The sequence below is a fragment of the Actinomadura chokoriensis genome, from assembly GCF_041463665.1.
Lineage (GTDB): Bacteria > Actinomycetota > Actinomycetes > Streptosporangiales > Streptosporangiaceae > Spirillospora > Spirillospora chokoriensis_A.
Map to the genome: position 1 here is coordinate 1 of NZ_JAXCEJ010000006.1, position 110,159 is coordinate 110,159.

At 73.9% G+C, this 110,159-nt stretch carries 123 protein-coding genes and 1 tRNA gene (1 of these 124 running past the window's edge); 54 read left to right on the forward strand and 70 right to left on the reverse strand.

The genetic code is table 11. From position 1 onward, the window contains the following. Positions 1-460 precede the first annotated feature (460 nt). Together SM418_RS12105 and SM418_RS12110 are read right to left on the reverse strand one after the other, a co-directional pair. On the reverse strand, positions 461-1,168 hold the full coding sequence (locus SM418_RS12105; protein ID WP_371945685.1) for a recombinase family protein: 708 nt from the start codon (positions 1,166-1,168) through the stop codon (positions 461-463). 221 nt (positions 1,169-1,389) lie between these two features. Further along, positions 1,390-1,947 carry a TetR/AcrR family transcriptional regulator gene (locus tag SM418_RS12110; RefSeq protein WP_371945684.1) on the reverse strand — a complete coding sequence of 186 codons (558 nt, stop codon included), beginning with the start codon at positions 1,945-1,947 and terminating at the stop codon, positions 1,390-1,392. Positions 1,948-2,027: 80 nt separating this feature from the next. Here SM418_RS12110 and SM418_RS12115 point away from each other — a divergent pair, with 80 nt between their 5' ends. The 4 genes from SM418_RS12115 to SM418_RS12130 all read left to right on the forward strand — a co-directional run bounded on the left by SM418_RS12115 (position 2,028) and on the right by SM418_RS12130 (position 5,487). Further along, entirely contained in the window at positions 2,028-2,606 is a 579-nt protein-coding gene (locus SM418_RS12115; RefSeq protein WP_371945683.1) for a hypothetical protein, read from the forward strand. Continuing rightward, entirely contained in the window at positions 2,603-3,679 is a 1,077-nt protein-coding gene (locus SM418_RS12120) for a saccharopine dehydrogenase family protein (protein ID WP_371945682.1), read from the forward strand. The genes SM418_RS12115 and SM418_RS12120 overlap by 4 nt, the downstream gene beginning before the upstream one ends. Continuing rightward, positions 3,676-4,434 carry an SDR family NAD(P)-dependent oxidoreductase gene (locus SM418_RS12125; protein WP_371945681.1) on the forward strand — a complete coding sequence of 253 codons (759 nt, stop codon included), beginning with the start codon at positions 3,676-3,678 and terminating at the stop codon, positions 4,432-4,434. The genes SM418_RS12120 and SM418_RS12125 overlap by 4 nt, the downstream gene beginning before the upstream one ends. Positions 4,435-4,632: 198 nt before the next feature. Beyond that, on the forward strand, positions 4,633-5,487 hold the full coding sequence (locus SM418_RS12130) for a WD40 repeat domain-containing protein (protein WP_371945680.1): 855 nt from the start codon (positions 4,633-4,635) through the stop codon (positions 5,485-5,487). Between the two features lie 286 nt (positions 5,488-5,773). On the opposite strand, the gene SM418_RS12135 is transcribed toward SM418_RS12130, so the two are convergent. Beyond that, positions 5,774-6,295: a GNAT family N-acetyltransferase gene (locus SM418_RS12135; RefSeq protein ID WP_371945679.1), complete on the reverse strand. Its 522-nt coding sequence runs from the start codon at positions 6,293-6,295 to the stop codon at positions 5,774-5,776. A gap of 336 nt (positions 6,296-6,631) precedes the next feature. Between SM418_RS12135 and SM418_RS12140 the strand changes: the two genes are divergently transcribed. Continuing rightward, on the forward strand, positions 6,632-7,414 hold the full coding sequence (locus tag SM418_RS12140; RefSeq protein ID WP_371945678.1) for a DUF1062 domain-containing protein: 783 nt from the start codon (positions 6,632-6,634) through the stop codon (positions 7,412-7,414). Between the two features lie 97 nt (positions 7,415-7,511). Here the strand turns inward: SM418_RS12140 and sigJ are convergent, their stop codons facing one another. After that, a complete protein-coding gene (sigJ, locus tag SM418_RS12145; RefSeq protein WP_371945677.1) occupies positions 7,512-8,423 on the reverse strand; it encodes an RNA polymerase sigma factor SigJ in 912 nt (303 codons plus the stop codon). 159 nt (positions 8,424-8,582) lie between these two features. Between sigJ and SM418_RS12150 the strand changes: the two genes are divergently transcribed. Then, positions 8,583-9,212, forward strand: a complete 630-nt coding sequence (locus SM418_RS12150) for an LUD domain-containing protein (RefSeq protein ID WP_371945676.1) — start codon at positions 8,583-8,585, stop codon at positions 9,210-9,212. 397 nt (positions 9,213-9,609) lie between these two features. Here the strand turns inward: SM418_RS12150 and SM418_RS12155 are convergent, their stop codons facing one another. From SM418_RS12155 to SM418_RS12165, 3 genes are all read right to left on the reverse strand, one after another. Continuing rightward, a complete protein-coding gene (locus tag SM418_RS12155) occupies positions 9,610-10,302 on the reverse strand; it encodes a TetR/AcrR family transcriptional regulator (protein WP_371945675.1) in 693 nt (230 codons plus the stop codon). A 91-nt stretch (positions 10,303-10,393) separates the two neighbouring features. Further along, on the reverse strand, positions 10,394-11,035 hold the full coding sequence (locus SM418_RS12160; RefSeq protein WP_371945674.1) for a LuxR C-terminal-related transcriptional regulator: 642 nt from the start codon (positions 11,033-11,035) through the stop codon (positions 10,394-10,396). 139 nt (positions 11,036-11,174) lie between these two features. Next, a complete protein-coding gene (locus SM418_RS12165; RefSeq protein ID WP_371945673.1) occupies positions 11,175-11,972 on the reverse strand; it encodes an NAD-dependent epimerase/dehydratase family protein in 798 nt (265 codons plus the stop codon). Between the two features lie 471 nt (positions 11,973-12,443). On the opposite strand from SM418_RS12165, the gene SM418_RS12170 reads away from it, so the two are divergent. The 8 genes from SM418_RS12170 (at position 12,444) to gvpO (ending at position 17,722) form a co-directional block, all read left to right on the forward strand. Then, positions 12,444-13,556, forward strand: a complete 1,113-nt coding sequence (locus tag SM418_RS12170; RefSeq protein ID WP_371945672.1) for an ABC transporter substrate-binding protein — start codon at positions 12,444-12,446, stop codon at positions 13,554-13,556. A 226-nt stretch (positions 13,557-13,782) separates the two neighbouring features. Next, entirely contained in the window at positions 13,783-14,283 is a 501-nt protein-coding gene (locus SM418_RS12175; RefSeq protein WP_371945671.1) for a MarR family winged helix-turn-helix transcriptional regulator, read from the forward strand. A 315-nt stretch (positions 14,284-14,598) separates the two neighbouring features. Beyond that, a complete protein-coding gene (locus tag SM418_RS12180; RefSeq protein WP_371945670.1) occupies positions 14,599-15,228 on the forward strand; it encodes a hemerythrin domain-containing protein in 630 nt (209 codons plus the stop codon). A gap of 210 nt (positions 15,229-15,438) precedes the next feature. Beyond that, positions 15,439-15,738, forward strand: coding sequence for a hypothetical protein (locus SM418_RS12185; RefSeq protein WP_371945669.1), 300 nt, complete (start codon positions 15,439-15,441; stop codon positions 15,736-15,738). Positions 15,739-15,970: 232 nt separating this feature from the next. After that, positions 15,971-16,408 carry a gas vesicle protein GvpJ gene (gene gvpJ / locus SM418_RS12190; RefSeq protein WP_371945668.1) on the forward strand — a complete coding sequence of 146 codons (438 nt, stop codon included), beginning with the start codon at positions 15,971-15,973 and terminating at the stop codon, positions 16,406-16,408. Then, a complete protein-coding gene (locus SM418_RS12195; protein WP_371945667.1) occupies positions 16,405-17,193 on the forward strand; it encodes a GvpL/GvpF family gas vesicle protein in 789 nt (262 codons plus the stop codon). The genes gvpJ and SM418_RS12195 overlap by 4 nt, the downstream gene beginning before the upstream one ends. A 5-nt stretch (positions 17,194-17,198) precedes the next feature. Next, positions 17,199-17,447 (forward strand): gas vesicle protein GvpG, encoded by a 249-nt coding sequence (locus SM418_RS12200; protein WP_371945666.1) that lies wholly within the window; start codon positions 17,199-17,201, stop codon positions 17,445-17,447. 14 nt (positions 17,448-17,461) lie between these two features. Beyond that, positions 17,462-17,722, forward strand: coding sequence for a gas vesicle protein GvpO (gene gvpO, locus SM418_RS12205; RefSeq protein WP_371945665.1), 261 nt, complete (start codon positions 17,462-17,464; stop codon positions 17,720-17,722). Positions 17,723-17,840: 118 nt separating this feature from the next. Here the strand turns inward: gvpO and cydC are convergent, their stop codons facing one another. The 10 genes from cydC to SM418_RS12255 form a co-directional block, all read right to left on the reverse strand. Next, entirely contained in the window at positions 17,841-19,538 is a 1,698-nt protein-coding gene (cydC, locus tag SM418_RS12210; RefSeq protein ID WP_371945664.1) for a thiol reductant ABC exporter subunit CydC, read from the reverse strand. Beyond that, positions 19,535-21,145, reverse strand: coding sequence for a thiol reductant ABC exporter subunit CydD (cydD, locus tag SM418_RS12215; protein WP_371945663.1), 1,611 nt, complete (start codon positions 21,143-21,145; stop codon positions 19,535-19,537). Before cydD ends, cydC begins: the two co-directional genes overlap by 4 nt. A 9-nt stretch (positions 21,146-21,154) precedes the next feature. Further along, complete coding sequence (locus SM418_RS12220; protein WP_371945662.1) at positions 21,155-21,898, reverse strand: cytochrome d ubiquinol oxidase subunit II; 744 nt, start codon at positions 21,896-21,898, stop codon at positions 21,155-21,157. A gap of 71 nt (positions 21,899-21,969) precedes the next feature. Beyond that, positions 21,970-23,226, reverse strand: coding sequence for a cytochrome ubiquinol oxidase subunit I (locus SM418_RS12225; protein WP_371945687.1), 1,257 nt, complete (start codon positions 23,224-23,226; stop codon positions 21,970-21,972). A gap of 117 nt (positions 23,227-23,343) precedes the next feature. Continuing rightward, positions 23,344-24,480, reverse strand: a complete 1,137-nt coding sequence (locus tag SM418_RS12230) for an MFS transporter (RefSeq protein WP_371966071.1) — start codon at positions 24,478-24,480, stop codon at positions 23,344-23,346. 109 nt (positions 24,481-24,589) lie between these two features. Beyond that, positions 24,590-25,126: a TIGR03086 family metal-binding protein gene (locus SM418_RS12235; RefSeq protein ID WP_371945661.1), complete on the reverse strand. Its 537-nt coding sequence runs from the start codon at positions 25,124-25,126 to the stop codon at positions 24,590-24,592. Between the two features lie 349 nt (positions 25,127-25,475). Continuing rightward, a complete protein-coding gene (locus SM418_RS12240) occupies positions 25,476-25,985 on the reverse strand; it encodes a GNAT family N-acetyltransferase (RefSeq protein ID WP_371945660.1) in 510 nt (169 codons plus the stop codon). A 169-nt stretch (positions 25,986-26,154) separates the two neighbouring features. Beyond that, positions 26,155-26,658 (reverse strand): hypothetical protein, encoded by a 504-nt coding sequence (locus tag SM418_RS12245; protein ID WP_371945659.1) that lies wholly within the window; start codon positions 26,656-26,658, stop codon positions 26,155-26,157. A 317-nt stretch (positions 26,659-26,975) separates the two neighbouring features. After that, the gene (locus SM418_RS12250; RefSeq protein WP_371945658.1) at positions 26,976-27,683 is read right to left on the reverse strand and encodes a DUF72 domain-containing protein; all 708 of its coding nucleotides are present in this window, start codon (positions 27,681-27,683) and stop codon (positions 26,976-26,978) included. Positions 27,684-27,719: 36 nt separating this feature from the next. Beyond that, positions 27,720-28,178, reverse strand: a complete 459-nt coding sequence (locus SM418_RS12255) for a hypothetical protein (protein ID WP_371945657.1) — start codon at positions 28,176-28,178, stop codon at positions 27,720-27,722. A gap of 114 nt (positions 28,179-28,292) precedes the next feature. On the opposite strand from SM418_RS12255, the gene SM418_RS12260 reads away from it, so the two are divergent. After that, the gene (locus SM418_RS12260) at positions 28,293-29,282 is read left to right on the forward strand and encodes a tyrosine-type recombinase/integrase (RefSeq protein WP_371945656.1); all 990 of its coding nucleotides are present in this window, start codon (positions 28,293-28,295) and stop codon (positions 29,280-29,282) included. 36 nt (positions 29,283-29,318) lie between these two features. Here SM418_RS12260 and SM418_RS12265 read toward each other — a convergent pair whose 3' ends face one another. After that, positions 29,319-29,957, reverse strand: a complete 639-nt coding sequence (locus tag SM418_RS12265; protein WP_371945655.1) for an HAD family hydrolase — start codon at positions 29,955-29,957, stop codon at positions 29,319-29,321. 165 nt (positions 29,958-30,122) lie between these two features. On the opposite strand from SM418_RS12265, the gene SM418_RS12270 reads away from it, so the two are divergent. Together SM418_RS12270 and SM418_RS12275 are read left to right on the forward strand one after the other, a co-directional pair. Then, complete coding sequence (locus SM418_RS12270; protein WP_371945654.1) at positions 30,123-30,779, forward strand: DedA family protein; 657 nt, start codon at positions 30,123-30,125, stop codon at positions 30,777-30,779. 111 nt (positions 30,780-30,890) lie between these two features. Further along, positions 30,891-31,661: a phosphatase PAP2 family protein gene (locus tag SM418_RS12275; RefSeq protein ID WP_371945653.1), complete on the forward strand. Its 771-nt coding sequence runs from the start codon at positions 30,891-30,893 to the stop codon at positions 31,659-31,661. A 111-nt stretch (positions 31,662-31,772) separates the two neighbouring features. On the opposite strand, the gene SM418_RS12280 is transcribed toward SM418_RS12275, so the two are convergent. Further along, a complete protein-coding gene (locus SM418_RS12280) occupies positions 31,773-32,432 on the reverse strand; it encodes a response regulator transcription factor (RefSeq protein WP_371945652.1) in 660 nt (219 codons plus the stop codon). Further along, positions 32,429-34,129, reverse strand: coding sequence for a sensor histidine kinase (locus SM418_RS12285; RefSeq protein ID WP_371945651.1), 1,701 nt, complete (start codon positions 34,127-34,129; stop codon positions 32,429-32,431). Before SM418_RS12285 ends, SM418_RS12280 begins: the two co-directional genes overlap by 4 nt. A 104-nt stretch (positions 34,130-34,233) precedes the next feature. Between SM418_RS12285 and SM418_RS12290 the strand changes: the two genes are divergently transcribed. The 6 genes from SM418_RS12290 to SM418_RS12315 all read left to right on the forward strand — a co-directional run bounded on the left by SM418_RS12290 (position 34,234) and on the right by SM418_RS12315 (position 39,207). Beyond that, complete coding sequence (locus SM418_RS12290) at positions 34,234-35,571, forward strand: sensor histidine kinase (protein WP_371945650.1); 1,338 nt, start codon at positions 34,234-34,236, stop codon at positions 35,569-35,571. After that, positions 35,568-36,233: a response regulator gene (locus SM418_RS12295; protein ID WP_371945649.1), complete on the forward strand. Its 666-nt coding sequence runs from the start codon at positions 35,568-35,570 to the stop codon at positions 36,231-36,233. The genes SM418_RS12290 and SM418_RS12295 overlap by 4 nt, the downstream gene beginning before the upstream one ends. Before the next feature lie 49 nt (positions 36,234-36,282). Further along, a complete protein-coding gene (locus SM418_RS12300) occupies positions 36,283-36,936 on the forward strand; it encodes an RNA polymerase sigma factor (protein WP_371945648.1) in 654 nt (217 codons plus the stop codon). After that, a complete protein-coding gene (locus SM418_RS12305; protein WP_371945647.1) occupies positions 36,936-37,715 on the forward strand; it encodes a methylated-DNA--[protein]-cysteine S-methyltransferase in 780 nt (259 codons plus the stop codon). The genes SM418_RS12300 and SM418_RS12305 overlap by 1 nt, the downstream gene beginning before the upstream one ends. Before the next feature lie 118 nt (positions 37,716-37,833). After that, positions 37,834-38,910, forward strand: coding sequence for an NAD-dependent epimerase/dehydratase family protein (locus SM418_RS12310; protein WP_371945646.1), 1,077 nt, complete (start codon positions 37,834-37,836; stop codon positions 38,908-38,910). 48 nt (positions 38,911-38,958) lie between these two features. Next, positions 38,959-39,207, forward strand: a complete 249-nt coding sequence (locus SM418_RS12315) for a hypothetical protein (protein ID WP_371945645.1) — start codon at positions 38,959-38,961, stop codon at positions 39,205-39,207. A 28-nt stretch (positions 39,208-39,235) separates the two neighbouring features. Here the strand turns inward: SM418_RS12315 and SM418_RS12320 are convergent, their stop codons facing one another. Genes SM418_RS12320 through SM418_RS12335 form a run of 4 tightly spaced genes read right to left on the reverse strand, consistent with a single transcriptional unit; the run spans position 39,236 to position 42,572 of the window. Continuing rightward, positions 39,236-39,544 (reverse strand): CDGSH iron-sulfur domain-containing protein, encoded by a 309-nt coding sequence (locus tag SM418_RS12320; protein ID WP_371945644.1) that lies wholly within the window; start codon positions 39,542-39,544, stop codon positions 39,236-39,238. After that, the gene (locus tag SM418_RS12325) at positions 39,519-40,247 is read right to left on the reverse strand and encodes a HemK2/MTQ2 family protein methyltransferase (RefSeq protein WP_371945643.1); all 729 of its coding nucleotides are present in this window, start codon (positions 40,245-40,247) and stop codon (positions 39,519-39,521) included. Before SM418_RS12325 ends, SM418_RS12320 begins: the two co-directional genes overlap by 26 nt. Positions 40,248-40,260: 13 nt before the next feature. Next, on the reverse strand, positions 40,261-41,322 hold the full coding sequence (locus SM418_RS12330; protein ID WP_371945642.1) for an iron-containing redox enzyme family protein: 1,062 nt from the start codon (positions 41,320-41,322) through the stop codon (positions 40,261-40,263). Further along, positions 41,319-42,572 (reverse strand): carboxylate-amine ligase, encoded by a 1,254-nt coding sequence (locus SM418_RS12335; RefSeq protein WP_371945641.1) that lies wholly within the window; start codon positions 42,570-42,572, stop codon positions 41,319-41,321. Before SM418_RS12335 ends, SM418_RS12330 begins: the two co-directional genes overlap by 4 nt. Before the next feature lie 319 nt (positions 42,573-42,891). Here SM418_RS12335 and SM418_RS12340 point away from each other — a divergent pair, with 319 nt between their 5' ends. Further along, the gene (locus SM418_RS12340) at positions 42,892-43,500 is read left to right on the forward strand and encodes a cysteine hydrolase family protein (RefSeq protein WP_371945640.1); all 609 of its coding nucleotides are present in this window, start codon (positions 42,892-42,894) and stop codon (positions 43,498-43,500) included. A gap of 12 nt (positions 43,501-43,512) precedes the next feature. Beyond that, positions 43,513-44,460 (forward strand): GlxA family transcriptional regulator, encoded by a 948-nt coding sequence (locus SM418_RS12345; protein ID WP_371945639.1) that lies wholly within the window; start codon positions 43,513-43,515, stop codon positions 44,458-44,460. A gap of 83 nt (positions 44,461-44,543) precedes the next feature. Here the strand turns inward: SM418_RS12345 and SM418_RS12350 are convergent, their stop codons facing one another. Together SM418_RS12350 and SM418_RS12355 are read right to left on the reverse strand one after the other, a co-directional pair. After that, positions 44,544-45,305 (reverse strand): sulfite exporter TauE/SafE family protein, encoded by a 762-nt coding sequence (locus tag SM418_RS12350; RefSeq protein ID WP_371945638.1) that lies wholly within the window; start codon positions 45,303-45,305, stop codon positions 44,544-44,546. A 143-nt stretch (positions 45,306-45,448) separates the two neighbouring features. Beyond that, positions 45,449-46,021: a TetR/AcrR family transcriptional regulator gene (locus tag SM418_RS12355; RefSeq protein ID WP_371945637.1), complete on the reverse strand. Its 573-nt coding sequence runs from the start codon at positions 46,019-46,021 to the stop codon at positions 45,449-45,451. A 353-nt stretch (positions 46,022-46,374) separates the two neighbouring features. Between SM418_RS12355 and SM418_RS12360 the strand changes: the two genes are divergently transcribed. Further along, entirely contained in the window at positions 46,375-47,160 is a 786-nt protein-coding gene (locus SM418_RS12360; RefSeq protein WP_371945636.1) for an alpha/beta fold hydrolase, read from the forward strand. A gap of 29 nt (positions 47,161-47,189) precedes the next feature. Here SM418_RS12360 and SM418_RS12365 read toward each other — a convergent pair whose 3' ends face one another. Continuing rightward, a complete protein-coding gene (locus tag SM418_RS12365) occupies positions 47,190-47,813 on the reverse strand; it encodes an IMPACT family protein (protein WP_371945635.1) in 624 nt (207 codons plus the stop codon). Positions 47,814-47,876: 63 nt separating this feature from the next. Continuing rightward, positions 47,877-48,656: an HAD-IIA family hydrolase gene (locus SM418_RS12370; RefSeq protein ID WP_371945634.1), complete on the reverse strand. Its 780-nt coding sequence runs from the start codon at positions 48,654-48,656 to the stop codon at positions 47,877-47,879. Positions 48,657-48,835: 179 nt separating this feature from the next. Between SM418_RS12370 and SM418_RS12375 the strand changes: the two genes are divergently transcribed. Then, entirely contained in the window at positions 48,836-50,596 is a 1,761-nt protein-coding gene (locus SM418_RS12375; protein ID WP_371945633.1) for a class I adenylate-forming enzyme family protein, read from the forward strand. A 106-nt stretch (positions 50,597-50,702) separates the two neighbouring features. Here the strand turns inward: SM418_RS12375 and SM418_RS12380 are convergent, their stop codons facing one another. The 12 genes from SM418_RS12380 to SM418_RS12435 form a co-directional block, all read right to left on the reverse strand. Further along, the gene (locus SM418_RS12380; protein WP_371945632.1) at positions 50,703-51,278 is read right to left on the reverse strand and encodes a TerD family protein; all 576 of its coding nucleotides are present in this window, start codon (positions 51,276-51,278) and stop codon (positions 50,703-50,705) included. Positions 51,279-51,613: 335 nt separating this feature from the next. Next, complete coding sequence (locus tag SM418_RS12385; protein WP_371945631.1) at positions 51,614-52,063, reverse strand: thioesterase family protein; 450 nt, start codon at positions 52,061-52,063, stop codon at positions 51,614-51,616. A gap of 26 nt (positions 52,064-52,089) precedes the next feature. Next, complete coding sequence (locus tag SM418_RS12390; RefSeq protein ID WP_371945630.1) at positions 52,090-52,461, reverse strand: cupin domain-containing protein; 372 nt, start codon at positions 52,459-52,461, stop codon at positions 52,090-52,092. A 245-nt stretch (positions 52,462-52,706) separates the two neighbouring features. Next, complete coding sequence (locus tag SM418_RS12395) at positions 52,707-53,009, reverse strand: ArsR/SmtB family transcription factor (protein WP_026213792.1); 303 nt, start codon at positions 53,007-53,009, stop codon at positions 52,707-52,709. A 188-nt stretch (positions 53,010-53,197) separates the two neighbouring features. Beyond that, entirely contained in the window at positions 53,198-53,713 is a 516-nt protein-coding gene (locus SM418_RS12400; protein ID WP_371945629.1) for a DoxX family protein, read from the reverse strand. A gap of 141 nt (positions 53,714-53,854) precedes the next feature. Beyond that, complete coding sequence (locus SM418_RS12405; RefSeq protein ID WP_371945628.1) at positions 53,855-55,228, reverse strand: hypothetical protein; 1,374 nt, start codon at positions 55,226-55,228, stop codon at positions 53,855-53,857. Further along, positions 55,225-55,653: a hypothetical protein gene (locus tag SM418_RS12410; RefSeq protein WP_371945627.1), complete on the reverse strand. Its 429-nt coding sequence runs from the start codon at positions 55,651-55,653 to the stop codon at positions 55,225-55,227. Before SM418_RS12410 ends, SM418_RS12405 begins: the two co-directional genes overlap by 4 nt. Then, positions 55,650-56,825, reverse strand: coding sequence for a molybdopterin-dependent oxidoreductase (locus tag SM418_RS12415; protein WP_371945626.1), 1,176 nt, complete (start codon positions 56,823-56,825; stop codon positions 55,650-55,652). The genes SM418_RS12410 and SM418_RS12415 overlap by 4 nt, the downstream gene beginning before the upstream one ends. Continuing rightward, entirely contained in the window at positions 56,801-57,418 is a 618-nt protein-coding gene (locus SM418_RS12420) for an SAM-dependent methyltransferase (RefSeq protein ID WP_371945625.1), read from the reverse strand. The genes SM418_RS12415 and SM418_RS12420 overlap by 25 nt, the downstream gene beginning before the upstream one ends. Then, the gene (locus SM418_RS12425) at positions 57,415-58,065 is read right to left on the reverse strand and encodes a TIGR04282 family arsenosugar biosynthesis glycosyltransferase (RefSeq protein ID WP_371945624.1); all 651 of its coding nucleotides are present in this window, start codon (positions 58,063-58,065) and stop codon (positions 57,415-57,417) included. The genes SM418_RS12420 and SM418_RS12425 overlap by 4 nt, the downstream gene beginning before the upstream one ends. Next, entirely contained in the window at positions 58,062-58,730 is a 669-nt protein-coding gene (locus tag SM418_RS12430; RefSeq protein ID WP_371945623.1) for a glycosyltransferase family 2 protein, read from the reverse strand. Before SM418_RS12430 ends, SM418_RS12425 begins: the two co-directional genes overlap by 4 nt. A gap of 9 nt (positions 58,731-58,739) precedes the next feature. Next, positions 58,740-59,765: an NAD-dependent epimerase/dehydratase family protein gene (locus SM418_RS12435; RefSeq protein ID WP_371945622.1), complete on the reverse strand. Its 1,026-nt coding sequence runs from the start codon at positions 59,763-59,765 to the stop codon at positions 58,740-58,742. A gap of 625 nt (positions 59,766-60,390) precedes the next feature. Between SM418_RS12435 and SM418_RS12440 the strand changes: the two genes are divergently transcribed. Together SM418_RS12440 and SM418_RS12445 are read left to right on the forward strand one after the other, a co-directional pair. Further along, complete coding sequence (locus tag SM418_RS12440) at positions 60,391-60,555, forward strand: hypothetical protein (RefSeq protein WP_371945621.1); 165 nt, start codon at positions 60,391-60,393, stop codon at positions 60,553-60,555. Position 60,556: 1 nt separating this feature from the next. Further along, complete coding sequence (locus tag SM418_RS12445; protein WP_371945620.1) at positions 60,557-61,330, forward strand: SDR family NAD(P)-dependent oxidoreductase; 774 nt, start codon at positions 60,557-60,559, stop codon at positions 61,328-61,330. A gap of 154 nt (positions 61,331-61,484) precedes the next feature. On the opposite strand, the gene SM418_RS12450 is transcribed toward SM418_RS12445, so the two are convergent. Then, complete coding sequence (locus SM418_RS12450) at positions 61,485-62,537, reverse strand: aminotransferase class V-fold PLP-dependent enzyme (RefSeq protein WP_371945619.1); 1,053 nt, start codon at positions 62,535-62,537, stop codon at positions 61,485-61,487. Between the two features lie 83 nt (positions 62,538-62,620). Between SM418_RS12450 and SM418_RS12455 the strand changes: the two genes are divergently transcribed. Further along, positions 62,621-63,580, forward strand: a complete 960-nt coding sequence (locus SM418_RS12455) for a LysR family transcriptional regulator (RefSeq protein WP_371945618.1) — start codon at positions 62,621-62,623, stop codon at positions 63,578-63,580. Here the strand turns inward: SM418_RS12455 and SM418_RS12460 are convergent. After that, entirely contained in the window at positions 63,577-64,347 is a 771-nt protein-coding gene (locus SM418_RS12460; RefSeq protein WP_371945617.1) for an IclR family transcriptional regulator, read from the reverse strand. The genes SM418_RS12455 and SM418_RS12460 overlap by 4 nt on opposite strands. Positions 64,348-64,403: 56 nt before the next feature. Between SM418_RS12460 and SM418_RS12465 the strand changes: the two genes are divergently transcribed. Beyond that, on the forward strand, positions 64,404-64,682 hold the full coding sequence (locus SM418_RS12465; RefSeq protein ID WP_371945616.1) for a hypothetical protein: 279 nt from the start codon (positions 64,404-64,406) through the stop codon (positions 64,680-64,682). Here the strand turns inward: SM418_RS12465 and SM418_RS12470 are convergent. Next, entirely contained in the window at positions 64,679-65,050 is a 372-nt protein-coding gene (locus tag SM418_RS12470) for a VOC family protein (protein WP_371945615.1), read from the reverse strand. The genes SM418_RS12465 and SM418_RS12470 overlap by 4 nt on opposite strands. A gap of 140 nt (positions 65,051-65,190) precedes the next feature. Continuing rightward, positions 65,191-65,661: a PPOX class F420-dependent oxidoreductase gene (locus SM418_RS12475; protein WP_371945614.1), complete on the reverse strand. Its 471-nt coding sequence runs from the start codon at positions 65,659-65,661 to the stop codon at positions 65,191-65,193. A gap of 107 nt (positions 65,662-65,768) precedes the next feature. Between SM418_RS12475 and SM418_RS12480 the strand changes: the two genes are divergently transcribed. Continuing rightward, positions 65,769-66,293 carry a pyridoxamine 5'-phosphate oxidase family protein gene (locus tag SM418_RS12480; protein ID WP_371945613.1) on the forward strand — a complete coding sequence of 175 codons (525 nt, stop codon included), beginning with the start codon at positions 65,769-65,771 and terminating at the stop codon, positions 66,291-66,293. 32 nt (positions 66,294-66,325) lie between these two features. Here the strand turns inward: SM418_RS12480 and SM418_RS12485 are convergent, their stop codons facing one another. The 3 genes from SM418_RS12485 to SM418_RS12495 are packed head-to-tail and all read right to left on the reverse strand — an operon-like array spanning position 66,326 to position 68,827. Then, complete coding sequence (locus SM418_RS12485) at positions 66,326-67,045, reverse strand: hypothetical protein (protein ID WP_371945612.1); 720 nt, start codon at positions 67,043-67,045, stop codon at positions 66,326-66,328. Between the two features lie 43 nt (positions 67,046-67,088). Next, a complete protein-coding gene (locus tag SM418_RS12490; RefSeq protein ID WP_371945611.1) occupies positions 67,089-68,441 on the reverse strand; it encodes a hypothetical protein in 1,353 nt (450 codons plus the stop codon). A gap of 2 nt (positions 68,442-68,443) precedes the next feature. Beyond that, positions 68,444-68,827, reverse strand: coding sequence for a cupredoxin domain-containing protein (locus SM418_RS12495; protein WP_371945610.1), 384 nt, complete (start codon positions 68,825-68,827; stop codon positions 68,444-68,446). A gap of 136 nt (positions 68,828-68,963) precedes the next feature. Here SM418_RS12495 and SM418_RS12500 point away from each other — a divergent pair, with 136 nt between their 5' ends. The 3 genes from SM418_RS12500 to SM418_RS12510 are packed head-to-tail and all read left to right on the forward strand — an operon-like array spanning position 68,964 to position 71,865. Continuing rightward, positions 68,964-70,844 carry a hypothetical protein gene (locus SM418_RS12500; RefSeq protein WP_371945609.1) on the forward strand — a complete coding sequence of 627 codons (1,881 nt, stop codon included), beginning with the start codon at positions 68,964-68,966 and terminating at the stop codon, positions 70,842-70,844. Then, entirely contained in the window at positions 70,841-71,062 is a 222-nt protein-coding gene (locus tag SM418_RS12505) for a hypothetical protein (protein ID WP_371945608.1), read from the forward strand. Before SM418_RS12500 ends, SM418_RS12505 begins: the two co-directional genes overlap by 4 nt. Positions 71,063-71,073: 11 nt before the next feature. Continuing rightward, a complete protein-coding gene (locus SM418_RS12510) occupies positions 71,074-71,865 on the forward strand; it encodes an SDR family NAD(P)-dependent oxidoreductase (RefSeq protein WP_371945607.1) in 792 nt (263 codons plus the stop codon). On the opposite strand, the gene SM418_RS12515 is transcribed toward SM418_RS12510, so the two are convergent. The 10 genes from SM418_RS12515 to SM418_RS12560 all read right to left on the reverse strand — a co-directional run bounded on the left by SM418_RS12515 (position 71,862) and on the right by SM418_RS12560 (position 83,950). Further along, on the reverse strand, positions 71,862-72,344 hold the full coding sequence (locus SM418_RS12515) for a TIGR00725 family protein (RefSeq protein ID WP_371945606.1): 483 nt from the start codon (positions 72,342-72,344) through the stop codon (positions 71,862-71,864). The two genes, SM418_RS12510 and SM418_RS12515, sit on opposite strands and share 4 nt — an antisense overlap. A 7-nt stretch (positions 72,345-72,351) precedes the next feature. Further along, positions 72,352-72,651 carry a 4a-hydroxytetrahydrobiopterin dehydratase gene (locus SM418_RS12520; protein ID WP_371945605.1) on the reverse strand — a complete coding sequence of 100 codons (300 nt, stop codon included), beginning with the start codon at positions 72,649-72,651 and terminating at the stop codon, positions 72,352-72,354. Positions 72,652-72,733: 82 nt separating this feature from the next. Beyond that, positions 72,734-74,809 carry an ArnT family glycosyltransferase gene (locus tag SM418_RS12525; protein WP_371945604.1) on the reverse strand — a complete coding sequence of 692 codons (2,076 nt, stop codon included), beginning with the start codon at positions 74,807-74,809 and terminating at the stop codon, positions 72,734-72,736. A 17-nt stretch (positions 74,810-74,826) separates the two neighbouring features. Further along, entirely contained in the window at positions 74,827-77,016 is a 2,190-nt protein-coding gene (locus SM418_RS12530) for an ArnT family glycosyltransferase (protein ID WP_371945603.1), read from the reverse strand. After that, positions 77,013-78,296 carry a bifunctional glycosyltransferase family 2/GtrA family protein gene (locus SM418_RS12535; RefSeq protein ID WP_371945602.1) on the reverse strand — a complete coding sequence of 428 codons (1,284 nt, stop codon included), beginning with the start codon at positions 78,294-78,296 and terminating at the stop codon, positions 77,013-77,015. The genes SM418_RS12530 and SM418_RS12535 overlap by 4 nt, the downstream gene beginning before the upstream one ends. 113 nt (positions 78,297-78,409) lie before the next feature. Beyond that, entirely contained in the window at positions 78,410-79,852 is a 1,443-nt protein-coding gene (locus SM418_RS12540; protein ID WP_371945601.1) for a sensor histidine kinase, read from the reverse strand. A 44-nt stretch (positions 79,853-79,896) separates the two neighbouring features. Continuing rightward, positions 79,897-80,664, reverse strand: coding sequence for a response regulator transcription factor (locus tag SM418_RS12545; protein WP_371945600.1), 768 nt, complete (start codon positions 80,662-80,664; stop codon positions 79,897-79,899). An 85-nt stretch (positions 80,665-80,749) separates the two neighbouring features. Continuing rightward, complete coding sequence (locus SM418_RS12550) at positions 80,750-81,979, reverse strand: hypothetical protein (RefSeq protein WP_371966069.1); 1,230 nt, start codon at positions 81,977-81,979, stop codon at positions 80,750-80,752. Positions 81,980-82,139: 160 nt separating this feature from the next. Continuing rightward, positions 82,140-82,979, reverse strand: a complete 840-nt coding sequence (locus tag SM418_RS12555) for an ABC transporter permease (RefSeq protein WP_371942060.1) — start codon at positions 82,977-82,979, stop codon at positions 82,140-82,142. Continuing rightward, complete coding sequence (locus tag SM418_RS12560; protein WP_371942061.1) at positions 82,976-83,950, reverse strand: ATP-binding cassette domain-containing protein; 975 nt, start codon at positions 83,948-83,950, stop codon at positions 82,976-82,978. The genes SM418_RS12555 and SM418_RS12560 overlap by 4 nt, the downstream gene beginning before the upstream one ends. Positions 83,951-84,047: 97 nt before the next feature. On the opposite strand from SM418_RS12560, the gene SM418_RS12565 reads away from it, so the two are divergent. From SM418_RS12565 to SM418_RS12575, 3 genes are all read left to right on the forward strand, one after another. Next, positions 84,048-84,770: a TetR/AcrR family transcriptional regulator gene (locus tag SM418_RS12565; RefSeq protein ID WP_371942062.1), complete on the forward strand. Its 723-nt coding sequence runs from the start codon at positions 84,048-84,050 to the stop codon at positions 84,768-84,770. Between the two features lie 82 nt (positions 84,771-84,852). Continuing rightward, the gene (locus SM418_RS12570) at positions 84,853-85,314 is read left to right on the forward strand and encodes a helix-turn-helix domain-containing protein (RefSeq protein WP_371942063.1); all 462 of its coding nucleotides are present in this window, start codon (positions 84,853-84,855) and stop codon (positions 85,312-85,314) included. Continuing rightward, on the forward strand, positions 85,307-85,675 hold the full coding sequence (locus SM418_RS12575) for a DUF4180 domain-containing protein (protein WP_371942064.1): 369 nt from the start codon (positions 85,307-85,309) through the stop codon (positions 85,673-85,675). The genes SM418_RS12570 and SM418_RS12575 overlap by 8 nt, the downstream gene beginning before the upstream one ends. 101 nt (positions 85,676-85,776) lie before the next feature. Here SM418_RS12575 and SM418_RS12580 read toward each other — a convergent pair. Then, a tRNA-His gene (locus SM418_RS12580) sits at positions 85,777-85,849 on the reverse strand. A gap of 133 nt (positions 85,850-85,982) precedes the next feature. On the opposite strand from SM418_RS12580, the gene SM418_RS12585 reads away from it, so the two are divergent. Both SM418_RS12585 and SM418_RS12590 read left to right on the forward strand, forming a co-directional pair. Beyond that, positions 85,983-86,924: an alpha/beta hydrolase gene (locus SM418_RS12585; protein ID WP_371942259.1), complete on the forward strand. Its 942-nt coding sequence runs from the start codon at positions 85,983-85,985 to the stop codon at positions 86,922-86,924. Between the two features lie 127 nt (positions 86,925-87,051). Further along, entirely contained in the window at positions 87,052-87,336 is a 285-nt protein-coding gene (locus SM418_RS12590) for a hypothetical protein (RefSeq protein WP_371942065.1), read from the forward strand. 57 nt (positions 87,337-87,393) lie between these two features. Here SM418_RS12590 and SM418_RS12595 read toward each other — a convergent pair whose 3' ends face one another. Continuing rightward, entirely contained in the window at positions 87,394-88,032 is a 639-nt protein-coding gene (locus tag SM418_RS12595) for a LysE family translocator (RefSeq protein ID WP_371942066.1), read from the reverse strand. A 77-nt stretch (positions 88,033-88,109) separates the two neighbouring features. Continuing rightward, positions 88,110-88,910 (reverse strand): hypothetical protein, encoded by an 801-nt coding sequence (locus SM418_RS12600; protein WP_371942067.1) that lies wholly within the window; start codon positions 88,908-88,910, stop codon positions 88,110-88,112. 204 nt (positions 88,911-89,114) lie between these two features. Between SM418_RS12600 and SM418_RS12605 the strand changes: the two genes are divergently transcribed. The 7 genes from SM418_RS12605 (at position 89,115) to SM418_RS12635 (ending at position 95,878) form a co-directional block, all read left to right on the forward strand. Beyond that, positions 89,115-90,131, forward strand: coding sequence for an AAA family ATPase (locus SM418_RS12605; RefSeq protein WP_371942068.1), 1,017 nt, complete (start codon positions 89,115-89,117; stop codon positions 90,129-90,131). Further along, a complete protein-coding gene (locus tag SM418_RS12610; RefSeq protein ID WP_371942069.1) occupies positions 90,128-91,147 on the forward strand; it encodes a DUF58 domain-containing protein in 1,020 nt (339 codons plus the stop codon). Before SM418_RS12605 ends, SM418_RS12610 begins: the two co-directional genes overlap by 4 nt. Next, entirely contained in the window at positions 91,144-92,091 is a 948-nt protein-coding gene (locus tag SM418_RS12615; protein ID WP_371942070.1) for a VWA domain-containing protein, read from the forward strand. Before SM418_RS12610 ends, SM418_RS12615 begins: the two co-directional genes overlap by 4 nt. Positions 92,092-92,152: 61 nt before the next feature. After that, a complete protein-coding gene (locus SM418_RS12620) occupies positions 92,153-92,767 on the forward strand; it encodes a class I SAM-dependent methyltransferase (RefSeq protein WP_371942071.1) in 615 nt (204 codons plus the stop codon). Continuing rightward, a complete protein-coding gene (locus SM418_RS12625) occupies positions 92,764-93,312 on the forward strand; it encodes a TrmH family RNA methyltransferase (RefSeq protein WP_371942072.1) in 549 nt (182 codons plus the stop codon). Before SM418_RS12620 ends, SM418_RS12625 begins: the two co-directional genes overlap by 4 nt. Positions 93,313-93,449: 137 nt before the next feature. Further along, on the forward strand, positions 93,450-93,794 hold the full coding sequence (locus SM418_RS12630) for a TraR/DksA family transcriptional regulator (RefSeq protein WP_371942073.1): 345 nt from the start codon (positions 93,450-93,452) through the stop codon (positions 93,792-93,794). Between the two features lie 248 nt (positions 93,795-94,042). Continuing rightward, positions 94,043-95,878, forward strand: coding sequence for an MFS transporter (locus SM418_RS12635; RefSeq protein WP_371942074.1), 1,836 nt, complete (start codon positions 94,043-94,045; stop codon positions 95,876-95,878). Positions 95,879-95,882: 4 nt separating this feature from the next. Here the strand turns inward: SM418_RS12635 and SM418_RS12640 are convergent, their stop codons facing one another. Beyond that, on the reverse strand, positions 95,883-96,104 hold the full coding sequence (locus SM418_RS12640) for an EF-hand domain-containing protein (RefSeq protein WP_371942075.1): 222 nt from the start codon (positions 96,102-96,104) through the stop codon (positions 95,883-95,885). 113 nt (positions 96,105-96,217) lie between these two features. Between SM418_RS12640 and SM418_RS12645 the strand changes: the two genes are divergently transcribed. After that, complete coding sequence (locus tag SM418_RS12645) at positions 96,218-97,033, forward strand: glycerophosphodiester phosphodiesterase family protein (protein WP_371942076.1); 816 nt, start codon at positions 96,218-96,220, stop codon at positions 97,031-97,033. Positions 97,034-97,063: 30 nt separating this feature from the next. Here the strand turns inward: SM418_RS12645 and SM418_RS12650 are convergent, their stop codons facing one another. Further along, positions 97,064-97,348 carry a type II toxin-antitoxin system Phd/YefM family antitoxin gene (locus tag SM418_RS12650; RefSeq protein WP_371942077.1) on the reverse strand — a complete coding sequence of 95 codons (285 nt, stop codon included), beginning with the start codon at positions 97,346-97,348 and terminating at the stop codon, positions 97,064-97,066. Between the two features lie 171 nt (positions 97,349-97,519). On the opposite strand from SM418_RS12650, the gene SM418_RS12655 reads away from it, so the two are divergent. The 3 genes from SM418_RS12655 (at position 97,520) to SM418_RS12665 (ending at position 99,170) form a co-directional block, all read left to right on the forward strand. Next, positions 97,520-98,083 (forward strand): ClpP family protease, encoded by a 564-nt coding sequence (locus tag SM418_RS12655; protein WP_371942260.1) that lies wholly within the window; start codon positions 97,520-97,522, stop codon positions 98,081-98,083. After that, the gene (locus SM418_RS12660) at positions 98,080-98,685 is read left to right on the forward strand and encodes an ATP-dependent Clp protease proteolytic subunit (protein ID WP_371942078.1); all 606 of its coding nucleotides are present in this window, start codon (positions 98,080-98,082) and stop codon (positions 98,683-98,685) included. The genes SM418_RS12655 and SM418_RS12660 overlap by 4 nt, the downstream gene beginning before the upstream one ends. Positions 98,686-98,825: 140 nt before the next feature. Then, positions 98,826-99,170, forward strand: coding sequence for an RNA polymerase-binding protein RbpA (locus tag SM418_RS12665; protein ID WP_371942261.1), 345 nt, complete (start codon positions 98,826-98,828; stop codon positions 99,168-99,170). A gap of 67 nt (positions 99,171-99,237) precedes the next feature. On the opposite strand, the gene SM418_RS12670 is transcribed toward SM418_RS12665, so the two are convergent. After that, complete coding sequence (locus SM418_RS12670) at positions 99,238-99,900, reverse strand: response regulator (protein ID WP_371942262.1); 663 nt, start codon at positions 99,898-99,900, stop codon at positions 99,238-99,240. A 26-nt stretch (positions 99,901-99,926) separates the two neighbouring features. After that, the gene (locus SM418_RS12675) at positions 99,927-100,919 is read right to left on the reverse strand and encodes a sensor histidine kinase (protein WP_371942079.1); all 993 of its coding nucleotides are present in this window, start codon (positions 100,917-100,919) and stop codon (positions 99,927-99,929) included. A gap of 134 nt (positions 100,920-101,053) precedes the next feature. On the opposite strand from SM418_RS12675, the gene SM418_RS12680 reads away from it, so the two are divergent. From SM418_RS12680 to SM418_RS12690, 3 genes are read left to right on the forward strand one after another with little or no spacing between them, the layout of a single operon-like run. After that, positions 101,054-101,983 (forward strand): ABC transporter ATP-binding protein, encoded by a 930-nt coding sequence (locus SM418_RS12680; RefSeq protein WP_371942080.1) that lies wholly within the window; start codon positions 101,054-101,056, stop codon positions 101,981-101,983. Continuing rightward, entirely contained in the window at positions 101,980-103,434 is a 1,455-nt protein-coding gene (locus SM418_RS12685; protein WP_371942081.1) for a DUF1349 domain-containing protein, read from the forward strand. Before SM418_RS12680 ends, SM418_RS12685 begins: the two co-directional genes overlap by 4 nt. After that, complete coding sequence (locus SM418_RS12690; RefSeq protein ID WP_371942082.1) at positions 103,431-104,270, forward strand: ABC transporter permease; 840 nt, start codon at positions 103,431-103,433, stop codon at positions 104,268-104,270. Before SM418_RS12685 ends, SM418_RS12690 begins: the two co-directional genes overlap by 4 nt. A 3-nt stretch (positions 104,271-104,273) precedes the next feature. Here SM418_RS12690 and SM418_RS12695 read toward each other — a convergent pair whose 3' ends face one another. From SM418_RS12695 to kamD, 6 genes are all read right to left on the reverse strand, one after another. Continuing rightward, positions 104,274-104,822 (reverse strand): FxsA family protein, encoded by a 549-nt coding sequence (locus SM418_RS12695; RefSeq protein ID WP_371942083.1) that lies wholly within the window; start codon positions 104,820-104,822, stop codon positions 104,274-104,276. Positions 104,823-104,942: 120 nt separating this feature from the next. Continuing rightward, complete coding sequence (locus tag SM418_RS12700; RefSeq protein ID WP_371942084.1) at positions 104,943-105,689, reverse strand: polyprenol monophosphomannose synthase; 747 nt, start codon at positions 105,687-105,689, stop codon at positions 104,943-104,945. 5 nt (positions 105,690-105,694) lie between these two features. Beyond that, the gene (gene lnt / locus SM418_RS12705; RefSeq protein WP_371942085.1) at positions 105,695-107,392 is read right to left on the reverse strand and encodes an apolipoprotein N-acyltransferase; all 1,698 of its coding nucleotides are present in this window, start codon (positions 107,390-107,392) and stop codon (positions 105,695-105,697) included. Positions 107,393-107,993: 601 nt separating this feature from the next. After that, complete coding sequence (gene kal, locus SM418_RS12710) at positions 107,994-108,389, reverse strand: 3-aminobutyryl-CoA ammonia lyase (RefSeq protein ID WP_371942086.1); 396 nt, start codon at positions 108,387-108,389, stop codon at positions 107,994-107,996. Beyond that, entirely contained in the window at positions 108,382-109,212 is an 831-nt protein-coding gene (gene kamE / locus SM418_RS12715) for a lysine 5,6-aminomutase subunit beta (RefSeq protein WP_371942087.1), read from the reverse strand. Before kamE ends, kal begins: the two co-directional genes overlap by 8 nt. Beyond that, positions 109,209-110,159, reverse strand: partial view of a lysine 5,6-aminomutase subunit alpha gene (gene kamD / locus SM418_RS12720; protein ID WP_371942088.1) — the 3' portion only. The gene runs 669 nt beyond the window's last position; only the last 951 of its 1,620 coding nucleotides appear in the window; its start codon lies off the right edge, out of view — the gene reads right to left on this strand; it ends in the stop codon at positions 109,209-109,211. The genes kamE and kamD overlap by 4 nt, the downstream gene beginning before the upstream one ends.

A 110,159-nucleotide genomic window follows, 5' to 3' on the forward strand; every position in this document is an offset into this window, starting at 1 on the left:
TCGACCACGGCCACCGGACCGCGCTTCTCGTCGGGCTCGGCCACCACGGCCTCCGTCTTCACTTCAGTCATCATCAGGTGTCACTCCTTGATCAGGAGTTACACCGAAAACCGTACAGTCCCTCCGATTGCCAGCCCGTGCCTCGAGGCGAGGGAGCCGGGTCCCGTCCAGCCAGATCGTGACGGCCCACAGGAACACCGGGTGTGGGCTGCGCTCGCTTCGTCTCGTCGCATTGTTCATGCAGCGGCGATCGACGTGGGTCATGATGGCCCGCATGAGCTCATATGATCTTGATAGCGCAACATTCGAGCGGGGCCGGTTCGTGCTGCGCGAGTACGTCACGGGGGTGACGAACATCAGAACGAAAAGTCCCGCTAAGGGCAGCTGGTTGGGCTCGTTAGCGTGACTTTCCGTTCCGATGTCGCTCGGGCTGGGATCGGTGCAGGTCAGAGGGCGCTTGTTAGTGCTCGGTGAGTTCGGGGCGTGGTTCGGGAACGTCGGGCTCGATCTGCTGGATGCCGGTCGGTTTGAGCTCGGGCACGTATTTGTAGATGGTGGAGCGGCTGACGCCCAGGAGCCGGGCAATCGAGGAGATGGTCGCGTAGGGCTGGGTGAGCAGTGCGCGGGCGTGCCGGACCTGCTCGGGCGTCATCGCGGGCGGCCGGCCGAGCCGGACGCCGCGGGCTTTGGCGGCGGCCGGGCCCTCGTTGGTGCCTTCGATGATGAGCTCGCGGATGAACTCGGCGAGGGCGGCGAACACGTGGAAGACGAGGCGGCCGCCGGGGGTGGTGGTGTCGAGGGCTTCCTTCAGGGATCGGAACCCGACGCCGCGGCGGCGGAGGTCGGCGACGATCGTGATGAGGCCCTGCAGGGAGCGGGCGAGCCGGTCGAGGCTCGGGACGACGAGGGTGTCGCCGGGCCGCAGGTAGTCCAGGGCTTTGGCGAGTTCTTCGCGTTCGGTGTCCTTGCCGGACTTCTTGTCGGCGAAGATCCGGATGCAGCCGGCGGCTTCCAGCGCGAGGGTCTGTCGGTCGAGCCGCTGGTCCTTGGTGGAGACCCGGGCGTAGCCGACGAGCGCGCCGGTGAGGATCGCGGGTTCGGCGCCGAGGAGGTCGTCGGCCTGGCGGATCGCCGCGGAGGGTTCGGAGCCGTCGGGCAGCGTCGTCACACTGCGGAAGTGTAGGGAAAACGGTCCCGTTGGAGTTGTTGAACACCCCGACTTCTCAACACGTTTCCCGACACATGCGCGCCCGGTGGGCGGTTCGTGAAGAGGACTTCGAGCGGGGTGTTGTAAATCGAACGGTTCTCAACACCCCCGCCGGGAGCGGAGACGCGCCACCGTTCGCCGCTGCGATGCGGGCACGCGAGATGCAGCGGGATGGCTTGCGGTCAGGTTCGGGTCGGCACGGTGGTGAGCTGGTGGACGAGGAGGTCGATCACAGCTCGTTTGTCGGCGTCGTCGCGGCGGTGGGTGAGGAGGCCTTCGATGACGAAGGTGCCGATGGCGGTCATGGCGGGGAGGTCGGCGTCGGCGGCGCCGGCGTTGCGGAGGTCGTCGGCGACCAGGGCGTCGGCGAGTTCGTGGAAGCCGGTGTGCCAGGCGTGGACGGCGGGTGAGGCCGGGGCGCGAGTGTGGACGGTGTTGACGAGGCCGTGCAGCCGTTCGAGCTGGTCGACGGCCCACAGGAGCCGGTCGCCCAGCGGCCGGTCGGCGATGGTCGCGTACTGGGTGAGGGCTTCAGCCAGCAGGCGGTCCAGGACGGCGATGAGCAGGTCGTCCTTGTCGCGGAAGTACCAGTAGATCGTGTTGACGGTGACGCCGGCGTGCTTGGCGATCTGGCCCATGGACGCCGACTCATAACCGTCGTCGATGAACAGCCGCTGGGCGGCGGCGAGGATCTCCTCGCGTTTCTCTTCGCGGTCCTGGGGGCGTCGGTTCCGGGGCACCCCCACACCCTATCTTGAACGACCCTCAAGAAGGCGCTAGGTTTCTTGAGGGCCATTCAAGAATTGAGGTGGGACCCCTCATGGAGACCGACCATGCGGCTGCCGAGCTGCTCGGGCTGGACACGACCGAGCTGCTGGCGTTCTTCGCCACGCTGCCCGCCCCGTCCATCGAGGAGATGGACGGGGAGTACACCGCCCGGCTGCTGGCCCAGCCCGGCGTGTTCGCCTCGGTGACCGGGCGCGGCACGGTGTCGAATCCGCTCGCGCCGTGGCTGTGCAAGGCGTTCCGGCCCGTCGACGGCGAGACTGGGCGCGGCTACAACACCTTCAGCCAGTTCGGCCGCGTCCGGCAGCGCTATGCGATGGACACTCTCATCGCGCCGTCGCGCTTTGACGGCCGTCCCGCCTACACGCTCATCTACCGCGCCTACGCCTCGGCGTGCGGGGCGATCAACATGGTCGACGAGGTCCGCCGCGCGGCACCTGGCGTCTACCTGGGCATCGGGACCTGGGGATTCACCGCACGTCAGCGCCGCGTCCCGCTGCCCTTCCTGCTCACCGGCCCCGTCGGCGCCTACCGCGGTGACATCGGCGCAGCCCGCCGCGGCTTCACCCCCGGCCCGCGTGAACTGCCCGGCCGAAAGGCAGCCGCCCAGTGACGAGGTGGCTGCTGTACGGCGCCAACGGCTATACCGGTGAGCTGATCGCCCGGGAGGCCCGCAAGAGAGGCCTGGAACCGGTCCTCGCCGGCCGGAACCCCACGGCGGTCAAGCCGCTGGCCGAGGACCTGGGCCTGGAGTGCCGGATCTTCGAGCTGCGCGACGCCGACACGCAGCTGTCCGGGATCGACGTGGTGCTGCACTGCGCCGGGCCGTTCTCGGTGACGGCGGCCCCGATGATCGACGCGTGTGTGCGCACCGGCACCCACTACCTCGACATCACCGGTGAGATGGACGTCTTCGCCTACGCCCGCGAGATCGACGGCCTGGCCCGCGCTGCTGGTGTCGTGGTCTGTCCCGGAGTCGGTTTCGACGTCATCCCCACCGACTGCCTCGCCGCGGCCCTCCACCAGGCCATGCCCGAGGCCACCGGTCTGCGGCTCGGGTTCGACCTGCCGCTGGCGCTGTCCCCGGGGACCGTCAAGACGATCCTGGACGGGATGGCCGCCGGAGGCCGCGCCCGCATCGACGGCCGGATCACCGCGACCCCGCTGGGCGGACGCACCGCCCGCATCGACTTCGGCAACGGCACCAAACCCGCTCTCGCCTTCCCCGCCGCCGACCTCCACGGCGCCCACCACAGCACCGCGATCCCCAACATCGAGGTCTACATCCCGATGCCCTTCCTGCTGATCCGCTGTACCCAGATCAGCAGGCGGTTCACCGGGCTGCTGGCCCGTCCCGGTGTCCGCGCCGCCGCACACAAGCTGATCGACAAGACGGTGAAAGGCCCCGACGCCAACCAACGGGCCACCGGCACCGCCTACGTGTGGGGCGAGACCACCGACGCGGCCGGCCGGCGGGCCACCGCCCGCATCACCACGGCCAACCCCTACCGGCTCACCATCGACGGCGCCCTCACCGCCGTCACCGACCTCCTCGCCGTCCCCACCACCCGCCCCGGCGCGCACACGCCCGCGACCCTGTTCGGCGCCGACCTCATCACCCGGCTCCCCGGCAGCAGCCCCCTCACCATCACCACCCCCCACGCGACCGAAGGAACCCCCCAGTGACCACCCCCCGCACCGCGCTCATCACCGGTGCCTCCGCCGGCATCGGCGCCACGTTCGCCCGCCACCTCGCCGCCCGCGGCTACCAGCTCCTGCTGGTCGCCCGCCGCACCGACCGCCTCCAGGAGCTGGCCGCGGAGCTGACCCGGCAGCACGGTGGGCGGCACTATGGGGTGTTCGGCGCCGACCTCACCGACCCCGCCGCCCCCAAGGCGATCATGGACTACGCCGACGCCGAGGGCTTGGACATCGACGTCCTCATCAACAACGCCGGACTATCGGGCAAGTCCGCGTTCGCCGACACCCCCTGGGACATCCTGGCCGGGGAGATCCAGCTGATGGTGACCGCCCAGACCGAACTCGCCCACCTGGTCATCCCCGGCATGAAGAAACGCCACTGGGGCCGCATCGTCAACCTGTCCTCCGTCGCCGCGTTCGCACCACCCGCCGCGAGCCTGCTCTACACCGGCATCAAGTCCTACGTCCTCAACACCTCCCAGGCCCTCGACATGGAACTCAAACCGCACGGCATCCACGTCACCGCCCTGTGCCCCGGCTTCACCCACACCGAATTCCACGACGTCATGGGCACCCGCGACAAAGCCAACCACCTCCCCCGCATCCTGTGGCAGCAACCCGAAGCCGTCGTGGCCGAAGGCTGGAAAGCCGTCCAGAACGGCAAACCCGTGTGCATCCCCGGCCTCGTCAACAAGATCAACGCCGCCGCCATGAAACCCCTGCCCATCCGCCTGAGCTAGCTACCTCGCAGGACGCGCCCTCAACCCCTTCAAGAACAGCTGAACCCCCTCACCTCCGTGCACCGGCCGCCGGCGGTCAAGGGCATGAAACCGGTGCCAAATCGAGGCCCCGACCGACAGAGCCGTTAGCGGGACTTTTCGTTCCGATGTTCGTCAGCCCCGGTCACAGGGCTGGACGAATGCAGAGCCACGACGCTCTTGCCGGATGCGCCCGTCGCGGTGCTCGGCGACGGCGGGCACCTCGCCGTCGTGGACCTGGACACCGGCGAGGTCGACACGTACGAGATCGACGACGACCTGCCGCCGGTCGCCCTGGTCGGCCTGACCGATCGCCGCGTGCTCGCGGTTCGCTTCGACACGGTCGAGCTTTACCGACTCGATGGGCCGGGGGAGTGGACGGCGCCGATCCGTCAGTGGCGGATCAAGTCCGACACGTCGGTGCTCGACGTGGCGGCTACAGCGTCCGGCTCCCGGTTCGTGGTCGCCGCCGGAGACCGGTTCTACGTGGGCGGTGTCGACGACCCCGACCTGCTCGAGGTCGACAGCCCTGACCAGACCTTGGACGGCACTGCCGGGTGCCTCGCCGCGTATGTCTCACCTGATGGCGCCACGCTTGCTGTCGGGCGGGCGGGGTCCATCGATGTTTACGACGCGGCGCCGCTTCGCCGGATCCGCGACCTATGTCTCAACGAGAAGGGGGATGCCGTCCTGTGCGCCGCGCTGTCGCCGGACGGGCGGCGCCTCATGACCGGAGACGACGCCGCCCGCACCGCCCTGTTCGACCTGGATGGCGGCACCGGAGCCCAGGTGAGCGAGGGCGGCAAGGTGATCACAGCCCGGTGGAACCGGGACGGCAGCGCCTGCGCCCTCGTCGTGCTCACCCGGTCTGTCGGCGTGGTCGACCCGTCCGGCCGGCTGCTGGCCGAACTCACACCACAGGAACCGGGCACCTACTACTTTCTCGGCGGAGGCTGGGCCGGTGGCGGTAACCGGTTCGCGGTCGGCACCGAGCACGGCAAGATCCTGGCATGGACCCATGAGGTCGAGGCATAGCTCGGTGTCCCCAGCCCCGGCAGACCGGTACGCGTGGCTGTGGTCTTCTCGTAGTTCTTCGGTGCGGTGTGGCCGAGGTTTTCATGCCTGCGGCGTTCGGGCCACGCCCGGCACAACTGCTTCACCCCGAGGGCGCCCGCATGGTCGGCGACGAACCGGAAGCGGTTCAGCCACCGCGTCGTCCTAGAACTCCTCCCAATAGAGCACCGGCGCCATCAATGACATCTCTTCTCCTTGACCTCGAGATCCAGTCTCCAAGGTGTCCACATTCAAGGTGAGGACCCGATCACAGAAGTCGCTGCATCCACAATGAGCTGATGTACTGGCCGTTCTTGGTGGCGTACTCGTGGAACGTACCGACTTCTGTAAAGCCGAACTTCCGGTGCAGGGCGACCGATGCGTCGTTCGGCATGGCGATACCCACGACGACGGCATGGATCGGCTCGTGGGCGATGACCTCGAACAAGGCGCGGTACAGCGACGTTCCCACACCCTGGCCTCGGCGACCGGCACCAAGCGCAACGCTGAGCTCAACGGTCTCCCGGAAAGCCTCGTGGTCTCGGTAGGGCTGACTGCACGCGTATCCCACCACCTCACCGTCGCGCCGAGCGACCAGGAGACGATAAGGGCCCGTCGGAAGGAACCTCTCGAACCAGGCGCGTCGTTCGGCCACGCTGGTCGGCCGGGTGTCGAAGGTCGCGATCGAGCTTGCCGCCACGTTGTTCATGATGTCGACGATCCCGGGGAGATCGCTCTCATTCGCGATAGCGACCTCAACGGCTTCTTGGTCCACTGGCACATTGGTCATCCGTCACATCATGACCAATCAGCCGACGCCCCGCCACCACCAAGCCAGAGGCACCGGCCGCTCACCACGCTCCCCATCGCCCGGGCGGCGCTCGACGGCGGTCACTACCGGGCCCTGCACCAAGGAACACTCCTGCCGTCCGCTTCACACCCACGGCACTGTCGCTACATCTCGGCGACCCCTGCCCCTCTCGGCACATGGGATTCCCCTACCGACGGCGGGCGCGAAAACGAGTGGATCTTGTTGTGGGAGGTCGCCTATCCTTGGCCCTCCCCTACGTGAGGACCTCGCGCGCATGACGCCGCCTGCTCTTTAGACCTGACACTTCCCTGCGCATTGGTCGCCGGCGACGCCGTCGGCTCTGTTTTCCGTGCTCTTCGTCAGGTCTTCAGAGAGATCATGTCTTCACGTCCTCATACCGTGCTGCCCTGGGCGGTGCGCCGCACCCGCCTGCCTCTGCTCGCCCTCCGGTGCGTGGCCTGCCCTTCCGGCCGCGCCACCATTGACAACGGCAGGTTCCGCGTCAACGCCAACGGCAAACTTCTCGACGTCTGGCTCCTGGTCAACTGCGTTTTCTGTGGCCGGACCGGCAAGCTCACCGTCCACGACCGCGTCCCGGTCCGCTCACTGCCCGCTGACCTTCTGGCCGGTTACTCGGCCAACTCGCCTTCCCTCGTCGTGGATACCCTTCTCGACCCGTTGATCGCCCGACGCAACCGGTTCGCGCTCGATTGGGACGGGTGCTGGGAACTCCACGCACCTCCGGTTCCCGAGGATCCGTGGCTCCTCCAGACCACCGTGACCTTCGACGATCCTGTGCCAGATCCCGCTGAACCGCAGGACGAGACAGGATTTCTCCTTCGTCCTGGTGTGGTCGCTCCAGTAAGCCCAAGTATCGGTGCGAGGCTCGGCCGGGGCAGAACACGGCTGTGCCGGTTCTGCCCCGGTCAGGTCGACGCGAACCCTGTCGGCGTTCTTGGCGACCTTGGCGGTACAGCCGGTACCGGGGGAGACCGACACCAGGCAGGAGTCAAGACTCCCGCTGGATCTACCGCCGAACCCGGGAGCGGTTCGGCGGATCATCGAGAAGGGCTCTGCGGCTGGCCGAGCAGACGCTGACGGTGCGGATTGCCGGCCGGGTTCCCGCCGGGCCTGTCGCACGGCTGCTCACGCTGATCGCCCGAAGAGGCCGCCCTAGATGCGAAGGGCTCGCTGCTCAGCCCGTCGTCCAGCGACGGAGTTTGTCGGGGTTGCGTACTACCCAGATGTGCTTGATCCGGCCGCCCACGATGGTGAACGCGAACACCGTCACGATGACGCCGTCTTGCTGAGCTACCAGACCGGGTTGCCCGTTGACCGTCCGCTCCAGGCAGGCCATGTCGCCGGGGGCGCGCCGGGCGAGTTCGACCCAGGCGTGCGCGATCTGCTCGCCGCCTTCTATGGGGCGCAGGAAGGTGGTGGCGAGGCCGCCGCCATCGGCGATCGCTGTGGCGTCGGGGTCGAGCAGGCCGATCAGGACGTCGATGTCCTTGGTCTCCCAAGCCTGCTTGAAGTCCCTGACGACGTCGGCGGGCCGGGCTGCCGGAGTCGACGCGGACGGCTGCGAGGCCCGGATGCGGCGGCGGGCCGAGGAGGCCAGCTGGCGGCACGCCGCCGGGGTGCGCCCGACGATCTCGGCCACTTCGGCGAAGGTGTGGCAGAAGACGTCGTGCAGGATGAACGCGACGCGTTCGGCCGGGGTCATCGAATCCAGCACGACCAGGAAGGCCAGGTTGACCGACTCGTCGAGGGTGACCCGGTCGGCAGGGTCGGCGACGGTGCCGTCGGGGAGCGGCTCGGGGATCCATTCGCCCACGTAGGTCTCTCGCCGGGCCCGTGCCGAGCCGAGCACGTTCAGGCAGATGCGGCTGGCGACCGTCGTCATCCAGGCTCCGGGAGACGCGATGGCGTCCTGCTGCCGCCGGGACATGGCGTACCAGCGGGTGTAGGTCTCCTGCACGGCGTCCTCGGCCTCGGCAAGCGAGCCCAGCAACCGGTACGCGAGATTGATCAGGCGACGCCGCTCGCCCATGATCGCGTCCAGCCCCGGGTCGGGCCGGCCCTGTTCTGGCTCGAATCGGGTGGTCATGGCGCTGGCGGCTCCCTCTGTCGCATCGGTCTTCACCAGTTCGACAAGACAGCGCACCGGAATGTGAGGTGACGCGCCGGCCTCACGTTTGTGAGGGCTGCGTTGTCGAACTGGTGAGACCGACACATCGTCCAGCGAAGATGGGAGCTCAGGCACATCATGACCACCTCAATTCCGGAAACACCGTTCGCCGGTGCGGCGTCCGGGCAGCGTCTGGAGCGGGCGGCCGCCGCGCTGACCGCGCACGGTTTCACCGTCGAGATCCTCGATGACGCCGCCGCCGCGCGTTCCCGTGTCAGGGAGCTGATACCCGGCGGAGCGAGCGTGTTCACCGGCGCCAGCGAGACGCTCCGCCTGTCCGGCATCGATGAGGACATCAACGGCAGCGGACGATACGAGGCCGTCAAGGCGCGCATCCTTGTCATGGACCGCGCCACTCAAATGGACGAGATCCGGCGGCTGTGCGCCGCCCCCGACGTCGTCGTGGGCAGCGTCCACGCGGTCACCGAGACCGGTTCCCTCGTGGTCGCCTCGGGCAGCGGCAGCCAGTTGCCCAGCTACTCCGGCGGCGCCGCTCGCGCGATCTGGATCGTCGGGGCGCAGAAGGTGGTGCCCGACCTGGACGTCGCGCTGCGCCGCGTCGAAGACCACTGCCTGCCCCTGGAGAACGCCCGCGCCCAAGAGGCCTATGGGGCGCCCAGCGCCATCAACCGCCTTCTCATCCTCAACGCGGAATACCAACCCGGACGCGGCACCGTCCTGCTGCTCCGCGAAACCATCGGATTCTGAGCCATCCATCGGGCGGCGGCACTGCTGGCGACCACCTCGCTGGACGGCATCGAGATCACTGACCTGGACGGTGAGCGCGTAACCTCCATCTCGGCGCCCTTCGCCACCGCCATCACCTTTCTCGCCGACGGGCGGCTCGTTTCCGCCCACGACGAATACGGTGACAACGGTGGCGGTACGGTCCGGCTGTGGTCGGGCCTGACCGGCGAGGAACGCGAGGGCGACGCCATGCCCCAGGGACGACGACCTCGCCGTTGCCCCAGCGGACCGCTGTGCCCGCGGCCATGGACGCCAACGGTGCGGCGTTCTCGTGGGAAACGTCCAGCGGTAACCGCATCTCCTGTGTGACCGGCGAGAACGACTCGGGACGACGCGGGGCCGGAGAGCCGGGCGGGGATCACGGGTGCTTTGGAGCAGGGGCTCCCTGGGAACGGCCGTCGGGTGCCCTGTCTGCCTCAGGGGTGGTGCAGAGCTGTGCGGTCAGAGTGGCACAGGCCCATTCTTCCCACCTGTCCGGTGACCAGCCGCGGTCCTGGACGAACAGCAGGTACAGCTGGGGGCTGAGCAGGCCGAACAGCAGGTCCGCGGCCATGGTGACGTGGACGTCGGGGCGGGCGCCGGGCTTGCCGACCAGCGCCCGGGCCGCCGCATGCTGGACGGTGTAGCGCGGATCGGGGCCGTCGGGCCACTGCGCGGCGATCTGGGGGTCGGTGGCCGAGGCGGCCGCGATCAGCGGCATGATCGGGGCGACCCGGCCGAGGATCTCGCTGGTCCCGCGCACGTGCGCGCGCAGCTGGTCGGCCGCGGTGGGCGCGGCGCACGCGGCGTGGAACCATTCACGGTCCATGGTGGCGACCGGCTCGGTGTCGCCGGCGATGGACGTGTCGACGACGTCCTTGAACAGTGTGCGCTTGTTGCCGAAGACGAAGTAGACCGTCTGAACGGCCACGCCCGCCCGGTCGGCGACCTCCTGCAGGCTCGTCGCCCCATATCCCTGCGAGACGAACAGCTCCCGCGCCGCCTGGATGACCTTCTCCCGGGTGCGCCGCGAGCGCTCGGCGCGTTTGTCCGGCCGCTTGACGGTGTCCATGAGGCGAGTATATCTCTAGAGCTAGACACTAGTGTCCAACTTGAAACTTGGAGGAGCCGTGAGTAGGCCGATGACCACTCAGAGTGCGGACTCAGTGCAGACCGGTACCGAACGCGACCAGGAGGATGCGGTCCGAAGCAGCCTGGAGGCGTACTACCGTGCCGGCACGCCGCCGTGGGACACCGGCGTGACACCGCCAGAGCTGGTCGCCCTCTTCTCCGGATGTGCCTTGTCCGCCGTACGGATAAAGGGAGACACGGCGCGTGAAGGCGACGGCCTGGCCGCGGCTGCGCAGCCCCAGCTTGGCCGGGATCCGGCTGCAGGGGTTGTGGACGGCGTGCTCGGACAGCACCAGGCCGGCGGCGATCTCGCTGTTGCTCAGCCCTTGGCCGATCAGCCGCAGCACATCCCGCTCACGCGGTGTCAGTTCGCACAGCCGGCCCGAGTCGGCGGCGTCGACGCGCTGGGAGCGGCGGTGGGCGACGTAGCCGCCGATGACGCGGCGGGCGACGCTGGGGCTCAGCGCGCCGTCGCCGCCCGCGGCGGCGCGGACGGCGATGAGCAGTTCCTCATAGGAGCTGCTCTTGAGCAGGAATCCGCCGGCCCCGAGGGTCAGGGCCTCGTCGACGTACTCGTCCATGTCGAACGTGGTGAGCACGACGGTGCGTATGCCGTGCGTCCCTGGGACGCCGCCGCGGGCCAATTCGCCCAGTACCCACACGGCTGAGGCCACGGCGAGGATGGCCAGCACCCGGGTGCGGTGGCTGGCTCCTTTTCAAGGCGTCCAACCGTCGGTGACGTCGTCGTGCTCGACCCGGTCGCTGTGCGCGCGGGTCACGACTGGCGTGCCTCACTGCTGCGGTTGGCCTCGTTCAGATGTATCGGAGCGTGTATTCCGGGCTGGCGTACACGCCGCCCTGCGGATCGTGCTCTGCCGCGTCCCCTTCCGGCGGAATACGCGGTGCGAAGACTTCCGCATCGTCCACAGGTGTGTATCCCAGAGCCGCCCCGGCCTCAATGTCCCAGAATCGGCGCTTATTGGCGGAAACGGCATATACGGCCGCGAAGTTGATATCGGAGGCGGTGAGAGCTGCGCGGACGAAGCCGAGGCAGTCGCGCGGGCTCAGCCAGGTGGCCAGATGACGTCGCTCAGTCGGCACGTCTTCAAAGCTCCCGATCCGCAAGCACACTACGGACAGATTGAACTTGTCCGCATACAGACGTCCCAGAGCCTCCACCGCTACCTTGCTCACCCCGTAGAGACCGTCCGGACGGGGCGGCATCTCGGGCGTGACGGTCGTCGAGACCGGATAGAAGCCGGTAAGCCGGTTACTGCTGGCGAGGACGACCCGCCCCACCCCTTGCCGACGTGCACCCTCCAGCACGTTATGCGTCCCCCGGACATTGCCGTCCAGCAGGTCTGACAACGGTGCCTCATCCGGGACACCGCCCAGATGCACCACCGCATCCGCACCCTCCAGGGCCGCAGTCACCGCCTCAGCGTCGCGCAGATCAAGCTGCCGCACCTCCTCGGTCGGCGACTGCCTGGCGAGGCCCACTCGATCGAGGAGCACCAGTCGTTCCGCTTCACCGCGCAGACCGGCCCGCACCACCGACCCGATCTGCCCGGCCGCACCGGTGACCACCACAGTCCCAAGACCCGTTTCCATGATGACAACTCTGTCTCACACCACCGACAGCCCGGCCGGGGCGAACCATGCCGCACGCGCCGTCAAGCCGGAACGTGCGTCGGACGATCGGGACGAACTCGCCTGCGCGAGGTCCGCGGCGGCGGCGCGGAAGGCCACGGCGTGGTTCCGTACTGTCGAGCGCCGATGATGCCGGGTTGCCCGAAGGTCACCATCTACTCCTGAGGGTCTGCCCCCGGGACAGATGCCCGCGCGCGGGAGGACGCGAGTCATGAGTGAGCGGTAGCGGGGTTTCCCATCGGCTTCACAAAGCCTGGCAGCTCAGCGAACAGATATTCGGTTGCCTGCCCCGGTGGTCATGGATGCAATGTCCGGTATGGTCACCCAGGTGCGCCCGCCGCGGCGAGATGAGATGAACGCGTACTACCGGACCGTGTCACGCTGCGATCCGGGCAGGCTGCAGCCGGATCGCCGCACGGGAGACGCCGGCGCATGAATGCGCCAGCGTCGCCGCACGGGGCGGAGCGGACTGAGGGATCGTCCGTCCGGATCGGCGCTCTCGTTCCGCTGACCCGTCCTGGCTGGGTCGCGGCAGGCCGGCAACTGCTCGCCGGACTCGAATTGGGGGTTCGCGAAGTCAACGACGCCGGCGGGATCGCCGGAAGGCCACTCGAACTCGTGGTCCGCGACACCGCGGCTGATCCACGCAGGGCCGCGGCGGCCGTGGACGAATTGGCTCGCCTGGGCGTGGCCGCCTTGGCGGGGGAGTACCACAGCGTCGTCGCCCGCGCCGCCGCGACCAGGGCCGACGCCCTCGGCCTGCCGTTCCTCTGCTCGTCAGCGGTTCTCGATGCCCTCACCGAAAAGCCAACGGAATGGGTCGCGCGTATCGCCCCGGCGCAGTCCCACGGCTGGCGATTCTACGCGGACTTCCTCCTCGGCGCGGGGCACAGCCGAATCGCCGTGGCAACCGAGCCGAGTGTCTACTGGGCGTCCGGGTCCCGCATCCTTCGGGACCACCTCGCGCCACGCGGCGGGACCGTCCTCGAACTCGACATGAGCGCACTCGCCCCCGCGGCCGTGTGCGACGAACTCGCCGACAATGGGGCGACGGCCCTTCTTCTTCTCGTCGGCCACCCGGAGCCGGCAGTGTCGATCGTCAGATCCGTCCGCCGCGACCGGCGCCTCGCTGAGATCACGATCGGTGCTCCAGCCGGGCAACCGGAGTTCGCCGAATGGGCGACATCGCTGGGCGACGACGGCGCCGCGATCCCGTTCTTGCGCTATCTGCCCGAGCGTCTCAGCCCCCTCGGTGCACGAGTCGAGACGGCCCTCCGCGAGCGGCTGGCCGAAGCGCCCTCCTTCGTCGCCTTCGAGGGCTACGACACGGTCGCAGTCCTCGCCGATGTGCTGCGCTCGAACGGCGCGAACCGGCCGTGCACCGGCGAATTCTGGCCGCGCGTCGCAGTCGAAGGCACCCGCGGGGAGATCCGGTTCTCCCGAAGGCCGGGCATCAGCGTCTGGCAATGGGCCTGGACGCCGGTCCAGGTCGCCGACCGAGATCCGGCGGCTACCGATCGCTTCCGGATCCTGCGCGCCAGATGAGAGCACACAGGTCGACTGTGCTCCGAACTTGAGGCTTCACAGGCTCTTAGCCTCGCGGCGGATCCCGAGCGCATTTTCCGATATCGCGCGGCAGCCGGGCAGCCCGGCGGAGGCCGGCGGTCGGACTGGCGTCCAGGGGCGGGACGCGTCGGCGGGTCGGTGGCGGGTCGGTGGCGGCGGCGGTCCGCTCCCAATAATCTCAATGTTGAGATTGTTCGGAGGGGCGATGGCGGATGCGGTGGATGCGATTCTGGCGCAGTGGGGGCGGGAGCGGCCCGATGTGGACGTGTCCGCCATGGGCGTGGTCGGGCGGATCTCGCGGGCGCAGCTGCTGCTGGGCCGGGAGCTGAAGGGCTTCTTCGCCGAGCGGGGGCTGGAGAGCTGGGAGTTCGACGTCTTGGCGACGCTGCGACGGCACGGCGCCCCTTACGAGCTGACGGCGGGGGCGCTGCTGCGGGCGGCGATGGTGACCTCGGGGGCGATCACCAACCGGATCGACCGGATGGAGGCCAAGGGCCTCGTCGAGCGGGTCCGGGACGCCGACGACCGCCGGTCGGTGCGGATCCGGCTGACGCCGCGGGGCCTGGAGCTCGTGGACGAGCTGGTCGCCCTGCACGCCGCAAACGAGGACCGGCTCCTGGCCGCGCTGGACCCGGCCGGCCGCGAGCGGCTGGCCGGAGCGCTGCGCACGCTGCTTGAGTCGCTCGGCGACACCTCGCTCGGCTAGCTGGAGGAAGCCCGGAGTGGCGCCGTTGGCGATGGGGCCAGATGCGGGGCGAGCCCGGGCGGGTGACGGCGGCGGTGTGGTGAAGCGGAGGTGCTCGGCGGTGATGCGGGCGGCCACGAGCAGGGACGGGACGGCGGGGCCACCGGGCGATCGCCGTCCTGCGGCGGGAGGGACGCGGCGGCCTCGGTGCGCGCGGCGATGCGGCGCCGCTGTCGGTGCCGACCGGCACCCTGACCATCTGTCCGGGGGGTGTGAGGTGCGTCTCTCCGGGGCCGGGGAGTGTCACGTTCGGGACCGCCGGGCCCTCATATCGGTATGGAAGCTTTCGTGGCCCGGTCGCGCGACGCGATCTGCCAGACCCTCATGCACGCCGCGCACGACGCGTTCCGCCGGGACCTTGACCGGCTCGCGGCGGCGGTCGCGGCGGGCAAGGGCGGGGCCGCGCACGTGCGCGACGGGTGGGACAACCTCAAGGACCAGCTCCGCATGCACCAGGACGTGGGGGAGCGCCTGCTGTGGCCGCGGGTCGAGCACGCGCTGGCCGGGCGCCCCGCCGAGCGGGCCGTGCTGGCGGACATGCGCGACGGGCACGCCCGGATCGCGGCGCTGACCGCCTGCGTCGACGCCGCGCTGGAGGACGGGCGCGGCGCGGTCGCGGCGGTGCTGGCCCTGCGGGAGACGCTGGAGGGGCATCTGCGGCATGAGGAGTCGACCGCGCTGCCGCTGGCGGAGTCGGTGCTGGAGGCGGGGGAGTGGCGGGCGCTGGCCGCCGAGGCCGAGGGCCGCTGCGCTCCGGCCGCACCGCTGTTCGTCCCCTGGGTCGTGGACGGCATCGCGCCCGTGGACCGCAGCCGCTTCCTGACGGCGCTGCCCGGATCGGTGCGCGCCCGCAACCGGGTGACGTGGGAGCCCCGCTACCGCAAGCGCCGCCTGTGGAGCATCTGACCCCAGGCGGCGGCATCGTCCAGGTTTGCCGGGAGCCGCACGGGTACCCCCGATACGGGCCGCCCGCAGATCGGGCCCGGCGCCGACGGCTTCTTCGACCTCTTCGCCGGCGGGGTGTGCGCGGCGGCTGACGCCAGCACGAACGATTCCCCCGGAATGGAAGGACGGACGATGGACACCCCCTCGGTGCCCGGTAAAGGGCCCGGACAGATGAGCAAGGACGCGGCCGAGGCCGGCCGGTCCGCCGGCAAGACGGCGGGCAAGACGGCCGGGAAGACGGCCGGGAAGACGGCGGGCGCCGCGCAGGAGACCGCCGGGGCCGCCGGGGCGACCGCCACCGCCGCCGGGAGGGCCGGCGGGCAGGTCGCGGGGCAGGTCGCGGCGCTGCCCGGCCGGGCAGCGGCCCTGACCAAACTCGTGACGCTGCGGCGCTTCCTGCGGGCCGCTCCGGTCGCGGCGGCCGCGGCCGCCGGCATCGTCGTCGGGCGCATCACCGCCAGGAAACGCTGACCCCGCGAACACCTCGCAACCACCGGAACGCCCCCGGCCCGCGCCGGGGGCGTTCCGGCTTTCCTGGCCCGGCACCGGGCGTCACCCCGCACTCCGCACCCCGCACCCCGCCAGACCCAGGGCGGCAATTGACCTGCCGGTGACCAAAACCAGGCCGTCTGTTTAGAGAGATCGGTGTGGGTACACCCGGGTTCGTGCCAAACCCCAGAACAACCCCTAACGAGGAGATGACATGACTGGGCCGATCGCCCAGCAGACTTCGGGCAGCCAGAACGTCCAACGCGGCGGATCCGGCAGCGGCCTCGCCGACGTCGTCGACCTGATCCTGGAAAAGGGCCTGGTCATCGACCTGTACGCGAGGGTGTCGCTGGTCGGGATCGAGATCCTCACGATCGACGTGCGGATCGTCGTCGCCAGCGTCGACACCTACCTGCGGTTCGCCGAGGCCGTGAACCGGCTCGACATCGCCCACGACGGCACGTCCCAGGGCCTGCCGCAGTTCGTGGAGGGCATGCAGGAGTCGGGCGCGAAGAAGAAGACCCGCGGCGCCCTGGAAGGCGCGCAGGAGCGGCTGAAGGAGACCTTCGGCGGCTCCGACGATTCCGAGGAGGAGGACAAGCAGCCCGCGCGCCGCCGCTCGTCCCGCAAGAAGGAGGACGAGGAAGAATGAGCACGCCGCAAGCCCCCGGCGGCTCCGAGTCCGGCGACCGGATCCCGCAGTACGTGTACGGGGTGACCCGCTCGGACGCGGAACTGCCCGCGGACGTCAACGGCCTGGACGACCGGCCGGTGTCGCTGGTGCAGGACGGCGGCGTGTGCGCCGCCGTCGTCAGCGACCTGCCCACCGGCCGGGCGCTCGGCGAGCGCGCCGACCTGGTGGCGCACCAGCGTGTCCTGAACTCGCTGGTGGACGCAGGCACCGTGGTGCTGCCGTTCCGGTTCGGGGCGGCGCTGGCCGACCGCGAGGCCGTGGAGAAGGAACTGCTGGCCGACAACTCCGACCGCCTCGGGCAGGTCCTGGACCAGCTGGACGGACGCGTCGAACTGCGCGTGAAGGCCACCTACGTCCAGGACGAGGTCCTCGGCGAGATCATGGCGGACGAACCGGAGATCGGCGAGCTGTCCCAGCGGCTGCGCGAGGTCCCGCCGGACGCCGCCGACGCCGTCTACTACGACCGGATCCGGCTCGGGGAACTGATCGCACAGGCGATGGAGCGGCGCCGCGAGCACGACGGGCAGGTCCTGCTGGACGGCGTGGCCCCGGCGGCCGAGGCGTTCGCCCGCAAGACGCCCGCCCGGGAGGAGGACGTCCTGGACGCCTCGTTCCTCGTCGCCGCCGACCGCCGCGACCAGTTCGAGGAGGCCGTGGAGGAACTCGGCCGCACGCACGGCCAGCGGATCCGGATCCGGCTCATCGGGCCGCTCCCGCCCTACGACTTCGTACCGGAGGCGTGAGGGCGATGGGACTGTTCACCGGGCTGGTGACGCTGCCGCTCGCGCCCGTCAAGGGCGTGGTCTGGCTGGCCGAGACCCTCACCGAGCAGGCCGAGGCACGGCTGTACGACCCGGGGCGCATCGCCGCGGAGATGCAGCAGATCGCCGACGAGGTCGCCGAAGGGGAGATCACCGAGGAGGAGGCCGCCGCCCGCGAGGAGGAGCTGATCCACCGGCTGAACGAGGGCCGCGCCCGCGGCTACCAGCCGGGATAGCAGGGAGGCCAGTGATGATGTCCGCGTCCGAGGCCGCCAAACGGGCGGTCGAGCACGTCACCGCGATGACCGGCCGCAGCGCCGAGAGCGTGGTGGGGATCGAGCGGGCCGGCGAGGACGGCTGGCGCGTCACGGTCGAGGTCGTGGAGACCCACCGCATCCCCGACTCCGCCGACATCCTCGCTGCCTACGACACCGAAGTGGACGCGGACGGCGACCTGGTCGCCTACCGCCGCGCCCGCCGCTATCCCCGCGGACGAGTGGAGAGGAACTGAGAGGTGGGGAGCTCGCGCCCACAGCCGAGCCCCCCACCGGCCCCCCACCGGCCCCGGGCATCCGTCCCTCGCCCGGCGGCGGTGCGGGCGGCGCGGCCCTCGGAGGCGCCGCCGGCCATCAGGCGGCGAGGACCTCGGCTTCCCACAGGTCACGGTAGCCGCCCGGCACCGCCAGCAACTCCGCGTGACGGCCACGCTGCACGATCCGCCCCCGGTCCATGACCACGACCTCGTCGGCGGACGCCAACGCCGCGAGCCGGTGCGTGACCAGCAGCAACGTCCCCCCGCCCGGCGCCTCCAGCAGATCCCGGGTCAGCGCGTCCGCCGCCACCGGATCCAGCGCCTCGGCGGGCTCGTCCAGCACCAGGACCGGCGGATCGGCCAGCAGCGCCCGCGCCAGCAGCAACCGCTGCCGCTGCCCGCCCGACAGGCCCCGGCCACCCGCGCCGACCACCGTGTCCCACCCGTCCGGCAGCTCCTCCACCACCTCAGCGAACCGCGCCCGCACCGCCGCCGCCCGCAACCGCCCCTCACTCGCACCCGGACGAGCCAGCAGCAGGTTCGCACGGACCGTCCCGCCGAACACGTGCGCGTCCTGCGCCAGCCCCCGCACCGCCGCCCGCACATCACCGGGCGCATACCGGGCCAGCGCGCGCCCGCCCAGCACCACCGCGCCCGACACCACCGGCACCTGCCCGGACACCGCCGCCAGCAGCGTGCTCTTCCCCGCGCCGCTCGCCCCCACCACCGCCACCCGCAGACCCCGCTCGACCCGCAGATCCACCCCGTCCAGCGCGACCCCCTCGCCATAGGACACCCGCACACCCAGCAACTCCACCTCCAGCGGCCCCCGCGGCATCACGGCTGGATGCGACGTCACCAGCTCCGGGGGAGCGGCCAGCACCGCACCGACCCGCCGCACCGCCGGCAGCACCTCCCGCAGCCGCTGCGCCGCCACCGCCAGCGGCAGCACCGACTCCACCGCCACCAGCGCCGTCAACACCAGCACCGCCGCACCCACCTCGTCCACCCCCGCACGCAACCCCGCCCACGCCACCGCCACGACCGTCCCGCCCTGCACCACGAAACCCGCCGCCACCACAAGCGCCGACACCCGCGCACCCGACCGCTCCGCACGCTCCAACCGCTCCGCCGCGTCCCCCGCCCGCGCCGCGAACCGCGCCGACGCACCGAACATCACCAGATCCGCCGCCCCCTCCAGCACGTCCAGCGCCCGCACCGCCAGCGCCTCACGCCCCACCACCCGCGCCGCCGCCCGCCCGCCCGCAACCGCAGCCACCACCGGCAGCACCACACCCGCGACCAGCAGACCCCCGGCCAGCACCGACCCCGCCGACACGTCCACCCCCGCGCACACCACCACACCCCCCGCCCCGCACACCACCCCCGCCACCACCGGCAGCACGCACCGCAACAACAGATCCTGGACGGCGTCCACATCCGACACCATCCGCGTCAACACATCACCATCACGCCCCCGCCCCCCACCCGAAGGACGCGCCCCCGCAAGCGCGTCGAACACCCGGCCACGCAACTCCGCCATCGCCCGCAACGCCGCATCGTGCCCCGCCAGCCGCTCCACATACCGCAACGACCCCTTCGCCAGCGCGAACCCCCGCACCGCCACGATCGCCAACGACAACGCCGCCAGCTCCGGCCGCTGCGACGCCCGCGCGATCAGCCACGCCGCCGCCGCGACCAGCCCCAACCCGCACAGCTCCGCCGCCGCACCCGCCAGACCCGCGCCCACCAGCCGCACCACATGCGGCCGCACCGCACCCCACACGCCCCTCACGCCGCCTCCTCCCGCACCCCGCCCGCGACCCGGCCGCCCTCCAGCCGCACCACCCGATCCGCCACCCGCACCAGCGCCGGACGATGCGCCACCAACACCGCCGTCCGGCCCGCAAGCAGCCGCTCCGCCGCCTCCAACAGAACCCGCTCACTGTGCGAATCCAGCCGCGCCGTCGGCTCGTCCAGCAGCATCACCGGCCCCCCGGCAAGAAGCGCCCGCGCGATCGCCAGCCGCTGCCGCTGCCCCGCCGACACCCCCGCACCGCCCTCACCCAGCACCGTCGCGAACCCGCGCGGAAGGTCCCCGACGAAGTCCGCGCCCGCCGCCCGCGCCGCCTCCGCCACCCGCTCATCATCAGCACCGGGCACACCCAGACGGATATTGTCGGCCACCGACGCCGCGAACAGGTGCGGACGCTGCGGCACCCACCCCAGCCGCGCCCGCCACGCCACCAGATCCAGCTCCGCCAGATCCACCCCGTCCACCAGCACCCGACCCGAATCGGGAACCACCAGCCCCGCCAGCACCAGCAGCAGCGTCGACTTCCCCGCACCCGACGGACCCGTCACCGCCACCCGCTCACCCGGACCGACCCGCAGCGACACCCCCTCCAGCGCCGCCCCCGCAGAACCCGGATACCGGACGGTCACCTCCTCCAACACGATCTCCGGCGCCCGCCCGGACGGGACGAACCCGCCACGCGCCGGGGGAGAGGACACCTCCAGCACCCCGAACGCCTCCTCCGCCGCCGCCACCCCCTCCGCACTCGCATGGAAACGTTGACCCAGCGCCCGCAACGGCAGATACACCTCCGGCGTCAACACCAGCACCAACAACCCCGTCGCCAGCACCATCCGCCCCTCCAGCAGACGCAACCCCACCGGAACCGCCACCAGAGCCACCGACAACGCGCACACGAGCTCCAGCACCAGCGACGACAAGAACGCCACCCGCAACGCCCGCACCGTCGCCCGCCGATGCTCACCCGCCAACTCCCGCACCACCAGCGACTGGTGCTCCGCCCGGCCGAACGCCCGCAACGTCCCCAGCCCCGCCAGCACGTCCCGGAAATGCCCGCCCAGCCGGTGCAGCAGCCCCCACTGCCGGCCCGTCAACGCCGCCGTCCGCATCCCCACCAGCGCCCCGAACACCGGAACCAGCGGCAACGTCACCGCCACCACCACCGCCGACGCCCAATCCGCCGCCACCAGCCGACCCAGCACCAGCGGCGGGACGACGCACGCCGCCAGCAACTGCGGCACATAACCGGTGAAGAACGGGTCGACCGCGTCCAGACCCCGCGTCAGCAGCGTCACACGCGAACCCGCATCACCGGTCGGGCCGCCCAGCAGCGCACCCCGCAGACCCCGCTTCACCCGCGCCGCCGCCCCGCCCGCCACCTGCGTCACCGTCCACGCCAGCACCGCCCGCCCAGCCACCGCACCCGCCAGCCACGGCAGCGGACCCGCGTCCAACCCCGCCACCGCCCGCACCAACAACTCCGCCTGCACCACCAACAGGACACCCTGCCCCACCGCCAGCACACCCAGCAGCACCAACACCCAGCGGGGGAGAAGCCGCAGCAGACGCCGCTCGATCGCCTTCACCGCCACCGCCTACAAGTACGAGGGAGCCGAGACCCGCCCCCGGAACGTCCACCACACCAACGCCTGCGACGCCACCAAGAACGGCAGCACCACCACCGTCCCCACCACCGTCAACGCCAGCCCCGCACCCTCGGCCACCACCTCAGACCACGGCACCTCCGCACCCGCGACCACCGGCGCACCCGCCATCACCAGCGCCGACAACCCGTACCGCGACGGGACCCGGCCCGCCCGCGCCGCCAGCCCCACCGGCAGCCGCCACCGCGCGAACCCCGCCCCATGCCACGCGAACAGCACCGCCAGCGGCAGGCCCAGCACACTCCCGGCGTTCAACCCGCCACCGGCCACCAGCGAACCCAGCACCGAACCCCACGCCAGCGCCAGCGCCCAACTGCCCGCCACGATCGCGCCGTCCCATACCGACCGCCACGCCGCCGCGTCCACCCGGCCCCGCAGCCACAACCCCATGTCCCGCACCACCCAGCCGACCAGCAACACCACCACCAGCGGATACAACTCCTCCAGCAACCGGTGCTCCAGACCCGGGAACGCCCCCGCGACCAGCCCCGCCACCGCCACCAGCCACACCTCGTTGCCCAGGAAGAACGGCGCGAACGACGCGATCACCAACCGCCGCTCCCGCTCGTCCCGCCCCAGCCAGGGCAGCAGCATCCCCACCCCGACATCCGCACCGGCCAGCACCAGATACCCGCCGGCGAACACCGCCAGCAACACCACCGCGAGAGAATCCATCACCAGACTCCTGTCAGAACCTCAGCCGAAAGAACGCCGCGCGACACGTACCACCCGTCACGTACCGCCCGTCAGAACGTCGCGCTCAGCACCGGCGCCGCCGGCTCCGCCGGGGGAGCGGCACCCAGCCCCGCCCCCTCCGGCCCCCGCCGCGCGAACCGCGCCAGCAACCACGCGTTCACCCCGAACAGCACCGCGAACAGCACCGAGAACACCACGAACGACGCCGTGACCGCCCCCGCCCCGACCCCCGGCGACAACGCGTCCTCGGTCTTCAACACCCCGTACACCATCCACGGCTGCCGCCCCACCTCACGGAACACCCAGCCCGACACCATCGCCACATAAGGCAGCGGCACCGCCGCGACCATCAGCACATGGAAGACCCGACCCCGCACCAGCCACCCCCCGAACGGGAACTTCACCAGCGCCACCCCCGCGACTACCAGCATCAGCAGCCACATCGACACCATCAAGCCCTCACCGACCCCCGCCAGCGACGGCGCCATGTAGTCGCCCGGCCCGAACCGCGCCGTGAAGTCCGCCACCACGGCCGCCGCACGGTCCCCACCGATCTTCGTCGGCTGCGCATAGCGGAACTGCATCCCGCCGAACACCACCACCGGAATCACCGACACCATCACCGTCAGCAACCCGACCCGCATCGACCGCCGGAAGAACTCCACCTCCGCCGTCCGCCGCAACAGGTGGAAACCACTCACCCCCGCCATGAAGAAACCCGCCGTCAGCAGCCCCCCGAACAGCACGTGGAAGAACGCCAGCAGCGCCGTCGGATTCGTCAGCAACGCCCCGACGTCGGTGAGCCGCGCCGCCCCGTCCACCATCTCGAACCCCACCGGACGCTGCAGCCACCCATTCGCCACCAACACGAAATACGCCGACAGATACGCCGTCAGCGTCACCACCCAGATCAACGCCAGATGCACCCACCGGTTCAGCCGATCCCACCCGAAGATCCACAACCCCAGGAACGTCGACTCCACGAAGAACGCGACGATCGTCTCCAGCGCCAGCGGCGCCCCGAACACACTCCCCGACACCCGCGACAGACCCGACCAGTTCAAACCGAACTGGAACTCCATCACCAGCCCCGTCACGATCCCCACCGCATAGTTGACGACGTACAACTGCCCCCAGAACCGAACCATCCGCGCATGCACCGCACTGCCCGACACCGCCGCCCGCGTCTGCGTCAACGCCACCAACGTCGCCAGCCCCAGCGTCAACGCCACGAACAGGAAATGCGTACCGGCCGTCAACGCGAACTGCACCCGGGCCAACATCAACGGATCACCATTCACCAGCACACGCTCCAAGAAACCGGTCGGAAACGACCCCACGATCCTCGGCGCGCACCCACCACCCGCGAATCAGGCGCGAGCGTTCAACCGCCCTGCGCCTTTCGCGCAGCCACCGCACCCCGCCTACATCTCCCGATGTACACCACCCCGCCGCGCACCCAACCCGAGAACGACCGCCACCACCACGTACGGCGCCGACGCCAGCCCCATCAGCACGCCCGCGTCCGCCCACCGCGACCCGAGCGCCCACCCCGCGAACACCAGCACCGCCACCGTCTCCGAACCGAACCCCGCCACCGACGTCACCGTCGCCCGCGCCCCGTCACCGATCCGGTCCTGCAACCGCGCGTCCGCCGCCGCCATCGCCCACCGGAACACCCCGAACGCCACCGCCACCAGCACCAGCCCACCCGGCCGCCCGCTCCACGACCCCACCGCCAGGCATACCGCACCCACCACCAGCACCGGCGGCAGCCACCCGGTACGCCGCCCCGCCAGCCAGCCGCCCACCGCATCGCCGACCGTCACCACCATCACCAGCAACGGCACCGACGCCTCCGCAACCCCCGTCGACCGCACCAGCAACGGCACGTACTCGTCCAGCGACGTCACACCCTCCAGCACCATCACCAGAACCAGCGACCACCGCACCGCCGGCTCCCGCCGCACCTGCGCCCATCCCTCACGCAGCACCGACCGCAGCGACGGCTCCTCCTCCGCCTCCACCGCACCCCGCGACTCCGGCAGGAACCACCCCGCCACCGCACACGACACGCACGCCGCCACACTCGCAACCCCCAGCGCCCGGTAACCCCCGGCCGCAAGCACCGGCGACGCCACCGCCGACGCCGCCACGACGGCCAGCAGCGACACCGCCTCCGAACGCCCGATCAGCCGCGCGTACGCCCCCGCCGCCCCGGTACGCTCCAGCTCCGCGTACACCAGCGCCTGCATCGTCCCCGACCGCAGCGCCGACCCCACGCCCCACAGCACGAAACCCGCGGCGAACGCCGGATACGAAGGAAAGAAGGCCCACAAACCGAACCCCGCCCCCGCCAGCAGGGGAGAGGCGACCAGCAGCAACCGGCGCGAGACGACATCCGCCCACAGACCGGACGGCAACTCCAGCGCGAACGTCGTGACCGACCAGATCACGAACAACGACGAGATCGCAGCAGGCGACAACCCGGTGCCGGCGAACAGCACCGCATAGACCGGGTACAGAAGAACGAAATCCTCGAGGAACGCGTAGGCGTACAGCCTCCGCGCGAGCCCCGCCTCAGGTGAAGATCAATGTCGTCGGCGCATACCCGCACCCTAACCGCCACGCACCCGCGCACGCACCCCCGAATCGGCCGGGGGAGAGGACTCAGGCGGCAGGGTCACGCCCGAACAGCGCCAGCAGACGCGCCTGGTCACCGGCGTCCGGCGCCACGGCCACCTCCGGCCCGATGCTCCCGGCGGCACGTCCCCGCGGCGCCATCCGCTCCGCCGTCTCCAGAGCGGAACGCACCAGGCCGGCGTCCAACGTGACCGCCTGCCCGGTGGCCCGCGCCAGATCCCACGTGTGCACGAGCAACTCCAGCGGATACTGCTCCAGCCACTCACGCATCGTCATCCCGCCGAACGCAAGCGGCACCCACCGGTCCAGCACCCCCGGCCGGACGAGCTCGGCCATCATCCGGGCCCGCACGGCACGCCAGCTCGCGAGGGGTTCCGCACCGGCGACGTCCCGCCAATCGGGATCGTCCTGGGGGAGAGGCCGCCCGGCCGCCCGCATCTCGACCACCAGCAGCCCGGCGGTCACATGCCCCGCGACATCGATCGCCGCCCAGCCCTCGCACGGCGACGGCGAAAGCCACCGGCCCGCCGGCGTCGCCGCGAGCACGGCCTCGAACCCGTCCAACGCCCGGACGAAATCTCCAGGAACACTTCCGGGAACCACGCCGAAACCACCATCCGGGGCTCGGATCGCCATCGAGCGGACCCCGCCACTGTAGCGATCAAGCACACCCGCGTCCTCCGGCCGACGACTCGACCGCCCCGGGCATGGACGACAGCGAACGCGCCGCAGCCGGAGACAACCTTGCTCACAGCGGCCGTGGGCTCGCGCCAGGCTCTACTTAACATAATGTACATTATCGACCAATGATCAGACCTGCTGGAAGCGGGACGATCGGTGCACAGAACGCGCGCTTTCGGCTGTTCGTACACCGCAGGTCGACGTCGACGGCAACGCGCGCCGGACGCTGTGGCTATGAGCCGTGGCCGACGGTGATCCAGTAGCGATCTTCGCCACGGGTGCGGCCGTCGTGGACGCCGCCGTTCGCCAAGATCACGCGACGGGACGGTTCGTTGTCGGCGGCGCAGGTCAGCAGGACGCGTTCCAGGCCGAGCCCGCGACATTCCGCCAGCCCGGCGGCGAGCATCCGCGTGGCGTGGCCGCGCCGCCGCCAGGGCATGACGACGTGGTAGCCGACATGGCCGCCGACCTCGGCGAGTTCCGGCGTCAGGCGATGCCGGACGATCAGCGTTCCCAGGTAATGCTCGCCCGAGATGTACCAGAACGTTGTGCACGGGACGCCCCAGCGCCACTGAACGCCGCGGCGCTGGGCGACGAACGCGCCGAAGTCCCGGTACGCCTCGTCCAGCCAGTCCGTCGGGTCGCCGGTCGCCAGGTGGTCGGCCCGCTCCCCGGCCAGGAACGACTCGCGCACCTCCGCCGTCGGTGCGGCCAGGCGCGGCGGCGGGATGAGATCGTTCATGCGCCCCATTCTGCCCGGATCGCAGGCAAACCGGACAGAAGCTGAATTCTGTTTGGTGTCGAAACATGCTGAAAACGGTTGCCTGCGTTCTCGCGCCTCGATGAGGCTGGGCCCATAGACCTCAAGGACATAGCGTCGAATCAGGTGGGTGCCTTCGCCCGGTAAGGACTCAAGGAGAGGTCTGGGCCTTCGCCAGTTCGACGAACTCGTTGATCGAGCCTTTCAGTGCGTTCAGTTCGGGAAGCGTCGTACTCGCCAGGGAGCCGTTGGGCGCTCGAGAAACCTCGCGCAGGGCGCCGGCGAAGGCGGAGCAACCTTCTATGACTCGGTCGGCGGCTTGGCCGAGATCGGCGCCTCCGACCATTGACACCTGTGCAGCGGCGCGGTGCAGGTCGCGGTTTTTCCGGTTGTACTCCTCCCCTGTCGCGAGGATCTCTGGGTCCCGGCTCACCTGCTGGAAGTAGAACAACTGCTGTAGAATCCTTCGGTTCTCTGTCGCGATCAACACGAACTCGGTGTAGGTGTCCCTAAGCCGCTCCTCGACACCATCCGCTCTCTGACGCTTCCAGAGCTCCCGCTGGCTGCGCGCGTTGATCCAGCCGCCGAGCCCCACCCCGCCGAGGGTTCCGACGACGGTCACCGCGGTGGTCACGATCTGATTCCAGCCGGACATGGAGCGATCCTGCACCGTCTCGCCGGTGGCCGACAACCGGTTCGCGGCCTTGATCGCCAGGACGTCCGGCGGCCGAGAAGCGCGCCGTGGCCGAGTAGGTTCGCAAGCTGATCGATGACCTGCGTAGCCGACTTCGCCCTGGGCTCCGCGCGGCGGGGCGCGTGGTCGCCGACCAGGCGGAAGGTGGACGCCTCTTGTCTAGCCGTATCCCCGGCGCCGTCAAGGTGAGCGTCCGCTTCTCCGTGGCGCCAGGCAGCGCAATGGCTCGTCGCCGACACTCTCCGGCACTGACGTGATCTCTGGTGGGGCGACAGTGCCTAACCAGTAGGGGCGGTGAGTTCGGCGAAGCGCAGGGCGTTGCGGACGGCGGCGCCGCCGGGATCGTTGTTGAAGTAGACGTAGGCGTCGTCGGTGAGTTCGTTCACCCAGGCGTGGAGGGACTCGTCGTCGTAGTGCGGCCACGGTTCGGCAGGTCCTTCGTGAAACCTTAGGTAGAGCCAGCCGGTGGTGCGCCAGAGAGGTGTTTGGGGCCGGCCGAGGCGGTCGGTCCAGCACAGGGCGGCGCCGTGGTGTTCCAGGATTCGGCGGGTCTCGTCCGTCCACCATGAGGGGTGGCGGGGTTCGACGGCGATGCGGACGTCCCGCGGGAATCGCCGCAGGCAGGCGGCGAGGCGGTCGGGCTCGGCCCGCAGGGTGGGCGGGAGCTGCAGCAGGACGGGGCCGAGCTTGGCGCCGAGGCCGGCGGCGGCGTTCATGAGGCGGGCGACGGGTTCCGCCGAATCGTTGAGGCGTTTCATGTGGGTCAGGTAGCGGCTGGCCTTGACCGCCATGACGAAGCCGGGCGGGGTGCTGTCGCGCCATGTCTCGAACGTTTCACGGTTGGGCAGGCGGTAGAAGGCGTTGTTGTTCTCCACCGTGGCGAAGACGTCGCCGTAGTGCTGCAGCCAGCGCCGCTGCGGGAGGCCGGACGGGTAGAGGACGTCGCGCCAGTCGGTGTACTGCCACCCTGACGTGCCGATCAGCATCGGCTCCTCCCCCTCGTCCGGCGGTGCATGCCGTGGTCATACCCCGCGCCGGTGGGGTTCGAGGGCGCGGATGTAGTCGACGAGGCGGACGCCGATCTCGAAAGGAACCTCCGGGCCGTCGAGTTCGATGTCGAGCCAGGTCTCGGAGATGCGGCGCCAGGTGCCGCGGCCGAGGAAGCGGCCGGGGACGGCGTCGTCGCCGAGTTCGGCGCGCCAGCGGGGTTCGGTGGTGAGCAGGCTGGTGAGGGCGGCTTCGTTGGCGGTCTCGTCGCGGTGTTCGGCGTGGAAGCCGATCTCGACGGCGTGGGAGCGGGCGCCGGGGGCCAGGTCGGCGGCAATGATCTGGGCCTCGTAGTGCTCGCGCTGGGGTGCGGGGTCGCCGAACCAGGCCTTGACGCCGTTGTGGCGCACCTGGACGTGCGGAAGTCCGAGAGTGGGCGGGGTCGACCCCCGGATGATCTCGCCGACCTGGTCGAACAGTGCGAGGTCCGTCATCTGCCGATCTTACGGGGGGTTCTGTCGGTGGCGGGCGGTAGCGTCCGGCGGGTGCGTCCTTCCGATGTTCAGCGTCTGACGGTGGCCGAGTGCGTGGATCGTTATGGAGAGCTGGTGCGTGCGAAGACGTCGACGGGTGCGCTGGCGCCGGCGTCGGCGGAGGTGTACGCGCGGGACGTGGTGACGTTCGCCGCGCTGGCGGGTGCGGAGCGGGTGCTGGACGATCTGACCGGTGAGGACGTCGATGAGGTGCTGCTTCGGTTCGCGCGCAAGCCTGATGAGCGGCGGCGGGTGCGGGTGGTGGACGCGGGGGGTGCGCCGTCGCAGAGTGCGGCGTCGCAGGCGCGGTTCCGGCGTTCGGTGTCGGCGTTCTTCCGGCATGCGGTGGTGGCGGGGTGGGTGCAGCTGAACCCGATGGAGGCGGTGACGGTGCGTCCAAAGCAGCGGGGCGGGCTGCGGGCGGAGCGGCGGGCGCTGACGGTGGAGCAGGCGGAGGGGTTGCTGGGGGCGGCGCGTGAGCTGGCGGAGGAGCCTTCGGTCGCGGCGCGGCGGCGGGATCAGCGGACGGAGTTGCGGGACGGGCTGATCGTGTTGCTGCTGGCGGCGGTGGGCCCGCGGGTGTCGGAGTTGACGGCGGCGAACGCGGAGGACTTCTTCGTCAACGGGGGGACGCGGTACTGGCGGATCCTCGGCAAGGGCGGGCGGACGCGGGATGTGCCGCTCCCCCGTCCGGTGGTGGAGGTGCTGGACGCGTATCTGGCGGAGGGGCGGGGGCTGCTGGATCGGGGGCGGGAGCCGAAGGCGCTGCTGCTGTCGTGGCGGGGGCGGCGGCTGGCGCGGGGTGATGTGCAGGGGGTGATCGACCGGGTGCTGGAGCGGGTGGAGCCGGTGCGGCGGCGGAGTGTGACGCCGCATGGGCTGCGGCATACGACGGCGACGCATCTGTTGGCGGCGGCGACGGACATGGATGCGGTGCGGCGGGTGCTGGGGCATGCGGATCTGTCGACGTTGGGCCGGTACCGGGACGATCTGCCGGGTGAGTTGGAGGCGGCGATGCGGGTGCATCCGCTGCTGGGGCCGGTGGAGGGCCGACGGGGCGGTTGAGCGTCTCCCCCTGCTGGCGCTCTCCCCGGCTGGTGGTCAATCGGTGGGGAGGGTGCGGGCGAGGGTGTAGGCCTCGGTGAGGTCGGTGCCGCGGTAGTCGAGGGCGGCGATGTCGGCGAGGTGGTGGTCGGCGTTGACGGCGACGGTGTTGGTGAGGTGCCGGAACAGCGGCGCGTCGGACATGGAGTCGCCGTAGGCGGTGCATTGGTCGGGGGTGAGCCGGTGGCGGGCGCGGAGTTGCTCGGCGATGCGGACCTTGTCGGCGGGGGTGAGGATGCCGTCGGGGGCGAGGGTGCCGGTGAAGGGCATCGGGGGGAAGCGTGAGGCGATGACGTCGTCGAAGCCGAGGGCGAGGAGGTGGCGGGCGAAGAAGTCGGGCGACATGGTGATGACGGCGGAGTGTTCGCCGCGGGCGCGGATGTCGGCGCAGACGTCGGCGATGCCGGTGAGCCAGGTGGCGGCGGTGTAGGCGGCGGCGACGATGTCGGGGGTGAGGTGGCGCCAGAGCCGGTGGATCTCGGTGGAGAAGCCGCGTGTGTCGAGGGTGCCGGCGGCGAAGCGCGCCTCGAGGTCGTGGAGTTCGGGGAGGGTGCCGAGGTGGCGGGCGATTTCGAGGTTGGCGGTGGTGCCGGTGAGGAGGGTGCCGTCCATGTCGAAGATGTGTAGGTGTCCCACAGGGGCTGGATTGTGCCGGACGGCCGGGGCGAGGGGCGAATGGTTTTCGTCGTGGCGGGGTGGCCGGGGGTGTGGGACGCGGGGGTGGCCCCTGTCGGAAGTCGGGGATGGTGGTGGCCGTTCGCCGGATCCGCGGTGTGGTGCTCTTTTCCTAGCGTCGTGTGCATGGACGGGATCTTGGGTGTGGTGGACACGGCGGTGACGTCGCCGTGGTTCTACCTGGTGTTGTTCGCGGTCGCGGCGATCGACGGGTTCTTCCCGGTGGTGCCGAGCGAGAGCCTGGTGATCACGGCGGGCGTGTATGCGGCGTCGGGGCGGCCGGATCTGTTGGCGGTGGTGGTCCTGGCGGCGTTGGGCGCGTTCGCCGGTGATCATGTGTCGTATCTGGTGGGGCGCCGGGCGGGTGGGCGGCTGGTGCGGGGGTTGCGGGCGGGGACGCGGCGGCATGCGGCGTTCGGGTGGGCGCGGCGGGCGATGGCCGAGCGGGGCGGGCTGATGTTGGTGGTGGCGCGGTATGTGCCGGGTGGGCGGACTGCGGTGACGGTGACGATGGGGGCGGTGGGTTACCGGTTGCGGTGGTTCTCGGTGTTCGCGGCGGTGGCGGCGGTGTCGTGGGGTCTGTACGGGGCGTTGCTGGGTTATGTGGGCGGGGTGGCGTTCGAGGACGATCCGCTGAAGGGGGTGGTGGTGGGGCTTGGTCTGGCGCTGTCGGTGACGGCGGTGGTGGAGGGTGCGCGTTTCGTGGGGCGGCGTCGCCGTGCGGGCGGGGTGGTGGCGTCGCGGCGGGACGGGGATTCGGTGCGGGCGTTGCCGGACGGGTGATCGCCGGAAAGTGACCGGCTTTTGGTGATGGTGGCCGTAGGGTGAACTTCGGCGGTCCGTCCGGTGTCTCAAGGTGGCGGGCAGGGGCCGCCTGTGAGTGTGAGGGAGAGTATGCAAGCGCCGGATTTCAGCGCCGATCTGTACCGGGAGGTCACCGACTTCGCGCAGGGCACGCCGTCCTGGGTGCATGAGGTGGCGGACGTGGGGACGGATGCGGGGCTGCTGTTGTTCGCCGTGTTGTTCGTGGCGGGCTGGTGGCGGGCCCGGGGTCTGGACGCGCGGGCGATGGGGCTGGCGCTGGCTGCGCCGTTCGCGGTCGTGTCGGCGTATCTGGTGAGTGAGGTGTCGAAGACCTTCATCGAGGAGGAGCGGCCGTGCCGGGCGGTGACGGGCGCGGTGCACATCGCGGCGTGTCCGCCGCAGGGCGACTGGTCGTTCCCGAGTAATCACGCGACGATCGCGGCGGCGTCGGCGGCGGCGATCGTGGTGGCGTGGCGGGCGATGGCGCCGCTGGTGCTGCCGCTGGCGGCGCTGATGGCGTTCTCGAGGGTGTTCGTGGGCGTGCATTATCCGCATGATGTGGCGGCGGGGTTCCTGGTGGGGGTCGTGGTGGCTCCGCTGGTGGCGCTGGTGCTGATGCGGGCGGCTGCGCCGCTGGTGGGGGGTTTGCGGGGCGTGCCGGTGGGCGCGGTGCTGCTGGGTCGGGGCGCGGTGGCCGGGGCGGGTTCGGCGGGTGCGGGTGGGCCGGTCGGGGGGCCGGTGATGGCGGAGCCGCATGCCGGTATGGGGTCGATGTTGGGTGCGGCTCCGCTGGATGAGGCGTCGGTGACGATGCCGGACGTGCTGGGCGGTGTGACGCGTCGTCAGGGCCCTGTCCCCTAGCCGGGGGGCGGTCTGGTCGGGCCGTCCCTGGTGGTGCTTTCGGGTGCCGCCGGGGGCGGCCCGTTGTCGTGTAGGGGTGTTTGGGCGGGTGGGCGGCTGGTTCTGGGGTGGTCAGGGGGTGTGGTCGACGAGGCCGGCCTCGTGGGCGATGACGGCGGCCTGGACGCGGTTGCGGACGTCCAGGCGGGTGAGGATGGCGCTGACGTAGGCCTTGACGGTGCCTTCGACGAGGTGGAGGCGGGCGGCGATCTCCGCGTTGGGCAGGCCGGCGCCGAGGAGGGCGAGGACGTCGCGTTCGCGGGGGGTGAGGGCGGCGGTGCGGCGGCGGGCGCGGGCGGCGTGGGCGAGGCGGCCGCCGCCGATCTCGGTGATGACGCGGTGGGCGACTTTCGGGGAGAGGTAGGCGGCGCCCGCGGCGACGGCGTGGACGCCGGCGATGAGTTCGCGGGGGTCGCCGGATTTGAGGAGGAAGCCGCTGGCGCCGTCGGACAGGGCGCGGGCGATGTATTCGTCCTCGCCGAAGGTGGTGAGCATGATCACGCTGGTGCCGGGTGCGGTGCGGCGCAGTTCGGCGGCGGCGGTGAGGCCGTCGAGGCGGGGCATGCGGATGTCGAGGAGGGCGACGTGGGGGCGGTGGCGGAGGGTGAGGTCGATGGCCTCGTGCCCGTCGGCGGCCTCGGCGACGACGTCGATGCCGGGGTCGGCGGTGAGGATGGCGCGGACGCCCGCGCGGATCATCGTCTCGTCGTCGGCGAGGAGGGCCCGGATCACTTGTTCTCCTGGTCGTCGCGGTGTTCGGCGCTGAGCCGTGTGGTGTCGTAGCTGTTCTTGCCGGTGAGGCGGCCGCCGGTGAAGCAGAGGCGGTAGATGCGGGAGATGCCGAGGAGGTCGGCGTCGGGGCGGTAGTAGCGGCAGTCGGCGTCGGCGGGTTCGGGGACGGCGGCGCGGACGACGCCGGCGCCGGTGGCCTCCATCGGCGGGAGGGTCTGTTCGGCCTGGTGCTGTGGGGTGCCGGTGCGGAGGGCGGCGTAGTCGGCGGGCGGGAGGACGGAGTTGAGGGTGGCGTGGATGTGGTAGCCGGCCATGGCGGCGCCGAGGGCGGCCATGAGCGCGGTGGGGACGGCGATGGCGGTGATGAGGCCGCGGCGGACCTGGAGGCGTTCGCGGGCGAGGTGGCGGGCGGATTCGGAGGGCCACTCCCCCAGTGCGGTGCCGGGGAGGCCGAGGGCGGTGCGCAGGGCGTGCACGGCGAGCGGGCCTGCGGTCGGGCTCGCGGGGTCGGGGGCCGGGGGGAGGTCGGCGGTCAGGTGGAAGCCGCCGTCCGGGGTGGGTGCGGCGTGGAGGGTGCCGCCGAGGAGGCGGACGCGTTCGGTGAGCCCGGTGAGGCCGCGTCCGCCGCCGGGAAGCGGTGGCGGGTGGCCGGGTGGCGGGTCGTTGGTGACGGTCGCGGTGACGGTGCCGTCGTCGGCGCCGGTGAGGGTGACGGTGACGGCGGCGCCCGGGGCGTGTTTGGCGGCGTTGGTGATGGCTTCCTGGACGACGCGGTGGGTGGTGAGCGCGGTCATCGGTGTCAGTGCGGGCAGGGTGTCGGCGCCGGTGAGGTGGACGTGGATGCCGGAGGCGCGGGCGCGGTCGACGAGGTCGGGGATGCTTTCGCGGGCGGGCCGCACGGGGGCCGCGTGGTCGTCCCCGAGGTGGTCGTCCCGGAGGTGTTCGTCTTGCGGGCGGGTGCCGGTGTCCTCGCGGAGGACGCCGATGATCTCTCGGAGGCGGTCGGTGGCGTCGGCGGCGCCGGTGCGCAGTTCGGCGGCGGCGGCGCGGTGCCGGTCGCTGAGGTCCGGGGCGACCTGGAGGGCGCCGGCGCGGACGGCGATGAGGGCGAGTTCGTGGCCGAGGGAGTCGTGCATGTCCTGGGCGATGCGGGCGCGTTCTCGGAGGCGTTCGCGTTCGGCGGTGATGCGCTGGCTGTGTTCGAGGCGTTCGGCGCGTTCCCAGCCGGCGCGCAGGAGTTCCTGGTGCTGGCGCCAGTAGCGGCCGACGAGCCAGGGCAGGACGCCGAGCAGGACGAGCCAGACGGTGGAGGGGAACCAGGTGGTGAGGGGCAGGCCGCGGAGCACCGACAGGAGGGTGCCGCCGATGAGTATGGCGGTGAGGCCCCAGAGGACGGGTTGGGCGCGGAGCGTCCGCAGGCCGGTGAGGTAGGCCAGGACGGGCATGGCGAACGCGAAGTTGCCGTGGATCGCGGTCAGTGTGATCGCGGTGAGGAGTGCGGTGGTGGGCCGGGTCCGGGACAGCGCGACTGCGGCGGCGAGGGCGGCGAGCCCGGCGCCCTGCAGCCACCAGGAGGTCTCGGCGGGCCGGAGCGGGGAGATCATGCCGAGGGCGACGGGCGATGCCAGGACCGCGTACAGCAGGACGTCTTTGACCCGGGCCGCGCGGGTGGGGCGGCGGTCCGCGGAGTCGTTCACGGGCTTCACGGTACTGGCTGGTGAAAAGGGATATCACTGACGAAAGTCAGGGTGCGGTCGGCGTGAAGATCGCGGGGCGGGCGGGGCTGAACTACGGTTGGCCCGTGGCAGCGACCCCTGTACTCCGTCTGCGCGCTCTGGCGCGGGGTCCCGCAGGTGATGCCGCCCTCGCGGCGGCGGTGCTCGTGGTGACGGTGGTGTTGAGCGCGGTGGCGGCCAGGCCCGGGGACCGTCCGCTGTGGCCGGGCGGGCTGGCGCTGATCGCGGTGGCGGCGGTGTCGCTGGCGTGGCGGCGCCGGTCTCCGGTGGCGGTGCTGGTGGTCGCGGTGCTGGTGCCGCCGCTGTACTACCCGATGGGGTTCCCGGACGGGCCGGTCGCGGCGGTGCTGTGGGTGGCGTTGTTCAACGCCGCGGTGGAGTGCCGGCTGGTGGTGTCGCTGGGTGCGGTGATCGTCGTCAACGGCGGGTTCCTGGCGGTGTCGTTGGGGCGGGGCGGCGGGGACGGCGGCGGTGACCCGGACGCGATCGTGGACGCGCGGGGCGTGGCGTCGCTGTCGCTGGGGCTGCTGGTGACGGTGGCGCTGGGGCAGTACGTGCGCAGTCGCCGGGACCGGGCGGAGGCGGCGGAGCGGCGTGCGGCGGAGGCCGAGCGGGACCGGGAGGCCGAGGCGCGGCGCCGCGCGGTCGCCGAGCGGCTGCGGATCGCGCGGGAGTTGCACGATGTGCTGGCCCATCAGGTGTCGCTGATCAATGTGCAGGCGGGGGCGGCGTTGCACCGCCGTGACGACCCCGAGCGGGCGTATGCGGCGCTGGAGGCGATCAAGGCGGCGAGCAAGGAGACGTTGCGGGAGTTGCGCGGGGTGCTGGGCGTGCTGCGGCAGGTCGACGGCTACGGCGGCGGGGACGGGGGCGGCGGTCCGGCGGCCGGGCCGGTGGCGCCGCCGCCGGTGCTGGCGCGGGTCGGTGAGCTGCTGGACCGGGCGGCCGGGGCCGGGCTGGCGGTGCGGCGGGCGGGTGAGGTGCCCGGGCCGGGTGCGGCGGGGACGGCGGCGCTGGAGGCGCTGCCGGCGCCGGTGGGGTTGGCCGGGTACCGGATCGTGCAGGAGGCGCTGACCAATGCCGTCCGGCATTCGGGGGCGGCGGTGGTGACGGTGGAGGTGCGGTGCCTGCCGGGTGAGGTGACGGTGCTGGTCGAGGACGACGGGTCCGGCCCCGCCGAACCCGCCTCGGACGGTCAAGGCGGTCCGGGCGGTTCGGAAGGCGTGGGCGGCGCGGGCGGTGCGGGTTCGGGTGGGAACGGGCTGCGGGGCATGCGGGAGCGGGCGGCGTCGGTCGGCGGGGAGCTGACCGCGGGTCCGGGTCCGGCGGGCGGGTTCCGGGTGTGGGCGCGGCTGCCGCTGGACGGCGGCGCCGAGGTGGAGAACATGGAGGAGATCGCGTGATCCGGGTGATGCTGGCCGACGACCAGACGCTGGTGCGGGCGGGGTTCCGGTCGATCCTGGAGGGTGAGGACGACATCGAGATCGTCGCCGAGGCCGGGGACGGGGAGCAGGCGGTGGCGCGGGCGGGCGAGCTGCGCCCCGACGTGGTGCTGATGGACATCCGGATGCCGGTCCTGGACGGGCTGGAGGCGACCCGCCGGATCAGCGCCGATCGGCGGCTGGCGGACGTCCGGGTTGTGATCTTGACGACGTTCGACCTGGACGACTACGTGTACGGGGCGATCAAGGCGGGGGCGAGCGGGTTCCTGGTGAAGGACACCGAGCCGCCGGAGCTGATCCACGGGGTGCGGGTGGTGGCGCGCGGTGACGCGCTGCTGGCGCCGGCGGTGACGCGGCGGCTGATCGCCGAGTTCGCGTCCCGGATCACCGCGCCGCCGCCGGCGGTCGAGCTGAACGTTCTCACCGACCGGGAGCGGGAGGTGCTGGAGCTGGTCGCGGCGGGCCTGTCGAACGAGGAGATCGCCGGGCGGCTGGTGCTGTCGCCGGCGACGGCGAAGACGCATGTGAGCCGTATCCTGGCCAAGCTGGGGGCGCGGGACCGGGCGCAGCTGGTGGTGCTGGCCTACGAGACGGGTGTGATCCGTCCCGGCTGGCTCGGCTGATCCTCAAAAGGGGGTGCAACCGGGCGTGCCGTGGCGGTGTTGAACGGATGTGACGGTTACGGACGGAGCTCTCCCCCGCGCCCCGGCCGCCGCCCGCGGTGCGGCGGGCGGGGGCGACGCGGCGGGCGCGGAGGTGGCCGCGGCGCTGGCGCGGGACCTGGACGCCGGGTTCGCCGCCCTGTACGAGGCGTACCGGGGGGCGGTGTTCTCCACGGCGCTGCGGCTGTGCGGGCGGTGGGCCGAGGCCGAGGACCTGTCGGCGGAGGCGTTCCTGCGCGCCTACCGGGCGCTGGCGGGGTACGAGGAGGGGCGGATCGCGGAGTTGCGGCCGCGTGCGTGGCTGCTGGCGATCCTGGCGAACGTGTGGCGCAACAGCCTGCGGTCGGCGGCGCGGCGCCCGGTGGCGGCGGGCCCGGTGGAGGACGCGCCGGACCCGCCCGATCCGGGCGAGGGGGTGGAGGACGCCGCCGCCCGCCACGAGACCGGCCGTGAGCTGGCGGAGCTGCTGGCCGAGCTGCCGGAGACGCAGCGGGCCGCGGTGGTGCTGCGGCACGTGACCGACCTGCCGGTCGCCGAGGTGGCGGCGGTTCTGGACCTGCCGGAGGGCACGGTGAAGTCGCATGTCTCCCGGGGGCTGGCGCGGCTGCGCGGGCTGCGGGCCGCCCGGCGGGTGCGGGAGGAGACGAGGGAAGGGGGCCCGTGATGACCGGTGCCGACGCCGCCGGCGGGGCGGTCGACCCGCTGGCGCGGGAGCTGGCGGAGCTGGCCGCCGACGCGCCGCCCGATCTGCTGGACCGCTTCGCGGCGCGGCGGGTCGGTGTGCGCGGGCCGCTGCGGGAGGGGCCGCTGGAGGAGCTGCAGGTCGCCTTCACCGACCACGGTGTCGCCTACGTGCGGGCCGGGATGGGCGAGCGGGAGTTCGCCGAGGCGTTCCGGGCGCGGTTCGCTCGGCCGCTGCTGCCGGCGGCGCGGCCGCCCGCGGGGCTGGTGCCGGCGCTGCGCACCGGGCGGCCGGGCGGGCTCGCGCTGGATCTGCGGGGTCTCAGCGATTTCGAGGCCGCGGTGCTGGCCGCCGCGGCGCGGATCCCGCGGGGGCAAACCCGCCCGTACGCGTGGGTGGCGCGGCAGGCGGGGCGGCCGAGGGCGGTCCGCGCGGTGGGGTCGGCGCTGGGCCGCAACCCGGTGCCGCTGCTGATCCCCTGCCATCGGGTGACCCGGTCGGACGGGGCGCTGGGCGACTACGTGTTCGGCGCGGACGCCAAGGAGCGGCTGCTGCGCGCCGAGGACGTGGACGTCGAGGGGGCGGCGGAGCTGGCGCGGCGGGGGGTGCGGCTGGTCGGCTCGGACACGACCGGGATCGTGTGCTACCCGACGTGCGGGGACGCGCGGCGGATCGCGCCGGGGCATCGGCGGGGGTTCGGTGATCTGGCGGCGGCGGTGGCGGCGGGGTACCGGCCGTGCCTGCACTGCCGTCCCGGGTGAGCCCGGGAGCGCCGGGGCGGTCCGCGCCGGGCGGGGCATAGTTCGGCGCAGGCCGGGAATGGGCCGTCCACCTGCGGGGACGATCCCGCGCGAGGACCGCCGACGAGGGGGGATCGCCATGCGCGTCGTCGTCACCGGCGCGACCGGCAACATCGGGACAGGGACGCTGCGGGCGCTCGCCGGGGACCCGGCCGTCACCGCCGTCACCGGGCTGGCCCGCCGTGCTCCCGGGCCGGGTGCGGACCGGGAGGCCGATCCGGGCGGCACCGGCAAGATCGAGTGGGTGGAGGCGGACGTCACCGTCGCCGACCTGGTTCCGCTGATGCGCGGGGCCGACGTCGTCGTGCATCTGGCGTGGCTGTTCCAGCCGACCCACCGGCCCGCGGTGACGTGGGACGCCAACGTCGTCGGCAGCAGCCGGGTGTTCGACGCGGCGGCCGAGGCGGGCGTGCCCGCGCTGGTGTACTCCTCGTCGGTCGGCGCCTACTCCCCCGGCCCCAAGGACCGCGCGGTCGACGAGTCGTGGCCGACGCACGGGTGGCCCGGCGCGGCCTACTCGCGGGAGAAGGCCTATGTGGAGCGGCTCCTGGACGCTTTCGAGGCCGCCCGGCCGGGCTGCCGGGTGGTGCGGATCCGGCCCGGGTTCGTCTTCGAGCGGCAGTCGGCGAGCGAGCAGCGGCGGCTGTTCGCGGGGCCGCTGCTGCCCGGGCGACTGGTGCGTCCCGGGGGTGTCCCGGTCGTGCCGGACATGCCGGGACTGCGGATGCAGTTCCTGCACACCGCCGACGCCGGGGAGGCGTTCCGGCTGGCCGTGACGGGCGACGTGCGGGGCGCGTTCAACATCGCCGCCGAACCCGTCATGGACGCGGCCGAGTTCGCCGACCTGCTCGGCGCGCGCACCGTCCGGGTGCCGCGGCGCGGGGTGCGGGCCGCGATCGCCGCGGCGTGGGGGCTGCACCTGGTGCCCGCCTCGCCCGGCCTGTTCGACCTGGCCATGGAGATACCGATCATGGACACCGCGCGGGCCCGCACCGAGCTCGGCTGGACGCCCCGGCACACCGCCCGGGAGGCGTTCACCGAGTTCCTGGACGGCCTGCGTGCGGGTGCGGGACGCGACACCCCACCGCTGGCGCCCGGCGCCGGCGGGCCGGGCCGCGCCCGCGAGTTCGCCGGCGGTGTCGGCCGCAAGCCCTGATGGCCGCAAGCCCTGATGAACGTCCGCGACGATCCGGAGGTCACCCCGATGCCGACGATCACTCCCGACCACCTGCACGCCCTGCTGGCCTCCGCCGACCGCGGCGCGGCGCTCGTCGTCGTCGGGGGGCGCGCCACCGTGGTGCCCACCGAGCCCGGCGGCGACGGCCCCGAGGGCGCCTTGGTGATCACCACGCGGGACGCCGTCATCGCCGAGCTCGACACCGGCGCGAACGAGGAGCGGATCGAGGCGCTGGCCCAGCGTCTGGACGTGGCTCTGGACAGCCTCGGCGGCTGATCCTCCACCCGCCCCCCGTCCCGGGGTGTCACCCGGCGCCGGTCTCGCCGGCGCCGGGTGCCTCGCTGTCCTCCGGCGTGCCCTGCCGGGGCGTGTTGCGGGGCGCGCGGGTGCGGCGGCGGTGGCTGGTGTCGCAGAACGGGTAGGAGCGGCTGCGCCGGCACGCGCACAGCGCGACCAGCCACCGGTCCGACACCGCCGTGGAGCCGTCCTCCAGGACGACCTCGACCGGGCCCTCCACCAGCACCGGGCCGCCTGGGACCATCCGCACCCGCCGCCGGTCCCCCGCGGGCCGCATCCCGGGGACGGGCTCAGGCCGGTTGGCGTTCGCGGGCATGCCCCTCCTCCTCCCCGCCGTCGGCGCCGCCGCCCGGCGCGCCGATCCGGTCGGCGCGCACGACGACGAGGTCCTCGTGCCGCTGCCCCGGCCCCAGCAGCCCCCGCGCCGCCAGCCTCGCCGCGCGGCGCCGCATCACCGGCCCGAACGGCTCCCGGTGCCGGGCCACCACCGACGCTCGCATCCCCGCGGCGCGCAGCGACACCAGCGTCGCCGCGACCCCGTTCAGCGCCGAGTGCACGAGCAGCAGCGTCCCCGACGGCGTCAGATGGCGGGGCGCCCGCTGGCAGATCCGGTCCAGCAGCACCCGGCCGTCCCGGCCCGCCTCCCACGCGCGTGCGCGTCCCCGCACCGCGGCCGGGTCGGCGTCCCCCGCCACGTATGGGGGGTTGGCGACGATCACGTCGAACACCTCCCCGGCGACCGGCGCGAACAGGTCGCCGCGCAGGACCCGGACCGGCAGGCCCCGCACCCTGGCGTTCACCCGCGCGGCCAGCACCGCGGGCGCCGACACGTCCACGGCGACGACCTCGCAGCCGGCGCGCGCCGCCGCCAGCGCCACCGCACCGGTCCCGGTGCCGAGTTCCAGGACCCGGGCGCCCGCCGGGATCCCCGCGCGGGCCAGCGCCTGCCCCAGCGCGCCGGTCAGCAGCGAGGTGTCGGACTGCGGCCGGTACACGCCCGGCGGTCTCAGCAGCATCATCGACTCCCCTTTCTCACTCGCCGGCCCGGGCGGTGGGCGCGTCCGGGAGCGGGCGGCGCAGCGCCGGGCGGCCGGCCCGCCAGCGGTCCAGCAGGAGGGCGCCCAGGCGGTCCTCCAGCAGCCCGGTCGCGCGCACGCCCAGCGCCACGTCGTCGGCCAGGCCCGGTTCGTCGGCCAGCAGCGCGCCGATCACGTCATGGCGCAGGACCTGCTCGTGGACGGCGTCGGCCTCGATGTGCTCGGTGTAGAACAGCAGGGCGCGCGGGCCCGCGCCCAGGCGCTCCAGGGCCCCGGCCATCCGCCGCGCGGACGGCGCCGTGGTGATCTCCGCCGCGGCGAAATGGCCGACCAGCGCGCCGCGCAGCGACCTCCGCAGCCCGAACAGCGACATCATGTTCACCGTGGCGAGCATCTGCGCGGGGGCGGCGTCCACGTAGGCGCCGTAGGAGGAGTCCAGGTCCAGGTCGTCCAGGAGCCCGGCGTACAGACCCTGGTGGATCATCTCGGGGCGGCCGCCGCCGAACTCGTCGTTCTCGACCGCCACCAGCGCGGTCTTCGCGCGGCCGCGCAGCCGCGGGATCACCCAGGCGTGCGGGTCGGCCTCCTTGAGGTGGTAGACCGACCGCAGGGCCGCGTGCTCGCGCAGCTGCCACCGCTCGCCGTCCTCGCGCAGATGGTGGGAGACGCCGCGGGCGTCGGCCGGTTCCACCAGCAGGTCGTGGAGGGCTTCCTCGACGTCGGCGCCGCCGGGGGCGTCGCGGCGCAGCGCTGCCAGGAACGTCGTCTCCAGGGCGGCGCGCAGCCGCAGCAGCGCCGGGTCCCATTCCCAGTCCGGGTCGACGCCGGCGAAACCCCGGTAGTGCAGTTCGTAGCAGGCGTGCAGGGCCAGCTGCAGGTCGTCGCCGTAGGGGTCGGCGGACGTTGCGGCGGCGGTGCCGGGGAGGCGTGCCGGGTCGCCGGGCGGCGGGCCGCTCCGCAGCGCGGTGATCACGGCTAGTGACAGTGGGCCGCGCGGCGGTGGCAGGGCCGCCGCGTCGCGCGGGTCGGCCCGGGGCGGGGCCGGGGAAGCGGTCATGTCTCCTCCGTCGTGAGGGGGTCGTTCGTCTTGAGGGGGGCGTCCGCCTCCGGTACCCGTTCACACGCGTCCCATACGTCCGGTTTCTCCTCAATGGGCACGTCGGGCGGGGTGCCCGGCCGTCCGGCGGGCCGGGCCGGCGCGGTCTGCCGCGCCAGCATCTCCACCACCGCGCGGGGTCCGCCGCGCCGGGCCGCGCGGCGCTGCCGGTCCGCGCCCGTCCCGGCGCGGCGGGCCGTCCCCAGCAGCGCGAGCACGGTGTCCAGGTCCCCGGTGGCGGCCAGGGCGGGCGCGGCGCGCGCGACCATGTCGTCCACCCGCCGCCACGCCGGGACGGGCCGCCGCGCGACCGGGTCGGCCAGCGCGCCGTCCAGGCCGCGGCGCGAGGCGGTCCACAGCGCCGCCGCGCACAGCTGCGCGTCCGCCCGCGGCGCCTCCCGGCCCGCCGCCAGATCGGCCAGCGCCGCGCCGACCAGGCCCCGCACCAGCGCCGCCTGCAGCACCGCCTCGTCCGCGGTCGCCGCCGTGTCCGCCGCCCGCACCTCCACCGTCGGCCACCGCGGCGACGGCCGCGCCAGCCAGAACGTCATCGCCGCGTCCACCAGCACGCCCGCCTCCACCAGCGCCGCGACCCGCGCGTCCCATTCGGCCGCCGACGCCGACCACGGCGGCACCCCCGCTCCCGGGAACCGCGCCATCTCCACCGCCCGGCGGCTCGCGTAGCGGGTCTCGCGGCCGTGGTCGAACGGCGAGTTCGCCGACAGCGCCAGCAGCACCGGCAGCCACGGCCGCAGATGGTTCACCACCGCCACCGCGGTCTCGCGGTCCGGAACCCCGACGTGCACGTGGCAGCCGCACGCCTGGTAGTCCTCCACCACGTCCCCGTAGGCGTCGGTGATCGCGGCGAACCGGTCGCCGCGCGCCGCCGGCGGCGGACGGCCGCCCAGCACCGGCGTCCCCGACGCCACCAGCCGGGCGCCGCCCGCCCGCGCCGCCGCCGCCAGCCGCTCCCGCCCGAACCGCAACTGCGCGCCAAGGGCCGCCAGGTCGTGGCACACCCCCGTCACCGCCTCCACCTGCGAGGTCAGCAGCTCGGCCTGGAACGAGCCGCGCGACCGCGCCCACCGGTGCGGGCCCACCGCCGACAGGACGCGCCCGGCGTCCGGGACGCACTCCCCCGACACCCCGTCCACCAGCAGGAACTCCTCCTCCACCCCGATGCTCGGGCCCGGCGACCGGACGCCGCGCACGGTCCCCGGCCCGCCGGAGGGCCGCCCCGCCCCATCGGGTCCTCCGCCGTCGCGTCCTTCCCCGTCATGGCCTCCTCCGCCGCCTTGCCCTCCCGTGCGGTGTCCGCCAAGGTGCCCGCCCCTGTGGTGTCCGCCCATGTGGTGCCCCCCTCGATCGTGCGCGCGCCGTCCCCGGGGGCCATGCCCGTCCAGGACGTCCGCTCCCGCCGGGGGCCAAGATCCTTTCCGTCCGCCCGCCTCGGGCGTGTGACCGGATCGTTCCGCATCGCGCCGCTATGATGCCTGCCGCGGCGCACTCGCCCCGGCCAGGATCGAGCGTATGAACCGAGCGCTCATCGTCATCGACGTCCAGGAGTCCTTCCGCCGCCGCCCCAACTGGGAGGCCGTGTCGGCGCCCGACATCGTCGCGCGCACCGCCCGCCTGGCCGCCGCGGCCCGCGAGGCAGGCGACCTGGTCGTGTGGATCCTGCACGCCGACCCCGGAAGCGGCGGCGTGTTCGACCCCGGCCTCGGCCACGTCCGCCTCATGGACGGCCTGTCGCCCGCACCCGGCGACCCCGTCCTCACCAAGACCTCCCGCAACGCCTTCACCACCACCGGGCTCCAGCAACTGCTGACCGCCCGCCACGTCGGGGAGGTCGTCGTCTGCGGCATCCAGACCGAGCAGTGCTGCGAGACCACCGCCCGCCTGGCCGCCGACCTCGGCTACCGCGTCACCTTCGTCACCGACGCCACCGCCACCTTCCCCATCGAGCACCGCGACGCCCCGCCCGGCCGCGCCCTCGCCGACATCCTCGCCGACCCCGCCACCCTGCCCACCGACCAGATCATCGCCCGCACCGAGTACGCCCTGGCCGGACGCTTCGCCGACATCGCCTCCATCGACGACCTCGCACCCGTCGACGACCTGGCGCCCGCCGCGCGGTAATGTGACCGGATCGTGAACCGCATCGTCTTCCTGCTCGTCCCCGGACTGCACCTGCTCGACCTCGCCGGCCCCGCCCAGGTGTTCTCCACCGCCGCCGACACCGGCCTGCCCTACGGGCTCGCCTACGTCGCCGACCACCCCGCCGGGGAACCGGCCGACGGCACGGAGGGCGGGCGGGAAGACGTCCTCACCGCTCAGGGCCTGCCGCTGCGCGCCCCCGCCGCCTGGCCCGACCTCACCGCCGCCGACACCGTCCTGGTCCCGGGATGGCGCTGGGGCATCCGCCCACTGCACGCCCCGCCGATCTCCGGACACGCCGCCCGCCGCCTGGCCGCCCACCACGCCGCAGGCGGCACCGTCGCCAGCGTCTGCGCCGGCGCGTTCGCCCTCGCCCACGCCGGCCTCCTGGACGGCCGCCGCTGCACCACCCACCACCAGCTGCAGGACGCCCTCGCCCGCCGCCACCCCCGCGCCACCGTCGTCCGCGACGTCCTCTACGTCACCGACGGCCGCGTCGTCACCTCCGCCGGCATCGCCAGCGGCATCGACCTCGCCCTGCACATGGTCGCCGCCCGGCACGGCCCCGGCGCCGCCGCCCGCATCGCCCGCACCATGGTCGTGTACGCGCGCCGCAACGGCGACCAGCCGCAGGCCGGCGTCATGCTCCGCCACCGCGCCCACCTGTCCGACGCCGTGCACCGCGCGCAGGACCTCATCGACACCGGCTACACCCGCCCCCTCCCCCTGCACCGCCTCGCCGCCGCCGCGGGCGTCAGCGAACGCACCCTCACCCGCCGGTTCGCCGCCGCGACCGGCCTGACTCCCCTGCGCTACCAGCAGGAACTGCGCCTGGAACACGCCGAGCACCTCATCGGGCAGGGCGCCACCGCCGACACCGCCGCCCGCGCCGTCGGCTTCACCGACGCCCGCATGCTCCGGCGCCTGCGCGCCCGCGCCTAGACCCGGCCGCGGGCCGGACGCACGGGTCCGACCGCACGGATCCGACCGCACGGGGTCCAGCCGTGCAGGGTGAGGCGCCGGGTTCAGCCGTGCAGGGCCACGTAGGGGGCCAGCGCCAGCAGGCACACCACCAGCGCGCCCTTCAGCGCCGCCGCCGGGACCGCCCGCGCGATCACCCAGCCCGCCAGCACCCCCGCCAGCTCCGGGACGCCCACCAGCGCCGCCAGCGGCCAGTCGACCGCGCCCGCCGCGACGTACCCGACCGTCCCGATCCCGGCGATCACCACCGACTGGGCCTGCGCCGCCGCCAGCGCCGGCAGCACCGGCATCCCGAGCGACACCAGCAGGGGGACGCACAGCAGCGGCCCCCCGACACCGAACATCGCGCCCGCCACCGCCACCCCCGTCCCCACCGCGACGGCCGCCGGCCACCCCGGCCCGCCCGCCGCCTCCGCACCGCCCGGGCGCCGCGACAGCACCAGCACCGCGACCAGCGCGACGAACACCCCCAGCAGCACACCGAACACCCGGCCCGTCACCAGGCCGTTCGCCAGCACGCCCAGCGGCGTCCCGGCGACCGCCCCGGCCGCCAGCAGCGCCGCCGTCCGGCGGGTCCCCGCCTCCCGCAGCTGCCCCGACCGCGTGTAGACGGCCGTACCCAGCAGCCCGGTCGCGACGCTCGTGACGATCGCCGTCCCCGCCACCTGCGCCGGCGACAGCCCGGTGAACGCGAACAGCCCGACCGTGACCAGCACCCCGCCCGGCCCCACCGCCCCGATCCCGACCCCGGCCACCAGCCCCAGCAGTACCAGCCCCGCGAGCACCCCCGGCTCCAGCACCGTCACCGGCCCGCACCTCGCCTCCACGACCGCACGTCCTGCACCGCCGCTCGCCCGCCGGTCCGACGGCAGGGCGCCGACCAGCGTAAGCCACCCGCCCGCCCGGACCACAAGGGCTCGGCGGCGGTTGCCACCGGGGAGGCGGAGCGTCAGCCGCGGGGCGGCCGGGCCAGGGCGCCGGACAGGAACAGGGTGGTGACGGCGGCGCTGGCCTCCTCCACGCCCAGGCGGTGCCGGATGACGCGGGAAACGACGCCCTCCAGGAGGCTGAAGTACAGCTCGGCGAGCGTGTGGACGGGCAGGTCGCCGCGGAAGCAGCCGCCGGCGGCGCCGCGCTCGAACACCGCCCGCAGCGGGCCGGCGAGCTGCCGCTCGACGCGGCGTGCCTCCCGCGGCGTCTTGTCGAACAGCCCAAGCGCCCGGTACCTGCTGGTCGCGGCGATCGTCGCGCGGGTCATCCGGGCGACGGCCTCCTCGATCGGCACCGAGTCCAGGCGGGCGTCCTCCAGCCTGGCCGTCAGGTCGGCCAGGGCGGCCTCGTAGAGCCCGTACAGCAGCGCGTCGCGGCTGGGGAAGTAGCGGTAGAGCGTCTCCCGCGCGACCCCGGCGGCCTCGGCGATGTCGGTCATGCTCGCCGCCTCGCCGTGCTCGGCCAGGACCGTGGCGGCGACGTCGAGGATCCCCGCCCTCACGTTGTCGCCGATGACCGTGCCCCTGCCCATCGCCGGAAGCGTACACCGCCGTCCCCGCACGCGACGGCCTGTCCAGGCGACGGGCACCGGTATCGCACCGATGACCGGAGTCCCGCCGGAACCGGGACCGGATCGGGTGGCCCCGGCCCGGACGAGACCATCCAGCACCCGCTCCGCCGGGTGACCGGCCGATAGCGTGGCGGCGATGCCCGCGATGCGGGCCTGCCCGGCGACGCGGCGGACGACCTCGGCGGCGTTCTCCTCGCCCCGGCGCCCGGTCGAGTTCCGAACTGCCCGGACCTGCGAAGCCGGCGGAGCAGACCAGGTGTCCGCGGCTGGTCGCGGCGTTCTTACCGGCGCCCCAACCTGGGAAGGACACCTCAATGGAAATCCTGTACTCCAAGGACGGCACCCGCATCGCCTGCGACCGGACCGGCGACGGCCCTGCCCTCGTCCATGTCGGTGGGGCGCTCAACGACCGCGGCTCCGGCGCCGCGCTCGCCGATCTGCTGGCGGACCGGTACACCGTCCTGACCTATGACCGGCGGGGCCGCGGCGACAGCGGCGACACCCCGCCCTACGCCGTCGACCGCGAGATCGAGGACCTGGCCGCCGTCCTCGACGCGGCCGGCGGGTCCGCCGCGGTGTACGGGATGTCGTCGGGCGCCGTGCTCGCGCTGCGCGCCGCCGCCCGCGGGCTGCCCGTGACCCGGCTCGCGCTGTTCGAGCCGCCGTTCCACTCCGGCCATGACGACCGGCTCACGAGGTCGCGCGCCTACAACACCGAGCTGACCGGGCTGCTGGCCGACGGCCGCCGCGGCGACGCGCTCGCCCTGTTCATGGGCAGTGTCGGGATGCCGGAGGAGATGGTGCGGCAGGCGCGGAACGCGCCGATGTGGCCCGCGCTGGAGGCGCTCGCGCCCACGCTCGCCTACGACTCGGCGGTCATGGACGACGCCTCCGGCGGCGCGATGCCCGAGGCCCTCATCGCGCGGGTCACCGTGCCGGCGCTGGTCCTGTCCGGCGGCGACAGCCCCGCCTGGATGGTCGACACCGCCCGCCGCGTCGCGGCACTGCTGCCCGCCGGGACGCACCGCGCCCTGGACGGCCAGACCCACGACGTCGCACCCGACGCGCTCGCGCCCGTCCTGGCCGGGTTCCTCGCCTGACCCGGTTCCTCACCCGCCCGGGCCGGCGGTCACCTCACCGGGACCTCGATGTGGCCGGGCGCGCCGCGCCGCACCCGGGCGCGCCCGGCGGTGACCTCGGCGGCCCACGCCTCGAACGTCCCCAGATCCGCGACCTGCACCGCGACGTCGGCCTCCACGGCCGTCCCGTAGCGGACGTCGGCGGGCTGGTGGCCGGCGGCGTGCAGGTCGCCGAGGAACCGTCCCGCCAGGGCGTGGTCCACGCCCACGGTGACCGTCACGACCGGGCGCAGCTCCACGACGCCGACGGCGTCGACGGTGTCGGCGACCGCCTGAGAGTAGGCGCGCACCAGGCCGCCCGCGCCGAGCTTGACCCCGCCGAAGTAGCGGGTGACGACCGCGACGGTGCCGGTCAGGCCGCGCCGCACCAGGACCTCCAGCATCGGGACGCCCGCCGTCCCGGCCGGTTCGCCGTCGTCGCTGCTCTTGGTGATCTCGCCGTGCGCGCCGACCACGTAGGCGGTGCAGTTGTGGGTGGCGTCGCGGTGCGCGCGCCGGTGCCCGGCGACGAACGCCGCCGCCTCGGCCTCGTCGGCGACGCGGGCGAGCGTGCAGATGAACCGGGACCTGCGGATCTCCAGCTCGCGCGTGCCGCCCTGTCTGATCATGCGCATGACGTCTCCGAGTCTAGGTTCGGCTCGGCATCACGACCATGCTGGGCCGGCCGGGTCCGAGAGTCAGACCAGGTCGACGAGGTCGGCGATCGAGGAGACGACGCGGCTCGGGCGGAACGGGAACCGGGCGATCTCGTCCTTGCGGGTCACACCGGTCAGCACCAGGATCGTCTCCAGCCCGGCCTCGATGCCGGCGACGATGTCGGTGTCCATCCGGTCGCCGATCATCGCGGTCCGTTCGCTGTGCCCGCCGACCACGTTCAGCGCCGTCCGCATCATCAGCGGGTTCGGCTTGCCGACGAAGTAGGGCTCCACGCCCGTCGCCCGCGTGATCATCGCCGCGACCGCGCCGCACGCGGGCAGCGACCCCTCCGGGGAGGGCCCGACCGGGTCGGGGTTGGTCGCCACGAACCGGGCGCCGCCCTCGATCAGCCTGATCGCGCGGGTGATCTGGGAGAAGCTGTAGGTGCGGGTCTCGCCGAGCACCACGTAGTCGGGGTCGATGTCGGTGAGGACGAAACCGGCCTCGTGCAGCGCCGTCGTCAGCCCCGCCTCCCCGATCACGTACGCCGACCCCTCGGGGCGCTGGTCGGCCAGGAACCGGGCGGTGGCCAGCGCCGACGTCCAGATCGACTCCGCGGGGACCTGCAGGCCGGCCGCCGCGAGCCGCGCCGACAGGTCCCGGCGGGTGTAGATCGAGTTGTTGGTGAGGACGAGGAACGGCGTGCCGGACGCCGACAGCCGGCGGATGAACTCCTCGGCGCCGGGCACGGGACGGCCCTCGTGGACCAGGACGCCGTCCATGTCCGACAGCCAGTACTCGATCGGCCTGCGTTCCGTCATTCCCTCATTGTCGCAGGCGGGGATCTTCGCTCGGGCCGCCCGGCCCGGGAGTCCGCCGCGTGCGGGGGCGTTGACCCGCACGTGATGCGGATCATAGATTCTCGGCACGGCGCACCTCGTCGTGTCCGGCGTTCGGGCCGCGCGGCGGGAGCGCCGGTCACCCCCGCGGGAGGCGCGACGTGCAGGACCGTGACGTGCAGGACGCTGACGTGCAGGGCCGTGAGGCAGGGCCACACGTGCGGGCGGGCGAGTTGCCGGGCATCGCCGAGGTCAGGGCGGCGATGACCGCGCCGGGGCGGCTGTTCGAGATGGACGAGGCCGACATCCGCGGCGTGCGCACCCGGGTCTGGAAGAACGCCCCGCGCACCCTCCGCGAGATCCTGGAGATCTCCCGCGTCCACGGCGACGCCGACTTCCTCGTCTACGGCGGCGACCGCCTCACCTTCGCCGAGCACTACGCCCGCGCCGCCGCGTTCGCGCGGCGGCTCGTCGACCGGTACGGGGTGGCCAAGGGCGACCGGGTCGCGATCGCGATGCGCAACTATCCCGAATGGTCGGTGGCGTTCTTCGGCGCCGCCGCCGCGGGCGCGATCGTGGTGCCGCTGAACGCCTGGTGGAGCACGGCGGAACTGGAGTACGGGCTGGCCGACAGCGGCGCCAAGCTCCTCGTCGCCGACGCCGAGCGCGCCGCTATGCTCGCCGGCGTGCTGCCGGGTCTCGGCGTCGCCTGCCTGGTCGCCCGCCCGGACGGCCCCCTCCCGGACGGCGCCGAATCGTTCGACGGCGTCCTCGGCGACACCGGCGACCCGGCCGCGGCGTCGCTGCCCGAGGTGGCGATCGGGCCCGACGACGAGGCCACCATCTTCTACACCTCCGGCACCACGGGACGTCCCAAGGGCGCCCTCGGCACGCACCGCAACATCACCACCAACCCCGTCAGCCTCGCCTACGGACTCATGTCGGCCGGGGTCCGCGCCGGCCGGACGCTCGAAGAAGTGACCGTGCCGCAGCGGCGGGTCACGCTGCTGAGCGTCCCGTTCTTCCACGCCACCGGCTGCCATTCGGTGCTGGTGACCAGCGCGCTGCAGGGCGGCACCGTCGTGCTGATGTACAAGTGGGACGTCCGTAGGGCGCTGGAGCTGATCGAGCGGGAGCGGGTCACCGGGTTCGGCGGCGTGCCCACCATGGCGTGGCAGGTGCTGACCTCCCCCGACTTCGGGGAGTTCGACACCTCCAGCCTCACCGGCGTCAGCTACGGCGGCGCCCCCGCCGCGCCCGCCCTGGTCGACAAGATCAGGGAGCGGCTGCCCGAGCGGGTGCCCGGCAACGGCTACGGCCTGACCGAGACGTCGTCGGTCACCACCTACAACGGCGGCGTCAACTACCTGGAGCGGCCCGACAGCGTGGGCCCGCCCGTCGCGGTCTGCGACGTCAAGGTCGTCGGCCCCGCCGGGGACGAGCTGCCGGCCGGCGAGGTCGGCGAGCTGCTGATCAAGGGCCCGAACGTCATCAAGGGCTACTGGAACAAGCCCGACGCGACCGCCGCCGCTTTCGTGGACGGCTGGTTCCACAGCGGCGACCTGGCCCGCCTGGACGCCGACGGGTTCGTCTACATCGTCGACCGCGCCAAGGACATGCTGATCCGCGGCGGGGAGAACATCTACTGCGCCGAGGTCGAGGCCGCCCTGTACGAGCATCCGGCGGTCGCGGACTGCGCCGTGATCGGCGTCCCCCACCAGGTCCTCGGCGAGGAGGTCGGCGCGGTCATCGTGCCGCGTCCGGCGGCGGAGGTGACCGGGGAGGAGGTCCGGGCGTTCCTGCGCGAGCGGATCGCGGCGTTCAAGGTGCCCGCCCACCTGTGGGTCCGGGACGAGCCGCTCCCCCGCAACCCCGGCGGCAAGATCCTCAAGACCCGCCTGCGGGAGGAACTCCTCGGCTGACCCGGAACGCCGAACGGGGCGCCCCGGGAAACCGGGACGCCCCGCGAGCTCGAATGGGCGCTCGGACGATCACGCCTCAGGCGATCACGTCTCAGACGATCACGTCTCAGACGTTCACGCCGAAGTCGGAGGCGATGCCCGAAAGGCCCGAGGCGTAGCCCTGGCCCACCGCACGGAACTTCCACTCGGCGCCGTTGCGGTACAGCTCGCCGAACACCATGGCGGTCTCGGTCGAGGCGTCCTCCGACAGGTCGTAGCGCGCGATCTCGCTGTTGTCGGCCTGGTTGACCACGCGGATGAACGCGTTGCGGACCTGCCCGAAGTTCTGCTGGCGGCCGTCGGCGTCGTAGATCGACACCGGGAACACGATCTTGGAGACCTCGGCCGGGACCGTGTTGAGGCCGACCTTGATCTGCTCGTCGTCGCCCTCGCCCTCACCGGTCAGGTTGTCGCCGGTGTGCTCGACCGAGCCGTCGGGGCTCCTGAGGTTGTTGAAGAACACGAAGTGCTGGTCCGACAGCACCTTGTTCTCCGCCGAGCACAGCAGGGCGCTGGCGTCGAGGTCGAAGTCGGTCCCGGTGGTGGTCCGCACGTCCCAGCCCAGACCGACCACGACGGCGGTCAGTCCGGGAGCCTCCTTGGTCAGCGAGACGTTGCCGCCCTTGCTCAGACTGACTCCCACTGTTGTCTACCTCCGTATCGGGACTGCGGGTGCGATCACCCGCGATCGGCCTGTCTTACGAGAACGGTAGCCATCCCGCGCCGGTTCCCCCGCCTCCTTGGAGAATTCGCGGCGTGGCGTGCCATTTCGTCCGGTACGGGGGCAGGGGGCGCCCCGGCGAGGAACGCGGTGGCGCGGTACGGGACCGCAGGCGGCGCATGACGGCGACCTGCATCAGGTCGCGTGAGTGCCGAGCCGGGTCCCCCGGCGGGACCCGCCGGGGGGGTGGCCGTGCACACGCTCCGTCCGGGCGCTTGGCGACGGGTTCAGCCAGGGGGGCGTCCAGGGGAGGTTTTTCAGGGCCTTATGGGTGACGCCTGGGAGATGGAGGACGCAGCGGTTCGGGTGCGGAGTCGGGCAAGGAAGCGGGCAGTGTCGACGATGGCACGGCGGTGGGTTCCCCGGCAGACGGTGGCGGCATCGTCGTGAGCGTGGACACCGTAGGTGAGCTGAGTGCCCTCGACGGCGGTGAGTTCGACATGGACGGTCAAGGTGACGCCGGGCGGCGTAGGGGCCTGGTGGCTGAGGTCGACATGGACGCCCAGGGTCTGCTCGCCGTCTTCCAGGTGCCCGTCCAGGGCGCGCATGCACGTCCATTCCACGATACCGACCAGGTAGCCGGTGGCCAGTACCGGAGGCAGGGCGGCGAAGTGGTCGGATTCGGGCAGCAGGTGCGGGACGGTGCGGTCAGGCGGCACGACGTAGTCCAGTTGGGCGGTCAGGCCCGGCTGCAGCGAGGCACGCATGATGGTTCTCCTGGCGAGTGGCTGGTTCAGTCGCCGGTGGCGACGACACCGGCCTTTTCGATCATGAGGACGGCGCTGCGGACCGGCACGACGGGCCGGTGCAGCATTCCCGCCGGGACGGTGAACGCCTGCCTGGGGCCGAGCTCGACCGTGTCGCCATGCTCCAGTTCGATGCGGAACAGTCCGTCCAGGACGAAGAAGAACTCATCTTGATCGTCGTGCTTGTGCCAGTGGAACTCGCCCTGCATGACGCCCAGCCGCACCCACACGTCCCCGATCTGGACAAGGGTCTGGTTGTACCAGGGCTCGTCAACCTGATCGATCAGCGCTTGCACGTCCATGGTCTGCAGAGCGGCGAACAGAGGCTGGTAGTGGATGGCGTAGTCGGTCTGCGGCAAGGCTTCCTCCTCGTTCGGACTTTTGGGGGTTCGGCGGCGAATGCGGGGGGGGCGGCGATGCGCGCGTAGCCCTCGGTGGTCAGGGCGATCGAGCGGTCCGGCCGGGCGGCGTCGAGGTACAGCCGCGGCGAGTCCAGCAGCTTCGGGTCGACGACGAGTTCAAGCCGGGGGTCGTAGCTGAAGGGCAGCACGGCGCCGCGCACGCCGCCTGCCTGCTCCCCGGCTCCGCGACCGCCTCATCCAGCTCACCATTCACCGCTGAGCAGCTCCTTCGCCCGGGCGATCCTGGTCTCGTCGCGCTGGTAGAACACCCACTGTTTGATCTTGGTGCCGCGCACGAGGCCGGCCTGCGACAGCACCTTCAGATGCTCACCGCAGGTCGGCTGGCTCACCCCGAGCTTCTGCGCGATGAACAACGAGCACACCCCGTCGCGGACGAGGTCGCCGTCGCGCTGCGGAGGGAAGTGCCGTTCGGGTTCGCGCAGCCACTCCAGGATCTGCAAGCGCTTGTCATTGGCCAGGGCTTTCACCAGGTCGACATCCAACACCAAGGCATTATGGCATTTAGCTAAGTACCTGTCTATCAACGGTCTCGGGAGTTCCCCGCCCACGACACGGCCGCTTGTCGCCGTGCTGCGGGCCGTCGCCGGGATGGTCGCCCTGACCTCCCTCTTGAGACGGCGGACGCCCCGGGCCGGGTGGCCTCGGGGCGTCCGCCGTTCTCCAGCGCGCGGGGTCAGCGCTTCAGGGAGCGCAGGACCTGGCGGGACTCGGCGCGGCGGTCCCACGCGACCGCCGCGAACACGACGGCGAACGCGGCGGGCATGAGGCTCCACGCCGGCTCCAGCACCAGCACCTGGGTGAGGACCGCGCCGGCCATCAGGCCGATCAGCCCGGTCGCGGCGAGCCCGGCCAGCCGCGGGATCACCAGCCCGATCGCGCCCGCGATCTCGACGAGGCCGGTCGCGTACCGGAACCACTGGCCCCAGCCGATCTCGGTGAACGTCTCGACGGCGTCGGCCTGGCCGACCAGCTTCGGCAGCCCCGAGGCGATGAGCAGGAACGCGGCGAGCAGGATCTGCGCGGCCCACAGCGCCCTGCGCCGGGCGCGGCCGCCGCCGCCGGCGGCGGTGTCGGACTGGGCGCGGTGCGACTGGATCGCGTGCGACTGGATCGCGTGCGACTGGATGGCGTGCGGCTGGGCGGTGCGCAGCTGGGCGGCGTGGGCGGTCTGAGCGGCGTGGGCGGTCATGGCGGTGGTCCTTCCGTAGGTGCGTCTCATCGGCCTTTCACTGACGCGTCGCACGGGCCGCGCCCGGATCGACATCCCGCCGGATTTTTCTTCAAGATTTTTTTCGGAGCCGTGTCGTCCCAGGTGGGAGCGGTGAACGGGTCACCACGGGGACAGGACGAGCGCCTGGACGGCGAGCGCGGTCGCCGCCTGCGCGGCCAGCCAGGGACGCGCGGCGCGACCGTGCAGGGACGCGATGATCAGCGGCCACGCTGCGAACGGCAACCAGATCCGCTCGACCTCGCCGCGCGTCACCCCGGACACGTCCAGGACGAGAACCCCCGCCAGTGCCGCGGCCGCAAGGACCGCCACCGCCGGTGGGACGGCACGCGGGACGGACCGGGCCGCGCGGCGCGGCGTCCCGAGCGCGGCGGGCAGTGCGCGCGCGGTGGCGGGCCCGGTGAGCAGGCCCAGCACCGCGAGGTTCGCAGGCAGGAAGTAGGTGTAGGAGCGCTGCGCCGACCCGCGGCTGATCAGGTAGGTGCCGAGGGTGGCGCGGACGCCGTCCGGCCACCAGAACCCCAGCAGCGTGAACGCGGCGGGCGCCGCGGCCAGGCCCGCGCCCAGCGCCGCGATCACGGCGGCCCTGGGGCGGGTCAGCAGCAGCACCGCGAGCGGCACGGCGTACAGCGGCAGCAGCCCGTAGCTCAGGTAGGGCAGGCAGCCCAGCAGCAGCCCGCCCGCCACGGCGGCGGGGACGGCGGCCCGCATCCGGCGGCGGCGGGCGGCCAGGGCGAGCAGTGCCGTGCCCCACGCGCTCACGGCCAGGAAGAACGCGTCCATCGTGGTCGCGATCCACACCGCCAGCGGCGCCAGCACGAGGAACGGCACCGCGGCGCGCGCCGCGCCCTCGCCCACGACGTGCCGCACGGTGACCGCGATGGCGGCGGCCGCGGACGTGCCCGCCGCGATCAGGAACGCCGCCGCCCAGCCGGCGCCGCCGAGCCCGGCCTTCTCCAGCGCCCACAGCACCAGCATCGGCAGCGGCGGATGGCCCCGCACGTGCGTGGTGTAGCCGCCGAGCCGCTCGGTGAACGTCCGCACCCATCCGAGGGGGTCGGGACGCAGCTGCGCCAGGTTCGCCGGGTACTCGGTCGGGGCGTGCAGCGGCGCGGCGAGGGCGTCCCAGCCGTCGCTCACCGCCAGCGTCACCGTCCACGCGGCGGCGCCCGCCCAGGCCAGCGGCGGCAGCGCCCGCCACGGCAGCCGCGCCGCGAGCGGGGGCAGCGCCGCCACGGCCGCGGCCGCGAACCCCGCGGCGGGCAGCATCGTCCAGGTCAGGGGCCGTTCCCGCGCCTGCGCGTGCAGCGGGGGCAGCCGGTCCTCGGTCGCCAGGCCGGCGCGCCGCAGGTACCAGCCGGCGGTGAACGCCGCCGCGATACCGGCCGCCCACACCGCGACCGCGACCCACCCGGGCCATGCGCGCCGCGCCCGCGGCCCCGCGTCGGCCCTTCGCCGCTCGCCCGTGAGGGTCACCGTGCCCGTCCTTCGTGACGCGGGCCCGCCGGCCGGCGCCGGCCGAACATCCGTGCCGCGACCGCCGCGGCCGCGATCACCGTGATGGCCGCAAGGACGATCGCGAGGTTGCGGCCATAGGGCAGCGGGAGGCGGGACGGCTCGTCGGGGCGGCGGCCGTAGCCGAGGACGAGCGGCAGCGCGACCGCGGTGACGCATGCGGCGATGACGAGCGCGGCCCGGACGGCGCCCCGGCAGGACGCGGGCAGGCGCCCGGTGGCCAGTCCCGCGCCCAGGACCACCGGGACCAGGACGCCGTCGTGCAGGATCGCCGCCCCGGCGAACCATGCCGCCCAGCGGGCGACGGGAACGTCGGCGACGACGCCGCGCACGCCCACGCCGATGAGCGCCAGGCCCGCCGCGTACGCCGCGATCCGCGTCTTCACGAGACCACCAGCCGGTGCACCCATTTGGTCTGCATGACCCCGGGCCGGTTCGGCGAGATCAGCCGGCAGGGGAAGCCGTGGTCGAGGTGGAGGGGTTCGCCGTTCAGGCCGAGGGCCAGCAGGGTCAGCGGGTCCTGCCAGTGCGGCGGGTCGACCCGCGAGGTGCGGTAGAGGCCGCTGGGCTGCAGGGACTCGACCAGCACCCGCGCGTCGTCGTCGACGCCGGCGAGGGCCAGGACGTCCCGTAGCCGCACGCCGTGCCAGTTCGCCTCCACGCTCCACCCCTCCACGCAGGCGATGGGGAGCCGCGCGGTGTGCTGCGGCAGGGCGCGCAGTGCGGCCGGTGCCAGGGTGACCTCGCGGGCGACGCGGCCGGTCACGGTGAGCCGCCAGGCGGGGTCGCGGGCCAGGGCGGTGACGCCGGTCGCGGCGGCCGACTTGTTGACCGGGACGCCCTGCGGGCCGGTGCCGGGACGGCGGGGCGCCAGCACCGCCAGCCGCGCCAGCGGCGTGACCGTCTGCCCCACCGTGGTGAGCACGATGACCCCGCCGGCGCCGGCGGCGGTCAGCAGGAACCCGCGCCGGTGCACGGTGTCGTGCGGCCGGGTCATCACGGTCCGGCGCGCCTTGCCGCCCTCGTTGGCGACGTGGATGAGCAGCGCCCCGGCCAGGATGTAGGCCGTCCAGTAGTGCGCGGTGGTGAAGTAGAACCGGAACACGTACCAGTAGGCGATGTTCAGCACGCCGGTGACGTACTGGAACAGCGCCGCGCCGACGAGGACGAATACCAGCAGCCGCTGCACGCCGTGGCCGATCGAGCGGACCGGCGGCCACTGCCACAGCTTCGGGTAGACCGTCCACAGTTTGGCCAGCAGGAGCGGCACCGTCGCCAGGCCGCCGATGACGTGGACGCCCTGGGTGACCCGGTACACGTTCACCGGACGCGACGGCCAGAGCATCCAGCCGGCCGGGTGCTGCATGAAGTGGCTGACGAGCCCGGTCCCGAACGAGACCGTGACGCTGACGCCGAGCGCGATGCCGAGCCAGGACGCGACCCGCTCGTCGTGCAGCCGGCTGGTGAACCGCGCCGGCATCTCCCGCAGCACGCGCGGCGGCTTCGGGAACGCGGCCTTGGTGAGCGCGTTCCTCAGCGACGCAGGGCGACGAACCATCGGCCCGCCTCCTCCCACAGTTCGGTCACGGTCGCCGAGCAGCCGGCGGCGAGCCCGGCGGCGGCGTCGGCGGACACGTGCGCCCAGGTGAACCACTCGCCGACCGCGCCGCCCGACCGCAGCCGCAGCGGCTCGACGCGGGACGCGGCGCCGGGCGGCTCGACCTCGGCGAGGACCCGGCCGCCGGGGGCGAGCAGCGCCAGGACGCGGCGCAGCAGCGCGGCGGCGTCGCCGCCGATGCCGATGTTGCCGTCGGCGAGCAGCACGGTGCGCCAGCGCCCGGCGCCGGGGACGCGGCCGAACACGTCCCGGCACAGGGCGGGGCCGCCCGCCGCGACGGTCAGCGCGACCGCGGCCGGGGCCAGGTCGATGCCGAGGACGGGGACGCCGCGCCGGGCGAGCGCCACGGTGAGACGGCCGGGTCCCGAGCCGACGTCCAGGGTGGCGCCGGCGCAGCGGTCCAGCAGGCCGGCGTCGCCGGGCCGGGCCGCCAGCCAGTCCTGGACGGGCAGCGGGCGGCGGCGGCCGTCGGCGTGCTCGATCTCGACCGGGGCAAGGCCCCGCAGCGCCTCCTCGTACAGTTCCCCGATCATGCCGGGACGGTCCTGAATCCGAGGCCGCGCAGGGTGGCGGCGAACCGCCCGCCGCCGGCGAGGGCGGCGACGGCGTGCGCGTCGGCGGGGGTGTCGACGTCGGTCAGCTCGGGCAGGAGCCCGGTGTCCAGCCCGGCGCCGCGCAGCCGGGCGAGCTGGACGGCGCCGGTGTCGGGCCGCGACATCGGGACCCCGCGCAGCAGCCGCGGGTCGGGGCGGCGGAGCCCGAGCAGCCAGAAGCCGCCGTCGGACGCGGGGCCGAGCACCGCGTCGCGCCGCCGCAGCTCCCGGGCGGCGCGGGCGAGGAGCGCGGGCGTGACCTGCGGGGTGTCCATTCCGATGAGCACGAGGGGGCGGCCCGCCCACGCGTCGGCGAACGCGGCGGCCAGGCGCTCGTCCAGGCCGCTCCCGCGCTGGGCGAGGACGGTGAACCCGTCCGGCAACCAGGGGCCGGGCGCGCCGGCGAGCGCGAGGGTCCGCCGCCCGGCGGGGGCGGCGGCGACCGCGGCCAGGGTGTCGCGCAGCGACGCCTCGGCGAGCGCGGCGGCCTCCGCCGGCGTGTAGAGGGGCGTCAGGCGGGTCTTGACCAGTCCCGGCACGGGCTCCTTGGCGATCACGATGAGGTCGGCGGTCCCGGACGGGCTCACGGGGAGGCCTCCGCCAGGACGCGGCGCATGTCGCGGACGGCGCGGACCGTCCCGCCGAGGGTCCCGGTGACCTTCGACACGCCGGTGCGGGGACGGTAGGCGACGTCGATCTCACCGATCCGCCATCCGGCGCGGGCGGCGCGCAGCACCGTCTCCAGGGGGTAGCCGAACCGGCGGTCCCGCACGCCGAGCGCCAGGAGGGCCTCGCGGCGGGCGGCGCGCATCGGGCCGAGGTCGTGCAGGGTGGTGCCGGCGCGCCGGTTCAGGGAGCGGGCCAGGACGGCGTTGCCGAGGCGGGCGTGCGGCGGCCACGCGCCGCGCCCGGTGGGCCGCCGGCGTCCCAGCGCCAGCCCCGTCCCGCCCGCCGCTTCGAGGCCGGCGAGGGCGGCGGCCAGGCGCGGCAGCTCGGCCGGGTCGAGGGAGGCGTCGGCGTCCATCACGCACACGATCTCGGTCGCGGCGGCCAGGAGCCCGGCGTGGCAGGCGGCGCCGAAGCCGCGGTCTGGAGCCTCGACGACGCGGGCGCCGTGGCCGGCGGCGACGGCCGCCGAACCGTCGGTGGAGGCGTTGTCGACCACCAGGGGCCGGAAGCCGGCGGGCATCCGGGCCAGCACCCAGGGCAGCGCCTCGGCCTCGTCGAGGCACGGGAGAACGACATCGATCATGGGAGACCCTTACGGACTGGTGACGGGCGTCCGGGCGAACTCGGCCATGCCGTCGGCGAACGCCACCGACGGGGAGAAGTTCAGCTCGCGGCGGGCGCGGTCGGGGCGGGCGACGATGTGGCGGACGTCCCCGAGCCGGTAGCCGCCGGTGACGCGCGGAGCCGGGCCGCCGGACGCCGCGGCGAGCGCGTCGGCCATGGCGCCGATCGTGCGGGGCTCGCCGCTGGCGATGTTGTAGGCGCGCAGCCCGCCGGGCTCGGGCGGCCCCGCCGCGACCCGCTCCAGCGCCAGCACGTTGGCGCGGGCGACGTCGCGGACGTGGACGAAGTCCCGGCGCTGCCCGCCGTCCTCGAAGACCAGCGGCGGCCGGCCCTCCAGCAGCCGGGACCGGAAGATCGCCGCGACGCCCGCGTAGGGGGTGTCGCGCGGCATCCGCGGCCCGTAGACGTTGTGGTAGCGCAGCGCGGCGGCCGACCCGCCGGTGGCGCGCGCCCAGGAGGCGGCGAGGTGCTCCTGGGCGAGCTTGGTGTCGGCGTAGACGTTGCGGGGGTCGGGCGGGGCCTCCTCCCCCACGGCGCCGGGGGTGAGCGGCCGCCCGCAGCCGGGGCAGGCGGGCTCGAACCGCCCGGCGCGCAGCGCCTCCTCCGGGCGCGGCCCGGGCCGGACGGGCCCGTGGTCGGCGCAGGCGTAGGCGCCTTCCCCGTACACCACCATCGAGGACGCCAGGACGAGGGTAGCGACGCCGGCGCGGGCCATCTCGGCCAGCAGCACGGCGGTGCCCTGCACGTTCGCCGAGGTGTAGGCGGGCAGGTCGGACACGTCGACGCCGAGGCCGACCTTGGCGGCCTGGTGGCAGACGGCGTCCACGCCGGCCAGCCGCCGGGCGACCGCGGCGGCGTCGCGGGCGTCGGCGGGCGTGCCGCCGAGGCCGTCGGGCCGCAGGTCCAGGCCGCGGACGCGGTGCCCGGCGGCGGTCAGCGCCGCGGCGACGTGCGAGCCGATGAAGCCGGCCGACCCGGTGAGCAGAACGTTCATGGCGACGAACGTAGGCGGCGCGGCGCGGCCGGGACGGCGTGCCGGGCACGGTCAAGGCACCTTGTTCGAACCTTGGGAGAACTTCACCCGGCCGGGCGGGCCGGTACGGCCGGTTCAGGGCGGTGAACGGGGTTCGGGCGGTGACGGGTTCAAGGGACGACGAGCGGGGCGGGCAGCTCGACGCCTTGTCGACGTCGGCGTCGGCGGTGGAGAGGCGGAACCCGCAGGGCCGCCGCCGCGGACGAAGATCAACCTAGGATGCGAACCGGCTCCTGTCACCGTCCCCCGAGGGGAACGCATGCGTTGCGACGATCCGTTCATCACCAACGCGGAGAGGTTGCGGGGCTCGGCGCGCTGGGCGTCCACCAGCGGCCGCAGAAAGTGCGGCGGGCCGTACAAGTAGGTGACCTTGTGCTCGGCCAGCAGGTCCGCCGTGGCCGTGCCGTCCAGGTCGAAGACCTCGCTCGTCCCGCCACCAGCCGCGCCGCCGGTACTCCTCGGACACTCGCGCCTCCGTCTGAATCGCCTCGAACCACTAATTTGATGACTCATCGGGATGTTCTTGATCATACGGTTCCTTTGGCCGCAAGATCATGCTTATATCGCTCCTGTTCAACTCACTCCGGTGATCCCGGGAGTCGTACATGTCTGTGACCGGTTCCGGCACGGTCCTACGCCGATCGAGGAGGACCGCAGGTGGCGCACCGGGTTGCCGCGCGCCCAGCGCGCCGCGACCACGCTGGTGGCGTCGCCGCTCATGCGCCGGTACGGCTACGGGATGAGGAGCTGACGTGGATCTGGGACTCAGCGGCAAGGTCGCGCTCGTCACGGGCGGCTCGGCGGGCATCGGCCTGGCGATCGCCCGCGACCTGGTCCGCGAAGGAGCGACCGTGTCGATCTGCGGCCGCGACCCCGGCCGGTTGAAGGCCGCCCAGGACGAGCTCGAGGAGCTCGGCGGCACCGTCTCCACCAGGCGGCTCGACATCCTCGACACCGGCGCCGCGCGCGCCTGGGTCGACGACGTGGCCACCGAACACGGCGCCCTGCACCTGCTGGTGACCAACGCGGGCGGACCGCCGGCCGGCCCGACCGGCGACTTCGACCTCGACGGCTACCGTGCCGCTCTCGAGCTGAGCATGCTCTCCCACATCGGGCTGGTGCAGGCCGCGGTGCCGCATCTGCGGGCGGCGGGCTGGGGCCGGGTGCTGATGATCACCAGTGAGACGATCCGCCAGCTCATCCCGAAATACGCGCTGTCCGGCATCGCCCGCTCCGGCCTCGTCGGCTACGCCAAGACGCTCGTGCACGAGCTGGGACCGGGCGACATCACCGTGAACGTGCTCGCCCCCGGCTACACCGCCACGGAGCCGCTGCTGAACGGCATCACCGACGGCGACGTCGATGCCGAGCTGCACCGCCTCGCCGTGGACGCCGGCATCCCGCTCGGCCGGGTGGCCCGGCCGGACGAGGTCGCGGCCGCCGGGGTCTTCCTGCTCAGCGCCCGCGCCGGCTTCATCACCGGAACCGTCCAGGTCGTCGATGGCGGACGCTCCCTAGGGACGTGATCGTGTCCGAGGTGTCCATGCTGCTCGACGATCACGAACTCACCCGGCGCAGCCCGGGAGAGGAGTTCGCGCTCGCCCACGGCAGGAACGGCCCGAAGGCCAAGGCCCCACTGTTTGAGGTCCTCGGACGGCCGGTTCAGGGCGGTGAGCGGGTTCAGGGGGTGACGAGCGGGGCGAGCAGCTCGACGGCCTTGTCGACGTCGGCCTCGGTGGTGGAGAGGTGGAACCCGCAGCGCAGCCGTCCCGCGCGCACGGCGGCGATCACCCCGCTGCGGCGCAGCAGGTCGGCGGTGCCGTCCGGGACGTCGACCGACACGATCGCCGAGTCGCCGGGGGGCAGGCCGAGCCCGGCGCGGAACCGGCGGGCCAGCGCCACGTCGTGGTCGTGGATCGCGGCGACCCCGACCCGTTCGAGGAGTTCCAGGGCGGGGGCGTGCCCGGCCCAGCACTGCCACGCCGGGGACAGGTCCAGGCGGCGCCCGCCGCCGGCGAGCCGCAGCGGCAGCCCGTAGACGGAGTCCCAGATGTCGGCGCCCGCGTACCAGCCGGCGCCGACCGGGGGCAGCGCGTCCAGCGCCTCGGCGGTGCCGGTGAGGAAGCAGGTGCCGCGCGGGCCGAGCAGCCACTTGTAGCCGCCGGCGACGAGCCAGTCGACGCGTCCGGCGGGCAGCGGCAGCCACCCGGCGGCCTGGGTGGCGTCCAGCAGGATCCGGGCGCCGTGCGCGCGGGCCGCGGCGACGAGGTCGTCCATGGGAGCGATGCGGCCGTCGGCGGACTGCACCGCCGACACCGCGACGACGTCGGCGCCGCCGGCGACCTCCCCGGCGATCCGGTCCAGCGGCACCGACCTGACGGTCAGCTCCGGGCGGGCCGCGAACGGGAACAGCAGCGAGGTGAAGTCGCCGTCGGCGACCAGGATCCGCGTGCCCGCGGGCAGCGACGCCGCGACGAGCCCGACGTAGTAGGACACCTGCGGCCCGCACGCGACCAGTTCCGCGGGGACGCCGAGCAGCCGCGCGAACGCCTCCCGCGACCGGGTGACGGCCTCGTCCAGGGCGGTGGGGACCATCAGCCCGGCGGCCCGGTCGCGCTCGGCGGCGAGCATCGCCTCGTGCGCGGCGCGCGGGGGCAGCCCGTAGGTGGCGGTGTTGAGGTAGGCGACGCCGGCGCCGAACTCGCGCTGCGCCTCGGCGATGGAAAGGACCATGCCCCGATCCTCTCCCCCGGCCTTCCATAGCACAAAGTACGGTTTTCTGGGCTTCCCATAAATGTGGTTGATAGGTTGCGCGGATGCTCGACCTTCACCGGGGCCGGATCCTGCGGGAGGTGGCCCGGCTCGGCTCGATGACCGCCGCCGCACGGTCCCTGGCCTACACCCAGCCGGCCGTGTCCCACCACATCGCACGGCTGGAGGCCGAGGTCGGCACGCCGCTGGTGGTGCGGCACGGCCGGGGGGTGCGGCTGACCGAGGCGGGCCGGGTCCTGGTCGAGCACGTCGAGGACGTCCTGGCCCGCATGGACGACGCGCAGGAGCAGATCGCGGCGATAGCGGGGCTGCGGTCGGGGCGGGTGCGGGTCGCGGTGTTCCCGACGGCGGCCGGGGGGCTGCTGCCGGACGCGCTGGCGCGGCTGCGGGAGCGGGCGCCGGGCGTGGCGGTCACGCTGGTGGACGCCGAGCCGCCGGAGGCGCTGGCGCTGCTGCGGGCGGGCGACACCGACATCGCGGTCGTGTTCCGCTACGCGCACATGCCGCCCGACACCGACGCCCGGTTCCGGGAGGTGGTGCTGGCCGAGGACCCGCTGCGGCTGCTCGTCCCGGCCGGGCATCCCCTCGCCTCGGCGGAGCGCCCCCGGCTGGAGGACCTGGCCGCCGAGACGTGGGCGTCGGGCTGCGCCCGGTGCCGCGACCATCTGCGGTGGGCGTGCGAGCGGGCCGGGTTCGCCCCCGACATCGCGTTCGCCACCGAGGACCACGTCGCGATCCAGCGCCTGGTCGCCCGGGGCCTGGCCGTGACGACGCTGCCGGCGCTGGCGCTCGGCCTGCACACCGAGCCCGGCGTCGCCGTCCCCGATGTGCCGGCCGTGGGGAGCCGCCGCATCAGCGCGGTCGTCCCGGCCGGCCCGCGCCCGCCGGCGGTGGCGGCGCTGCTGGACGAGCTGACCGCCACCGTCCACGACGCGACCGCCGCGGACACCACTCCCCCAGGCGCGGCTACCCCGGACACCGCTCCCCGGGACACCGCCGTCTAGGAGAGGTGGCGGTGCAGGTCGGTGAGGCGGCCGGCGGCGGCGAGGACGGCCTCGGCCAAGCCGGGCAGCCGGTCGTCGCCGAACCGCACCGCCGGGCCCTGCAGCGCGACCGCCGCGAACACGCGACCGCCCCCGTCGCGGACCGGCGCGGCGACCGCGCGGACCCCGGCCAGGCGTTCCTCGTCGCTCACCGAGTAGCCCCGTTCCCGGACGCGCCGCAGGTCGGCGTCCAGTTCGCCGCGGGTGACGAGGGTGGCGGGGGTGTAGCGGCGGAACGGCTCGTCCATCGCGACCGGGGCGCCGCCGTAAGCCAGGAGCGCCTTGCCCATCGCGCACGTGTGGATGGGGTTGCGGTCGCCGGGCGGCTGGTCGTAGCGCAGCGCGTGCGCCGACGGCAGGTGCAGCAGGATCGCGACTTCGTCGCCGGCCCGCACGCCCAGGCTGACGGACTCGCCGGTGCCGTCGCGCAGCGCGGTCAGCTCCGGCTGCAGCAGCGTGGCGCCCATCCGCTCCAGCGCGAGGCGGCCGAGGATCGCGGTGGTGGGGCCGAGGAAGTACCGCTCGGTCGCCGGGTCCTGCGCGAGCATCCCGGTGGCGTGGAGGGCGTGCACGATGCGGTGCGCGGTGCTGACCGACAGCCCGAGCCGGTGCGCGATCTCGGTGGGGGTCTGCCGGGCGGCGTCCTCGAAGGAGCGGAGCACCGCCACCGACCGGTCCACGGTCTGCGTTCCCGGCTTGGGCTGCTGTGCGCCGCGCTCGCTGGTCACGCATCCCATCCTCCCACCGGACCCGGGCCGGACGACGGCCGGGCCATGGTGGGCGGGTGGCCCCCCAGACCCCGGCACGCCGGACCCGTCCGCGCTGGACCCGCAGGGCCAGGGGCCCGTCCCCGTCGCTGACGGCCCGGCACGGGATCGCGTTCGCGCTTAACCCGTGCGCGAGCCTGCTGCGCCTGTACGCCGAGGCGGGCCCGGTCGCGGTCGTCGGGACGCGCCGCCGCCCGTTCGTGCACCTGGTCTGCCCCGGCGTCACCCCGACGAGCGTGACCGCGATGCGGCCCCGCGGCGGCCTGCCCGTCGGGGTTCTGCGGCCGGGGGGCTAGCCGTCCCGCAGGCAGGCGCAGAACGGGTGCCCGGCCGGGTCGGCGAGGACCCGCCACCGGTCCTTGCCGGGCTGGAACTCCATCCGGCCGCCGCCCAGCTCGGCGACCCTGGTCTCGGCCTTGTCCAGGTCGTCGACGTACAGGTCGAGGTGGAACTGCTGGGGCCGGTCCCCCTCGGGCCACGTCGGGGCCCGGTGCCCGGGGACGCCCTGGAAGTAGAGGTCCACGCCGTTCGGTAGTTTCACGGCGGCCATCTCGGGGGTGTCGTAGGTGATCTCGCCGCCGGTGAGCGCCGCGTAGAACGCCGCGAGGGCGGGCGGCTCCGGGCAGTCGAGGGTGACGGCGGCGAACTCCGCAAGACCGGACATGGGCAACTCCTCTGTCGTTGGAACGCCCCCAGGCTTCCAGGAGAGGCTGACATCTCCTGTCAGGTACCCGGCTCCGGTTCCGCGGGGTCCGGGCGGACGGCCGCGCGGAGTTCGGCGGGATGGTCGCGCGGGCGCCGGGGCTACCGGGCGGGGGCGAGGCGGGGAGGGAAGCCGCCGGTGGCGATGGGGCCCCAGCGGTCGATGGTGACGCGGATCAGCGACTTGTCCTGGCGGCGCATCGCCTCGCGGTACTCGTCCCAGTCGGGGTGTTCCCCGGCGATGCAGCGGTAGTAGTCGACGAGGGCGTCGGCGGCGTCGGGCATGTCGATGACCTCGGCGGTCCCGTCGACCTGGACGTAGGGGCCGTTGAAGTCGTCCGACAGGACGCACAGCGAGACGCGCGGGTCACGGCGGGCGTTGCGGGCCTTGGCGCGCTCGGGGTAGGTGGAGACGACGATGCGGCCCCGCTCGTCGACCCCGCATGTCACCGGGGACATCTGGGGGGCGCCGCCGGCGCGGACGGTCGACAGGAGCGCGCGGTGGCGGGGACGCAGGAATTCGAGCAGTTCGGGACGGTCGACGCGGTTCGCGGTGGCGATCGAAGGAGCCATGAACCCACCCTAGGGAACCGGGCGCCGATGAGTTCGCGGCGGCCGCGCAGTCCGTACACGTGAGGGAACGGACCGGAGAGGCAGACCGGAGAGGGAAGGCGACGACCATGACCGATCGTGAACCCGTCGAGGCCCGCAATCTCGACATCTACGGCGCCGGCGAGCTGGCGTGGGAGACCGTCCGGGACGCGCTGGTGGAGGCGCTGCCCCGGATGGAGACCGCGGCGTTCCTCGGGACGGTCCGCCCGGACGGGCGCCCGCACTCGGCGGGCATCGGCCCGCAGTGGCGGGACGGCGAGGTGTTCTTCGTCAGCGGGCCGGGCACGCGCAAGTCCCGCAACCTGGCGGCCAACCCCGCCTGCACGCTGTCGGTGCGCACGCCGACCGGGGACGTCGTGCTGGAGGGGGTGGCCGAGCGCGTCACCGACCCGGCCGTGCTGGAGCCGGTCGCGGCCGGCTACCGGGAGGGCGGCTGGCCCGCGCGGGTGGACGGGGACGCCTTCACCGCGCCCTACAGCGCGCAGAGCGCGGGCCCGCCGCCCTGGCACGTGTACCGGTTCACCTTCCACACGGTGGTGGCGCTCAGCACGGTGGAGCCGTACGGCGCGGCCCGGTGGCGCTTCGACTCCTGACCACCGGCCCCGGCTCGATCGTCGACTTTGGTCTACGGCCCCGTCGCCGTTCGGGCGTTGGGGCGGGCGGCGGGCGGCGGCGAGACTGGCGGCATGACAGGGGGCATCTCGCTGAGCGGCGCGGCCGCGGGCCGCTGGACGCTCGACCACCACGGGCGTCGCCTGGAGGTCGAGACCGGACGCGCCGGCTGGAACCGGTTCGCGCGCCTTCGCGTGGACGGTGAGCTGGCGCAGGAGGCCACGGCCTTCCTGACGGCCGCGCTGCCGTACGGGGAGCGGTCGGTCGTCGTCGTGTTCGACGCTCTCGGCCTGGTCGACGGGCAGGCGGCCCGCTGCGCGCTGGCCGCGCCGGAACCGCGGGAGGAGGGCGGGCCGCGCGCGGAGCCGGTGGCGTTCGAACCCGCCGCGGGGACGCGGGCGGCGCGGCGGGAGGCGTTCGCGCGGGCGCGTCCCGCCCTGTACGCCTCCCGGCACGTGGTGGCGGCAGCCGGTAAGGTGCTGTTCCCGCTGCTCGGGCTGGGCGTGCTGGTGAAGGTGCTCCTCGGCATGATCCCGCGGCCGGACGTGCGGCTCCCCGACCTCGACCCGCCGTCCCCGCCCTGGCCGAGCATCCCGTGGCCGGACGTCCCCTTCCCGGACCTGCCGGACGGGTCGCTGCCGCCGTGGGTGCGGGCCGTCCTGGCGACGAAGAAGTTCTGGCTGCCCGTCCTGATCGCGATCGCCGTCGCCTCCCGGGAGGTGCGGCGCCGCAAGGACGGGCCGGCCCCCGGGGTCGGGACGGCCGCCGGGCACGGGTCAGCCGCTGAGCAGGGCGAACAGCCCGGCGCAGGTGAGCGCGACCATGACGGCCGCGACCGGGAGCTGCCCGCGCAGGGCTCCGCCCGGGGCGCGCAGGGCGAGGTCGTGCGCGGCGACGGTCCCGGCGATGTGGCCGAGGACGATGGCGTTGACCTGGACCTGCGCGGTGAGCGTCGGCCCGGCGAGGTCGTAGTCGACGCGGTTGCCGGTGGAGCCGAGCAGGTCGGCGCCCGTCCCGAACGGGTCGCTGGCGAGGATGAAGGTGGTCTGGCCTTCCAGGACGAAGAACGAGAAGTAGTGGGCGAGGGTGTAGCCGAGCGCGATCGGCAGCAGGGTCGCGGCGAACCGTCCGGGCAGGGCGGCCGGGTCCTGGCCGGTCAGCCGCGCGCTGAGCCGCAGCGCCGCGATGTAGGCGGCGGCGACGGCGGCGACCGCGGCGGCGAGGCCTAGGGTTCCGGCGGCGACGCTGGACGGGTCGACGTTGTCGCGCCAGTAGGTGGTGCGGGTGACACCGTCGAACCCGGTGGAACCGATGAGCACGCACGCGGTCGCGGCGAGGCCGGGTTCGCCGGCCCCGATCCCGGCCCCGGCCCTGGTTTCGGTCCCGGTCATGAGGCCGGTGAGCGGGGTGCGCCACACGAGCGTCCCGTCGCGGCGCCGCCCGATGGGGCAGAGCCTGGCCATGAGGCTGGAGTAGGCCTCGAACCCGTCCCCGCGGGTGAACCAGTCGCGGCCGAACCACCAGGCCAGGGCGAGGTTGGCGGCCGCGTAGGCGAGGACGAGCGTCCCGACGACGCGCGGGTCGGACCGGTTCGGCGCGACCAGTTCCAGCCACACGAACCCGGTGAGCCACGCGGCCGCGGGCCAGTACCCGAGCCGGGCCGGGAGGGGGCGGCGGCCGGACGGCGGGGTGCGGGTGGCGCGCCACAGGGCGGCGTGCAGGGTCCGCAGCGGGTTGACGCGCCGCCACACCGGCCCGAGCAGGACGCTGGCGGGGACGAGCCCCACCCAGAACGTGACGAACAGCGCCCACGGCGCCAGGTTCTCGGTCTCGGCGGGCGGGCCCGCGAGCGCGACGGCGACGACGAACACGGCCGCGGCGAGGGCCAGGAGGCGTCCGGCGAGGGTGAGGGCGGGCGCGTCCAGGACGCGGGCGAGCGCGGCCGGCAGGGGCCGCCCGGCGTCGGGGTGGAGCCGGGGCCGTTTCCACGCGGCGGTGAGCGCGGCGAAGGAGGCCGCCACCGCGATCCCGCCGCCGGCGATGGCGGCGACGGCGTCCAGGGGCAGGTCGGTGCGGCCGCCGAGCCCGTGGGCGAGGACGTGCGCACCGCCGGTCACGCAGCCGGTCACGGTCAGCCGACCTGCAGCTCGAACGCGCGGGCGCCGGAGCGGTGCAGCTCGGCCTCGAACACCCCCGGCGTCGCGGCGGTGAACCGCAGCGTGGCCGGACGCCCGGGGGTGATCTTCAGTTCGCGGTCGTAGCCGTGCAGGTGGAACTCCTCGGGGGTGTCGCCGGTGACGGTGATCTCGACGACGGCGCCGCGCGGGACCTTCACGCGCCGCTGCGCGGTGCGCGCCTTCCCTCCGGTCACGGTCACCGCGACCCGCACGACCCGCGGCCCCGGCGAGGCGGACGGGCCGGCCGTGCCCGGGACGGCGGGGGCGGGCTCCCCGCATCCGGCCGCCGCGAGCGTCATGGCGGCGGCGACCGCCCAGGCGATGGTCCGCGGCCTCATGGCGTCGCTCTCCTCCCGGTGTCCCACACCACAGATTGTGACACTAGACAATGACACATTAGAAGATGGCATACTCCATTCCGGGGGTGGGATTCGCCCCCTTCTGTTCTGGTTCCTGCGCGGCGAGGGAGCACCGGTGTTGGACCACCTGACGGGCACGGGGGCGGGGGCCGCGCTGCGGCTGGCCGCCGAGGCGCCGGCCAGACCGGCGGGCGGGGCGGCGCTCGACCAGATCCTCATCGCCTCCACCGGTGCCGCCGCCCTGACGGCGGTGCTGCTGGTCTTCGGCTGGGGGCACCGCACCGGCCGCATCACCGTGCTCACCCGGCTGGCGGACCTGGCCGAGCGCGGCCCCGGCCGCGGCACGCCGGGCTGGGCGGCGCTCCCGCTGCCGGTCGCGATGGTGTCGCTGCTGGTCGCGCTCCTCGGAATGTACTGGGACATCTCCCTGCACATCTCCCACGGCCGGGACGAGGGGCCGCTCGCCAACATCGCCCACTACCCGATCCTGGTCGGGCTGTTCGGCATCTTCACCGCCGGCGTCCTGGCCGTGGTCCTGCCGAAGGGCGAGCGGCCCGGCGCCGCGTCCGTGCGGATCACCCGGGACTGGCACGCGCCCGCCGGCGGGGTCCTGCTGGCCGGCGCCGGCTTCTACGCGCTGCTCGGCTTCCCCCTCGACGACGTGTGGCACCGCATCTTCGGGCAGGACGTGACGCTGTGGGGCCCGACGCACCTGATGCTGATCGGCGGGGCCGGGCTGTCGCTGACGGCGATGGCGATCCTGGAGCGGGAGGCCCGCGCCGCCCGCCCGGCGGCCGAGCAGCCGCCCCGCTGGATCGGCTACACGCGGCGCTGCATGCTCGGCGGCGGGCTGCTGATCGGCCTGTCGGTGTTCCAGGCCGAGTACGACTTCGGGGTGCCGCAGTTCCGGCTCGTCCACCAGCCGCTGCTGATCGCGCTGGCGGCGGGCTGCGCGCTGGTCGCGGTGCGGCTGTGGGCGGGACGCGGCGGCGCGGTGGTCGCCGTCGCGTTCTACATGGTGGTGCGGGGCGGGGTGTCGGTCCTGGTCGCCGGGGTGATCGGGGAGCTGTGGGCGGCGGTGCCGCTGTACTTCGCCGAGGCGCTGTGCGTGGAGGTCGCGGCGCTGGCGCTGGCGCGGCGCCCGCTGGCGCTCGGCGCGGTGTCGGGGGTGCTGATCGGGACGGCCGGGTTCGGGGCCGAGTACGCGTTCGGGCAGGTGGCGTTCCGGCTGCCGTGGACGCCCGACATCCTCGCCGAGGGCATGGCGATGGCGGTGACGGGCGGCGTCGCGGGCGGATTGTGCGGGGCGCTGCTGGCCGAGGGCCTGGCGGGCCGGGCGCCGCGCCCGGCGGTGGCGCGCGGGGTCTTCGCCGGGGCGATCCTGGCGGTGTCGGCGGCGGTCGCCAACGGCCTGATCATCGACGTGCCGGACGGCCGGACCGCCACGGTGACGCTCACCGGCGTCCACGGCGACGCCGCCCACCGCACCGCCGGCGCCCGGATCGAGTTCTCCCCCGCCGCCGCGGTCGACGGTCCCGCGTGGGTGACGGTGACCGGCTGGCAGGGGGAGGGCCTGCACGTCGACCGCCTGGTGCGGGAACGCGACGGCGTGTACCGGACGCGCGAGCCGATGCCGCTGCACGGCGGCTGGAAGACGCTGATCCGCGTGCACGACGGGCGGACGCTGGCGGGCGTCCCGATCTACCTGCCGGCCGACCCGGCGATCGGCGCGAAGGAGCTGCCCGCCCCGGCGGAGTTCACCCGGCCCGTGCAGAGCGAGCGGTCGATCCTGCAGCGGGAGCTGAAGACCGACGTGCCGGGCTGGCTGTGGGCGGTGTGCTCGGCGGTGGTGCTGGCGTGCACGCTGGCGCTGGTGCTGTCGCTCGGCTGGGGCGTCGCGCGGATCGCCCGCCGGCTGCCCGAGACCGCGCCGCCCCCGCCCGGGCCGTCCACCACGCCCGGCCCGCCGGGTTCGCGGGAGAAGGCCGGCGCGTGAGCGGCGGGGGCGTGCTGGCGAGCCACCCGATCATCACGGCGGTGCCGTTCTTCGTGCCCACGTTCGTCGTGGTCGCGGTGATCGCCGTGGTGATCTGGCGGGACCGCCGCCGCGGCGACGACCTCCCCTCCGGCGATCCTCCCCCTGGCGGCCCGCCCCCTCCGGAAGGCAGTGCGGCGGAGGGCACCGCATCTGAGGGCGGTGCGCCGGAGCCGTAGACTCCACTGTCATGAGCGACCGGCCGTCCCCCGTCCCGTACCTGTCGGAGCTGTTCTCGCTGGAGGGCCGGGTCGCGGTCGTGACGGGCGGCAGCTCGGGCATCGGCAGGGCGATCGCGGTGGCGCTGGCGCGGTCCGGCGCGTCCGTCGTGGTGATCGCGCGGCGGGAGGCGGAACTCGCCGCGACCGTCGCCGAGCTGGCGGGGCACGGGTGCCGGGCTGCGTCCGTCAGCGCCGACCTGGGTTCGCGGGACGCCGTCGCGAAGGCGGCCGACGAGGCCGCGGCGGCCTTCGGGGAGCCCGACATCCTGGTCAGCGCGGCGGCGGTCAATCTGCGTCCGCCGATGGACGACCTCGGCGCGGACGTGTGGGACGCCACGATGGCGGTGAACCTGGACGCGCCGTTCCTGCTCGGGCAGCGGTTCGGGCCGGGCATGGCCGGGCGCGGCTTCGGGCGGCTGATCCACATCGCCTCGCAGCAGGCGTTCCGCGCGTCGGTGACCAGCGGCGCCTACGGGGTGTCCAAGGCGGGCCTGGTGGCGCTGGCCCGGTCGCAGGCCGAGGCGTGGTCGGGCCGCGGCGTCACCGCCAACACGCTCGTGCCGGGGTTCGTGATGACGCCGCTCAACGCCCGGCTGTCGACGGACCCGGTGAAGGTGAAGGCGCTCGCCGAGCGGACCATGATCGGCCGCAACGGCGTCGCGGACGACTTCGCGGGCGCGGCGGTGTTCCTGGCGTCGGCGGCGTCCGGCTACGTCACCGGGCAGTCGATCTTCGTGGACGGCGGCTTCTCCGCCCACTAGGGGCGCCGGTCCCACAGCCCGGTGGCGTCGACGGCGGCGGCCGGGTCGGCGGCGTGCACGATCCCGCCGGCGGGCCGCCCCTCGCCGTCCAGGACGCGCCATCCGCCGAGCTGCACGACGGGGATCCGTCCCGCGCGCAGGGCCAGGGCGATCTCCGACAGCGTCCCCCAGGACCCGCCGACGGCGATGAGCGCGTCGGCGGCGTTGACGATGACGTTGTTGCGGGCCTGCCCGAGGCCGGTGGGGACGGCGACGGTGAGGTCGGGCCCGGCGGCGGCGCGGTCGGCGGCGGGCAGCACGCCGACCACGGTCCCGCCGGCGGTGCGGGCGCCGGCCGCGGCGGCGGCCATCACCCCGCCGAGCCCGCCGCAGACGACGACGGCGCCGCGCCCGGCCAAGAGCCGCCCGGTCTCGTAGGCGTGGTCCCATTCGCGTTCGGTGCACTCGCCGGGCCCGCACACCGCGACCTGGACGGCCATGGCGGCGCTACTCCGCGCCGTGCCGGGCCGCGATCTCGTCGATCACGGCGGCGAGGCCGAAGTCCTTGCCGGTGAGGCCGCCGGCGCTGTGGGTGGACAGCGTGAACGTCAGCGTGCGCCAGCGGATGTCGATGTCGGGATGGTGGTCGGCGTCCTCGGCGGCGCGGGCGACGTCGGCGACCACGTCGATCCCGGTCAGGAACGAGGGCGCGGTCACCCGCCGCCGGATCGCCTCGCCGTCCCTGTCCCAGGCGGGCAGGTCGCGCAGGCGCTCGGTGACGGCGGTGTCGTCGAGCGTGTCGGCCATCGGTCACTCCCTGTTCGTCGGCGGCGGCGACCTTCTCTCCTTCACTCCCCTCCCGGCTCCCTTCCCACTCCCTCACGCCCGGTCATCCCGCGCCGGAGGTCAGGTCGTACAGGACGGTGCCGTCCACGGTGGTGGCGGTGAAGTTCGCGGTGACCCAGGCGCTGATCTTCTGGGCGGCGTCGCTGCCGCTCTGGGCGCGCATCATCATGCCGCCGCCTCCCGTCCCGATGAAGTAGTGGATCCTCCCTCGGCGGACGAGGCTCTGGAACTGCGCGAGGGTCGGGGCCGGGTCGGTGCCGTTGAACCCGCCGACGGCCATCACCGGCTCGCCCGCGGCGAGCTGGTGGCCGGCGGCGGTGTTGGACCCGACGGCCGCCGCGACCCAGGTGTAGGAGCCGGCGTCCGCCTTCAGCGCGGACGTCACGGCGCCGCTCGGTGTACCGGCGTCCAGCAGACCGCCCGGCCCACCGCCGCCGCCGGGCCGCCCGCCCGGTCCCCCGTTCGGTCCCCCGCCCTGGGGCCCGCCGGGGCCGGCGGGCATGCGGCCGCGGCCGTTGCCCGGCTGGAAACCCTGCCCGAATCCCTGGGGCGGCGGGCCCGCGGCGGGGCCCCTGTTCCAGCCGCCCTGCCCGCCGCGCCCGGGACGACCGCCGGGGCCGCCGCGCCCCGGCCCGGTGGACGTGGCGGGCCCGGCGGTCACGATCGCGCCGGTGTGCGGGGTCCGGGCCGTCTCGGCCGCGTAGGCGGCGGGCCCCGCGAGGCCGGACAGGACGGCCAGGGCGACGACGACGCCGAGGACGCGCCCGCGCATCAGCCGCGCCGCCGCGAGACCGGCCGCCGCGACGAGCCCGGCGGCGGCGATCGCGGGCGCGAGCCAGGGATGCCAGTCCGGGGACCGCCCGAGGAGCGCGTACGCCCACAGCGCGGTGACCGCGACGGTCGCGGGCAGGATCGCGGCGCCCTCGGCGGTGCGGCGGCGTTCCCACGCCAGCGCGGCGCCCATGCCGGTGAGCGCGGCGATCGCGGGGGCCAGCGCGACGATGTAGTACTCGTGGAAGATGCCCCGCATGAAGCTGAAGATCGCGGCGGTGAGCAGCAGCCATCCGCCCCACAGCGCCAGCGCGGCGCGGGCGGGGTCGGTGCGGGGCGCGCGGCGCGTCGTCCACAGCCCGGCCGCGAGCAGGAGGAGGGCGGCGGGCAGGAGCCAGGAGATCTGGCCGCCGATGACGGACCCGAACATGCGGCCCCATCCGGCGTCCTGGTCGAGGTTGCCGAGGCCGCCGGTCTCGTCGCCGTTCAGGCGGCCGAGCCCGTTGTAGCCGAGCGCCAGTTCCAGGACGGAGTCGTGCTGCGACCCGCCGATGTAGGGCCGCGACGACGCGGGCACCAGCGCGACCACGGCGCCCCACCACCCGGCCGACACCAGCAGCGCTCCCCCGGCCGCGGCCAGCTGCCACAGCCGCCGCCGGACGGGCGTGGGCGCGGTGACCAGGTAGAGCAGCGCGAACACGGGGACGACCAGGAACGCCTGCAGCATCTTGGCCAGGAACCCGGTGCCGACGCAGGCGGCGGCCAGCAGCAGCCAGCGGGTGCTCGCGTCCTCCTGCGCCCGGATCGTCGCGTAGGCGCCGAGGACGAGCAGCAGCACCAGCAGCGCGTCGGGGTTGTTGAACCGGAACATCAGCGCGGCGACGGGTGTCAGCGCGAGCGCGGCCCCGGCGAGCAGCGCCGCCCAGGCGGGGAACCGGCGCCGGACGGCGGCGTGCAGGACGCCGACGGTCGCGACGCCCATCAGCGCCTGCGGGACGAGGATGCTCCAGGAGTTGACGCCGAAGACGCGGGCGGTGAGGGCCATCGGCCACAGCGCGGCCGGGGTCTTGTCGACGGTGATGGCGTTCGCGGCGTCGGAGGAGCCGAACAGGAACGCCTTCCAGTTGGTGGCGCCGGCCTGGACGGCGGCGGAGTAGAACGCGTTGGCCCACCCGGACGCGCCCAGCCCCCACAGGTACAGGACGGCGGTCGCGGCGAGCAGGGCCAGCAGCGCCGGCCGGGCCCAGGCGGGGTCGGCGGCGGGGCCGCGCAGGATCCGCCGCGGGAGGCCGCCCCGCCCGCGCGGGGTGCGGTGCGCGGGCGGGCCGGCCGGGATGGTGGAGGTCATGTGCCCTTTCCTGCGGGTCAGCCGAGCCGGTACAGCCCGGTGCCGGTGGTGTCGCCGGTGGTTTCGGAGGACGAGCCGTACTCGGTCGCGCTGACCGGGGTCCCGTTCTTCTGGACCCAGGCGGTGACGTCGGAGCCCGCGCCACCGCCCGGCCCCATGCGGCCGCCGAGCATGATGTAGCGGAGCTTGCCGTCCTGCACGTACCGCTGGAGCTTGGCGACGGTCATGGCGGGGTCGCTGCCGGTGAAGCCGCCCATGGCGATGACGGGCTGCCCGGTCCGCAGGATGATCGAGGACGCCTCCTGGGCGCTGGAGACGGCGACGAGCCAGGTGGCGCCGCCCCGGTTCTTCTCCAGGTAGCTGATCAGCTTCGCGTCGGCCTGCCCTCCGGGCCCGCCGCCGAAGCCGCCGGGCCCGCCGGAACCCATGCGCGGCCCGCGCCCGTTCTGCCCGCCGCCGTTCTGGCCGGGCCCGTTCTGGTCTCCGGTCTGCCAGGGGGGACGCTGCCCGCCCGGCCCGTCCTGCCCGTCGGGTCCGCCTGCTCCGCCGGGCATGGCTCCCGGGCGCCCGGACGGCATGCCCGGCGGAGCGGACGACGGCCCGCCGCGCCCGCCGGGCATGCCGAAGCCGTTCCCGGTGGAGGGCCCGGCCAGCGGGTTGGTGGCGTTGGGCGTGGTGGAGGCGGCCGAGGCGGCGTAGGCGCCGGGCCCGGCCAGGCCCGCGACCGCGGCGAGCACGAGACCCGCGACGGCGGCGCGGGGTCCCGCGCGGCGGACGAACCGTCCGGCCAGGAGCGCGGCGACGGCGAGGACGGTGGCGGCGACGACGAGCCACCGCAGCCATGGGTGCCAGTCGGGGGTGCGGTCCAGCAGGACGAACGCCCACGCGCCGGTGGCGGCGATCCCGGCGGGCAGCGCCCACGCCCATGCCGCCGACCGCCGGTGCGCCCGCAGCAGCAGGACGGCTCCGCCGCCGGTGAGCGCGGCGACGGCGGGGGCCATGGCGGTGGAGTAGTAGGGGTGGAAGGTGCCCTGGGCGAAGCTGAAGATGACGTAGTGGACGGCGAGCCATCCGCCCCACAGGATCAGCGCGGCGCGGGCGGTGTCGGTGCGCGGGCGGCGCCGCAGCAGGACGAGCCCGGCGGCCAGGGCGAGGACGGCGAACGGGATGAGCCAGGAGATCTGGCCGCCGAGGATGTCGTTGAACAGCCGTCCGGCGCCGGCCTGCCCGCCGAATCCGCCGCCGCCTCCGGGGCCGCCGCGCCCGCCCGGTCCTCCGCCGTTCTCGCCGAAGACGCGGCCGAGGCCGTTGTAGCCGATGACCAGGTCCCATGCGGTGCCGTCGGTGCTGCCGCCGATGTAGGGGCGGGATCGGGCGGGGACGAGGTCGACGATCAGTACCCACCACAGCGAGGACGCGGCGAGGACGGCGCCGGCGGCCAGCAGGTGCAGCACCCGCCTGAGGATCCCGGGGCGGGCCGCGACCAGGTAGGCCAGGCCGAACGCGGGGACGACGAGGAACGCCTGCAGCATCTTGGTGTTGAAGCCGCAGCCGACCAGGAACGCCGCCAGCAGCAGCCAGCGCAGCCGCCCGGTGCCGTGGCCGGTGTCATGCCCGGTGTCGCGTTGGGTGTCGCGCTCGGAGTTGCGCCCTGTGTCGATGGCGCGCTGGCAGGCCCACGCGGCGGCGACCAGGAGCAGGACGAGCAGGGTGTCGGGGTTGTTGTCGCGGTTGATGGCGACGGTGATCGGGGTGAGGGCGAGGACGCCGGCGGCGGTGACGGCGGCGGCGTGCCCGAACGCCCGCCGGACCGTGGCGTACAGGACGGCGACGGCGGCGACGCCCGCGATGACCTGCGGGAGCAGCAGGCTCCACGTCCCGAATCCGAGGACGCGGGACGACAGCCCCATGACCCACAGCGCCATGGGAGGCTTGTCGACGGTGATGTAGGAGCCGGCGTCCAGGGCGCCGAAGAAGAACGCCTTCCAGCTCTGGGTGCCGCTCTTGACGGCCGCGGAGTAGTAGGTGTTGGCGTTTCCGGCGTCCGACAGCCCCCACCCGTACAGCAGCGCCGCGGCGATCAGGACGGCCCACAGCGCGGGCCGGGCCCAGCGGGGGTCGTGGTCGGGTCCGAGGAGCAGCCTTCGCAGGCGCCCGGACGCGGCCGGGGCCCGCTCGCCGGCGGGCGCGGGGGCGGTGGCGGTCATGACGGTGTCCCTTCGGTGCTCTCCCCGGCCGCGGGGACGCGGCCGCCGCCTCCGGTGCTGCGGCGCGGGTGGAAGATCCAGGCGCGCATCAGCAGGAACCGGACCAGGGTGGCGACGGCGTTGGCGGTGACGAGCGCGGCGATCTCGACGGCGCGGGACGCGCCGGGCGCGGCGGCGTGCAGCAGCGCGAGGCCGCCGGTGCTGAGGGCGAGGCCGAGCAGGAACGCGGCGCCGCCTTCGAGCTGGTGGCGGAACGCGTCGCGGGTCCCGGTGACGCCGAAGGTGAAGCGCCGGTTGGCGGCGGTGTTGGCGACCGTGGTGATGACCAGGGAGACCGCGTTCGCCGACAGCGGCCCGGTGACCAGGCGCAGCAGGACGAACAGGACGAGCTGCGCGATGGTGCTGATGACGCCGATGACGGCGAAGGCGGGAAGCTGCCGCCGCATCCCGGCGGGCAGCTCGACGGCGGGCCGGCGGCGGACGGCGGGGGCGCCGAAACCGCCGGTGAGGATGCGGCGGGCGACGCGGGCCATGCCGCGCAGGTCGTCCAGGGCGGTGCGCAGCACGTCGACGCGGGAGTCGGGGTCGTCGACCCAGTCGACGGGGACCTCGTGGATGCGCAGGCCGCCGCGCTCGGCGAGCAGCAGCAGCTCGGTGTCGAAGAACCACGCCTCATCCTCCACCTCCGGCAGCAGCGCCTGCACGATCTCGGTGCGGGCGGCCTTGAAGCCGCACTGGGCGTCGGTGAAGCGGGCGGCGAGGGCGGTGCGCAGCAGCAGGTTGTAGCAGCGGGAGATGACCTCGCGGCGGGGCCCGCGGACGACGGCGGAGCCGCGGGTGAGGCGGGAGCCGATGGCCAGGTCGCTGTGCCCGGAGACGAGCGGGGCGATCAGCGGCAGGAACGCGTCCAGGTCGGTGGACAGGTCGACGTCCATGTAGGCGACGACGTCGGCGTCGCTGGTGCCCCACACGTGCCGCAGCGCCCGGCCGCGTCCCTTCTCCTCCAGCCGGACGGCCCGCACGCGCGGGAGCCGCGCCGCCAGATCCTCGGCGATCCACCAGGTGGCGTCGGTGCTGGCGTTGTCGGCGACGGTGATGCGGAACGGGTAGGGGAACGTCCCGGCGAGATAGGCGTGCAGGCGTTCCACGCTCGCGGCCAGGACGCGTTCCTCGTTGTGGACGGGGACGACCACCTCGACCAGCCGTCCCCGACCCCCGTGTCCGTGCGGGGACGGCGGCGGCGCGGCGGGCGTGCCCCGTTCGGTGATGAGGTGACTCATGGAACCGAGGTTCGGCGGCGGGTGTGGGAAGCCGGTGAGGCACCGATTAACGCGGCATGAGAATCACCGGCGGCGGGGCCCGCGACGGGTTCGCGGGCCGGCGTCGACCAGCGTCAGTCGGGGGGTGCGGGGGTGCCGGGGAGGTGGACGCGGGCGAGGGTGCCGCCGCCGGGCGCGGGTTCGAGGGCGACGCGCCCGCCGGACTCGGCGACGACGCGGGCGACGATGGACAGGCCGAGCCCGGAGCCGGGCAGGCTCCGCGCGGACGGGGATCGCCAGAACCGCTCGAACACGTGCGGGAGGTCGGCGGCGGGGATTCCGGGGCCGTGGTCGCGGACGGTCAGCTCGCCGCCGGCGAGGCGGACGGTGACCGTGCCGCCGGGCGGGCTGAACTTGACGGCGTTGTCGAGGAGGTTGACGACGGCGCGTTCCAGGGAGGCGGGGTCGCCGAGAACGTACCAGGGGCCGGCGTCGGACTCGACGGTGAGGCCGGGGCCGCGCAGCCGGGCGCGTTCCACGGCGCGGGCGACGACGTCGTGCATCGGGACGGTCTCGTGGACGGGTTCGGCCTCGGCGGGCCGGGCGAGTTCGAGGAGGTCCCCGACCAGGCTGGACAGTTCCCGCATCTGGGCCTTGACGCTGACGAGCAGGTTGTGGCGGGCGGCCGGGGGCAGGTCGCGGCCGGTGGCCTCCGAGCGCAGCAGCAGGTCGATGTTGGTGCGCAGGCTGGTGAGGGGGGTGCGCAGCTCGTGCCCGGCGTCGGCGATGAGCTGCTGCTGGTGCTCGCGGGAGGCGGCCAGCGCGGTGGTCATGGTGTTGAAGGAGCGGCTGAGCCGGGCGATCTCGTCGGTGCCCTCCTCGGGGATGCGGGTGTCGAGGTCCTCGGTGCGGGCGATGTGCTCGACGGCGCCGGTCAGCTCGTCCACCGGCCGCAGCGCCGCGCGGGCGATCATGAGGCCGGCGCCGGCGGACACCAGGACGCCGAGGGCGGTGACGGCGGTGAGCAGCAGCGCGAGGTTCTCCAGCGGCCCTTCGACCTCGTCGAGGGAGATGGCGTAGGAGACGGCGGCGGTGGTGCCGTCGGCGGCGCGGAAGGACCGGGTGAGGACGCGGACGTGGTCGGCGGCGCCGGCGGGGGTGACGCCGGCGCCGTCGTGGTAGACGAAGCCGCGTTCGCCGCGGGCGACCTCGGCGTCGGCGGCGGTGACCTCCAGGGCCCCGGCGCCGGGCACGGTGCAGCGGCGCCCGTCGGCGTTGACCAGCTGCACCATCTCGTAGGGGCCGGGCGGCGGGTTCGCGCTCCCGGCGGGGGTCTGCGAGCAGTGGGCGAGGGCGTCCTCGAACTGCCCGGCGATCCGCGGCCCGCGGAACGGCCCGTCGTGGCCGGGTCCGCCGGGCGGGCCGCCGGAGGTGACGGCCAGGCGCCGGTCCAGCTCCTGGTACAGCTGGTTGCGGGTGAGGAGCCATCCGGCGCTGGCGCAGGCGGCGACGGCGAGCGCGACGGCCGCCGCGGTGAGCAGCGCCATGCGGGCGCGCAGGGTGAGCCGCCGGGCCATCGGGGCCCTGGTCGCTCCGGGAGGGGGCGCGGGCGCCCGGCGGTTCATGGGGACGCCGCCGTCCGCAGCACGTATCCGACTCCGCGGACGGTGTGCACGAGCCGCGGCAGCCCGCCGGCCTCGGTCTTGCGCCGCAGGTACATCACGTACACGTCCAGGGAGTTGGAGGCGGGTTCGAAGTCGAACCCCCAGACGGTCTCCAGGATCTGCTCGCGGGTGAGGACCTGCCGGGGGTGGGACAGGAACATCTCCAGCAGCATGTACTCGGTGCGGGTCAGCTCGACGGGCTTGCCGGCGCGGGTGACCTCGCGGGTGACGGTGTTCATGCGCAGGTCGTCGAAGACCAGCACGTCCTCGCGGCGGGCCCCGGCGGGGCCGGCTTCGAGTTCGGTGTTCATGGCGGTGTTCATCGCGGCGTTCATGGCGGTGCGGCGCAGCAGGGCCCGGACGCGGGCCAGCAGCTCGTCCAGCTCGAACGGCTTGGCGAGGTAGTCGTCGGCGCCGGCGTCCAGGCCGGTGACGCGGTCGCCGACCATGTCGCGGGCGGTGAGCATCAGCACCGGCATGGTGGCGCCGAGGGCGCGCAGCCGGCGGCAGGTGGTCAGGCCGTCCATCCTCGGCATGAGGACGTCCAGCACGACCAGGTCGGGGGTCTCGCGCTCGACCTGGTCGAGGGCCATGACGCCGTCGGCGGCCGCGGCGACCCGGTACCCCTCGAACTCCAGGCTGCTGGACAGCGACTCGCGGACGGCGGGCTCGTCGTCCACGACCAGTATCCGCGCGGGCGCGCTTCCCCGGGTGCCGGCCTCCATGCACTCACCGTAAACAGTGCCGGTGGGCGGCCCGTTCACCGGACGGCGTTTCTCATGCTTCTCTCAGGATCTTCTGAGCGGCGGTTCAGGAGCCGGGCGGCGGTTCCACGGTGACCTCGGCGGTGACCTCGGCCCACACGTCGCCGGTCTCCTCGCCGGTCTCCTCGCCTGCACCGCCGGCCGTGTCCTGGCTCGTCCCGTCGGCCGCCTTCTCGCCGCCCGTCCCGGTCCCGGTGCGGGTCTCGACGACGACGGTGGCCTTCACGGGCCCGGGGCGGGTTGCGGTGGTCCAGGTGGTCTTGGCGACGTCCAGGACGACGTCGCGGGATACGTCCAGGATCATGCCGCGCAGCTGCTCCTTCATGGCGAGCCTGAGCGCGTCGCGGAGCAGCTCGCGCAGCGCGGCCTCCATGGCGGCGGTGGCGGCGCCGGCCGCGGCGCGCGCGGCCAGGTCGCGGGCGGTGCGGGCGAGCGCGCTGCCCCGCGCGGCGGTGAGCAGGTCCCCGGCCGCCCGGGCGGCCGGGGCCCCGGCTGCGCGGGCGGCCAGGCCGCGGGCCGCGCCGGCCAGGGGCGCCAGGTCGCCGGCCAGCCCGGTGTCGCGGGCGGTGTCGCGCAGCGCGGCGGCGAGGTCGCGGGCGGCCTGCTCGGCGGTCTCGCGGACGACCCGGGCGACGACGTCGCGGCCGGCGATCATGGCGGCGTCCACGGCGGCCTCGGCGACGGTGTCGATCGCGGCGTCCACGACGGCCTTGGTGGCGGCCTGCACGACGGGCGCGGACGCGGTGCGCCCGGCGACGTCCAGGGCGGTCGCGGTCGCGGCGCGGGCCAGCTGGCTGCGGACGGCGAGGCGGCGCGCGGCGACCGCCATGGGGTGCTGCGCGGCCTGCTCGGCGAGGAGCATCGCGGCGGTCGCCGCCTCGAACGCGCCGGCGGTCGCGGGGTTGGCGGCCGCGGCGGCGCGGGCCTCGGTGACGGCCCGTTCGGCGGCGCCGCGCGCGGCGCGGACGGCGGCGTCCCGGGCGGCCTGCTCGATCGCCCGCATGGCGGGCGTACCGGACACCTGCTCCAGGATCCGGGTCGCGGCGAGCGCGGCGGCGTCCCGGGCGGCGTCGCGGAACGGTTCCCCGGCCTGGGCGGCCAGCCGCGCGGCGGACGCGGCGGCCGGGGCCAGCCCGTCCCAGATCTCCTCCAGCCGCTCGGCGGCGGCCCGGTCGGCCCGCCCGGCCCGCTCGGCGAGCCCGTTGTCCTGCTGCTGGTCCTTGTCCTGCACGGCCTCGCCCCTCGTCGCGATCGCGATCCGCCCCCAAATCACCATAACTTCCGTTCGGCGCTGTCACTCCCCCGGACGGCGTCCGGTTACGTCGGACCGTCGGCGCGGCTCGACTGCGCGGATGGAGGGCCGATCGCGGTGGCGGCGGGTCCTCGGCGGCCCTGTGGCCCGCGGCTCACCGGCCGCGGGCCACGGGTTCCGGCGGTCAGCGGCCGCGGCGCCGGTAGGTCCGCACCGACAGCGGGACGAAGAGCGCCAGCAGCAGGACCGACCAGCCGAGCGTCGCGGCGACGGGGTGGGCCAGGGGCCAGGCCGTGTCCCCGGCGGGGGCGCCGGGGTTGCCGAACAGGTCGCGGCAGGCGGCGGTGAGGGCGCTGACGGGATTCCACTCGGCGACGACCTGGAGCGCCTTCGGCATTCCGCCGGTCGGAACGAAGGCGTTGGACAGCATCGTGACCGGGAACACCAGCGGGATGAGCTGGTCGGCGGTCTGCTCGTTCCCCACCATGAGGCCCAGGTAGCAGCCGGCCCAGCTCAGCGCGTACCGCATCAGCGCCAGCAGGGCGAACGCCTCGACGGTGGGCGCGATCCCGTGGTGCGCGCGCCACCCGACCAGCAGCCCGACACCGGCCATGACGGCCATGCCGAGGACGCCGTTGAGGAGCTCGGCGCCGGTCTGCCCGAACGGGACGGCGGAGCGCGCCATCGGCATGGAGCGGAACCGGTCCATGACGCCGCGGGAGGCGTCGCCGGCCACTCGCATGGTGACGGCCATGGTGGAGGTGAAGGTGACCATGGCGAACAGGCCGGGCATCAGGTACTCGCGGTAGTCGCCGCCGCCGGGGACGCCGATCGCGCTGCCGAACACGTAGCCGAACAGCACGACCATGATGGCGGGGAAGATCAGCGCGGCGACGAGTTCGCCGGGCTGCCGGCGGATCCGCGACAGTTCGCGCCCGACGAGGGTGAGGCCGTCGGCGATGGTCCAGCGCAGGCGCCCGGCGCCCGTGGCGGGGGCGGTCACGCTGGTTGCGGGGGCGATCATCGGACGGTCTCCTTCTCCTGCTCGCGGGCGCCCTCGCGGGCACCCTCGCCGGTGAGGCGCAGGAACACCTCGTCGAGGGTGGGGCGGCGCAGCCGGGCGTCGGCGGCGGTGACGCCGGCGCGGTCGAGTTCGCGGACGACGTCGGCGAGCCGGACGGACCCGGCGGGCAGCGGGACCGAGAGCCGGGCGCCGTCCAGGGCCGGGTAGGCGCCGGCGAGGGTGTGCAGGACGTCGGCGGCGGCGCCGGCCAGGGCGGGGTCGTCCAGGACGACGTCGAGGCGGTCGCCGATGGAGGCCTTCAGCTCGTCGGGGGCGCCGGTGGCGATGACGCGGCCGTGGTCGATGACGGCGATGGCGTCGGCGAGGCGGTCGGCCTCGTCCAGGTACTGGGTGGTGAGCAGGACGGTGGTGCCGTCGGCGACCAGGGCCCGGACGGCGTCCCAGATCTCGCCGCGGCTGCGGGGGTCCAGGCCGGTGGTCGGCTCGTCCAGGAACAGCACCTCGGGCCGCAGGATCAGGCTGGCGACCAGGTCGAGGCGGCGGCGCATCCCGCCGGAGTAGCCGGCCACCTGCCGGTCGGCGGCGTCCATCAGGCCGAACCGCTCCAGCAGTTCGTCGGCCCTGCGCCGGGCCTCGCGCCGGGACAGGTGGTACAGGCGGCCGAACATGCGCAGGTTGCCGCGTCCGGTGAGCTTCTCGTCCACGGCGGCGTGCTGGCCGGCGAGCCCGATGAGGGCGCGGACCCGGTCGGGGTGCCGGGCGACGTCGTACCCCGCGATGCGGGCGTGCCCGGAGTCGGCGTCGGCCAGCGTCGCGAGGATCCGCACGGCGGTGGTCTTGCCCGCGCCGTTCGGGCCGAGGACCCCGCAGACGGTCCCGGCGGGGATCGCGAGGTCGAGGCCGTCCAGGGCCTGGGTGGTGCCGTAGCGCTTGCGCAGCGCCTCGGCCACCACGATCGGTTCGTTCGCCACACTGCCTCCTCTGGGTACGGTGTACGCATCCACGGTAGACAACTGGGTACGACGTACGCAACTAGGATGCTCGGACAGGCGTCGAACAGGAGGTCCGGTGGCAGGCGGCGAACGGCAGGTCAGCATCTGGTCGATCCCCGAACGGCAGGGCCGGGGGCCGCGCCCCGCCTACAGCCGCGCCCAGATCACCGAGGCGGCGATCCGCATCGCCGACGCCGACGGCCTGGACGCCGCCTCCATGCGCCGCATCGCCGCCGACCTCGGCACCGGCGCGATGTCGCTGTACCGCTACGTCCCCTCCCGCGACGACCTGCTGGACCTGATGGTCGACAGCGTCCTGCTGGTGCGCGAGATCCCCGACCGCCCCTCCGGGGACTGGCGCGCCGACCTGACCCTGATCGCGGAGAACACCCGGGAGATGTGGCTGCGGCACCCGTGGCTGGCGGGCCTGCACCGGTCCCGCGCCAGCTACGGCCCCAACCGCCTGCGGCTGCTGGAGTTCGCGTTCGGCGCCCTGGACGTCGGGATCCCCGTCGACGAGATGCTGATCCTGCTGGACATGCTGAACGGCTACGTCGAACGCGTCGTGCGCGGCGAGATCGAGTGGACGCGGGAGATGCGCCAGAGCGGGATGACGCCGGAACGCTGGATGACCGAGAGCGGCCCCTACGTCCGCGAACTCCTCGACACCGGCAGGTACCCGATGTTCGAACGCATCGTGAAGGACGCGCGGCTCCCCCACATGACGCCCGAGCAGCAGTTCCGCTACGGCCTGAACCACGTCCTGGACCGCATAGCCGGCGCCCTCCCCACCCCCTGACGCCACGCCCCACGCAGCCGCTCGCCCCGATCAGCTCCACAAAATTCCCCATCACTCCCTATATGCGTTACTTTAGGGAGTGATGGAGGAGAAAATGTACTCCGTGGACGAGGTGGCCGGGCTGCTCGGGCTGCACGTGCGGACCGTGCGCGGCTACATCCGGGACGGGCGCCTGAACGCGGTGCGGATCGGCAAGCAGTACCGGGTCGCACGCGCCGACCTGGAGGCGCTGACCGGGCGACCCCCGCCGGGCCCGGCCGCGGCGGCGATCGAGGTGTCGAGCATCGTGCACGTCGACGGGGTCGGGCGCGAGGCCGCCGGACGGCTGGCGACGCTGGTGCAGGCGGGCGCGAACACCCGAGACCCGGCCCGGTCGCTGCGCCTCCAGATCGTCCACGACGAGGAGAGGAACCGGTTGAAGATCGTCATTCTGGGCGGGCCCGCGGAGACCGCGGACGTGCTGCGCCTGCTGGATGCGGTGATCGGCGGGGACAACGGCCTGCTGGACAACGGGCTGCTGGAGGGGGAGCACGGCGATGGCTGACGCGATCCAGGAACGGGCCGGGACGTCCGTGCTGGTATGCGACCCGGACGGCCCCCTCATCACGACCGAGCAGGACGCGCTGGACCTGATCGGCGCGACCTACCTCGGCGCCGACGTCGTGGCGGTGCCGGTGTCCCGGCTGGACGAGCGGTTCTTCACGCTGGGCACCCGGTTCGCCGGGGAGATCATGCAGAAGTTCGTCAACTACCGGGTGCGGCTCGCGGTGGTCGGCGACATCGCCCCGCTGACGGCCGCCAGCCCGGCGCTCGCCGCCCTGGTGCGGGAGTCGAACGCGGCCGGTCACGTGTGGTTCGTCCCCGACCTGCAAGCCCTGGACGACCGGCTCCGCCGGGCCGCCTGATCATGAACGGCGACGCCGCGGACGGCCTCATCGAGGCGGTCGCCGTCCGGCTCCGCGAGCACGGGGTCCCGTCCCCAGGGTGACAGCGGGGACGGGACCGGAGACGCCGGTGGGACTCGAACCCACACGCGGCGGTTTCACCGCCCGCCGCCCGGACCGCCGGGCCGCGGCGCCCGCCCACCCGACTCAGAGTGCCCCGGCCGCGCCACCGCCGCAACGGGTTTTCCGCCTGCTCACACAGCACCGCAACCGCGCCGCCGACACCCGCGGCCCCGGCCGGTTCCCAGGCCGTAGGCTCAAGAGCGTGATGGGCCGCGATCCGCAGTACCTGGCGTTCCTGCGCCGCCGCCTCGCCGAACCCGCCGCACCCGGCGAGACGGTGGAGGACGCCCGGCACCAGCACGCCGCCGACCTCGCCCGGTCCCCGCGCCCACCCGTCGACACCGTCCAGGACCTGACCGTCGACGGCCCGGCGGGCCCGCTGCCCGCACGCCTGTACCGGCCCGCATGGGAGGGCCCCGCCCCGGCGCTGGTGTACTTCCACGGCGGCGGATGGGTCCTCGGCGACGTCGACTCCTACGACCCCGTCGTGCGGGCCCTCGCCGTCGCAAGCGGCGTCGCCTGGGTGTCGGTCGGGTACCGGCGGCCGCCCGAGGCCCCCTTCCCCGCCGCGCTCGACGACGCGGTCGCCGCCCTCCGCTGGACCGTCCGCAACGCCCCCGCCCTCGGCCTGGACACCGCCCGCATCGGCGTCGCCGGCGACAGCGCGGGCGGGCAGCTCGCCGCCGCGGCCGCCGGACTCCTGCGCGCCCCCGGACCCGCGCGACCGGTCCTGCAGGTACTGCTCTACCCGGCGCTCGACCTCCGGGACGTCCCACCGACCCCGCCCGACCCCGACGGACTGGAACACCCCCGCTCCGGCGTGGCCCGCGCCCTGCGCGCCTACCTGCGCGACACCGACCGCACCCGCCCCGACGTCTCACCCCTGCTGGACCCCGACCCCGCCACGCTCCCCCCGGCCGTCATCGCGACCGCCGAACACGACCGGCTGCGCCCCCAGGCCGAACACCACGCCACCCGGCTCTCGGGCGCCGGCGTCCCGGTCACCCTCATCACCGGCACCGGCCTCGACCACGGCTTCCTCGGCTGGGGCGCGTTCGCGCGCCGCCCGGCCGAGGCCGTCGCCGAGATCGGCGCCGCCGTCCACCGCGCCCTCACCCGCGCCCCCCACGGCGACCAGGCCCCTTGACAGGGACCTTAAAGACACTTGCCTCCGCCGTTTAACCGGCTTGACGTGGGAAATCACAGAATCACAACCCCAATGCCGGCCCCCTCCGACGGGCGAGGAGGACACCGTCTTGCACAGGACGCACGAAATGGGGATGGTCCGGACCGAAGAGTCCGGGCTGGAGGAATGGGCCTGCCCCACCTGCGGCCGCCGCATACTCCTGCACTGGCCGCCCCACTACGTCAAACACGTCCTCGACACCGGCGACGAGCAAGCCTGCCACATCGCCCGCACCGCCGAGGACACCCCCGGCGGCCCCTCCGGCAACCACGAAACGGCCGCCGCCAGGGAGAAGCGCTGGCTCCGCGAGACCGGCACCCACGCTCTCACCCCGCACGCCCGGCCCCGCTTCAACCCCTCCGAACCCGTCTGAACCCGTCTGAACCCGTCTGAACCGGATCACGAAAACGCGCCGGACCACCCGCCCCGATCAGCGCGCCTCGGCCGCCAGCCGCACACCCAGACCCACCAGCACCACCCCCGACACCTGGTCCAGCCGCCGCCGCACCACCGGACGCCCCAGCAGCCGCCGCGCCGCCCCCACCAACCACACCACCGCCGCGTACCACACCAAGTCGATCAACGCCCACAGCACCGAGAACCCCACCAGCACCCACGCCACCGGCCACCCATCCGGCACGAACTGCGGCAGAAACGACACCGCGAAGACCCCCGCCTTCGGATTCGCGAAATTCGTCACCAACCCCAGCCGGTAACACCGCCACCCCGACAACCTCGAACCCCCCTCCACCACCTCCCGCTCCGCACCACCGGACCCGCCGCCCCGCCGCGCATGCCACAACGCCCGCACCCCGAACCACACCAGCACCACCGCACCCGCCACCCGCAACCCCTCATACGCCAGCCGCGACGCCGACAGCAGCGCCGACAGGCCCACCGCCGCCGCCACCCCCCACACCAGCACACCCGTCTCGTTGCCCAACACCGTCGCCAGCCCGCCCCGCCGCCCCGACAGCATCGACTGCCGCATGATCACAACCGTGCTCGGACCCGGCGCCATCGCGATCAGCATCGCCGCGCCCACGAACGCCAGCAGACTTCCCATCATCCGCCCATGATCTCCACCCGGCACCACACCGCACAACGCAATTCACCCGCGCCCCGCACGACCCGCCGCGACACCCGCTACAGCGGCGCCCCGTCGCTCCCGCCACCACCCGACCCCGTCTGGGACGGCGCCGGGCTCGGCGTCGACGGCGCCCGCGTCGGCGACGGAGACGGCGTCGTCGGCACCGGCGACTGCGACGGCTGACGGAACGACGGGGTCGGCTCCGGCGGCGGAGGCGGCGGCTCCTTCACCACCGGCTGGCACGCGAACAGCACCCCCAGCAGCAACGCCAGCACCACCAGCGCCGCGGCCAGACCCACGATCGCCGCCACCAGATTCCGGTCCGGCGGACGCTCCCCCACCCCGGCCGCACCCGGCGGCACAGGCCGCGGCGGCCCCTCCAGCGCCGGATCCCCCGACCCCAGCCAATACGGCTGGAACTGCGGACCACGCCGCCCGCCCCACCACGCACGCCCCGACCCCTGGAACACCACCGGCTCCAGAAACCGCTCCGCCCCCACCCGATCGGCCTCGTACAACGTCGCCACCCACGGCGCCGGACCGTCCGGCTGCGCCGCCACCACCGGCGCCGCCCCGCCCGACCCCTCACCCGACCCCTCACCCGCCGCCCCGGCGGACCCCGGACCCCGGCCCGGCACACCCCCCGCCGCCGGCACCGCCGCGTTGATCGCCGCACGGAACCGGCCCCGCGCCGCCGCGTCCCCCGCCGCACCCCGGTTCAGCACCGCCACACTCGCGCGCCGGCCCTCACCGTCCACCCCCAGGAACACGATCCCGGCGGCGGACTCCGACAAACGCGCCGACAAACGGAACGGCCCCAACTGGACGGGATCCCCCGGCGGCAACGGCCTCGACATGGCCGCAACACTAACAACCACGCCTTACGACCGGGCCCCGGACCGCCACCCCGCCCCGGCCCGGACCAGGCCCGCCGCCGAACCGATCAACGCCCGCGCGCACGTATCCCGAGCGAACGGGTACAAGTGATCGCGTAGGGTCGTAACGCGCCCACCCGGTACACGCCGGACAGGCCCACCAGGGACAGCGAGGGGACTCCCACCATGACCATCGCCGCCACCGACGTCGACGAGGCCGCGGCCCTCCTGCAGAACACCCTCACCGAGGTCAAGAAGGTCATCGTCGGCCAGGACCACATGGTCGAACGCATGATCGTCGCGCTCCTCGCCCGCGGCCACTGCCTCATCGAAGGCGTCCCCGGCGTCGCCAAGACACTCGCCGTCGGCACCCTCGCCCGCGTCGTCGGCGGCACCTTCGCCCGCCTCCAGTTCACCCCCGACCTCGTCCCCTCCGACATCGTCGGCACCCGCATCTACCACCCCTCCACCGAACAGTTCGACGTCGAACTCGGCCCCGTCTTCGCCAACTTCATCCTCGCCGACGAGATCAACCGCGCCCCCGCCAAAGTCCAGTCCGCCCTCCTGGAGGTCATGGCCGAACGCCAGGTCTCCCTCGGCGGCAACACCTACCCCCTCCCCCGCCCCTTCATCGTCCTCGCCACCCAGAACCCCATCGAGTCCGAAGGCGTCTACCCCCTCCCCGAGGCCCAGCGCGACCGCTTCCTCATGAAGATCGACGTCCGCCACCCCGCCGCCCACGAGGAACTCCAGATCCTCCAGCGGATGAGCGTCGACCCGCCCGAAGCCGCCCGGATCCTCGACACCGACCACCTCGCCGGACTCCAGCGCGCCGCCGAAGAGGTCTCCGTCCACGAACTCATCGCCGACTACATCGTCCGGCTCGTCATGGCCACCCGCGAACCCGACCAGTACCGCCTGCCCGACCTGCGCGGCGTCATCGAGATCGGCGCCAGCCCCCGCGCCACCCTCGGCCTCGCCTCCGCCGCCCGCGCCCTCGCCCTGCTGGCCGGACGCGACTACGTCCTGCCCGACGACGTCCGCGCCGTCGCCCGCGACGTCATGTCCCACCGCCTCGTCCTCACCTTCGACTCCCTCGCCGACGGCATCGACCCCGGCGACGTCATCGCCCAGATCCTCGCCGCCGTCCCCCCGCCCCGCGTCGTCTGGAACCACGGAGCGGCGGCGGTGACCACCGCATGACCGGCAGGCGCACCTACGCCCGGCACCGGCGCAGCGGCAAACTGACCCACCTCGCCCCCGAACGCACGCTGCGCCGCCTCGAACTCCAGGTCACCCGCCGCCTGGACGGCCTCCTCAACGGCGAGCACCTCGGCCTCATCCCCGGCCCCGGCACCGAACTCGCCGAAGCCCGCCTTTACCAGCCCGGCGAGGACGACGTCCGGCACATGGACTGGGCCGTCACCGCCCGCACCACCACCCCCCACGTCCGCGACCTCATCGCCGACCACGAACTCGAAGCCTGGGCCCTCGTCGACCTCACCCCCAGCATGGACTTCGGCACCGAGACACTCATCAAACGCGACCTCGCGGTCGCCGCCCTCGCCGCCGTCGGCTTCCTCACCGTCCGCCTCGGCGACCGCGTCGGCGCCTACCTCCTGCACGCCGACGGCATGCGCCGCTGGCCCGCCCGCACCGGCAAGGCCGCCATGTACGCCCTCCTCCACGCCGTCATGGACGCCCAGTCCGTCAACGACGGCGCCGGAGCCCGCCGCGCTGCCCCGCCCCGCGACCTCGCCGCCGCCGTCACCTCCCTCGACCGTGGCCAGACCCGCCGCGGCCTCCGCGTGATCATCTCCGACTTCCTCGCCCCCGACGGCGACGACCCCGCGGACGGACCGCACGGCCGGCCCGGCTGGGAACGCCCGCTGCGCCGCCTCGCCGCCCGCCACCAGGTCCTCGCCATCGAGATCATCGACCCCCGGGAACTCGACCTCCCCGACGTCGGACTCGTCGAGATGGCCGACCCCGAGACCGGAGCCGTCCACGAGATCGTGCTCAGCCGCCGCGTCCGCGAACGGTACGCCGCAGAGGCCGCCGCCCAGCGCGAGCGCACCCGGGCCGCTCTGCGCCGCAGCGGCGCCCACCACCTGGTCCTGCGCACCGACCGCGACTGGATCGCCGACGTCGCACGCTTCGCCCTCCGCCAGCGCCGCGCCGCAGGCCGGCCCGTCTCCACCGCGGGAGTGCGCCCATGACCTTCCTGTCACCCGAACGCCTCTGGCTCCTCGGCCTCCTGCCGCTGCTGGCCGCCGCCTACCTGCTGATGCAGCTGCGCCGCCGGCGGTACGCCGTCCGCTTCACCAACCTGGCGCTGCTGTCCCAGGTCGCCCCCAGGCGGCCGGGCTGGCGCCGGCACGTCGCCGCCATCCTGTTCCTCGTCATGATCACGTTGATGATGGTCGGGTTCGCGCGGCCGGCGAGCTCGGTCAAGGTCCCCCGCGACCGCGCCACCATCATGGTCGCCGTGGACGTCTCGCTGTCGATGATGGCCAGGGACGTCTCGCCCAGCCGGTTCGACGCGGCCAAGGCCGCCGCCAAGAAGTTCATCGGCGACCTGCCCCGGCGCTTCAACGTCGGCGTCGTCGCGTTCGCCGGCAACGCCAACCTCGTCGCCGCGCCGTCCGCCGACCGGGAGGCCGCCATCGCCTCCCTCGACCAGCTGGTGATGGCCAAGCGCACCGCCATCGGCGAGGCCGTCTTCACCTCCCTGCAGGCCGTCCAGTCCTTCGACGCCGACGCCCGCCAGGACCCGCCGCCCGCCCACATCGTCCTGCTGTCCGACGGGGACAACACCACCGGACGCTCCGTCCAGGAGGCCGTCGACGCCAGCCGCCTCGCCCACATCCCCGTCTCCACCATCGCCTTCGGAACCCCCTACGGCACCGTCGACATCGAAGGCGAGACCACCAGCGTCTCGGTCAACAAGGAGACGCTGAAGACCCTCGCCGACAGCACCGAGGGCAAGGCCTACGAGGCCGCCGACGCCGGGCAGCTCGAGGACGTCTACGGCAACATCGGCAGCTCTCTCGGCTTCAAGATCGAGCACCGCGACGTCGCCGCCCGCTACATCGGCATCGCCCTGCTGTTCGCCTTCGCAGCCGGCGGCGTCTCCCTCGTCTGGTTCGCCCGCCTGCCCTGAGCGGCGGGCCCCGCCCTGACCGGGTCTTCGCGCCGCGCGGGCACTGATACCGTCGGCGGACGTGGGGGATCACTACTTCGCCGAGCGGCCCGGAGCCGCCAGCCGGCGCCGCACCGTCGACCTCGTCCTGCCCGACCTGCACCTGCGGCTCGACACCGACAGCGGCGTCTTCTCCCCCGACCGCGTCGACCCCGGCACCCGCGTCCTGCTGGAGACGGTCCCCCCGCCCCCGCAGGACGGCGACCTCCTCGACCTCGGCTGCGGGTACGGTCCCATCGCCCTCACCATGGCCAAGCGTTCGCCTTCGGCGATTGTTTGGGGTGTTGACGTTAATCGGCGGGCATTGGAAATGGCTGAGGGTAATGCCAACACCGCGGGCCTTGACAATGTAAGGTTCAGGTTGGTGGACGAGATCGACCCCGGGCTGCGCTTCGCCGCGCTCTGGTCGAACCCCCCGATCCGCATCGGCAAGGCCGCCCTGCACGACCTCCTCCTCGCCTGGCTCCCCCGCCTCACCCCCGGCGGCCTCGCCCACCTCGTCGTCCAGAAGCACCTCGGCTCCGACTCCCTCCAGCGGTGGCTGACCGGCCAGGGCTTCCCCACCGAGCGGATCGCCTCCCGGTCCGCCTACCGAGTCCTGCGCGTCTCGTCCCGTACGGAAGGCCCCGCTCGATGACCACAGACCCCGCGGCCGGCCGCCGGCAGCTGCGCGCCACCGACGTCAAGCGCCTCAACCGCGACTGGCGCCGCCGCACCGGCGCCCGCCTCGGCCTGCTCGTCGAGTCCGTCACCCAGCCGTTCAACATGGGCTCGATCATCCGCAGCGCCGCCGTGTTCGGCGTCGAACACCTCTGGCTCGCCGGCAACGCCACTCCCCCCACCCACCGGGGCGTCGCCAAGACCGCCCTCGGCACCGACCGCCTCGTCCCCTGGGAGCACGCCGGATCGGCCGCCGAGGCCGCCGCCGCGATCCGCAAGGAGGGCCTGCGCCTCATCGCCGTCGAACTCACCGCCGACGCCGTCCCCCTGCACGACGCGCCCCTGGACGGCGACGTCTGCCTCGCCGTCGGCGGCGAGGACCACGGCTGCTCCCCCGCCCTCCTCGCCGCCGCCGACGCCGTCACCTACATTCCGCAGATCGGACGCGTCGGGTCCCTCAACGTCGCCGTCGCCACCGCCATCGCCCTCGCCGAGGCCCGCCGCCGCGAATGGAGCGCCTGACCCCGGACCCGCCCCGCACCCTGCACCAGGCCACCCCCCGCAAATGGGTGCCGCGCCCCATGGCGGGCCGCGCCCCCTTGCCGCATGGTGGACGTTCGCCACGCATTTTCCCCGGCGACCGAAGGGAGCCCCTTGCGATGACGGTCAACAGCGCGGTCAACGGCACGGCCGGCGATGCCCTCGGTGGCCACCCGCCGGGCGGCGCGGCGGCCCGGCGGGCCCGCGAGCTGCTGGAGCGGGAGCGCCGGACCCACCTCGCTGAACTCGGGCTCCTCGAAGGCGAGAACGCCCCCGACGAGGCCGCCATGGCCCGCCGCGGCACCCTCCAGGGCAACCTGGAGGAGATCGACGCCGCCTTCCTCCGCCTGGACCAGGGCGCCTACGGCAGCTGCGAGGACTGCCGCGAACCCGTCCCCGAAGGCCGCCTGGAGATCATCCCGTACGCACGCCGCTGCGTGGGCTGCCAGCAACGACGACGGTGACGGCGCCCACCGCGGACGATCCTGGTCCGTCCCATCGAGCAGGGCATGGTGGGGAAGGCCAGGGCCTCCCCAATGCCTGCCGGTCCCCCGGCGGTTGGGCCCTCGCCAGCATCTGACGGGCGCGCTACGATCCATCCCGTGCAGTTCCTCATATACGCGTAGGACGCCCCCGCCGCCGCACTCGCGGCGGCGGCTTTCGGCGTCCCCGTAAACCGCCCCTTCGAGGGCCTCCCCGAGGAACACCCCCCATGACACCGTCGTACGCGGCCGTCCTGCGCGCTCCGCACGCCTCCCGCACCTTCGCCCTCGCACTCCTGGGACGCCTGTCCTACGGAACGCTCCCCCTGTCCCTGATACTGGCGTTCACCACCGCGACCGGCTCCTACACGCAGGCGGGCGGACTCATGGCCCTGCTCGGCCTCACCGTCTCCGTGCCGGCGCCGTTCCGCGCCGGGCTCATCGACCGGCACGGCCCGCGCCGCGCCCTGCCGCCGATGGCCGCCGCCTACTCCCTCGCGCTCGCCGCCCTCGCCGCCCTCACCTGGCGCCCCGGCGCGCCGCTCCCGATCCTGGCCATCCTGACGGCCACGGCCGGTGCCACCATGCCGCCGCTGGGGGTGGTGATGCGGACGCTGTGGAACGTCCTCCTGCCGGACGGGCCACTGCTCCGGCGCGCCTACAGCCTCGACACCGTCTGCGAGGAACTCCTCTTCGTCACCGGGCCGCTCCTGGCCGGGCTGCTGGCCGCGGTCGCCTCACCGTCCCTCGGCATCGCGCTCAGCGCCGTCCTCGTGGGCGCCGGCACCCTCGGGCTGATCACCTCTCCGGCGGTGCGGCCGCGGCCGCCGTCCCGCCGCCGGGAACCCCGGGTCCGGGCGCTCCCGATCGGCCCCTCCCTCGCCGCCGCGGCCACCGGCGTCGTGCTCGGCTCGACCGGTCTGCTGGCCGTCGCGTTCGCACAGCGCCACCACCAGCCCGCGGCGGTCGCCTGGGTCGAGGCCGCCCTCGCGGTCGGCAGCACCCTCGGCGGCCTCGCCTACGGCGCGCTGAGCCGCTCCGCGCCCGGACGCCGCCGCCTCGCCGCCCTCCTCTGCCCGCTGGGCGTCGCACTGGCCGCCGCGGGCCTCTCACCGTCCGTCCTCGTGCTGGCCGTGGCGGCCTGCGCCGCCGGGCTGTTCATCGGCCCGGCCCTGACCACCGCCTACCTGGTCGCCGACGCGACCGCGCCGCCCGCCGCGCGGAACCGCGCGGCGGCCTGGGTCAACACCGCGCTGAACCTCGGCGCGGCCGGCGGGACCGCGGCGACCGGCGTCCTCCTGGACGCGCTGCCCCTGCCGCTCTGCTACGCCCTCGCCGCGGTCCCCGCCGTCGCCGCCGCGACGCTCCTCGTTTTGCCGGAACGGCAACCCGATTCGCCGGCTCGCGGACCATCGGCGCATCATCGGGGCATGGACGACAGCATGAGCAACGAAGAGTTCTGGGAAGCCCGCTACGCCGAGCACGACCACGTCTGGAGCGGCGACCCCAACACCATCCTCGTCCAAGAGATCAGCGGCCTCGGGCCGGGAACCGCCCTGGACCTCGGCTGCGGCGAGGGCGCCGACGCCATCTGGCTCGCGCGGCAGGGCTGGCGCGTCACCGCGACCGACATCTCCCGCACCGCCCTCGACCGCGCCGCGCGCCACGCGGCCGACGCGGGCGTCGCCGACCGCGTCGACTGGCAGCGCCACGACCTCGCCACGTCCTTCCCCGAAGGGGCCTACGACCTGGTCACCGCCCTGTTCCTGCACTCGCCCGCCGAGGGCATGCCGCGCGAGGCCATCCTGCGCTCCGCCGCCGGGGCCGTCGCGCCCGGCGGCACCCTGTTCATCGCCGGGCACGCCGGCCCGCCGCCCTGGGACCCCGACGCCCACCCGCACGTCCACCTGCCCACCGCGGACGAGGTCCTGAAGTCCCTCGGCCTCCCGGAAGGCGAATGGGAGGTGCTGCTCAGCGGCGAGCACGAACGCGTCCAGACCGCGCCCGACGGACGGACGATGACCCGCACCGACAACGCCCTCAAAATGCGGCGCCTGCCGGCCTGACCGGTCAGGGCCGGGCCGTCTGCTCCATCAGCGCAGTGAACTCCTCCAGGGAGATCTTGCCGTCCCTGTTGGCGTCGGCGGCGACGACCACCTCCACCGCGCGGGTGTCGGTGATGTCCTGGCCGAGCCTGGTCATCAGGTTCTTCAGCTCTTCCGTGGAGATGTAGCCGTCACCGTCGACGTCCACGAGCTCGAACGTCGCCCTGTACTCGTTCACGTCCGCCATGCGGATGCTCCTTCGCTGATCGATTGCGGGGCGACGGTAGCACCGCGTCTCCGGCCAATGCCCTTTACGAAGTAAGGTCAAGCCTGATCGCGGGGTCCGCCATAATCGGACGGGTGCGCCGCTCGTACGAGTTCCTCGACCATCCCGGGCCGATCCCCTTCGCCCACCGCGGCGGCGCGGGCGGGCGGCCCGAGAACTCGATGGCCGCGTTCCAGCGGGCCACCGACCTCGGCTACCGCTACCTGGAGACCGACGCCCACGCCACCGCCGACGGCGTCGTGGTCGCCTTCCACGACCGCACCCTCGACCGCGTCACCGACCGCACCGGCACCGTCGCCCGGCTCCCCTACACCGAAGTCTCCAAGGCCCGCATCGCCGGCACCGAGCCCATCCCCCGCCTTGAGGACGTCCTCGGCTCCTTCCCGGACGCGCGCGTCAACATCGACCTGAAGGACGCCCACGTCATCGGCCCGCTCGCCGCGACGCTGCACCGCACCAACGCATGGAACCGGGTGTGCATCACCTCGTTCTCCACCCGCCGCCTGGCCCAGATGCGCGCCCGCCTCCCCCTGTTCACCGACCGCGACGTGTGCACGGCGCTCGGCCCGCGCGGCCTGATGGCGCTGCGCGCCAGGTCCTACGGCGGCCCCGCCGCCAAGCTCGTCCGGCTGGCCGCCACCGGCGTCGCCTGCGCCCAGGTCCCCTACGGCCTCGGCCCCGTCCCGTTCGTCACCGAGGCCTTCATCGAGCACGCCCACCGCCTCGGCCTGCAGGTCCACGCCTGGACGGTCAACGACCCCGCCGCCATGGAACGCCTCCTGGACCTCGGCATAGACGGCATCATGACCGACGAACTCCTGCCCCTCCGCCGCATCATGACCGCCCGCGACCTCTGGCACGAGAACGACCGCCCGGCCACCGCGTCCTGACGCGCGCCCACGCCGCGGCTCCCGGTCGGGCTAGCGTCCGAAGCCCGGGCGCCTGCCGGGCGCGTGGTACTGAGCCGCGATCCGGAGGGGAGACTCCTCCGGCATGCCGCGCGGTCCCTCGTCCGCGGTGGGGAGCTCGGCGCGAGTCAGGTCGAGCCGTGACCTTACCTGGCGCAGGAGCTCCAGGTCCTCGGCCGAGACGATCGCGGCCACGGTCTTGCCGTGGCGCGTGAGGACGACCTCCTCGCCGCCGTAGACGACCCGGTTGAGAAGCTCCGCGAAGATCTTCCGGGCCTGCGTCACCGCGATTTCCACGCTGTTCATCCTATAGCGAACGTTGTCCGACGGATCTCCCCCGACGTTCTCCTTAGAATGTACAGTCTGTACAGAACCGAGCCAGGAGGATCCATGCGCAGCCACGCGGCCGAGGAACGGCACGACCGGATCGAGACGTTCGTGGGGAGGTCCCGGGCCAAGGTGGCGGAGATGCCCCAGCTCGCGGACGCGCAGCTGTTCGAACGGCTGCTCGCGCAGCGGATCGTGTTCCTCGGGAGCGAGATCGACGATCAGCTCGCCAACCGGGTCAACGCCCAGCTCCTGCTGCTCGCGGCGCAGGACGCGCGGCGCGACATCACCATCTACGTCAACTCGCCCGGCGGAGTCGTCGACGCGGGAATGTCGATCTACGACATGATGCAGTTCGTCCCGAACGACATATCCACGGTCGCGATGGGCATGGCGGCGTCCATGGGACAGACGCTGCTGTGCGCCGGGACGCGGGGCAAGCGGTACGCGCTCCGGCACGCGCGCGTGATGATGCACCAGCCGCACGGCGGGATCGGCGGCACCGCGTCCGACATCAAGATCCAGGCGGAGCAGTCGCTCTACCTGAAGCGGACCCTGGCGGAGCGGACGGCGTTCCACACCGGGCAGCCGCTCGAGCAGATCGAGGCCGACGGAGACCGGGACGCGTGGTTCACCGCCGAGGAGGCCCGCGACTACGGGTTCGTCGACCACGTCATCGACAGCACCGACCGGGTGGGCACATGACACGTGCGGAACGGCGGTACCTCGTCCCCGAGTACGAGGAGCAGACGAGCTACGGCCGCAAGGACACCAACCCCTACAACAGGCTCTTCGAGGACCGCATCGTCTTCCTCGGGGCGCCGGTCGACGACACCAGCGCCAACGACGTCACGGCGCAGATGCTGGCGCTGGAGGGGATGGACCCCGACCGGCCCATCGCGCTCTACATCAACTCCCCGGGCGGGTCGCTGACGGCGATGCTGGCGATCTGCGACACGATGCGCTACGTCCGGCCCGAGATCGAGACGACGTGCGTCGGGCAGGCCGGGTCGGCGGCGGCGGTCCTGCTGGCCGCGGGCTCGCCGGGGCGGCGGCAGGCGCTGCGCGGCGCGCGGATCCTGCTGCACGAGCCGGAGATCGAGGTGGCCCGCGGCCACGCCACCGACCTGGACATCCAGGCGCGGGAGGTGCTGCGGCTGCGGGCGCAGACCGAGGCGATCCTGGCGGAGGCGACCGGACGGGACGCCGCGACGGTGCGGCGCGACCTGGACCGCGACCGCTACTTCACCGCCGCCGAGGCCAAGGAGTACGGACTGGTCGACGAGGTGGTCACGTCCCGTAACTAGCCCGGAAGCCGGAGGTTCCGCGCCCGCGGGCCGGTGCGGCCGGAAACAGCAGGGTTGGATCACCCCGGGCGCGGGAATCTTGTCACGGTATTCAGCGTTGGTCAGGGCAAGACCGCAAGTCGTCTGGGAGGCACGTGACGATGGCCGAGCGCGCACTTCGCGGCACCCGACTCGGAGCGACGAGCTACGAGAACGATCGCAACACCGATCTGGCTCCTCGGCAAGAGGTGGACTACACCTGTACCAAGGGCCACCGGTTCACCGTGACGCTCGCAGCCGAGGCCGAGGTGCCGATGACCTGGGAATGCCGCAACTGCGGCGCCGCGGCCCTGCGGGTGGACGGGGAGCTCCCCCAAGCCAAGAAGGGCAAGCCGCCGCGGACCCACTGGGACATGCTCATGGAGCGCAGAACCGTCGAGGACCTGGAGGAGGTCCTCGCCGAGCGCCTGGAGATCCTGCGGGCGGGGCGCAGGAAGTCCGCATGAGCGACTGAGGGATTCTTTCGGGACGGGTCCGCACCGGCGACGGTGCGGGCCCGTCCCGTGTCCGGGCTCACCCGCCGGCGCGCGGCCGGACGAGGCCGCTCTCGTAGGCGGTGACGACGGCCTGGACGCGGTCGCGGAGCCCGAGCTTGCGCAGGACGCGGCTGACGTGGGTCTTCACCGTCTCCTCCCCCACGACGAGGCGGGCGGCGATCTCGGCGTTGGACAGGCCCCCGGCGATCAGGCGGAGCACGTCGGTCTCGCGGGGCGTGAGGACGTCCAGGACGTCCGGCGCGGGCGGGCGGGGCCGCAGCCGGGCGAACTCGCCGATGAGGCGGCGGGTGACGGCGGGGGCGAGCAGCGCCTCCCCGGCGGCGACGACCCGCACGGCGTCGAACAGCCGCTCGGCCGTGACGTCCTTCAGCAGGAAGCCGCTGGCGCCCGCGACCAGGGCGTCGTAGACGTGCTCGTCGAGGTCGAACGTGGTCAGCATGAGGACCCGCGGCGGGTCCGGTTCGGCGGTGACGCGGCGGGTGGCCTCGATGCCGTCCATGACGGGCATCCGCACGTCCATCAGCACGACGTCGGGCCGGTGGTCGCGGCACGCCCGGACCGTCTCCGCGCCGTCGGACGCGGTCGCCACGACGGCGAGGTCCGGCTGGGTGCCGAGCAGCGCCCCGAACCCGGCCCGGACGACCTCCTGGTCGTCGGCGACCACGACGCGGACGGTCACGGCGCGGACGGTCACGGCGCGGACGGTCACGGCGCCTCCAGCGGGAGCGTCGCCTCGACCAGGAACCCGCCGAGCGGGCCGGGGCCGGTGCGCAGGTCGCCGCCGACGGCGGCGGCCCGTTCGCGCATGCCGAGCAGCCCGTGCCCGGCGGGGGCCGCCGATCCGCCGGGGCCCGGGCCGCTGTCGCGGACGATCACCCGCAGCGCGTCCGGCGCGTAGTCGATCTCCACGTCGACGGCGGCGCCGGGCGCGTGCCTGCGAGCGTTGGTCAGGGCCTCCTGGGCGATCCGGTAGGCGGCCAGTTCGAGGCCGGGGTCGAGGGCGGCGACGTCCCCCCGGACTATCAGGCGGACCCCGGCGGCGCCCGACTCGCGGGTCTCGTCGACGAGGTCGAGGAGCTGCTGCAGGCCCGGCTGGGGGCGGCGGGTCGGTTCCGCTCCTGCGTCCTCGCGCAGCACGCCCAGCAGCCGCCGCATCTCGGTGAGCGCGGTCCGGGCGGTGTCGCCGATCGCCAGCAGCCGCGCGGCGCCCTCGTCGGGCATGCCGGGGACGGCCAGGCGCGCCGTCTCCGCCTGCACGGAGATCATCGAGATGTGGTGGGCGACGACGTCGTGCAGCTCGCGGGCGATGCGGGCCCGCTCACCGCGCGCCGTGTGCTCCAGGAGGGTGCTCTCGAACGCGCGGCGGGACGCGGCGCGCGCGGCGGTCCGCGCGCGCCGCCGCAGGACCCGCCGCCGCACCAGTGCCGTCCAGACCGTCACGAGCGCGGCGAGCGCCGCGACGGCCGCGCCCCGGTGCAGGGCGCACGCCGCCCCGGCCGCGGCCGTGATCGTCACTGCGGCGCCGGTGATCCGGTCACGGGCCAGGACGAGCGGCAGCGTCGCGCACACGTCCACCACGATGGCCAGGGACAGTGGCACGCCGGAGCCGTGCGCGCGATAGACGGCCTCGACGGCGCCGGCCGCCGCTAGGCCCGCGCCCGCCACCGGCCACCATGACCGCTCCTCGATCTCCCCCACGCACGCCATTGTGGCGTGGCCGGGACCCGGCGGCGTCCCTCCCGCGAGGGACCCCCGTCCCCCGTCCCCCGCCCGCCAGGACGCCACCACGGCGGGACGACGCGGCGCCGTCGCGGTCCGTAGCCTCCCTGGGCATGGAGGCAACCATCGAAGTGCGGGGCCTGCGCAAGCGGTACGGCGCGGCCCTCGCCGTGGACGACCTGTCGTTCACGGCCGGTCCCGGGCAGGTCACCGGGTTCGTCGGCCCGAACGGCGCCGGCAAGTCCACCACCATGCGGATGATCATGGGCCTGGACCGGCCCGACGCCGGGACGGCGCTGGTCGGGGGTCAGCCCTACCGGTCCCTGCGGACGCCGCTGTGCCGCCTCGGCGCGATGCTGGATGCGGCGGCGGTGCATCCAGCGCGCCGGGCCCGCGACCATCTGCGCTGGCTCGCCCACGCCAACGGGCTGCCGGCCCGCCGGGTGGACGAGGTCATCGAGCTGACCGGGCTGGGCGGCGCGGCGCGGCGGCGGGCGGGCGGGTTCTCGCTCGGCATGCGGCAGCGGCTCGGGATCGCCGCGGCGCTGCTCGGGGATCCGCCGGTGCTGATGTTCGACGAGCCGGTCAACGGCCTCGACCCCGAGGGCATCACCTGGATCCGGGGCCTGCTGCGGTCGCTGGCCGCCGAAGGGCGGGCGGTGCTCGTGTCCAGCCATCTGATGAGCGAGCTGGAGGGCGGCGCCGACCATCTGGTGGTGATCGGGCGGGGCCGGCTGATCGCCGACACCAGCGTCGGGGACCTCCTCGACGCCGCGTCCGACGGGCGGGTCGAGCTGCGCACCGCGCAGCGGCAGGAGGCCATGACGGTGCTGGCCCGCGCGGGCGCCACCGTGACGGCGACCGGTCCGGACGCGGTGACGGTGGCGGGCCTGCCGTCCGAGCGGATCATCGCGCTGCTCACCGGCGAGGGGGTGACGTTCAGCGGGATCGCCGCGCACCGGGCGTCGCTGGAGGAGGCGTACATGGAGCTGACCAGGGACGCCGTGGAGTTCCAGGCCGTGACCGGGCAGGAGGCCCAGTGACCGCCGCGACCCCGGCCGCGGGCACGGGCTACCGGAGCAGTGTCGAGGCGGAGGCGCGGGACGGGTTCGGGCGGCTGGTGCTCGCCGAGTGGACCAAGCTCCGCACCGTCCCCCGGTGGATGCTGACCCTGCTGGCGTCGGTCGCGCTGACGGTGCTGGTGGCGCTGCTGTCGGCGGCGGGGAGCCAGTCGACCGCCTCGGGCGGCGACCCCGCGCCCCGGCGCCTCACAGGGATCCTCGACTTGGGCCACTTCACCTACCTGCCCCTCGCCGGGGACGGGACGGTCGTCGCCCGTGTCACGGCGCAGGACGGGGGCGGCCGGTGGGCGAAGGCCGGCCTCATGATCCGGGGCAGCGCGCAGAGGGGCGCCCCCTACGCGGCGCTGGTGGCGACGCCGGGGCACGGCGTCCGGCTGCAGACCGGCTACGAGAGCGGCGGCCAGGGCGGCGGGACGGCGACCCTGCCGCGCTGGCTGAAGCTCGCCCGCTCCGGCACGGCCGTGACCGGCTACGACTCGCCGGACGGGCGGACCTGGCACCGCGTCGGGTCCGTCCGCCTGGAGGGGCTGCCACGGGACGCGCTGGGCGGGATGTTCGCGGCTGCCCCTGACAAGGTCGAGGTGGGGCGGCAGTTCGGCGGCGAGAGCGTCTCCGGGCGTCCCGTCAGCACCCGCGCGACGTTCGACCACGTGTCGGTGTCACCGGCGCCGGCGGGCGCGTCCTGGCAGGACCGGGCAGCGCCGGGCGGGCCCGCGGCCGACCCCGAGCCGGACGGGCACACGCGGTCCGGCGGAACGTTCACGCTGAAGGGCACGGGTGACGTCGGCCCCGACCTGTTCGCCGACGACGTCACGAAGACGACGCTGACCGGCGTCCTGATCGGGCAGGCGGCGATCGTCGCGCTCGCGGTGCTGTTCACGACGGCCGAGTACCGGCGCGGCATGCTGCGCACGACGTTCGCGGCGAGCCCGCGACGGGGCCGGGTGCTGGCCGCCAAGGCGGTCGTGGCGGGCCTGGCGGCCCTCGCCGCCGGGCTGGCCGCGGCGTTCGGCGCGGTGCTGCTCGCGGGGCCGGTCCTGCGCTCGCACGGCATGCCGGCGCCGCCGGTGTCGGACGCGGCGGTGCTGCGGGCCGTCCTCGGCACGGCGGCGCTGCTCGGCGTCGTCGCGGTGTTCTCGCTGGCCGTCGCGGTGATCGTGCGGCGCAGCGCGCCCGCGATCACGATCGTGCTGCTGCTGCTGCTCGTCCCCCAGGTCGTCGCGACGGGGCTGCCGCTGTCGGCGGCGCGGTGGCTGGAGCGCCTCACCCCGGCCGCCGGGTTCGCGGTCCAGCAGACGGTCACCCGGTTCGACCGGGCGATCGGCCCGTGGGCCGGGTTCGGGGTGCTGTGCGCGTACACGGCGGTGGCGCTCGGCCTGGCCGCCTGGCTCTTCCGGAGGCGGGACGCGTGAGCACGGCGAACCGGGCGACGCCGGTGGCCGTCCCTTCGCGGGCGGCATGCGTGAACGCCCTGCACGCGGAGTGGACGAAGCTGCGGACGCTGCCGAGCACATGGTGCGTTCTGCTGGCCATGGCGGCGTTGACCGCCGCGGTGGGCGCCGCCGTGACCGCATCCGTCGACACCTCGCACTGCACGAGCCCGGCGGGCTGCATGGAGGACACCCCCAAACTCGCGCTGTCGGGCGTCCAGGTCGGTCAAGTCGCCGCGGTCGTGCTCGGCGTCCTGGCGGTCGGCGGCGAGTACGCCACCGGGACGATAGCGGCGACGCTGGCGGCCGTCCCGCGCAGGGCCACGGTCCTGGCCGCCAAGGCCGCAGCCGTCGCGGGCGCGGTGGCCGCCGCCGGGACGCTCGGCGTGCTGGCGGCGCTGGCGGCGGGGCGGGGCCTGCTGCCCGGGAACGGGTTCACGGCCGCGAACGGCTACCCGCCGCTCTCCCCACTGGACGGCGCCACCGCGCGCGCCGCGGCCGGAACGGTCCTGTACCTGGTGCTGGTCGCGCTGCTGTCCCTCGGCGCGGGGACGGCGCTGCGCGAGCCCGCGGCGGCGATCACCGCGGTGCTGGCGCTGCTGTGGATCTTCCCGGCCATCACCCGGCTGGCCGGCAGCGCGACGTGGCAGGACCGGCTGGACAAGGTTGCGCCGATGACGGCGGGCCTGGCGGTGCAGGCGACGCGAGGCATGGAGGAGCTGCCGATCGGGCCGTGGGAGGGCCTCGGCGTGCTCGCCGGCTATGCGGCGGCCGCGCTGCTGGCGGGCGGCGTCGTGCTCGCCGTGCGGGACGCCTGAGCGTCAGGCGCGCGACGACGTGTCGTCGTCCTCCTTGACGACGTCCTGATCGACGACGTCCTCGTGGATGACCTCGCCGCGGACCACCGGTCCCGGCGGGGTCTCGACGCGGCCGGGGCTCCGGCCGAAGGGATCGAATCCGGGGCCGGGCGGCGGGTACACGGTGGCGGCCCGCTCCTCGGCCGCCCGCAGCCGCCGCCCGGCGAACGACGACAGGCCCCGCCGGACGAGGGGGCGGGTGAACGGCAGCACGAGCAGCAGCCCGAAGAAGTCGGTGACGAAGCCCGGGAAAAGCAGCAGCATGCCGCCGGCCATGACCAATGCGGCGTCGCCGAGTTCGCGGTCGTGCAGGGCGCCGGTGCGGACCGTGTCGTGCAGCGCGGCCCAGGCACGGCGGCCCTCCCGCCGGACGAGCCACGCGCCGAGCACGGTCTCGGCGACCAGCAGCCCGACCGTGGGCCAGGCGCCGATCGCCCCGCCCACCTGGATGATGACGAAGATCTCCAGCGCGGGCAGCAGGAGGATTCCCAGAAGGATCAGCAGCGGCAGCATGGCCCCGTTCTTCGAATTCGTCGAAAGCCTCTCCCCCTGTACAACGCCGGGGCGGGCCCGAACGTTTCCCCGCGGGCCCGGCCGTCTCGGCGGGGCGGCCGGCCTCACGGGCGGGCCGTCTCAGCGGGGCGGGCGGAGCTTGCCGACGCGGTCGGACATCCCCCACTGGGTGATGCGCAGCGCCGCCTCGGCCATCACGTCCCGGCTCATCTTGCTGGTGCCGTGCTCGCGCTCGACGAACGTGATCGGCACCTCCACCACGCGGAGCCCCTGCCGCAGCGCCCGCAGGGCCAGATCGATCTGGAAGCAGTAGCCGCGCGAGTCGACCTCCTCCAGCCCGATCTTGGCGAGGGTGGCGGCGCGGAACGCCCGGTAGCCGGCGGTGGCGTCGTGCAGCGGGATGCCGAGCATCAGCCGGGCGTAGGTGTTGGCGCCGCGCGACAGCGCCTCGCGCCGCTTCGGCCAGTTGCGCACCTCGCCGCCGGGCACCCAGCGGGCGCCGATGACGAGGTCGGCGTCCTCCAGCGCGGCCAGCAGCCGCGGCAGCTCCTCCGGCTGGTGGGAGCCGTCGGCGTCCATCTCCACCATGACGTCGTAGCCCTGCTCGGCGGCCCACTGGAACCCGGCGATGTAGGCCGGGCCGAGCCCGTCCTTGCCCTGCCGGTGCAGGACCCTGATCTGCTCGTCCTTCCCCGCCATCTCGTCGGCGACCTCGCCGGTTCCGTCGGGGCTGGCGTCGTCGACCACCAGGACGTCCGCCGACGGGACGGCCTCGCGCACTCGGCCGGTGATGCGCTCGATGTTGTCCCGCTCGTTGTAGGTCGGGATGATCACGAGCACCCGGCCGAGGTCGGCTGGGATCTCCATCGGTGTCAATTCCCCTCGTTCTTCCTGGCTGTCCATGCCGCCGCGAGGACCGCGCCGAGCCCGAGCGCGGCGAGCGCCCACTCGGGCGCGGCGCCGAGCCGGTCCGACAGCGTCCGCGCGGTGCGCGCGGGCACGGCCTGGACCTGGACGTCGGGGACGAACTCGCGCGACTCGTCGAGCATCCGGCCGTCCGGGGCGACGATCGCGCTGATCCCGCTGGTCGCGGACACCAAGATCGTACGGCCATGTTCGACCGCGCGCAGCCGCGACATGGCGATCTGCTGCGGCGGCAGGCCGGTGCGGCCCCAGGTGGCGTTGTTGGTCTGCACGACCAGCAGGTTCCCGCGCGCCACGTCGCGGACCTCCTTGTCGTAGGCCACCTCGAAGCAGATCACGTCGCCGATGGTCACCGGCCCGAGCTCCATCACGCCCGAGCGGTCGCCCTTGGCGAAGTCGCGCGGGATCCGCTCGAACCGGGTGATCAGCTTGGTGAGGAGGTCGCGGAACGGCAGGTACTCCCCGAACGGCACGGGATGCCGCTTGACGTAGTAGTCGCCGGGCCCGCTCACCGGGTCCCAGACGATGCCGCGGTTCTCCACCTTCTCGCCGTCGGGCGTGTCGGTGAGGGCGCCGACGAGGACGGGGACGCCGACGTCCTTCACCGCGCCGTCGATGGCGGCGTAGGCGTCGGGCTCGGTGTAGGGGTCGAGGTCGCTGGCGTTCTCCGGCCACACGACCAGCTCGGGCCGGGGCAGCTCGCCCGCGCGGACCTTCGCGGCGAGTTCGCGGGTGGCCTTGACGTGGTTGTCCAGGACGGCCTTGCGCTGGCCGAGGAAGTCCAGGCCGAGGCGCGGCACGTTGCCCTGGACCACCGCGACGGTGACGGGGCGCCCGGACGCGGGCGTGGGGATCAGCGTCCCCCCGCCCACGACGGCGGCGACGAGCGCGAGGCACGCCGCGATCGGCACCAGGCCGCGCCACGCGGGGCGCGGCTCGGCGCCCTCATCGCCCTCCTTGCCCTCACCGTCCTCGTCTGGCCGGGACGCGCGGGTGCGGCGGACGCGGTACGCGGCCACGGCGGCGTAGGCGACCAGCCCGCCGATCAGGGCCGTCAGGAACGTCACCAGGGGCGCGCCGCCGAAGGACGCGTAAGGGGTCAGCGGCGTGGCGGTCTGGCTGAAGGCCAGCCGCGCCCACGGGAACCCGCCGAAGGGGACGCGGCCGCGGATCAGCTCCTCGCAGACCCACAGCGCGGCCGTCCAGACCGGCCAGCCGGGCAGCCGGGCGACGACCGCGATCCCGGCGCCCAGCGGCAGGAAGTAGGCGGCCTGGACGAGGCTCAGGATGATCCAGCCGTCCGGGCCGACCCGGGAGATGCCCTCAAGGACGGGGAGGAAGAACGCGGCGCCGGCGACGAAGGCGAGCCACGCGCCGGTGCGGGCCGTCCGGCCGCGCAGGGCGAGGGTGAGCAGCGCGATGCCGAGGGGGGCGAGCGGGGTGAGGTCGATCGGCGGGAACGCCGGCCACATGAGCAGGCCGGCGGCCAGGGCCAGCAGGATGCGGGGCCAGCCCGCGCGGCCGCCGCGGCGGAGCCCGCCCAGCCGGCCGCCCGACCTGCCGCGCGGCGCCTCGCCGGGGGCGCCGCTCCGGCCCGCGCCGGATTCCCCGGCCGGCGACCGGTCCCGGAGGGTCTCCTGGGCCACGTCCCCACCTCGTTCGCTCGTTCCCTCCCCGGAACGCTACCGGGCGCGGACGTCCACGGCGACCACGGCCCGGAGGCGCGCGCCGCAGGCCCGTTCGTGAGGCCGGTTCGTGAGGCCGGTTCGTGAGGCCGGTTCGTGAGGCCCGTTCAGGAGGCGCCCGAGGGAGTGGAGGCCGGGAGCCGGACACGGAAGAGGGCCCGCGACATCCGTCGGGCCGGAGTCGTCCCACAGGCGGTGAGAACGAGGCTCCGTTTTCTACCGGATGTCCGGGCCCTTCCCGGGTCCAACCCCCCGCGCGATCGGGCGGCTCCGCCCGGGCCCGCTCCCGGATCACCGCACTGGCTGAGGCGGGCACGATGCCGACCACTCGCGTGATCCCCGTCCCCGTCGTGGTGCGATGCCCGGCGGCGCCTCGGGCGGCCGATCGGTGAGTCCCGTGCTGGACTGCAGCAAAACTACCGGCTTCCGGGCTCATGTCAACCGCCGCATGCCCTGCGGCGACTCCACGTCGTCCCAGCTCAGAGCCATGATCAGCCGTCCGCGAAATCCGCTGCGAAGATCGGTGATCACGGCGTGGCGGGCCCGGGCCGGCCTCCGGGGGTCAGCCTCCCGGCGCGGCGACCACCACCGTGCCGGTCGCGGTGACCGCGACGATCGGCTCCGGCAGCACCTCGGCGGCCGACTCCCCCTTGTCCGGGCGGCCCCGGCACACCACCCGGGCCTCGAACTCCATCGCGCGGCTGCGGGTTCCCGCACGGGTCAGAACGGCGCTGGTCTCCAGCACGTCGCCGGCCTTGACGGGGGCGCGGAACTGGACGTCGGTGTAGGAGGCGAACAGGCCCTCGTCCCCGTCGGTGCGGATGCACAGCTCCGTCGCCGCGTCCCCGAACAGGCCGAGGACGTACGCGCCGTCCACCAGGTCACCGGCGTAGTGGGCGTGGGAGTAGGGGATGTAGCGGCGGTGGGTGACGGTCGTCCCCTCGCGCGGGTCACTCATCGTCTGTCTCTCCGTCGGTCTGGGCGGGCAGCAGGGCGTGGACGAGGTAGCTGGCGACCTCGGCGGGTGTCGTGCCCTTGCCGAAGATGCGGTCGACGCCGAGGTCGTCCTCAGTGACGGTGTCGAACCGGGGGCCGCCGACGACGAGCAGCGGACGTCCCATGCCCCCGGAGACGGCGGTCGGGTACTCGGCGTGGAACGCGGCGGCCATCTGCTTGGTGTTGTGCAGGTGGGCGTTGCGCTGGGTGACGACCTGGGAGACCAGGACGGCGTCGGCGTTCTCGGTCTTGGCGCGCTCCACCAGTTCGGGCACGGTGACCTGGGCGCCCATGTTCACGACCTGGATCTCCCGGTAGTACTCCAGGCCCTTCTCCCCCGCGAACCCCTTGACGTTGAGGATCGCGTCGATGCCGACGGTGTGCGCGTCGGTGCCGATGCACGCGCCGACGACGACGAGCCGCCGGTTCAGCGCGCCGCGGATCGCGAGGTTCACCTCCTGCGAGGTCAGCAGCGGGTAGGCGCGCTCCTCCGGGACGGGGATGGACGCGTAGTCGATCAGGTGCCGCACCTTCCCGTACACGATGAAGAAGGTGAAGTCGGGGCCCATCGGCTTGGCGTGCACGACGCTGGCGGGGTCCAGGCCCATCTTCCCGGCGAGCTGCAGGGCGGCGGCGTCGGCGCGCTTCCCGGCGGGGACGGGCAGAGTGAACGACATCTGCACCATGCCGTCGCCGGTCGTGTCGCCGTAGGGGCGGATGACCTGCCGGGTGTCCGCGGGCTCGGCGGGCGCCTGGGTCCCGGTTCCGGGGCTCTCGACCGTCATGCGGGCACCTCCTGCTCGGCGCCGGTGCGGGCGGCGTGCGGGTTTTCGGTGTCGAGGATCTCGATGGCGGGGTTGAAGTATCCGTCCGCGCGGGGGACGACGCCGTCCAGGCCCTTGCCGCCGTCCGGCGGGCGGCGGGTGACGCCGAAGGTGCCCTCGGCGATCGCGTTCAGCAACCCGTCGTCGGCGATGCGCTCCAGCAGCTCGACCGACTCCGACAGCACCTGCTTGGCCCGCTGGACGAGCATGCCGTCCGGGCGGGGCATGAAGTCCTCGGCGAGGTTCCCGCAGGCGTCGCGGACGTAGCGGACGTTCTCCAGCGCGAGGTCGCGGTCGGACAGCCACGGGGTGTGGATCCCCTCGGTCATCATCCCGATCAGGATGATCGACTGCCCGGTCATGACGCCGGCGAGGTTGAAGAAGGCGTCCAGCAGGTAGCCGGCGAAGATGTTGCCGGTCATGTGCTTGGTCGGCGGCATGTACTTCAGCGGCGCGCCGGGGAACAGCTCCCGGACGAGCTGGGCGTGCGCGAGCTCCAGCCGGAACGACTCGGGGATCGCCGGGTTGATCTCGAAGGCGTGGCCGAGGCCGAGCTGGGCGTCGGCGAGACCGGCCTCGTGCCCGAACCGCTCGTTGAGCAGCTGGCTGACGATCACGGTGTGCGCGGCGTCGACCGCGTCGGCCGTGGTGAGGTAGTTGTCCTCGCCGGTGTTGATGACGATGCCGGCGCGGGCGTGGATCTGCCGGGAGAACCGCTGGTCGATGAACGTCCGGCGCGGGTTGATGTCGCGAAAGATGATCCCGTACATGCAGTCGTTGAGCATCATGTCCAGGCGCTCCAGCCCCGCGAGCGTCGCGATCTCCGGCATGCACAGGCCGGACGCGTAGTTCGTCAGCCGCACGTAGCGGCCCAGCTCCCGTGACACCTCGTCCAGGGCCGCGCGCAT

Excerpts from the sequence above, each read along its gene's own strand:
- SM418_RS12655 (WP_371942260.1), top strand. The coding sequence starts at position 97,520 with ATGCCCCAGCTCGCGGACGCGCAGCTGTTCGAACGGCTGCTCGCGCAG.
- SM418_RS12155 (WP_371945675.1), bottom strand. The coding sequence starts at position 10,302 with ATGGACACCGTCAAGCGGCCGGACAAACGCGCCGAGCGCTCGCGGCGC.
- SM418_RS12495 (WP_371945610.1), bottom strand. The coding sequence starts at position 68,827 with ATGAGGCCGCGGACCATCGCCTGGGCGGTCGCCGCCGCCATGACGCTC.
- SM418_RS12700 (WP_371942084.1), bottom strand. The coding sequence starts at position 105,689 with ATGGAGATCCCAGCCGACCTCGGCCGGGTGCTCGTGATCATCCCGACC.
- SM418_RS12590 (WP_371942065.1), top strand. The coding sequence starts at position 87,052 with ATGGGGATGGTCCGGACCGAAGAGTCCGGGCTGGAGGAATGGGCCTGC.
- SM418_RS12550 (WP_371966069.1), bottom strand. The coding sequence starts at position 81,979 with ATGGTGATTTGGGGGCGGATCGCGATCGCGACGAGGGGCGAGGCCGTG.
- SM418_RS12695 (WP_371942083.1), bottom strand. The coding sequence starts at position 104,822 with ATGCTGCCGCTGCTGATCCTTCTGGGAATCCTCCTGCTGCCCGCGCTG.
- kal (WP_371942086.1), bottom strand. The coding sequence starts at position 108,389 with ATGAGTGACCCGCGCGAGGGGACGACCGTCACCCACCGCCGCTACATC.
- SM418_RS12135 (WP_371945679.1), bottom strand. The coding sequence starts at position 6,295 with ATGACCAATGTGCCAGTGGACCAAGAAGCCGTTGAGGTCGCTATCGCG.
- SM418_RS12635 (WP_371942074.1), top strand. The coding sequence starts at position 94,043 with ATGACACCGTCGTACGCGGCCGTCCTGCGCGCTCCGCACGCCTCCCGC.
- SM418_RS12115 (WP_371945683.1), top strand. The coding sequence starts at position 2,028 with ATGGAGACCGACCATGCGGCTGCCGAGCTGCTCGGGCTGGACACGACC.
- SM418_RS12270 (WP_371945654.1), top strand. The coding sequence starts at position 30,123 with ATGGACGGGATCTTGGGTGTGGTGGACACGGCGGTGACGTCGCCGTGG.
- SM418_RS12610 (WP_371942069.1), top strand. The coding sequence starts at position 90,128 with ATGACCGGCAGGCGCACCTACGCCCGGCACCGGCGCAGCGGCAAACTG.
- SM418_RS12330 (WP_371945642.1), bottom strand. The coding sequence starts at position 41,322 with ATGACCGCTTCCCCGGCCCCGCCCCGGGCCGACCCGCGCGACGCGGCG.
- SM418_RS12165 (WP_371945673.1), bottom strand. The coding sequence starts at position 11,972 with ATGGAAACGGGTCTTGGGACTGTGGTGGTCACCGGTGCGGCCGGGCAG.
- SM418_RS12255 (WP_371945657.1), bottom strand. The coding sequence starts at position 28,178 with ATGACGGACCTCGCACTGTTCGACCAGGTCGGCGAGATCATCCGGGGG.
- SM418_RS12585 (WP_371942259.1), top strand. The coding sequence starts at position 85,983 with ATGGGCCGCGATCCGCAGTACCTGGCGTTCCTGCGCCGCCGCCTCGCC.
- SM418_RS12660 (WP_371942078.1), top strand. The coding sequence starts at position 98,080 with ATGACACGTGCGGAACGGCGGTACCTCGTCCCCGAGTACGAGGAGCAG.
- kamE (WP_371942087.1), bottom strand. The coding sequence starts at position 109,212 with ATGACGGTCGAGAGCCCCGGAACCGGGACCCAGGCGCCCGCCGAGCCC.
- SM418_RS12615 (WP_371942070.1), top strand. The coding sequence starts at position 91,144 with ATGACCTTCCTGTCACCCGAACGCCTCTGGCTCCTCGGCCTCCTGCCG.
- SM418_RS12605 (WP_371942068.1), top strand. The coding sequence starts at position 89,115 with ATGACCATCGCCGCCACCGACGTCGACGAGGCCGCGGCCCTCCTGCAG.
- SM418_RS12480 (WP_371945613.1), top strand. The coding sequence starts at position 65,769 with ATGACCGATCGTGAACCCGTCGAGGCCCGCAATCTCGACATCTACGGC.
- SM418_RS12170 (WP_371945672.1), top strand. The coding sequence starts at position 12,444 with ATGAATGCGCCAGCGTCGCCGCACGGGGCGGAGCGGACTGAGGGATCG.
- SM418_RS12535 (WP_371945602.1), bottom strand. The coding sequence starts at position 78,296 with ATGAGTCACCTCATCACCGAACGGGGCACGCCCGCCGCGCCGCCGCCG.
- SM418_RS12370 (WP_371945634.1), bottom strand. The coding sequence starts at position 48,656 with ATGACGGAACGCAGGCCGATCGAGTACTGGCTGTCGGACATGGACGGC.
- SM418_RS12340 (WP_371945640.1), top strand. The coding sequence starts at position 42,892 with ATGAACCGAGCGCTCATCGTCATCGACGTCCAGGAGTCCTTCCGCCGC.
- SM418_RS12450 (WP_371945619.1), bottom strand. The coding sequence starts at position 62,537 with ATGGTCCTTTCCATCGCCGAGGCGCAGCGCGAGTTCGGCGCCGGCGTC.
- SM418_RS12455 (WP_371945618.1), top strand. The coding sequence starts at position 62,621 with ATGCTCGACCTTCACCGGGGCCGGATCCTGCGGGAGGTGGCCCGGCTC.
- SM418_RS12275 (WP_371945653.1), top strand. The coding sequence starts at position 30,891 with ATGCAAGCGCCGGATTTCAGCGCCGATCTGTACCGGGAGGTCACCGAC.
- SM418_RS12435 (WP_371945622.1), bottom strand. The coding sequence starts at position 59,765 with ATGAACGTTCTGCTCACCGGGTCGGCCGGCTTCATCGGCTCGCACGTC.
- SM418_RS12625 (WP_371942072.1), top strand. The coding sequence starts at position 92,764 with ATGACCACAGACCCCGCGGCCGGCCGCCGGCAGCTGCGCGCCACCGAC.
- SM418_RS12555 (WP_371942060.1), bottom strand. The coding sequence starts at position 82,979 with ATGATCGCCCCCGCAACCAGCGTGACCGCCCCCGCCACGGGCGCCGGG.
- gvpJ (WP_371945668.1), top strand. The coding sequence starts at position 15,971 with ATGACTGGGCCGATCGCCCAGCAGACTTCGGGCAGCCAGAACGTCCAA.
- SM418_RS12470 (WP_371945615.1), bottom strand. The coding sequence starts at position 65,050 with ATGTCCGGTCTTGCGGAGTTCGCCGCCGTCACCCTCGACTGCCCGGAG.
- SM418_RS12475 (WP_371945614.1), bottom strand. The coding sequence starts at position 65,661 with ATGGCTCCTTCGATCGCCACCGCGAACCGCGTCGACCGTCCCGAACTG.
- SM418_RS12360 (WP_371945636.1), top strand. The coding sequence starts at position 46,375 with ATGGAAATCCTGTACTCCAAGGACGGCACCCGCATCGCCTGCGACCGG.
- SM418_RS12180 (WP_371945670.1), top strand. The coding sequence starts at position 14,599 with ATGGAAGCTTTCGTGGCCCGGTCGCGCGACGCGATCTGCCAGACCCTC.
- SM418_RS12315 (WP_371945645.1), top strand. The coding sequence starts at position 38,959 with ATGCCGACGATCACTCCCGACCACCTGCACGCCCTGCTGGCCTCCGCC.
- SM418_RS12150 (WP_371945676.1), top strand. The coding sequence starts at position 8,583 with ATGACCACCTCAATTCCGGAAACACCGTTCGCCGGTGCGGCGTCCGGG.
- SM418_RS12385 (WP_371945631.1), bottom strand. The coding sequence starts at position 52,063 with ATGCGTGCCTCGCTGCAGCCGGGCCTGACCGCCCAACTGGACTACGTC.
- SM418_RS12240 (WP_371945660.1), bottom strand. The coding sequence starts at position 25,985 with ATGAACGATCTCATCCCGCCGCCGCGCCTGGCCGCACCGACGGCGGAG.
- SM418_RS12200 (WP_371945666.1), top strand. The coding sequence starts at position 17,199 with ATGGGACTGTTCACCGGGCTGGTGACGCTGCCGCTCGCGCCCGTCAAG.
- SM418_RS12305 (WP_371945647.1), top strand. The coding sequence starts at position 36,936 with ATGACCGGTGCCGACGCCGCCGGCGGGGCGGTCGACCCGCTGGCGCGG.
- SM418_RS12515 (WP_371945606.1), bottom strand. The coding sequence starts at position 72,344 with ATGGCCGTCCAGGTCGCGGTGTGCGGGCCCGGCGAGTGCACCGAACGC.
- SM418_RS12420 (WP_371945625.1), bottom strand. The coding sequence starts at position 57,418 with ATGATCGGGGAACTGTACGAGGAGGCGCTGCGGGGCCTTGCCCCGGTC.
- SM418_RS12525 (WP_371945604.1), bottom strand. The coding sequence starts at position 74,809 with ATGACCTCCACCATCCCGGCCGGCCCGCCCGCGCACCGCACCCCGCGC.
- SM418_RS12325 (WP_371945643.1), bottom strand. The coding sequence starts at position 40,247 with ATGATGCTGCTGAGACCGCCGGGCGTGTACCGGCCGCAGTCCGACACC.
- gvpO (WP_371945665.1), top strand. The coding sequence starts at position 17,462 with ATGATGTCCGCGTCCGAGGCCGCCAAACGGGCGGTCGAGCACGTCACC.
- SM418_RS12530 (WP_371945603.1), bottom strand. The coding sequence starts at position 77,016 with ATGACCGCCACCGCCCCCGCGCCCGCCGGCGAGCGGGCCCCGGCCGCG.
- SM418_RS12665 (WP_371942261.1), top strand. The coding sequence starts at position 98,826 with ATGGCCGAGCGCGCACTTCGCGGCACCCGACTCGGAGCGACGAGCTAC.
- SM418_RS12245 (WP_371945659.1), bottom strand. The coding sequence starts at position 26,658 with ATGTCCGGCTGGAATCAGATCGTGACCACCGCGGTGACCGTCGTCGGA.
- SM418_RS12575 (WP_371942064.1), top strand. The coding sequence starts at position 85,307 with ATGGCTGACGCGATCCAGGAACGGGCCGGGACGTCCGTGCTGGTATGC.
- SM418_RS12640 (WP_371942075.1), bottom strand. The coding sequence starts at position 96,104 with ATGGCGGACGTGAACGAGTACAGGGCGACGTTCGAGCTCGTGGACGTC.
- SM418_RS12220 (WP_371945662.1), bottom strand. The coding sequence starts at position 21,898 with ATGGATTCTCTCGCGGTGGTGTTGCTGGCGGTGTTCGCCGGCGGGTAT.
- SM418_RS12570 (WP_371942063.1), top strand. The coding sequence starts at position 84,853 with ATGGAGGAGAAAATGTACTCCGTGGACGAGGTGGCCGGGCTGCTCGGG.
- SM418_RS12415 (WP_371945626.1), bottom strand. The coding sequence starts at position 56,825 with ATGGTTCGTCGCCCTGCGTCGCTGAGGAACGCGCTCACCAAGGCCGCG.
- SM418_RS12595 (WP_371942066.1), bottom strand. The coding sequence starts at position 88,032 with ATGATGGGAAGTCTGCTGGCGTTCGTGGGCGCGGCGATGCTGATCGCG.
- SM418_RS12400 (WP_371945629.1), bottom strand. The coding sequence starts at position 53,713 with ATGACCGCCCACGCCGCTCAGACCGCCCACGCCGCCCAGCTGCGCACC.
- SM418_RS12185 (WP_371945669.1), top strand. The coding sequence starts at position 15,439 with ATGAGCAAGGACGCGGCCGAGGCCGGCCGGTCCGCCGGCAAGACGGCG.
- SM418_RS12600 (WP_371942067.1), bottom strand. The coding sequence starts at position 88,910 with ATGTCGAGGCCGTTGCCGCCGGGGGATCCCGTCCAGTTGGGGCCGTTC.
- SM418_RS12365 (WP_371945635.1), bottom strand. The coding sequence starts at position 47,813 with ATGCGCATGATCAGACAGGGCGGCACGCGCGAGCTGGAGATCCGCAGG.
- SM418_RS12630 (WP_371942073.1), top strand. The coding sequence starts at position 93,450 with ATGACGGTCAACAGCGCGGTCAACGGCACGGCCGGCGATGCCCTCGGT.
- SM418_RS12175 (WP_371945671.1), top strand. The coding sequence starts at position 13,783 with ATGGCGGATGCGGTGGATGCGATTCTGGCGCAGTGGGGGCGGGAGCGG.
- SM418_RS12430 (WP_371945623.1), bottom strand. The coding sequence starts at position 58,730 with ATGATCGATGTCGTTCTCCCGTGCCTCGACGAGGCCGAGGCGCTGCCC.
- SM418_RS12355 (WP_371945637.1), bottom strand. The coding sequence starts at position 46,021 with ATGGGCAGGGGCACGGTCATCGGCGACAACGTGAGGGCGGGGATCCTC.
- SM418_RS12545 (WP_371945600.1), bottom strand. The coding sequence starts at position 80,664 with ATGGAGGCCGGCACCCGGGGAAGCGCGCCCGCGCGGATACTGGTCGTG.
- SM418_RS12680 (WP_371942080.1), top strand. The coding sequence starts at position 101,054 with ATGGAGGCAACCATCGAAGTGCGGGGCCTGCGCAAGCGGTACGGCGCG.
- sigJ (WP_371945677.1), bottom strand. The coding sequence starts at position 8,423 with ATGACCACCCGATTCGAGCCAGAACAGGGCCGGCCCGACCCGGGGCTG.
- SM418_RS12250 (WP_371945658.1), bottom strand. The coding sequence starts at position 27,683 with ATGCTGATCGGCACGTCAGGGTGGCAGTACACCGACTGGCGCGACGTC.
- SM418_RS12320 (WP_371945644.1), bottom strand. The coding sequence starts at position 39,544 with ATGCCCGCGAACGCCAACCGGCCTGAGCCCGTCCCCGGGATGCGGCCC.
- SM418_RS12310 (WP_371945646.1), top strand. The coding sequence starts at position 37,834 with ATGCGCGTCGTCGTCACCGGCGCGACCGGCAACATCGGGACAGGGACG.
- SM418_RS12540 (WP_371945601.1), bottom strand. The coding sequence starts at position 79,852 with ATGGCCCGGCGGCTCACCCTGCGCGCCCGCATGGCGCTGCTCACCGCG.
- SM418_RS12195 (WP_371945667.1), top strand. The coding sequence starts at position 16,405 with ATGAGCACGCCGCAAGCCCCCGGCGGCTCCGAGTCCGGCGACCGGATC.
- SM418_RS12510 (WP_371945607.1), top strand. The coding sequence starts at position 71,074 with ATGAGCGACCGGCCGTCCCCCGTCCCGTACCTGTCGGAGCTGTTCTCG.
- SM418_RS12520 (WP_371945605.1), bottom strand. The coding sequence starts at position 72,651 with ATGGCCGACACGCTCGACGACACCGCCGTCACCGAGCGCCTGCGCGAC.